Origin of the sequence: Amycolatopsis sp. MEPSY49 (assembly GCF_051337345.1) — a bacterium.
In the GTDB taxonomy this organism is placed as follows: domain Bacteria; phylum Actinomycetota; class Actinomycetes; order Mycobacteriales; family Pseudonocardiaceae; genus Amycolatopsis.
In genome coordinates, this window is the sequence record NZ_JBDLYJ010000003.1 from 1 (window position 1) to 114,520 (window position 114,520).

The following is a 114,520-nucleotide window of genomic DNA, read 5'->3' on the forward strand; positions in this document are numbered from 1 at the left end:
AACCCGGAAGCTAAGCCTGACAGCGCCGATGGTACTGCAACCGAAGGGTTGTGGGAGAGTAGGACACCGCCGAACTTACTTACGGAAAGGCCCCGGTCGAGAACCAGCAATGGTTCTCCCGGGCCTTTTCGCATGCCCGCACCGAGCCGGCCCGCCACGAAACGGGCCGGCGCGGTCACTCCGCCGGGCGGCGCAGCAGGTACGTGTCCATGACCCACCCGTGCCGCTCCCGCGCCTCAGCTCGAACACGGCGGATCTCGCCGGCCAGCTCCGACGTGAGCGGACCCGACAACAACACCTCGTCCGGCGTCCCCACGTACGCCCCCCAAAAGATGTGCAACCCCGAGTCCGCGAACTTCTCGAACGTCGTGTTCGCGTCCAGCAACACGAACACGTCGTCGACCCCCTCCGGCCAGCCCGCGGCCAGCCGGCGGCCCGTCGTCAGCTGGACCGACCGCCCGATCTGGTTCATCGTCGTCCGGTGGCGGGCCACCAACGCCGAAATGCTGCTGATCCCCGGGACCACCTCGTACTCGAACGCCACGTTCCCCCGCGCCAGCACCGCCTCGATCAGCGCGATCGTGCTGTCGTACAGCGACGGGTCGCCCCACACCAGGAACGCGCCCGTCTCGGACTCGCCGAGCTCGGACCGGATGAGCCGTTCGTAGACCGAGGCCCGCTCCGCGTGCCAGTCCGCCACCGCCGCTCGGTAGTCGGACGGCGTCCGGTCGCGCGGCGGGTCCGTGGCCAGCACCACGCGGTAGCCCGGCCGCGTCACGAACCGGTCGAGGATCTCCTGGCGCAAGCGGACCAGGTCCGCCTTCTCCGACCCCTTGTCGAGCACGAAGAACACGTCGACGCGGTTGAGGCGGTCGATCGCCTGGACCGTCAGGTGCTCCGGGTCGCCGGCGCCGATCCCGATCGCGTAGAGCTTGCGCATACCGCGAGTGTGGTGGGGGTCGCGAGTGAACCCCTACCCCCGATGGGTATAAAGGAAGGAGAACGAAAGGAGCCGCCGATGACCGAGGCGAGCTACACCGTCGAGGGCATGACCTGCGGACATTGCGCCACGTCGGTCCGCGAAGAGGTCTCCGAGCTCGAAGGCGTCCAGAGCGTGGAGGTCGACGTCGAGAGCGGCCGCGTCACCGTGACCAGCGACACCCCGCTCTCCGCCGATGCCGTCGCCGCGGCCGTCACCGAGGCCGGATACCGCCTGGTCGCCTGAACCATGACCACCGCGACCCGGGTCGAACTAGCCATCGGCGGGATGACGTGCGCGTCCTGCGCCGCCCGCGTCGAGCGCAAGCTCAACAAGGTCGGCGGCGTGACCGCGACGGTCAACTACGCCACCGAGAAAGCCCAGGTCAGCTACCCGAGCGGGCTGTCGGTCGACGACCTCAAGGCCGTCGTCGAAGCCGCCGGGTACTCCGCGAGGCTGCCCGAGCCCGAAGCGCCCGACGAGACGCCCACGCTGCGCAAGCGTTTGCTCCTTTCGGTGGTCCTGACCGTCCCCCTGGTCGTCCTCGCGATGGTCCCGGCCTGGCAGGTCGACCCTTGGGTCATGCTCGCCCTCGCGGCCCCGGTCGTGACGTGGGGCGCGTGGCCGTTCCACCGCGCCGCCGCGGTCAACCTGCGGCACGTCACCGCCACCATGGACACGCTGATCTCGCTCGGCGTCGTCGCGTCGGTGGTCTGGTCGCTGTACGCGCTCGTCTTCGGGTTGGCCGGCGAGCACCTGTACTTCGAGGTCGCCGCCGCGATCACCACGTTCATCCTGGCCGGCCGCTACTTCGAGGCCCGTTCCAAGCGCCGCGCCGGCGCCGCCCTCCGCGCGCTCATGGACCTCGGCGCGAAGGACGTCACCGTCGTGCGCGACGGCGAAGAGCACCTGATCCCCGTCGAAGAACTGCAGGTCGACGACGTCTTCGTCGCCCGGCCCGGCGAGAAGATCGCCACCGACGGCGTGGTCACCGAAGGCGGCTCCGCGGTCGACACCAGCATGCTCACCGGGGAGCCGGTGCCGGTCGAGGTCGGGCCGGGCGACGCGGTCACCGGCGCCACCGTCAACGTCGGCGGGCGGCTGTTCGTCCGCGCCACCCGCGTCGGCGACGGCACCCGGCTGGCGCAGATGGCCCGGCTCGTCGAAGCCGCGCAGAACGGCAAGGCCGAGGTCCAGCGGCTCGCCGACCGGGTGTCGGCGGTCTTCGTCCCGCTGGTCGTCCTCGCGGCGCTGGCCACGCTCGTGGTCTGGCTCGCGACCGGCGGGGAGCCCGACCAGGCGTTCACCGCCGCCGTCGCCGTGCTGATCATCGCCTGCCCGTGCGCGCTCGGCCTCGCGACGCCGACGGCGCTGCTCGTCGGCACCGGCCGCGGCGCGCAGCTCGGCATCCTCATCAAGGGCCCCGAGGTGCTCGAGAACACGCGCCGCGTCGACACCGTCGTCCTGGACAAGACCGGCACCGTCACCACCGGCCGGATGACGCTGGTCGAAGGCGACGGCGAGCCGCTGCGGCTGGCCGGAGCCGTCGAGGCCGCGTCCGAGCACCCGATCGGCCGCGCCATCGCGGACGCGGCGAAACAGCGGTTCGGCACGCTCCCCGCCGTCACGGAGTTCCGCAGCACCCCGGGCGTCGGCGTAACCGGCGTCGTCGAGGGACGCACCGTCAGCGTCGGGCGAGCCGACGGCGCCGCGCTCGGCGTGACCTGGGACGGCGAGGTCCGCGGACACCTGGTCGTCGCCGACACGATCAAGCCGACGTCCGCGCGGGCGGTCGCCGAGCTGCGCGAACTCGGCCTGACGCCGATCCTGCTGACCGGCGACCACGCCGGCGCGGCCCGGGCGATCGCGGCCGAAGCGGGGATCGACGAGGTCGTCGCCGAGGTGCTGCCGGAGGGCAAGGTCGACGTCGTCAAGCGGCTGCAGGCCGAGGGGCGCGTGGTCGCGATGGTCGGCGACGGCGTCAACGACGCGGCCGCGCTCGCCCAGGCCGACCTGGGGCTGGCCATGGGCACCGGCACCGACGCGGCCATCGAGGCGAGCGACCTGACGCTGGTGCGCGGCGACCTGCGCGTGGCCGCGGACGCGATCCGCCTGGCCCGGCGGACGCTGGCCACCATCAAGGGCAACCTCTTCTGGGCGTTCGCGTACAACGTCGCGGCGTTGCCGCTGGCCGCGCTCGGCCTGCTCAACCCGATGATCGCGGGGGCGGCGATGGCGTGCTCGTCGGCGTTCGTGGTGAGCAACAGCCTCCGGTTGCGCCGGTTCCGCTGAACCCCCGGAGGGTATAGTCGGTGGTCAGGGACGGGCGACGACGGGGACAGGTGGGCGATGACGGGTTACGGGACCGAGCGGGAGGCTTACCTCAAGCGCCTGCGCCGGATCGAGGGGCAGATCCGCGGACTGCAGCGGATGGTCGAGCAGGACAAGTACTGCATCGACATCCTGACCCAGGTCTCCGCGGCGACGAAGGCACTGCAGTCGTTCTCGCTCGAACTGCTCGACGAGCACCTGGCGACCTGCGTGGTCCAGGCGGCCGCGGCCGGCGGTGAAGAGGCGGACTTGAAGGTGCGCGAAGCGTCGGACGCGATCGCGCGGCTGGTGCGGTCCTAGCGCACCAGCACGGCCAGGGTGAGGCCGCCGGCGTTGGTCGTGAAGTGCACGATCACCGACGCCAGCACGCCTCGGCCCGTGTGCCGCCACCAGTGCAGGAAGACCCCCGCGACGCCCGCGGCGGCCATCGCCAGCACCTGCAGCACCACCACCGGCGTCGCGCCGAACACCGCGTGGACCGCCGCGTTGCGGCCGATCGCGAGCGCCGGGAGCGCGTGCCACAGTCCGAACAGCGCCGCCGCCCCGAGGATCGGTGGCCAGCGCCAGCGGTCGTCGCTCGCGCCCAGCAGGCCCGGCAGGACGCCGCGGAAGGCCACCTCCTCGATCAGCACCGTCCCGAACAGGATGCGGCCGCACGTCAGCCACAGCAGTTGCCCGAAGTCCGGGTCGCCGACGCGGCCGTCCTGGTAGACCGTGCGCAGCGCCGGCACCGCCAGCGCGATCCCGAACACCACCGCGATCAGCCCGGCCCCGGCCAGGCCGGCCAGTGCGGGACGGCGGAGTGTGCCCAGCCCGAGGTCGGTCCACGTGCACCCGGCGGCCCGGCCCAGCGCCACCAGGATCGCCGCCGCGACGAGCCCGCACACCGGGTACGCCCAGCCCGGCAGCACGCGGTTGGCCAGCGTCGTCGACGCGGCCAGCACGACGACCGCGGTGACCAGGGCGAACGTTCGCGTCAAGGGATGATGTCCCGCGAGTTCAGCGCGTCGGTCAGGCGGTCGCGCAGCTCGGCCGCGGTCTGCTCCGGGTCGATCGCGGACGGCGGCGAAAGCACCTTCGAGATCACCGTCGACAGGTTCTGGTACGCCGGGGTCAGCGGCCGGACGGCGGCGTCGGCCAGCGCGGCGAGGATGTCCGGCTTCATCGGGAACTTCGCCGCCAGCGCGGGGTCGTCGTAGACCGAGCGCGTGGTCGGGGCCAGGCCGTCCTCGATCGCCTGGAACTGCTGGCTCGCCGGGCTGCGCAGGCACAACGCCGCTTCGAAGGCCTCCGCTTTGTGCGGCGAATACGTGCTGACCGCGAGGTTGAAGCCGCCGATCGTGACGCGGCTGGGCCGGCCGGGCACCACCGACGGGTAGCGCGCCCAGCGCACGTGCGCCAGGTCCCGCGGCTTCTCCTTGGCGTAGGACGCGTAGACGTACGGCCAGTTCAGCTCCAGCGCGCCCTGCCCGCGCTGGAACGCCTGCCGGACCTCGTCCTCCTTCGCGTTGCCCAGCGACGGGTCCGTGACCCCGGCCGTGGTCAGGGTCTTGAGCACTTCGAGCGCGCGGACGGCGCCCTCGTCCATCAGCACGGACTTGCCGTCGTCGGAGAGGATGTGCCCGCCCGCCGACGCGACCAGCGTGTTGTAGAAGACGACCAGGCCCTCGTACTGGGCGCCGGTGAACAGGACGTTCCCCGGCTTGCCCGCCGCCTTGAGGGCCTTGGCCTGGGCGATCATGTCGTCGAACGTCTTCGGCGGCGACGGCGTGAGCCGGTCGTCGTACCAGAGCAGCTGGACGTTCGTGTGCTTCGTCGCCGCGTACAGCTTCCCGTTCCAGCGCGCGGTCGAGAGCGGGCCGGGCAGCACGTCCCGCGTCGCCTCGGCCTCGGCCGCGCCGGTCCACGGCACCACCCAGCCGGCCTCGGCGAACTCCGGCACCCACGTGACGTCGAGGCCGAGGACGTCCAGCGACGGGTCTTCCGCGGCCAGCCGCCGGACCATCTGCTCGCGCTGGCCGTCCGCGCTGCGCGGCAGCTTGTGGTAGACGATCCGGTACCGGCCGTTCGCGGCCGCGGTGCAGGCGTCGACGACGTGCTGGAGGTTGTTCTCCGGCGAGACGTACAGGTTGATCGTGACGCCGGACCCGGCGCCGCACGCGCTGAGGGCGCCGGCGGCCAGGGCCGTGACCAGCGCGAGTTTCGGGGGCCTCACCCGACGATCATGGGGGCTGCCCGGCCGCCGGGCAAGGGTCAGCCGACGGCGTCGGTGAGGTCCGCGGGCGAGCGCCGCTGCACGGGCACTCTCTTCGACATCGGCAGGGTGGCCTCCGGATCGAAGGGCGCGGGCCGGTCGTCGAGGGCGACGGCCGCGTCGGCGAGCAGGGACCGGCAGCCGGTGAGGCTCGCCTGGAGCTTGTCGCGGACCTCCGTGAGGGCGGTGACCTGGCGCTGGGCCGCTTCGACCAGGGATTCGCCGTGGTGCGTGGCTTCGGTGACCAGGCGTTCGGCTTCGGCTTCCGCGGTGGTGACGAGCTTCTCGGCCCGGGCTTGGGCGGCTGCGACCTGCTTCTTCGCCTTCGCTTCGGCGGCCGCGAGCTGCTCGCTCGCCTGGGCTTCAGCCGTGGTGACCAGCTTCGCGGCCTTGGCCTCGGCGGTCTCGACCTGCGTCTTGGCCTCGGCTCGGGCGGTGGTGACCAGGCGTTCGGCCGTGGCTTCGGCGGCCGCGAGCTTGCGTTCGCCCGTCGTGACCAGCTGATCCGCCTTCGCGCGGGCGGCCGCTTCTTCCTCGGCCAGCGTGCGCATCGCGTCGGCGCGGCGGATGGTCATCGCGCGCGTGTGATCCTCTTCCTGCTGGGCGCGGCGGTGCGCGGCGGCTTCGTCGAGCTCGCGGCGGCGCTGCTCGGCCGCCCGCAGGAGTTCCTCGTGCTCGGCGCGCCGGCGTTCCGCCTCGGCCTCGGCTTCGGCGACCAGGCGGCGTTCCTTCTCCGTGAGCCGGACCGCTTCCCGCTCGGCTTCGCGGACCAGGCGCTCGGCCGTTTCCGTTGCCCGCGCGGTGATTTCGGCCGCTTCCTCGCGGGTCAGCTCGATCATCCGGCGGGACCGCTCCTGCAGCGCGTCCGGCTCGATCGGGGTGCGGCTGATCCGGTCGATCTTCACGCGGAGCTCACGGTTGTCCTCGGCGAGCGCGGCCACGCGCTGCCTCGCGGAGTCGCGTTCGGCGGCGAGTCTGCGCAGCTCTTCTTCGGCCCACGCGACGTATTCCGCGACCTGCGCGCGGTGAAAACCGCGCCACGCCAGGTCGAATCCGGGCTGCGTGCGCTCCACGTCCTCGCCACCGCCGGGGGCCATGCCTCACCTCCGAATTGGATGGTTTCTCCTCGGCCGCACGTTTTCCTTGCGGTACCGGGGAATTCCGCGTCCACCCCAGTGTGCCGCAAACCCGCCCCCGCGCGCTGCCCGGGCGGGTGATCATTCGTCGAGCGGTTCTCCCGGACCGGTGGACGTGCTCCGGACGCCGGGCAGCTCGGCGAGTTCGGCGGCCAGGTCGTAGAGATCACCGCGGCCGTCGAGGCGCAGCGTCACGACCGCGATCCGTTGCCCCTCTTCGGAAAGTGACTCGTGGTCGACGTCGACGTGGTGCACGCTCCAGCCGCGTCCGGTGCACGCGGCCAGTGCCGCGCGCAGCACGCCGTGGCCGTCGAGGTAGCTCAGCCGCACGACCGGCGGTTCGCGCCGGTGCCGCGCGACGAAGCGCTGCAGCGGCGGGAAGCCGCGGGTCACCACGAAGTGCCCGATCGTCGTGCCGACGGCGAGGACCGGCAGCCCGGCACCGCACGCCGTGCCGACCGCGGCGGTGAGCCAGATCGTCGCCGCCGTCGTCAGGCCGCGCACGGCGTCGCGGCGGACGAAGATCAGGCCGCCGCCGATGAAGCCGATGCCGGAGACGATCTGCGCGGCGATCCGCGACGGGTCCAGCGAGACGTGGTCGCTGCTCAGCAGATCCGCGAAGCCGTACTTCGACACGAGCATGAACACGGCCGAGCCGACGCCGACCAGGCTGTGCGTCCGCAGTCCCGCGGCTTTCATGCCGGCTTCGCGCTCGAGCCCGATCGCGACGCTGAGCACCAGCGCGAGCAGGACCGGCGGCAGCAGCTCCCATTGCGCCGGCGTGGACCACAGAGTGGGCAAGGTCACTACCTCCCGGGGTCTTCGGTGACGGCAAGCGAGGAGACTCGCCGGGGCCGTCACCTGGGGATACTGGGCCGGAAGCCCCGATCGTGCCAGGTGAGGTGGAACGCGTGACAGCGAGTCGGCCGGCCCCGGACTTCGTGGGCTACCCCGAGGTGCGTCGCGGCGTCCGCGCCCTGCTCGGCGCGCGCGCCGACGGCCACCGGCGGCGGGTGCCGGCGTGTCCGGAGTGGACCGTCGCCGACCTGCTGGGTCACCTCACCGGGATCGCCGAGCGGGTGCTCGCGCGCCACGGCGGCGCGGTGCCGGTTTCCGCGGCGTCGACGGTCCCGGAGCTGCTCGACCACTGGGACGACGTCGGCGAGGACCTCGACCGGCGGCTCGCGGAGGCGGGCGGCCGCAGCGGCGAGGTCATGGTGATGGACGCCTACACCCACGAGCTGGACCTGCGCGCGGCGCTGGGCGTGCCGCCGCCGGTCGAGCACGCGGCCTGGGCGCCGAGCTTCGAGGTGCTGGTCCGCGGGTTTTCGGGGTCGGTCGCGGGCCGCGGCCTGCCGGCGTTGCGCCTGCGCACCACGGGCGGCTCGCAGTGGACGGCCGGCGTCGGCCGTCCCAGGGCGACGCTGACGGCGCCGGCGCACGAGCTGTACCGCGCGCTGGCCGGACGCCGGTCGCTCGCCCAGCTGTCGGGGCTGGAGTGGGACGCGGCGCCGGGGACGTGGCTGCCCGCGTTCAGCTGGGGCCCGTTCAGCCCGCCGCGCTCACCCGGCGTCTGAACTCGGTCAGCCGCCGGGTGGGGTGGCCGACAGCACCGCCGCCAGGGCCAGGACCACCGACGCCAGCGCGACCTCGGTCGTCACGGCCAGCCGCAGCCGGCGCAGCTCCGTCGTCAGCACCGCCGTGCCGCCCTCGCTGTCCGGCACGCCGCGCAGGACCGCCCGGCGAGCTACGTTCGCCACCAGGAGCAGCACCGCGAAACCCGCGATCTTGCCCAGCAGCAGGAGCCCGTACGTCGTCGTCCACAGCGCGGGCACCGACGGCACGATGCGCAACGCCAGCACGCCGCCGCTGATCGCGATCAGCGCCACGCAGTTCATCGCGAGCCGGGAGAACCTCGTCACCACCGGTCCGAGGTCCGGTGTCCGGCGGAACAGGCACGACGCCAGCTGGACCAGCCCGCCCGCCCACACCGCGATCGCGCCCCAGTGGACCAGGTCGGCCGCCACCGAGAAGTACATCACCCGGTCGGTCACCGGGTGGCCGCTCGCCGAGAAGCTCAGCAGCGCCGCGAACCCGGTGATCATCGCCAGGTTCTCCAGCCGGCCGCGCCGCGCCGACGCGGGCGAAGCCGCCAGCACGCGGGGCAGCAGCACCGCCAGCACCCCGGCCGCGGCCAGCCGGACCAGCAGCAGCTTGCCGTAGGACAGCCGGAGCGTGTCGGCCAGCAGGCCCGGGTCCAGCAGCGCGCCCAGGCCGCGGCCGGCCGCGTACGGGCCCTGCAGCAGGAACGTCGCGACCGCCGTGCCCGCCGTCAGCCAGACGCCCGCGCGAAGCAGCCGCCGGGCCCGCGGGTCCGCGCGCCCGGCCGGGTGGCACGTCAGCAGGAAGACCAGGCCGCCGAGCAGGACGATGCCGGCGAAGGACAGCCAGCGCACGACCGTGGACACCACGTCGACCACCGGGTCCGTGCCGGTCGCCGCCGCGACCGCGCCGGCCGAGGTGATCAGCGGGCCGGCGCCGACGACGAAGGCGAACGTGCCCCGCACCGGGTGGGAGTCGGTCGAGACGAACGCGTATTCGACGAGGTAGCTGCCGTCGGGCAGGTCCGGCTTCAGCCGGACGGCCACCTGCTCCGCGACGTCGCCGGGCTGGAACACCGGGCCGGTGTCGACGGCCGTGCCCTGCGTGTCGACGACCTTCAGCGAGCCCGGCTGGATGCCGACGTTCTCCGACAGCGTCACCGACACCTGCGCGGGCGCCGCGGTCAGCCGCGCGCCGTCGCCGGGGCTCGTGGAGACGATCTCGACGTGCGCCGACGCCGGTGCGGCGGTGAGCACCAGCCAGCCGGCCAGGAAGGCCAGCAGGACCAGCGCGCGCTTCACGACGCGGCGAGGGCGGGTGGGCGCAGCCCGCAGGTGCAGCCGGTCAGCTCGTGCTCGGCCACCGAGGCGCGCCGGTGCAGCACGACCGCCACGATCATCGGGATGGTGACGATCGTGTTGTAGAACAGGTGCAGCTCGACCCGCGGCACGAGCAGCTGGATGAGGCTGGTCGGCACCTTCTGCCCGGCCAGCCGCCAGCCGCTCTGCGCCTGGACGAACAGCAGCAGGTGCTCGATGTGGTGCCAGAACTGGATGGCCAGCGCGAGGTTCCACCACTGCCGCGACCGGCCGGCGAACCCGTGCCGCAGGACCCACAGGAACACCAGCATGACGAGCGCGTAGCCGTAGTGCAGCCACTCCGAGCTGATCAGGGCCGGGAACGGCATCCCGAGCACGCCGCGCGCCTTCGGGGTCGGCCAGCCGAGCGCGTAGATCTGGAACGCCTGCACGATGTGCTCGGCCCAGTGCCCGATCACGATCACCATGAACACCGCGAGCGCGCGGTGGTGCCAGCGGCTGTTGAGCGGGCCGAGGAACCCCGACGGACGGGCGAGTTCGGACGTCGACATGCAGCCCCCAGTTCACCAAGACGACGATGTGCGTCGACGATAACCGTTCCCGGAGTGGCTTCCGTTACTCCGGATTGCTGATCCCGCAAGGGAAGTTGCGACGCCCGGCGGATTGCGTACCGCCGGGCGGCCCCGGGCTCAGTGGACGGAGAGACCGGTCGGGCGCTCGGGTGCCGGCGGGATGTGGAACAGGCGCGTGAACAGCTCGAGGTGCGCCGGGTCGCCTTCGACGCGGACCTTGCCGCTGGAGATGGCGTCCTGGGCGGACAGGCTGCCGTTGAGCAGGTCGAGGATGGCCGGGCCCTGCGGCTCGATCACCAGGTCGGCGGCGGGCAGCGAGCCCGCCGAGGCCTTGAGCGAGCCGTCGTCGACCATGGCGTGCACGATCATCTCGCCGCCGAGGTGGTGCAGCTCGTAGTTGACGTGCACGCCCGCGGCCTCCTCCTCCTGGAAGGTCGTGTAGAGCGAGATGATCGCGGTGTCGAGGGTGTAGACCTCGTCGGCGCGCGGGTAGCTCAGCGAGCGGGCGCCCCACAGGCCGAGGTCCAGCACGATGTGGTCGAGTTCGCAGCCGTACTCGGTGAGCTCGTAGACGACGCCCGCGTCCAGCTGCGACAGGACGCGGCGGCGGATCACGCCCGACTCCTCGAGCTCGTTGAGGCGCGAGGTCAGGATGCTCACCGGGATCCGCGGCAGCGTGCGCTGGAGGTCGTTGAACCGCTTCGGGCCGAGCATGAGGTCACGGATCACCAGCAGCGACCAGCGTTCGCCGACGATCTCGAGCGCCCGGGCCAGGCCGCAGAACTGTCCGTACGTGCGAGCAGAGGTAGGCATACTCGGGTCCTCACTTGTCTCGGGTGGCAGACCGGGCGCCGCCCGGTTCGCGCGCGAGCCGCGAATTTCGGTTACGGTGCCCCCGACGCACCGTGCCGCCACGGGCGTCGCTGTCTACGGTGACGGTTCCCCGTGGGGCGCGGCCAGTGAGCGACGCACCGGTGCCCCATGCGTTTTCCACGTCAAACCATGCGTTTCGCATGACCTGCCCGTGCTTTGAGCACTGGCTGAGTAGACCTCTCGTGGAGCACGATTTCCTTCTCTCGTCCCGCCCAGCCCGAGACCGGCAGGAGGGCCCATGCGCACGACAGCGGTGGACGCGCACGGCGGTGGCACCACGGACGCCCCGGTGCCCGTGCGCGCCCCGGCGTTCCGGCGGCACCTGCGCGCGGAGGTCCGGGAAGGCAAGGGCGCGTACCTGTTCTCCGAACAGGGCGTGATCGCGATGCGGGGGGCGAAGATCGAGTCGCTCGCGGCGTTGCTCGACGGCACCCACGACCTCGACCGGCTGCTGCGCGGCCGGCCCGGCGGGATGGCGCCGGAGGAGGTCGCCGCGCTCCTGGCCCAGCTCGTCGACGCCGGGCTCGTGACGTTGCGCAGCCCCGGTACCGACGAGGTGCCGGGCGACGAACGCGCGCTGGCCTACTGGGACGCGTGCGGGGTGGACGCCGACGTCGTCGCCGCGCGGCGGGGCACCGTGCGGCTGACCGCGGTCGGCGACAGCGCCGACGGCGTCGACTCCGGCGCCGTCGAACGGGCACTGGCCGGCGCCGGGCTCGAGGTGGTCCGCACGGACACCGGCACCGCCGACCTGTCGGTCGTGCTGTGCGCCGACTACCTCGACCCGCGGCTGGCCGTGATCGACGCCGAGCACCGGCGCGCCAGGCGGCCGTGGCTGCTGGCCCGCCCGTCCGGGGCCCAGGTCTGGATCGGGCCGGTGCTGCAGCCGGACGGCGCCTGCTGGCACTGCCTGACCCACCGGCTGTGGGGCCACCGGCACGCCGAGGCGTGCGTGCAGGAGGAGCTGGGCCACGCCGGCCCGGCGCGCCGCCCGGTGCCCGCGCTGCCGCCGCTCACCTCGGCCGCGGCGCACCTGGTCGCGCTGGAGGCGGCCAAGTGGGTGGCCGGGTACCGCCACCACGGCCAGCAGTGCGTCTGGACGCTCGACACGCTCGACCTGCAGGGCCGGCTGCACGAGCTGCACCGCCGCCCGCAGTGCCCGCGCTGCGGCGACCGGTGGCTGGTCACGTGGCGCTCGGTGCGGCCGGTCGAGCTCCGGCCGGCCAAGAAGGCGACCACCGGGGGCGGCGGGCACCGCACGGCGACGCCGGCGCAGATGCTCGAGCGGCACCGCCACCTGGTCAGCCCGGTCACCGGGATCATCAAGGAGATCCGGCGCGACCCGGACGCGCCCTGGTTCGCCAACGCGTACCGCTCCGGGCCCAACGTCGCCCGCGGCGTCACCGCGATGGCCGCGCTGCGGGCCGGCCTGCGCTGCGAAAACGGCGGCAAGGGCGTCAGCCCGCTCGACGCCGAGGTCAGCGCGCTCTGCGAGGCGGCGGAACGGTTCTCCGGCAACTTCCAGGGCGACGAGCTGCGCATCCGCGCGTCCTTCGCCGAGCTGGGCGAGGAAGCCGTCCACCCCAACGCGTGCATGCTCTTCGCCGACCGCCAGTACGCCGGGCGCGCGGAGTGGAACGTCGAGCACGCGTCCTTCCAGCACGTCCCGGAGCCGTTCGACCCGGCCGCCGTCGTCGACTGGACGCCGGTGTGGACGCCGGCCGGGCGCCGTCGCCTGCTGCCGACTTCCTACCTGTACTACGGGATCCCGCGGGAGAGCGCGGCCCGCGGGGTGCGCGCGGACTCGAACGGCACCGCGGCGGGCAGCAGCCTGGAGGACGCGATCCTGCAGGGCGCGCTGGAGCTCGTCGAGCGCGACGCCGTGGCGCTGTGGTGGTACAACCGCACGCCGGTGCCGGGCGTCGACCTCGCGTCCTTCGCCGACCCGTGGCTGGACGAGATGGCCGCCGGGTACGCGGGCATCGGCCGCGAGATGTGGGTCCTCGACCTGACGTCGGACCTGGGGATCCCGGTGACCGTCGCGCTTTCGCGGCGGACCGACGGCCCGTCCGAGGACATCATGATGGGCTTCGGCGCGCACCTCGACCCGCGGATCGCGGTGCGCCGCGCGGTGACCGAGCTCAACCAGATGCTGCCCGCCGTGCAGGCCGCCGGCCACGACGTCGACGACCCGGACGCGCGGCGCTGGCTCGCCTGCGCCACCGTCGCGAACCAGCCGTACCTGCGGCCGGTGGCGGGCGAGCGGATGCGCGCGGCCGGGGACTTCCCCTTCGTCAACCGCGCCGACGTCCGGGACGACGTCGACGCGCTGACCCGGGTGTTCGACCGCGCCGGCGTGGAGCTGCTGGTGCTCGACCAGACCCGGCCGGACGTCGGGATCCCGGTGGCCAAGGTCCTCGCGCCGGGGCTGCGGCCGTTCTGGGCCCGGTTCGCGCCCGGCCGGCTCTTCGACGTCCCGGTCCGGCTGGGCCGGCTCGACGCGCCGACCCCGTACGAACGGCTCAACCCGTTCCCGATGTTCCTCTGAGTGCCGTCACGGGCTCGGTTTCGCTGTTGCTTGAGGAGTTGGCCGTGCCTGCTTACCCCCCGGAGGGGATCCCGGAGACCGTCCGGCTCTGGTCCCTCACCGAAGACACCCTGCTCGAAGCGGGTGACGACGACACGCTCGTCGCGATCACCTGGTGGGGTGAGTACGAGCTGGCGGACGTCCCCCGGCCGGTTCGCGAGTCGCTCGGCCGGATGGCGCTCGGCCCGATCTCGATGGGGAACCTCGCGACGTCGGCGGGCAACGGCGCCGAGGCGTGGGCGGGAACGCTGCGCAAGGTCCTCAGCCGGCTGTCCGGCTCCGTCGTGCACTCGCTCGCGCTCAACGACGGCCGCGGGCCGCTGCTCTCGGCCATCCCGGTGACCCAGGCGCCGGTCTTCCCGGCCGACGCGGTGCCGCCCGGCCGGCTGATCAAGCTGTCGCGGTACTCGGCGATGCGCCCGGACGACGGCGGGCTGCTGCTGGAGTCGCCGCGCGCCCGGTACCGCGTCGCGCTGCTGCGGCCGCCCGCGGTGGCCGTGGCGTCGTCGCTGGCCGGGCCGGTGACCGTCGCGCAGGTCGCCGTGACCTGCGGGCTGACCGAAGCGGTGGTGGCCGACGTCGTCGCGTTCCTGGTGGCCGCGGGCGTCGTGCTGGTCGCCGACGACTGGGCCGGGTTCGCCGAGGACACCGACACCGACCTCGCCGTCTGGTCCCCGGACGACCTGATGTTCCACGCCCGCAGCCGGACGTGGCTGAAGAGCCGCCCGCCCGCCGGGCCGCCGGACCCGGAGGCGCACCGGGCGGGCGCCGAGCCGCCGGTGGTCAAGCAGATCACCGCGGGCCCGACCTTCCCGCTGCACCGCCCCGACCCCGCGGTGCTCAAGGCGACCGACCCGACGCTCGCGACGCTGCTCGAAGACGACCACGCGTGCCCCGAGGTCACCGAGCACGCGCTGTCGGCCGAACAGGTCGGGGAGTTCCTCTTCCGCGCCGCGCGGGTGCGCTCGATCGGCCCGGCGTACCTGCCCGGCGGGCCGGGCCACGAGGCCTCGCAGCGGCCGTACTTCAGCGTCGCCTGCCTGTACGAGCTGGAGATCTACGTCGGGATCAACCGGTGCGCGGACCTCGCGCGAGGGATCTACCACTACGACCCGCTGTGGCACACGCTGACGCTGATCAACGACGACCTCGGCGTCCTGGACGGCATGCTGGACCTGGCGATGGTCGGGGCGGGCAGCCACCGCCGGCCCTCGGTGCTGCTGACGATGACCGCGCGGATGTCGCGGATCGCGTGGGTGCTCGGCAGCGCGGCGTACGCGACGACGCTGGTGCACGTCGGCGCGCTGCAGCAGGTGCTCTACCTGGCGGCCAAGGCGATGGGACTCGCCGCGCACGCCGTGCCGGTCGACGCGGGCGACCGGGTGGACCGGTCGCTGAAGCTGGAGTGGCCCGCCGAGGTCAGCGTCGGCGAGTGCGTGCTCGATTTCCCGATCGGCAATGGCATCGGCTGACCGGAAGAAGCCCCCGTCGGGACCGTTCACCCTGTTACCGTTGGGGATCTGGGGAGCGGGTGAGGTGGGAGGCGCCGTGGCGTATCCGGTTCGGCTGCGGGGAAAGTTCCGAATGCGGGCAGAACTGCCGGCGAAGGAGCGGCCGGACTTCCACGCGCTCGTCGCGGCCGGCCCGGTGGCGGCCGCCGCCGCGGTCGCGCTGACGGCGTTGCTCCCCGTGCTGGCCCAGCGGGAATCCTGGGCGCCGCGGCTGCTCGCGCTCGCCTGCGCGGCGGCGCTGGCGGGGGTGCACCTGACCGCGTTCGCGCACGGCGGCGTCCGCCGTCCCGGCCTGGCGCTGGCCGCGCAGGCCCTGCTGGGCTACGGGCCGATGGTGCAGCTGGGAGCCCTGTGGAGCGCCGCGGGCGGGTTCCTCGCCGGCGGGCTGCTGCTGGTCGTCCGGCCGGCCAGGGCGGTGCCCGCGGCGGGGCTCGTGTGCGTCGGCGCGGGGCTGCTGGCCGCGTGGGCGGCGGGTTCGGTGGACGCCGGTCTCGCGGGCGCGGTGTCCGCCGGGATCGCCGCGCTGGCGCTCTCCGGGGTGGGCGCGGCGGTGCGGCTGACCGCCGAGCGCGAAGAGGAACGCCGCGAGCTGAAGCGGGACGCGATCGCCGAGGAGCGCAAGCGGTTCTCCCGCGACGTCCACGACCTGCTCGGCCTCAGCCTTTCGGCGATCACCCTGAAGGGTGAACTCGTGGACCGGTTGGTGATCGGCCAGCCGGACCGCGCGAAAGAGGAGCTCGCCGAGCTGCTGATCATGTCGCGGCGCGCGCTGGCCGACGTCCGCACGGTCGCGGCGGGCTACCGCGAGCTGTCGCTGGACGACGAGTGCCGGGCCGCGGCGGCGGTGCTGAGCGCGGCCGGGACCCGGGTGACCGTCGCCCGTTCGGGGATCGCGGACCTGCCCCCGGAGGTGGCGACCGCGCTGGCGGCGGTGCTGCGCGAAGGGGTGACGAACGTGGTGCGGCACAGCACCGCGAGCTGGTGCGCGTTCTCGGTGAGCAAGGAGGACGGCACCGCCTGGCTGGAGATCGTCAACGACGGCGCCGGCGGGCCCGCGGACGGCGGCACGGGTTCGGGTTCGGGCCTGCGCAACCTGGTCGACCGCGTGGAGTCCCTGGGCGGGACGCTGGTGGCGGAGTCCGGTGCGGACGGCACGCACCGGCTGCTCGCGGCGGTTCCGGTGGGGTGCGGCGGGGTGCGCCGGCACCGGGCGGCGGACGAGCTGACGGCGTAAGCGCTTTCCGGCGGTTCCCGGCGCGCGTCACCCGTTGGGGCTAAAGCCATTCCGCTTCGGTCGCGATGCGGATCGCGTGGACCCGGTTGCGCGCGTTGAGCTTCGTGACCACCGCGGCCAGGTAGTTGCGGACCGTGCCGGCCGAGAGGAACAGCTCCGCCGCGATGTCGGCGACGTTGCGCCCGCGCGCCGCCAGCGACAGGATCTCGATTTCGCGCGGGGTGAGCGGGCAGTCGTCGGTTTCCCAGGCGGCCAGCGCCAGTTCGCTGTCGATGACGCGGCGGCCGATCGCGACCGAGCGCACGGCGTTCGCCAGCTTGTCCGACGGCGAGTCCTTGAGCAGGAAGCCGTTCACCTTCGCGTCCAGCGCGCGGCGGACCGTGCCGGGGCGGCCGAGGCTGGTCAGGATCAGCGTGTGGACGTCCGGGAGGCTCTCGTGGATCTCGACCGCCGCCGACAGCCCGTCCTTGCCCGGCAGGTCGATGTCGATGACCGCGACGTCCGGCTGGGCCGCCTTGGCGGCGGGGAGGATCTGGTCGCCGCTGGACACCTCGGCGACCACTTCGATGTCGGACTCCAGGTTGAGGAGGGCGACCAGGGCGCCGCGGACCATGTGCATGTCCTCGGCCAGCAACACCTTGATCACGACGGTACCTCGCACCCCAGTCCGTTGACTCCGAACGGCAATTGTACGCCATTGCCCGGCCGCGCCGGTGTTTCGCGCAAGCGCACCGAAGGTGAATGGCCGGGAATTCACCGCGACGCCCGCTGGTCCGAATGGCTGCCGGGAACGCGGACGGGATGAGTCCGCCGCCCGCCGATAACGGACGGCGGATTCGGCACCCGGGAATTGCACGCTCAGACCGCCATCGGGCGGGCCACCGCGGGCTGGCGCAGGTCGGGCAGCGCGAGCAGGACCGGCGGGTCGAAGCCGTGCCGCGGGCGGAGCCGGACGTCGGCCAGGCTCGCCGTGACGCCGCGGTGGACGGTCACCGGGCCGGCCAGGCCGGTGTAGGGCCGCAGGGTGTGGTTGTCGACCTCGCCGCAGCCGTAGGCGTGGGTGAGCACGTACCACGAGCCCAGCGGGACGTCTGCCAGTGCGTACGGCCCCGGACCGGGCAGGACGGCGAACCGGGCCGGCGCGCCCTCGGCGATCCGGGCCGCGAACAGCCCGACGAACACCGGCCCGACCTCGGCCGACGGCGCGACGCGCAGCTGGCCGCGCACGGTCGTCCCGGAGCCCGGCTGGGCCTGCCGGTCGGTGAGCCGCGGCGCCATGCCGCGCAGCTGCCGGTAACCCGACGGCGAAACGCCGACACTGCCGCTGAACCGGGCGCTGAACGTGCCGACGCTGTTGTAGCCGACCTGGTGGCTGATGTCGGCCACCGAGATGACCGTGGTCGCGAGCAGGCGCTTGGCCTCCGCGAGCCGCAGGGCCGACAGGAAGCGGCCCGGCGACAGCCCGGTGACCCGCAGGAACACCCGGGTGAAGTGGAACTTGCTGAACATGGCCGCGCGGGCGAGGTCGTCGATCGTGAGCCGCTCACCCAGGTTGTCTCGCATGGTCACGATGGCGCGTGCCACGGCTTGCCGGACGATCTCATCCATGGTGGCCGTCCCTCCCGGTCGACAATGCCGCCCGGTCACCTCCGGCGATGAAGGCGTCCGGTGCGGAAGATGTGATTTCGACCAAAACTGTAGGTCGGCGGGCGTCTACTTCTTAAGTGCTCTGTGCACTGGTCCGCGTGGATTTCACCGGTCCCGGACATGCGTTTTGCACATCGGGTGTGAAGCGGGCCGGGAACGGGAACTTCGGTGCCGGGAGCACATGCGTTTCTCACACCCGCGGTCGCGGGCCGGATGCGCGCGAGTGCGCAATGTGACGAAAACCGGGGTGTTCGACGGCGTTCGATCCCCTTGCTAGCCCGTTCGGAGTCTTCCCCGAAACCGCACGGACCATGTGTAAGCCACAGCACGGCGATGATGCGGGCACTGGTTGATGCTGCGTTCGTTGGCGACGATTTATGGCACGTGAAGCATTCATCTTCGCCACTGGGAGCAGAACATGTCCGCACTGGGTACCGTCAACGTCCGCGCGCTTTTCGTCGATTTGGGAATCGAGCTCGAGAACGTGGGTTCCGACCTCGTGATCGACCGTTTCGAGCACTTCAGCATCGACGGTTCCCAGGGCACCGTGCGAGGCTGTGGCGGCGCCTGCATCTGCCGGGCGGACATGCTCGACGCGGCCTGACGGGTGTTTGCGCAGTTCTTGGCGTCGCAAGCCGGTCACGGAGGGCGCTCAACGTGCCCGCCGCGGCCGGCTCGGCCGCGCCGGGATCGCCGGGGAAGTCCACAAGCGACGTGGCCGGAAATTTTCCGACACGGGTGACGAGAACTCCCCGGCGATCGTGACGGCTGGTAGCCGCCCGGGCGCGAGTAGGCGTTTTTAACCTGGTCCTAACCCGTGCATGTGCATTTCGCGGCAGCACCGCAAAAGTGGTGCCCGAATGGTGCAACCGATTCGTCAAGCAGAATGTTTAACTGAGCTTCTGGGGAATCGTGAGTGCGGAGGCACCCGTGATCAGAGTGCTGGTGGCCGAGGACATGCACATCGTGCGGGGAGCACTGGTGGCGCTGCTGCGGCTCGAACCCGACATCGACGTGGTCGCCGAGGTCGCCTCCGGGCTCGAGATCCTGCCCGCGGCGCGCGCCAAGCAGGCGCAGGTCGCCGTCATCGACATCGACCTGCCCGGCAAGGACGGCCTCACCGCGGCCGGTGAGCTGCACGAACACCTCCCGGACTGCCGGACCCTCATCCTGACCAGCCTGGGCCGTCCCGGGACGCTGAGGCGGGCGCTGGACGCCAAGGTGGGCGGGTTCCTGCTCAAGGACGCGCCGCCCGACAAGCTGGCGAACGCGGTCCGCGGCGTGCTCGCCGGCCGCCGCATGGTCGACGGCGACCTGGCGCTGGCCGCGTGGGACACGGTGGACTGCCCGCTGACCGCTCGCGAGCTGGACGTGCTGCGGATGACCGCGCAGGGCTACGGAACGGTCGAAGTCGCGGCCCGGCTGTACCTTTCCGCCGGGACAGTACGGAACTATCTCACGACGGTCGTCGCGAAACTCAACGCCCGCAACAGGGTGGACGCGATCCGGATCGCGGAGGAGGCCGGCTGGCTGTGACCCGCCGGCCGTGGTGGCGGTGGAGGTCCAGACCAGTCACGACTTTGCCACTCCCCGCCCGGGAAGGCCGGGGCCCCGGCGCCGAGGCCGCTGCTGTGGTGGGCGGAGGTCCAGACCAGCCCGAGTGGTCCAGGCCTGAAGCAGCGGCCGGTTCGAAGAATCCGGGAGGACGCCGATCCCGTTGCCGGAGCCGGGGTTCAGGCCGGGACGACCGCGCGCAGCCGGAAGCGGCCGTCCGGCTCGACTCCCGCCGTCAGCTCGCCCCCGAGGTCCGCGACCCGGTGGGACAGGTTCCCGATCCCGCTCCCCGGAGACGAGTCCCGCGGCACCGCCGCGGCCCGCGGCGCCGGCACCACCGGCTCCGCCGCCCCGGTGCGCTCCACGCCGTCGTTCACGATGTCGAGGCAGATGCCGCCGTCCGTGCGGCGCATCGCGATCTCGCAGCTCTCCACCTTGCTGTGCCGCAGCACGTTCGTGACGCCCTCGCGCAGGACCACCGCCAGCACCGTGCGCACCGGGGCCGGGAGGTCGTCGCCGAGCATCTCCATGCGCACGCGGACGTCGGCGGCCGCCAGCACCGACTTCGCCGTGCGGGACTCGCTGTCCAGCGACAGCTCGCGGTAGCCGCTCGCCACGGACCGGACGTCCGACAGCGCCTGGCGGGTCAGGCCGAGGACCTCGGTCAGCTCCGCCGCCGCGCGGTCGCGGTCCAGGGGCAGCACCCGGGCGGTCAGCTCGCTCTTCAGCGCGATCGCCGACAGGCTCATGCCGAGCAGGTCGTGCAGGTCGCGGGCGAACCGCAGCCGCTCCTCGGCCAGCGCCATCTCGGCCAGCCGGCGGCGGGTGCTGGCGAGCTCGGTGACCAGCCGGACCAGCCACAGCAGCCCGAACACGGCCAGGCTCGTCATCACGGTCGCCGCGGTGTAGAAGATCGTGGACGCGATGTCCGCGCCCGACATCCGCTGGATCTCGGCGTAGGCGGCGATGTTGACGACGAAGAACGCCCAGCCCGCGACCGGCGGCACCACCAGCAGCGCGTTGCCGATCAGCAGCCCGGGCAGGCTCACCCAGGCCGGGCCGAGCGGCAGCAGCGGCAGGTAGATCAGGCAGGCCTGCACCAGGAGCATCCCGTAGCTCTGCGCCGTCCGCAGCTGGGTCGAGGGCCGGTTGAAGTACGAGAACTGCAGGGCCAGCAACGCCACGATCGAGCCGAGGACCAGCGCGATCTCCCACGGGCTCGGGGTCAGCTGGAGCAGGTGCGCCGTCGCGCCGATCCCCATCAGCACCATGATCACCGGCAGCAGCCGGCGAATCTGCTTCGAGGTGTTTTCCGACCGCTCCTCGGTGTCGTGCGCGGCGGTTTCGCCCGGCCGCCCGGGCACGGGGACCTCGACGCGCAGCCGGAACCGGCCGTCCGCGCCCGTCTTCGCGCTCGCCCGGCCGCCGAGCGCGGCGACTTCGTCGGGCAGGGCCGTCAGCGCGCTGCCCGGGGCGAGCGCCGGGTCGTCCGCCGCCACGCCGTCGTTGACGATCTCGAGGACGACCTCGCCGTCCTGGTGCCGGACGTCGATTTCGCAGTGCTCGACGTCGCTGTAGCGCAGGACGTTGGTGACGCCTTCGCGGAGCACCTTGGCCAGCAGCGTCCGGACCTGGACCGGCAGATCCCCCTGGTCGAGGTGGATCCGGACGGCGATCTCCGACGCCGACAGCAGCGATTCGGCCGTCCGGGACTCCTTCTCCAGCGACAGCTCGCGGTAGCCGTGGGACACCGCGCGGACGTCGGAGAGGGTGCGCTGGGCGGTGGCGGTGATCTCGCCGAGCTCGGCCTTGGCGCGCTCGGCGGACTTGCGCATCAGGCGCGACACCAGCTCGCCCTTGAGCGCGATCGCCGACAGGCTCAGCCCGAGCAGGTCGTGCAGGTCGCGGGCGAAGGCCAGCCGCTGCTCGGCGACCGCGCGCTGGGCCAGCTCGGTCCGGGCCGCGTGCAGCTCGTGGACCATCCGCGCGAGCCGCGACAGCAGGTAGAAGACCAGGATGTAGAACAGCGTCCCGACCGCGTTGTAGCCGGTGCTCACCGGCGCCGCGCCGAACACCTGGTAGACCACGACGGTGCTGAGGAGGACCACCACGACCGCTGCCCAGCCGTACCGCGCGGGGAAGATCAGGAGCGCGGTGCCGCCGACGTACACGAGCATGATCGCCCAAGACACGCCGAAGGTCGGCAGCGGCAGGTAGGCGAGCGCGACCATGACCCCGAACAGCACCCGGCTGGCCGGGGAGCCGAGGCGGGTGGTCGGGCGGCTGAACCACAGCAGCTGGATCGCCAGCAGCCCGGCGGCGGCCAGGACGGCGTACACGGCGTGGAAGGGGTCGACCGACCTGGGCAGCAGGTTGACGACGCCGATGACGCTGAACCCGGCGATGACCACGACGATGATGGCCGCGGACAGGTACGCGGCCAGCCGGGGACGGCGGTCGGCCGCGGTGGTGCCGCGGGGTTCGGCGGTGGCGGACAGCTCCGCGGCCGGTTCGAGCGCGGCGACCGGCGACATCAGTGCGGAACCCCCGGGGTCTCGGCGGTGGCCGGGGCGCCCCAGGCGGCCCGGCCGGGGCGCGGTGTGCGTTCTGCTGCCGACCGATCCTAACCCACGGGACGTCCGATTCCGTGCGCCGAAAAGACGTGGGGAGGGCGCGCGGCGGACCCGGGAAGACGGCACGACGGCGGCGGGGGCGCGGGCTCAGTGCCGGCCGGACGCCGACCGCAGGCGGTCCGGGACGCCGAGCAGGCTCAGGAAATCCAGCCGGGACAGGGCGACCGACGCGGTGTGCAGCACGGAACCGCGCTCGCACCGGAAGAAGCCCAGCGCCGACTCGAGGTCGTCCCAGAACTCGCCGCCCGTGGTTTCGGGCAGCCGCCGGGTCACCGGGAAGTCGGCGGTGAACGCGCGGCCCGCCGAGTACGTGGGCAGGTCCCGGCCGAAGTGCCGCCGGTACCGCTCGAGCTCGGTGTAGGGCGCGGTGGAGACCAGCACCAGCCGCAGGCCGGGGTCGTGCAGCGCGGCGGCGACGTCGGCGGCGGCCGCGTCGGCGAAGGGGCCGCTGTGGCCGGACATCGTGTGGTGCACGGCGAGGCGCGGGCGCCCGTCGAAGAGGTCGGCCAGCGAGATCCGGCCCTGCGGGCCTTCGAACAGGTACTTCGCCGCGTTGACGACCCGCGGCCGGTCCAGCTCCGGCACGGTCAGCTCCGTCATGGCTCGCCCTCCCTGGAAGTGGTCCCCGGTCGGAGTGTGGCTCGGGGGCCCGGGCGGCTCCCAGCGTTCGGGCCGGGAACCGCAAGCTGGGAGACGCGGAGCGGCGCCGAAGCCCTCGCCGTGCCCGGCGGCCGGGCGGACCCTAGGCTCTGCGGGCATGGCACGTTATTTCGACCTGCACCCGGAGAACCCGCAGCGCCGGTCGCTGGGGCAGGTCGTCGAGCTCCTCCGCGCCGACGGGCTGATCGCCTACCCGACCGACTCGTGCTTCGCGCTCGGGTGCCGGCCGGGCAACCGCGACGGGCTCGACCGGATCCGCACCATCCGCAAGCTGGACCACCGGCACCACTTCACGCTGGTGTGCCAGGACTTCGCCCAGCTGGGCCAGTTCGTCCACATCGACAACGCGGTGTTCCGCGCGATCAAGGCGGCGACGCCGGGCAGCTACACGTTCATCCTGCCGGCCACCAAGGAGGTGCCGCGGCGGCTGATGCACGAGAAGAAGAAGACGGTCGGCGTCCGCATCCCCGACCACCGCGTCACCCAGGCGCTGCTGGCCGAGCTCGGCGAGCCGCTGCTGTCGAGCACGCTGCTGCTGCCCGACCAGGCCGAGCCGATGACGCAGGGCTGGGAGATCAAGGAGGAGCTGGACCACCAGCTCGACGCGGTTCTGGACTCGGGGGACTGCGGAGTGGAGCCGACGACGGTGGTCGACTTCTCCTCGGGCGAACCGGAGATCCTGCGGCACGGCGCGGGCGACCCTGCGCCGTTCGAGTGACGCCGGTCAGTTCTCCAGCAGCTCCAGCCATTCGGCGGTGTGCCCACCGCTGAACGTCAGTCCCAGGTCCTCCGCGTGCCGGCGCCCCGTCACCAGCAGGCAGAAGTCCTCCGCCGGGCCCGTCACCCGGTCGCCGGCCTCCTCGGGCCCGAAGTCCCACCGCGTCCCCGACGGCGCCAGCAGCTCGAAGCGGAACTGGCCCGGCGGCGTCCGCTGGCGGCGGTGGTACGCGCGGTCCCGGGTGCGGACGCCGTAGTACGCCACGTGGCCGATCGCGTCGTCGCGGCGGGGCTGGACGCCCAGCGCGTCCGCGATGTCCTGGCCGCACGCGAACAGCTCCGTCAACGCCGCCGCCGCCAGCACCGACGGGCGCAGCGGCCCGTCGCTCCACGGCAGCTCCGGCTTCGCCGGTGCCGACGCGAGCAGGGCGTTCGCCTTCCGCTGCTCGATCAGCCACGTCACGATCGCCTCGTCGAGCGAGTCGTAGGAGATCTGCGGGGTGACGCCGAACGCGCCCGGGTTCTCGGCGCTGAGCCGGACCAGCCGGGCGGTCGACGTCAGCCGGGCGAAGTGCCCGGTGAGGTCGGGGCCGGGGCCGTACCCGTGGCGCTCGGCCAGTTCGGCCAGCGCCTCGGTCTCGGTCTGCAGGTCCGTGAACACGTCGGCCATCGGTGCCACCCTCCTGGGTCCGGGTAACCGGTACTCCAGGCTGGCAGGGTGCCCCGCGGCGGCTCCACTCCGCGCTTGCGACGTGACGCCACGGGCGGCGGCGGGGTCGGCTATGTTCATGCCCACCGACGATGGGAGGGCGGGCGTGAAGTACCTGTTGGCGATGTACCTCAACCCCGACGTCATGGCGAACCTGTCCAAGCAGGACATGGACGCCATCATGAGCGGGCACCAGGACTTCATCCGCACGATCCGGGAGTCCGGCGAGATGCTCGGCACGCAGGCGCTCGCGCCGGTCGCCGACAGCACCGTCGTGCGCGTGCGCGGGGGACTGCCCGCGGTCACCGACGGCCCCTTCCTCGAGTCGAAGGAGTTCCTCGCCGGCTACTACCTCGTCGACTGCGCGAGCAAGGAGCGCGCGGTCGAGCTGGCCGCGATGATCCCGGACGCCGCGCTCGACGGCATGGGCGTCGAGGTGCGGGAGATCGTCTTCTTCGCCGACGCCGAAACCGAGATCCCCGGTTCGTGACGTGACCGCGCCCGCCCCGGTCGCCGAGGTCCTGCGCCCGCTCGTGCCGCAGGTGCTGGGCGTGCTGGTGCGCCGGTACGGCCAGTTCGACGCGTGCGAGGACGCCGTCCAGGAGGCCCTGCTGGCGGCGAGCGAGCAGTGGCCGGCCGAAGGCGTCCCGGACAACCCGCGCAGCTGGCTGGTCACGGTCGCCACCCGGCGGCTCACCGACCACTGGCGCAGCGAGAGCGCGCGGCGGCGGCGCGAGGAGTCGGTCGCCGTGCGGGAGCCGGTGACCGTCGTCCCCGGGCCGGGCGAGGACCAGCCCGGCGGCGAGGACGACACGCTGAAGCTGCTGTTCCTGTGCTGCCACCCCGCCGTGTCGCCGCCTTCGCAGGTCGCGCTGACGCTGCGCGCGGTCGGCGGCCTGACCACGGCGCAGATCGCGAGCGCGTTCCTGGTGCCCGAGGCGACGATGACCCGGCGCATCACCCGCGCGAAGGAGAGCATCGCCGCCGCGGGGTCGACGTTCAACGAGCCGTCGCCGGACGACTTCGGCGACCGGCTGCGGGTCGTCCTGCAGGTGCTGTACCTGATCTTCAACGAGGGCTACACGGCGACGTCGGGGGAGAACCTCGTGCGCGCGGAACTGGCCGCGGAGGCGATCCGGCTGACCCGCGCGGTGCACGCGCTGACCCCGGGCGAGGGCGAGGTCGCGGGCCTGCTCGCGCTGATGCTCCTGACCGACGCGCGGCGCGCGGCGCGCACGGGCCCGAACGGCGAGCTGGTGCCGCTGCAGGACCAGGACCGCGGCCGCTGGGACGCGGCGATGATCGCCGAGGGCGAAGCGCTGGTGGACGCGACGATCGGTCACGCGGCGCTCGGGCCGTACCAGGTGCAGGCGGCGATCGCGGCGCTGCACGCCACCGCGCCGAGCACGGAGGAGACGGACTGGCCGCAGATCGTCGAGCTGTACCACGTGCTGCAGGCGCTGATGCCGAGCCCGGTGGTGACGATCAACCAGGCGGTGGCGGTGGCCCAGGCGTCGGGCCCGGCGCGCGGCCTCGAGTTGCTGGACACGGTCGACGCGAAGCTCGACGTCGGCCGCCGGCTGGACGCGGTCCGCGCGCACCTGCTCGAGCTGGCCGGGGATCTGCCGGGCGCGCGTGAGCACTACCTGAAGGCCGCGCAGCGGACGGCGAGCCTGCCCGAGCGGCGGTACCTGATGAAGCGGGCCGGCCGGATCGCGCCGGACCCCGCGCAGAACTGAGCGAGGCCCGGCGCCGGTCCGGTGCGGGACTCAGCGGACCACGATGCCCGACGGGGGCTCCGGGGCCGCCGGGACGTGGAACAGACGGGCCAGCAGCTCGAGGTCGGCGACGTCGCCCTCGATCGACAGCTTGCCGGTGCGGACCGCGTCCGCCGCGGTCACGTGCCCGCTCATCAGGTCCAGCATCGCCGCGCCGCTGGACGCCTTGACCACCAGGTCCGCGCCCGCGAACCGGCCTTCGCCGACCTTGACCGCGCCGTCCTCGACCAGCGCGTGGACGATCATCCGGTCGTCGTACCGGATTTCGTAGGTGATCTGGACGCCTTCGGCCACGTCGGCGCGGAACGTCGTGTACAGCGACAGGATCGCCGAGTCCAGCGTGAACACGTCGTCCGGGCCGGGCTGGTTGAGCGACCGCGCGCCCCACAGGCCGAGGTCGAGGAGGATGCTGTCGAGCTCGCTGCCGTACTGGGTCAGCTCGTAGACCAGGCCGGCGTCGAGCTCGGCGCGGACGCGGCGGCGCAGCACGCCGGTCGCCTCGAGTTCGTTGAGCCGGGCCGACAGGATGGACGGCGGGATCTTGGGCAGGCCGGCCTGCAGCTCGTCGTAACGCTTCGGACCGAGCACCAGGTCACGGACGATCAGCAGCGACCAGCGCTCGCCGATGATCTCGAGAGCGCGGGCGAGGCCGCAGAACTGGCCGTAGGCGCGGGTGTTGGGAGCGGGCATCGAACTTCCTCACTTCTTTCTCGGGCGGAGCGGGGTGATCGGCCGGAGCCGGGGAAGCGGTGGATCAGCGGTGGTCGCCTTCGGAGATCAGCTCGCGGTGCAGCACCTGGAGGTCGTCGCACGGTTCGACGCCCAGCTCGCCGGCCAGCCGCGACCGGAGCCGGCGGTAGACGGCCATCGCGTCGGAACGCCGCCCGCTGCGGCCGAGCACGCGCATCAGCTGGCCGTGCAGGGCTTCGTCGAGCGGGCTGCCGGTGGCCAGCGAGCGCAGTTCGCCGATCAGCTCACGGTGCTTGCCGCTGGTGATCTCGGCTTCGATCCGCAGGTGCAGCACGCTGCGGCGCTGCTCCAGCAGCTCGGTTCGGTACGCCGACAGAATCGGTCCACAATGGACGTTCGCGAGCGGCGGGCCGGACCAGAGGTCGAGCGCCGCGCGGTAGGCGTCGGCCGCCCCGGCGTGGTCGCCGGCGTCCTGGTGCTCGTGGCCCCGCTGCTGCAGCCGGACGAACCGGTAGGTGTCCACTTGGGACGGATCGATGTAGAAGGTGTAGCCGGACTGCTTGGTGGCCAGCATCTTCTCACCGTCGGCGGCCAGCCGGTTCTGGTCGATGCACCGGCGGAGGTGGTAGACGTAGGTGTGCAGCGTCGTCCGGACCGTCCGGGGCGGGTTGTCCGACCACAGCTCCCGGATGAGGGTGTCGATGTGTACCATCTTGCCCGGGCGCATCACCAGCACGGCGAGCAGCTGCAGGACCTTCGGTGTGGTCGGCGCGAAATCGACGCCGGCGCGCAGCACTTCCAGCGGGCCCAGGACGGTGAACGTCACGCCACCGTCGTCCGGTGCTTCCGTTGGCGGCAGTTCGGAGTACATGGCAGGCCTCCAGCGTCGTCAATGCGTCCTCGCGCTCCCCAGTCGAGCCGCGCGGGGTCGGGGGACGGCCGACTCCGGGCTTCTATCCGAATGTGACAGAGCGTCTCTCCGGCGACCAGTGAGTCACCCACCAGAGTCAACGTGCGTTTGCCCCGTGGCCCCGTGGATTTCGCAGGTTCGCGACGTGCGTTCCGCATGGTCCGCCATCCGGCCCAACCTGGGGCGCGGCGCGCGGCGGCGTCGCTGGAACGGACCAGGCGCGGGGTGCGGCGGGGCCGCCGGGGACCGCGCGGGCGGGTGTCCGGCACGCCGGCACCGTGCGTTCCGCACGGACCGTCCAGTGTGGATCACCCGTGGCCGCGCGGGGTTCGCCCGACCGGGTGCGTTTCGCCCGCGACGCCTCCATCGCCCGTCGATCGTCCTGCAAGGACCGGCGTCTTCCCTGACATGAGGAGAACTGCCATCAGGGGAATTCGAGGTTGGACGGATGATGTTGCGGTCTATTGCGGCTGTCGGACACGACAGCGAGTTCGACGAACCGCCCCGGGTACCCGCCCTCGAGCGGGTCGAGAAGTCGGTCCGGCCCGCCGTGCTGCAGGCGATCTCGTCGATCCAGGAGCGGTACTTCGAGCCGATCACGCTCGCGGAGCTGGCGTCGGAGGTGTTCGTCAGCCGGTTCCACTTCTCCCGGATGTTCGCCGACGCCACCGGCGTCACGCCCGGCCGGTTCCTCACCGCCGTGCGCCTGTTCGAGGCGAAGCGGCTGCTGCTGACGACGTCGCTGAACGTCTCCGACATCGTGTGCAGCGTCGGCTACAGCAGCGTCGGCACGTTCACCAGCCGGTTCTCGCGCGCGGTCGGGATGACGCCGACGCAGTACCGCGAGCCGCAGGTCGCCGAGCTGCTCGTGGCGATCTCCCCGACGTTCCAGCGGCTTCCCCCGTTGCGCACGCTGCGCGCGGCCGGCCGCAGCTGCGCCTCGCTGCAGACCGGCACCGGCGTGCTGTCGATGCGGCTGGACATGCCGCGCGGCTCCGCGCCGGCCGACACCCTCGTCGGGCTCTTCGCCGACCCGGTGCCGCAGTGCGGCCCGGTCGCCTTCGGCGGCATGGCCAACATGAGCTCCGGCGAGCTGACCATCCACGGCGTGCCCGCCGGGCGGTGGACGGCGATCGCGGTCGCGCAGCACCAGCCGGGCGCCGGTGGTCCGCGCTTCTCGATCGGCTACCAGGGCGTGACCGTGGCGCCCTACGGCCAGTCCACCGCGCGGGTGGGGCTGCGCGCGCCGGCCGCGACCGACGCGCCGATCGCGATCACGCTGGCGTCGAAGCAGTCGCCGTTCACCCAGCGCATGCTCGCCGCCCAGCGGCCGCACCTGCGCGCCGTCGCCTGACCTCACGCCGAACAAAGGAAGACACCAGCATGTCCACCGTCATCGGAGTGCTCCGCAAGCGGTTCCTCGCTCCTTCGCTCGCTTCGGTCGGGTTCGCCGAGCGCGGTTTCCCGGTCACCCACACCGACGCGACGGCCCGGCTGGAGGCGGTGCCGCAGGCGGTCGTGTGCGGGTTCGAGTGGGCCATCGAAGGCGCCTCCCTGTGGGAGATCGAGCGCCGGCTCGCGCTGATCGAGCCCGAGCAGCGCGGGTTCGCCTACGAGGGCGCGACGATGGGCTACACGATCCTCGACGCGATGCCGGGCGGCGGCCGCGACCGCACCCGCGAGCTCCTGGAAGGACCCGCGCGCCCGCACATCTTCCTGACCTACATCGGGATCGGCTTCGCGATGGCGCGGCTGCCGCGTCCACTGTGGAAGAACATCCTGCCCGAGCTGACGGGGGTGGCCTACCACCCGGTGATGAGCTGGCTGGCCGTCGACGGCTTCGGTTTCGACCGCGCCTACTTCGACACCAAGAAGTGGATCGACGAGCAGGCCGAGCCGGAGCCCTACCCGTGGGCCGGCCGCCCGGAGTACTTCGGCCGGGCGTTCGACCAGGGAGCCGGGCGCGCGCTGTGGTTCGTCAACGGTGGCAACCCGGACGCCGTCGCCGCGGCGGTCGGCCGCTTCGCCGAGCACCGCCGGGCGGACCTGTGGAGCGGGGTCGGGCTGGCCGCGACGTTCGCCGGCGGCAGTGACCAGGGCGGGCTGGGCCGGCTGCGCCGGGCGTCCGGCGAGCACTACGACGAGCTCGCGCTCGGTGTGGTGTTCGCGGTGAAGGCGCGGACGTACTCGTCGTACGTGCCCGCCCACACCCACCTCGCCGCCGGGGTGCTCACCGATCTTTCGGTGCAGGGCGCGCAAAACCTCGCCGACCGCACCGAACAGGCCGACGGCGACGACGGCCCGGAGCCGCCCTACGAGCTGTGGCGGCAGCGGATCCGGGCGGAGTTCGACCCGGCCGCGCGGTGGCGCACAGCCTGAGAAAGTGATCGCGGGCAAGCGCGGAGTAGAGCGCTGACCAGCGAATCTGTGACCGTAGAAGGAACATCCCAGTCGACCCTAAGGGGGAGAGTGCGTTGGGCAATGGCTGGCGTACGCTCAGGCGCCGCATCCTGACACCGAACGTCTCGGAGACCTTGCTGGAGAAGCGGGGCTTCCACCGGAAGAGCCCAGCCGCACAGGAACGGCTCGAGACCGTCGGGGAGAAGTTCCTCCTCGGGTACGCGCACGCTGTCGAAGCGAAGTCGGTCGAGCAGGCCGAGGAATGGCTCGAGCGCATCCCCCCGCAGTTCCGCGGATTCGCCTACGAGGGCGCGGGAATGGGGTACGGCGTCCTCGATGGACTGCCGTTCGGCAAGAGCACGAACATCGCCGAGTTCCTGGCCGGCCCGGGCGAGAAGCACGACTACATCATCTACGTCGGCGTCGGCTGGGCGATGTGCCGCCTCCCGCGGTTCGCGTGGCCGAAGGCGTCGGCGTTCGACCCGCTGCTGCGCTGGCTGGTGCTCGACGGCTACGGCTTCCACCAGGCGTACTTCAAGACCGACTCCTACATCCGGAACCAGTACCAGGAGCCGGGCTTCTCCTGGCCGGACCGGCGGTACGACGGCTACGCGCTGCGGGCCATCGACCAGGGCATCGGCCGGGCGCTGTGGTTCATCTGCGGCACCGACGTCGAGCTCGTGACCAAGACGATCGAGGAGTTCCCCGAGTCGCGCCACGGCGACCTGTACGCCGGCGTCGGGCTGGCCTCGACCTACGCGTGCGGCGTCACCGCCGACGAGCTGGCGGAACTGGTCGACCGGGCCGGGATCCACCACGGGCCGCTGGCCCAGGGGAGCGCTTTCGCGGCCGAGTGCCGGGTGCGCTCGGGCCTGCTGATCCCGGAGACCGAGCTGGCGGCCCGGGCGATCTGCGGGATGTCCGCCGAACGCGCCGCGGCCATCACCCAAGAGGTCCGGCCGGCCGCCGTCGTCGACGGTGACGACGTCCCGGCCTTCGAAACCTGGCGGCAGCGGATCGCCGAAGAAGTGCTGACCCACGGAGGGAAGAAGAAATGACCGCGACCTTCGGCTGGCTGCGCAAGCAGCTGGCGGGCATCGTGGCGCTGGTGCTGATCCTCGGCCTGTTCCTGGTCGCCCGGCTGCCCAGCGTTTCCGCCTCCGAGCAAGACTCGATGGCGGGCCAGTTCCACTTCACCCCGATGACGATCGCGCTGCCGGCGGCCTCGAAGTCGCAGTCGATCCGGACGGTGAACAAGGAGTACGAGCACATCGCCGCGTGGATCTCCTCGGTCGGCGCCGCGATCGCGATCAACGACATCAGCGGCAGCGGCAAGGCCAACGACCTCTGCCTCGTCGACCCGCGCAGCGACCAGGTCGTCATCACGCCGGCGCCGGACTCCGGCCCGCGTTACGCGCCCTTCGCGCTCGATCCCGCGCCGGCGCTGCCGACGTGGGACTACATGGCGCCGATGGGCTGCGTCCCCGGTGACTACAACGAAGACGGCCGCACCGACATCCTCGCCTACTACTGGGGCCGGACGCCGGTCCTGTTCCTGCAGAAGGCCACCGCGACGAAGTTCGACGCCTCGGCGTTCCAGCCGACCGAGCTGGTGGCGGGCAACCACCGCGGCCCGGACGGCAAGTACAACGGTCCACTGTGGAACACCGACTCGGTCACCATCGGCGACTTCGACGGCGACGGGCACGTCGACGTCTTCGTCGGCAACTACTTCCCGGACAGCCGGGTCCTGGACCCGAACGCCGACGGCGGCATCACGCTGAACCAGTCGATGTCGCACGCGGAGAACTCCGGCGCCAAGTACATCTTCCGCTGGACCGGCGCCACGTCGGGGGCGAACCCGAGCGCGAAGTTCGCCGACGCGTCGCAGGGCATCCCCGAGTCCGCGCGGCTGGGCTGGACGCTGGCTTCCAGCGCGACCGACGTCGACGGCGACAACCTGCCGGAGCTCTACATCGCCAACGACTTCGGGCACGACCACTTCCTGTACAACAAGTCCACGCCGGGCCACATCGAGCTCGCCGAGGTCACCGGGGTCCGCGGGATCGCCGACCCGAAGTCGAAGGTGCTGGGCCACGACTCCTTCAAGGGGATGGGCGTCGACTTCGGCGACCTGAACCACGACGGCCTCTACGACCTGTTCGTCAGCAACATCACGACGTCCTGGGGTATCGAAGAGTCGAACTTCCAGTTCATGAACGAGGCCAAGGACAACGCGGACCTGACCCGGCAGTTCAAGGACGGGGTCGCGCCGTTCCACGACGACAGCGCCGCGAAGGGCACGGCGTGGTCCGGCTGGGGCTGGGACGTCAAGATCCAGGACTTCAACAACAGCGGCGAGAACCAGATCGCGCAGGCCACCGGGTTCGTCAAGGGCCAGGTCAACCGCTGGCCGAACCTGCAGGAGATCGCCACGGCCCACGACGGCCTGCTGTCCAACCCCTTCTGGTGGCCGAACGCGCGCGCCGGTGACGACATCGGCGGCGACCAGACGCTGCACTTCTTCGTGAAGAGCTCCGACGGCCGGTACACCGACCTCGCGCCGCAGCTCGGCCTGGCGGTGCCGGTGCCCACCCGCGGCATCGCCGTCGGCGACACCGACGGGGACGGCCTGCCCGAGTTCGCCGTGGCCCGGCAGTGGGAGCAGCCGATCTTCTACCACAACGACAGCCCGAACCCCGGGAAGTACCTGCAGCTGAAGCTGACCACCGACGCCCCGGTGGCGCCCGGCCCGCTGCCCGCGGCCGGTCCGCCCGCGATCGGCGCCCAGGTCACCGTGACGACCGCGGACGGCAAGAAGTACCTCGGCCGGGTCGACGGCAGCAGCGGCGAGGCCGGCCGGCGCAGCTTCGACATCCAGATCGGCCTCGGGCACGACGTCAGCGGCCCGCTGACCGCCCACCTCCAGTGGCGCGACCGCACCGGGCAGCTGCACCAGCAGGACCTGAAGCTGGCGCCCGGCCAGTACTCCCTCCAGCTCGGTACCCAGGTTAAGGAAGCGAAGTGACCGGCATGGCCACCCCGACTCTGACCAAAGTGGACAGCGCGCCACCGAAGCGGACCAACAAGGTCATCACCGCGCTGCGGCGCTTCGCGATCTCGATCACGATCTTCAACATCATCGGCTACACCGTGCTCGGCTTCGAGCAGCCGTGGCTGTACCCGTTCGTCGCGCTGGCGACCGCGTACACCACGGAGATCGGCCTCGAGATCATCAACGCCCGGGTTACCCACCGCGACGTCCGGTTCCGGGGCAACGGGTTCAAGGGGCTGATGGAGTTCCTGCTGCCGGCGCACATCACCGGTCTCGCCCTCAACATGCTGACCTACGTCAACGACCAGATCCTCGTGATGATGTTCGGCGTCGTCGTCGCGGTCGGCGCGAAGTGGGTCCTGCAGGCGCCGGTGTACGGCCGCATGCGGCACTACATGAACCCGTCGAACTTCGGCATCACGATCATCCTGCTCGTGTTCCCGTGGGCCAGCATTGCCCCGCCCTACCACTTCACCGAGCAGATCCCGACCTGGGGCGGCTGGCTGATCGTCGGCATCATCCTCGTGTCGGGCACGGTGCTCAACGCGCTGCTGACCAACCGGATGTGGCTGATCGCGGGCTGGCTGAGCTTCTTCGTCGTCCAGGCCTTCGTCCGCGGCTGGCTCTTCGGCACGTCGATCCCCGGCGCGCTGGCGATGGGCACCGGCGTCGCGTTCGTGCTCTACACCAACTACATGGTGACCGACCCGGGCACGTCGCCGTCGAAGCCGGTCTCGCAGTTCCTCTTCGGGTCCGGGGTGGCGCTCGCCTACGGCTTCTTCACCGCCGTGCACGTGGCCTACGGGCTGTTCCTGGCCACGGCGACCATCTGCCTGATCCGCGGCATGTTCCTGTGGGGCCTGCACTTCTCGAACAAGGCGCGGATCAAGTTCGAAGCGGACCAGGCCGCGCAGAAGGCGAAGCTGGAACTCGCCTCGGCGCCGCCGGCGGGCGACGAGAAGCCGGGAGCGGTCGCGGCATGACCGTCGGATCGGACGAGGCCCGGGCGGCGCGCACCGCGCCGCCCGGGCCGCCGCGCCGGGCGACGTTCCGGTTGCTGAAGCAGCTCTTCACCGACCGGCTCGCGCTCATGGGCGACAACGCCGAGACCTACGGCGACGTCGTCCGCATCGCCATCGGCCCGAAGGCGATGTACCTGGTGAACCACCCGGACCTGGCGAAGCACGTCCTCGCCGACAACGCCGCGAACTACCACAAGGGCATCGGCCTGCAGGAGGCCCGGCGGGCCCTCGGCGACGGCCTGCTCACCAGCGACGGCGACACCTGGAAGAAGCAGCGCCGGACCATCCAGCCGGTGTTCCAGCCCAAGCGGATCTCGCGGCAGGCCGCGGTCGTGGCGTCCGAAGTGGACGGGCTCGTGAAGCGGCTGGCCGAGCACGACGGGCCGGTCGAGATCCTGCACGAGATGACCGGGCTGACGCTCGGCGTGCTCGGCAAGACGCTGCTCGACGCCGAGCTGGGCGGGTACGAGACGCTCGGCCACTCGTTCGAGGCCGTGCAGGACCAGGCGATGTTCGAGGCGGTCACGCTGAGCATGGTCCCGCAGTGGGTGCCGCTGAAGAAGCAGCTGCACTTCCGGACCGCGCGCGACGACCTGCGCCGGATCGCCGACGAGCTCGTCGAGCAGCGGCTGGCGGACCCGGTCGAGAACGGCGAGGACGTGCTGTCCCGGCTGATCGCGTCCGGGTCCGAACAGGGCGCGTCGCGGGAACGCATGCGCGACGAGCTGATCACCCTGCTGCTGGCCGGGCACGAGACCACGGCGAGCACGCTCGGCTGGGCGTTCCACCTGATCGACGAGCACCCCGAGGTCGGCGAGCGGCTGCACGCCGAAGCCGTCGAGGTGCTCGGCGACCGGCTGCCCGAGCACGAGGACCTGCGGCGGCTGACGTTCACCGTCGCGGTCGTCGAGGAGGTCATGCGGCTGTACCCGCCCGTGTGGCTGCTGCCGCGGATCGCCCAGGCCGACGACGAGATCGGCGGGTACCACGTGCCGGCCGGCTCCGACGTCGTCGTGGTGCCCTACACGCTGCACCGGCACCCGGGTTTCTGGACCGAGCCCGAGCGTTTCGACCCCGGGCGGTTCACCGCCGCGGAGCGCCCGCCGCGCTACGCCTACCTCCCGTTCGGCGCCGGGCCGAGGTTCTGCATCGGCAACAGCCTCGGGGTGATGGAGGCGGTGTTCGTGCTGGCGATGGCCGCCCGGGACCTGGAACTGCGCAAGGTGCCCGGCAAGGTCGTCGAACCCGAGGCGATGCTCTCGCTGCGGGTGCGCGGCGGGCTGCCGATGACCGTGCACCGCCGGGACCGGACGCGGCGGGCGCAGGCAGCCTGACGTCTTCGGCGGCGAGCCGCCCAGGCTCTATTGTGGACATTCGATGAGGAGGTAGGCCGGTGCAACCCGAGGCCACCGAAGAAGAACGCGTGAAGAACATGACACTCGAGGCCTACGCGGACACGATCGTGCCGGGGGAGAAGCGGTTCCCCGAGGACCGGGCGGTCGCCGGGGCCGCGCCCGGGCCCGGCTCGGTCGAGGCGGGCGCGCTCGAGCTGCTGAACTTCGACGCGACCGGCGTCACGGCCGGCCTGCCCTACCTCGCGCAGTCGCTCAACGACCACGCGAAGTCCTACGCGGGCGAGGTGGCGCTGGAGCTCGACCACGACGTGCCGCCGTTCGTCGCGCTGCCCTACGAGCACCGCCGCGAACTGGTGCGGCGGCTGACCACCCCCGGGCACCCGGAGAAGGACGGCTGGGTCAGCCTCGCGCTGTTCTGCAACATGGCCTACGACAGCGCCCCGCACCTGCACACCGCCGACGCCATCCGCGCCGGGCACCCCGGGCTGCTGGCGCTGGGGTACCAGGCCCCGGACGCCGACGGCTTCTGGCGGTTCCCGAAGTACGGCTACGGCCGCAAGCTGGCCGACATCCACCCCGACACGACGCCTTCCGGGAGCCCCGCATGACGGCCATCGACCAGACCGACGTCGTCATCGTCGGCAGCGGCTTCGGCGGGTCCATCCCGGCCTACCACCTCGCCGCGGGCGGGGCCAAGGTCACGGTCCTCGAGCGCGGGCCGTGGCTGGCCGCGGCCGACTTCGAGCACGACTACCTGCTCGGCTCGTCCTACACCCGCGCGTTCGACTTCGTCGTCGGCGACGGGATGAGCGTGCTGGGCGGCAACTGCGTCGGCGGCGGCAGCGTGGTGTACTTCGCCGCGATGCCGCGGGCGCCCCGCTTCGTGTTCGAGCGCCACGGGAGCATCGGGCGCCGGATGTGGCCGTCGGTCATCACGCGCGACACCCTGGAGCCGTGGTACGACCGCGTCGACGAGTCGATCCCGGTGTCCAAACAGGACTGGAACGACGTCTCCTACGCCGGTGGCCTGTGGGCGGCGGCCTGTAACCACTCCGGGCGCACCGCGAACCCGGCGCCGGTGGCCGTCGACAACGACACCTGCGTCAACTGCAACTTCATGATGGCCGGCTGCAAGTTCGACGCCAAGCGGTCGATGCTGACGAACTACCTGCCCGCGGCGCTGGCGCACGGCGCGGAGATCCGGCCGCTGCACGAGGTCCAGCGCCTCGAACGGACCGAGGACGGCGGCTACCGCGTCCACTTCGACCTGATCGACGAAGAGGACTACCGGATCCACACCGGCACCGGCGTGATCGAGGCGAAGGTCGTCATCATCGCCGCGGGCGCCGGCGCGACGCCGGTGATCCTGCAGCGGTCGGAGGCCGCGCTCGGCACGATGCCGCACGGCGTCGGCCGGTACTTCTCCGGCAACGGCGAGCGGCTCAACACCGCGATCATCGACGAGGACCGCGTCCGCGAGGTGCTCGGGCTGTCCCGTGAGGACGGTCCGGTGTACTCGGCCAACCACATCGGCAAGGGCCCGACCGTCGCGAACTGGGACAAGCTCGACGGATCGCTGCCGGAGTACGAGCGGTACTCGCTGGAGCAGCTGTACTTTCCGCCAGGGCTGGGGACGATTCTCGCCCAGGTGCCGGGCGGGGACGAGCCGCGCTGGTACGGGGCGCAGAAGAAGGAGATCCTCAACCAGTGGGCCAACTGGCTGACGATCTTCCTGATGACCGAGGACGACAACGAGGGCGTCTTCGGCACCCCGCCACCGACCGGCAACGCGTACCGCATCTCCCAGCAGATGCTCGGCCGCGGCGCGCTGCGCTACGACCCCACGCCGAACACGCGCCGCGGCTGGGCGCTCGCGGACGCCGACTGCAAGGCGATCATCGAGAAGGACGGCATCGGCCGCGTGGCCCCCTGGACGAACGACGTCGTCGGGGCGTACACCGTGCACCCGCTGGCGTCCTGCCGGATCGGCGACGACGCGGCGACGTCCGCGCTGCACCCGAACCACGAGCTGCGCAACCACCCGGGCATCTTCGTCACCGACAGCGCGTCGGTGCCGGGCGCGCTGACGGTGAACCCGGCGATGACCATCGCGGCGCTGGCCGAGCGGTCGATCCCGGGCATCGTCCGGGAGCTGCAGTCGCGCGGCGTCGCCGTCAAGTACGGGGCCCCGTCGCCGGACGGCTCGATCACGGGCCGGCGGGCGGTGTCCAAACTGGACCTGGTCGCCGGCAACTGATGCACGGGTACTTCGAACTCGCGCTCCTGGGTTCCTGGGAGCGCGAGTCCGACCGGGGCTCCGGTGACGTGAATGACTCATTCATGTCGCCAGGCGACATGAATGAGTCATTCACGTCACGCGGCCGCGGCTTCGTCGGTGATTTCGCCCAATCTCGAGGAGGAACCATGGCGCCCGGACTGGTGCGGTTCGCCCTGCGGCGGACGCTGCGGGACATCGAGCACGTCGAGGCCGTGCGGCCGCGGCGGGCGCGGGGGGTCGTGCGGGACGTCTACCGGCAGGTGGAACGGGACTTCGGGATGCTCGCCCCGCCGATCGCGCTGCACTCGCCCGCGCCGGACGTGCTCGCCGCCGCGTGGCTCCTGCTGCGGGAGTCGCTCGTCGCGGCCGGTACCGCGAGCCGGGCGGACAAGGAGGTCGTCGCGGCGGCCGTGTCGGCGGCGAACTCCTGCCCCTACTGCGTCGAAGTGCACGGCATGGCGCTCGGGTCGCTGGGCGAGCCGGACGCCGCCGCGGCCATCGAAGCCGGGGACACGCAAGCCATCCAGGACCGGGACACGCGCGCGCTGGCCGCGTGGGCGCGGGGCGAGGGTCGGCTGCCGGCCGACGTCCCCGCCGACACCGCCGCCGAGTTCACCGCCGTGGCCGTCGCTTTCCACTACCTCAACCGGATGGTCAGCGTGTTCCTCGGCCCGTCGCCGCTGCCCGAGGCGGTTCCGCCGCAGGCGCGGGTGAAAGCCAAGGCGGTACTGGGACATCTGCTCAAGCCCGGTGCCGCGCCGCCGGCCGGGGAGGCACTCGGCCTGCTGCCGCCGGCCGCCACCGACGGCCCGGGCTGGGCGCCGCCCGGCGGTACCCTGGCCGACGCCTTCGCGCGCGCCACGGCGGCGATCGAAGCCGCCGGGGAGCGCTCGGTGCCGTCGCGCGTGCGGGAGCTCGTCCGCCGGGAAGTCAAGGCGTGGGACGGGAAACCGCCCGGGCTCAGCCGCGCCTGGGCCGAGCCGGTGCTCGCCGAACTCCCCACTCACGATCGCGCGGCGGGCCGGCTCGCGCTCTTCACCGCCAAGGCGGCGTACCAGGCCGACGCCGGCGTCCGTCCGGAAAGGACGGACGATCGGGGCCTGGTGGAGCTGGTGTCGTGGGCGGCTCTCACGGCGGCCGTGGCGGCCGGTGAGCGGCTGCCGCACCGCCCGCGAAGAGAAGACTCCGCAGGTCGGCGCGGGTGATGATCGAAAGGTCAGATCGCCCGCCGGGGCGCGCAGCACCGGGACGCAACGAAACTCCGGTCCGTGACGCCGCCCCGGCCGGTCCCGGTCTGCCGGACGGCGGTCGCCGCGACGGTGGCTCCCCTTACCCCGCCACCCCCGCGGCGGCCGCTTTCCCACAAGAAGGACGTCGCACCGGTGAGAGGACAGACAGGTGACTGACACCACGGCCGTGATCGCCGACCTGACCGCCGAGGCCGCCGAGGTGGACGCGCTCGTCGCCGGGCTGCCCGAGGCGGGGTGGGACACCCCGACCCCGGCGCCGGGCTGGGCGGTCAAGCACCAGATCGCCCACCTCGCGTTCATCTTCCGGATCGCCGGCCTCTCGGCCGCGCAGCCGGAGGCCTTCCTCCAGATGACGAAGGCGGTCGCGTCCATCGGCTTCGAGAAGGCCGTCGAAGGCGCGCTGCAGGAGTTCATCCACGACCCGGCCGAGGTGCTGCTGACCCGCTGGCGCGCCGAGCGCGACACGGGCATCAAGGCCCTCGCCGCCGTTCCCGGCGACCGGCTGGTGCCGTGGCTGGTGAACCCGCTGCCGCCGTACGTGCTGGCCTGCGCCGGGATGATGGAGCTGTTCGGCCACGGGCAGGACGTCGCCGACGCGCTCGGCGTCCGCCTCGAGCGCACCGACCGGATCAAGCACCTGGCCGGGTTCGCCGTGCGGGTCCGGGACTTCGGCTACGAGGCGCGGAACCTGACGCCGCCCGCGGAGGAGTTCCGGTACGAGCTCACCGCGCCCTCGGGCGCGCTCTGGACGTTCGGTCCCGCCGACGCGGCTCAGCGGGTGAGCGGCAGCGCCGAGGACTTCTGCCTGCTCGTCACCCGGCGACGGCACCGCTACGACCTCGACATCCGGGCGAAGGGCACGCTGGCGGACCAGTGGCTCGACATCGCCCAGGCCTACCGCGGACCGGCCGGCCAAGGCCGCCGTCCGGGGCAGTTCAACGCCTGACCAGTCCACAGTAGACAAAAAAAATCGTTGTCCCAGCGTGCTGACGTGCGGCCCGGGGGCAGGGAGAAAGAAGACGGTCCGCGCCGCCCGGGAGATGCTGGACCCCGGCGGCCCGGCGGGCCGGGCGAGACCGGGCGGCGCCGCCGCCCGAGGACGACAGACCGGCGGCGGGACCGCGTCCCGCGCCGGAGGACAGCGGGGACCTGATGGTTCCGGTGATACGGGGCTCGAGAGCCAGTGGGAGTGCGGTGGCATGAGCGTAGAGCGGATTTCGATCGTCGGTATCGGTCTCCGGTACCCCGACGCGAGTTCTCCGGAGGAGCTCTGGGAAAACGTGCTGGCCGGGCGCCGGGCGTTCCGCAGGCTGCCGGACGAACGGATGAACCGGGCGGACTACTACTCGCCCGACCCGAAGGCGCCGGACCGCTTCTACGCGCAGAAGGCGGCCGTGCTGCGGGACTACGAGTTCGACCGGGTCGCGCACAAGGTCGCCGGCAGCACGTTCCGGGCGACCGACACGACGCACTGGCTCGCCCTCGACGTCGCCGCCGCGGCCCTCGCGGACGCCGGCTTCGGCGAAGGTGAGGGTGCCCCGCGCCAGAACACCGGTGTCGTCATCGGCAACAGCCTCACCGGCGAGTTCTCCCGCGCGAACATCATGCGGCTGCGCTGGCCGTACGTCCGCCGCACGGTCGCGGCGGCGCTGAGCTCCCGCGGCTGGGAGGACGAGGAGACCGCGAGCTTCCTGCGCGAGCTGGAGATCCAGTACAAGGAGCCGTTCCCCGAGATCAACGAGGACACCCTCGCCGGCGGCCTGGCGAACACCATCGCCGGCCGCGTGTGCAACCACTTCGACTTCGCCGGCGGCGGGTACACCGTCGACGGCGCCTGCTCGTCCTCGCTGCTGTCCGTGGTGACCGCGGCCAACGCGCTCGCCCAGGGCGACCTCGACCTCGCCATCGCCGGCGGCGTCGACCTCTCGATCGACCCGTTCGAGGTGATCGGCTTCGCGAAGACCGGCGCGCTGGCCAAGCGCGAGATGAAGGTCTACGACGCCGACTCCAACGGCTTCTGGCCCGGCGAAGGCTCGGGCATGCTCGTCCTGATGCGCGAAAGCGACGCGCTGGAGCAGGGCAAGCGGATCTACGCGTCGATCGGCGGCTGGGGCGTCTCCTCCGACGGCAAGGGCGGCATCACCCGGCCCGAGGCGGCCGGGCACCGGCTGGCCCTCAAGCGCGCCTACGACCGCGCGGGCTACGGCGTCGAGACCGTCTCCTACTTCGAAGGCCACGGCACCGGCACCGCGCTGGGCGACGCCACCGAGATCGAGGCGCTGTCCACCGCCCGCCGCGACGCCGACCCGCTGGCCAAGCAGGCCGCGCTGTCGACCATCAAGGGCAACATCGGGCACACCAAGGCCGCGGCCGGGGTCGCCGGCCTGATCAAGGCGACGCTGGCGGTCTACCACCAGGTCATCCCGCCCGCCACCGGCCACTACGAGCCGCACGAGTCGCTGACCGGCACGTCGGCGCGGATGTACGTCCCGCGCGACGCGTCGCTCTGGCCCGAGGACCAGCCGGTCCGCGCCGGGGTCTCGGCGATGGGCTTCGGCGGCATCAACTCCCACGTCACGGTCACCGAAGCGCCGACCGCGGCCCGCCGCCGCGAGCTCGACGAGCGGGCCCGGACGCTGGTCGCCGGCCGGCAGGACGCCGAGCTGCTGCTGTTCGACGCCGACGACGTCGCGACCCTGCGCGGCGACATCGCCGCGACGCTCGAGGTCGTGCCCAAGCTGTCGTTCGCCGAGCTGACCGACCTCGCCGGCGAGCTGGCCGGGAAGCTGGCCGGCCGCTCGGTGCGCGCCGCGGTCGTCGCGGCCAACCCGGAGCACGCCGAGCGCAAGCTGACGAAGCTGCTGGAGCAGCTGGAGTCCGGTGACTCGATCTTCGACTCGACCGACGGCATCTTCGCGAGCAGCCGCGGCTCCGCGCCGAAGATCGGCTACCTGTTCCCGGGCCAGGGATCGGGACGCGGTGGCGACAGCGCCCTGCGCCGCCGGTTCACCGCGGCCGACGAGATCTTCCGCGCCGCGGGGCTGCCCGCCTCCGGCGACCAGGTCGCCACCGAGGTGGCCCAGCCGCGGATCGTCACCGGTTCGCTGGCCGCGCTGCGGGTGCTGCGCTCGTTCGGCATCGAGGCCTCGACCGCGACCGGGCACAGCCTCGGCGAGCTGACCGCCCTGCACTGGGGCGGCGCGCTCGACGAGCGCGGGCTGCTGGCGCTGGCGAAGGTCCGCGGCAAGGTGATGGCCACGACGACCGGCGACGGGACCGGCGCGATGGCCGGGATCGCCGCTTCGCCGGGCCGCGTCGAGGAGCTGGGCCTGGGCGACGACGTCGTCATCGCCGGCTACAACGCGCCCGAGCAGACCGTGATCTCCGGGCCGGCCGGGGCGATCGACAAGATCGTCGCCCGGGCGAAGGCCCAGGGCGTCGGCGCGACCCGGATCAAGGTCTCGCACGCCTTCCACTCGCCGGCCGTCGAGCCGGCCGCGAACGCCATGACCGAGAAGCTGGGCGAGTTCTCCTTCGCCCGGTTGGAGCGCCCGGTCGTCTCGACGGTCAGCGGCGACGTGCTGCACGCCGCCGAGAACCTGCCCGAGCTGCTGCGCGACCAGATCGTGCTGCCGGTCCGCTTCCGCGAGGCCGCCGCCAAGGTGGCCGAGCGCAGCGACCTGGTGGTCGAGGTCGGTCCCGGCCGGGTGCTGACCGGGCTCTTCGAGGAGATCGCGCCGGACACCCCGGTGCTCGCGATCGACACGGACAACGCGTCGCTGCAGGCCCTGCTCCGGATCGTCGGCGCGGCGTTCGCGCTCGGCGCCCCGATCACGACCGACGCGCTGTTCGAAGGCCGCGTCGTGCGCGCTCTGCCCGCCGACGGCGAGTTCAGCTTCCTCGCCAGCCCCTGCGAGGCGGCGCCGTCGATCGACAGCGAGCTGGCCGCCGAACTGGCCGCGGAGAAGGCCCAGGCCGCCGAGGCCGACGCCGGCACCGCGGACGGCGACTCCGGCTCGACGCTGGACCTGCTGCGCAAGCTCGCCGCCGAGCGCGTCGAGCTGCCGCTGGAAGCCGTCACCGCCGACACCCACCCGCTCGACGACCTGCACCTGTCGTCGATCACGGTCGGGCAGCTGGTCAACGACGTCACCCGGGCGCTGGGCCGGCCCGCCCTGGAGGGCATGCCGAACTTCGCGACCGTGTGCCTCGGTGAGCTCGCCGAGATGATCGACGAGCTGGCGCAGACGGCGAAGCCGACCGACACCCACGTCGGCGAGGCGCCGGGCGTCGGCCCGTGGGTCCGGCCGTTCGCGGTCGAGTACGTGCCCGCGCCGCGGCCCACCGCGGACCTGACGCCGGGGGCCGGCCGCGCCGAGTGGCAGGTCTTCTCGACGCCCCGGCACCCGCTGGCCGAACCGCTGAAGGCCGCGCTCGCGGCGTCCGGCGCCGGGGACGGCGTGCTGCTTTGCCTGCCGGCGGACTGCGACTCCAGCCACGTCGGGCTGTTCCTCGACGCCGGCCGCGCCGTCATGGCCGCCCCCAACGGCACGCGCTTCGTGGTCGTGCACCACGGCTACGGCGCGGCCGGCCTGGCCCGGACCCTGCGGCTCGAGGACCCCTCGGCGAAGACGACGATCATCGACTTCGCGGACCCGACGCCTTCGGGTGCCGACGAGCTCGCGTCCGCGGTGTCCACCGTGGTGGCCGAGGTCGCCGCGACCACGGACTTCACCGAAGCCCGCTACGGCGCCGACGGCGGCCGCACGGTGCCGAGGCTGTCCGCGCTGGCCGCGCCGAAGCCCGGCCCGATCCGCGACTCGCTGGACTCGACCGACGTCCTGCTCGTCACCGGTGGCGGCAAGGGCATCACCGCGGAGAGCGCGCTGGCGCTGGCCAAGGACTCCGGCGCCCGGCTGGCCCTGCTCGGCCGCTCGGACCCGGAGACCGACACCGAGCTGGCGGAGAACCTCGACCGCATGGAGGCGGCGGGCATCCGCTACCGCTACGAGCGCGCCGACGTCACCAGCGCCCCGCAGATCGCCGAGGCGGTCGCCCGGGTCCAGGCCGACCTCGGCCCGGTCACGGCGGTCCTCCACGGCGCGGGCCGCAACGAGCCGGCCGCCCTGTTCTCCCTCACGGAGGACAGCTTCCGCAAGACGCTCGCGCCGAAGATCGGCGGGCTGAACGCGGTGCTCGCCGCGGTCGACCAGGACCGGATCAAGCTCCTGGTCACCTTCGGCAGCATCATCGGCCGGGCGGGCCTGCGCGGCGAAGCGCACTACGCCACGGCGAACGACTGGATGACCGAGCTGACCCTGCGCTTCGGCCAGGAGCACCCGAAGGCGCGGGCGATCGCGCTGGAGTGGTCGGTCTGGTCGGGCACCGGCATGGGCGAGAAGCTCGGCGTGGTCAGCGCCCTGATGCGCGACGGCATCACGCCGATCCCGACCGAGGAGGGCATCACCATCCTCCGCCAGGTGCTGGCCGACCCGGCCGCGCCGCCGGTGCTGGTGGTCTGCGGCCGCACGTCGGGCCTGGCCACGCTGCCGATCCAGAAGCGCGAGCTGCCGCTGACCCGGTTCGTCGACCGCGCGGTCGTGCACTACCCGGGCGTCGAGCTGATCACCGAAGCCGACCTCTCCGACGGGGCCGACCCGTACCTGACCGACCACCTGCTCGACGGGCAGCTGCTGTTCCCGGCGGTGCTCGGCATGGAGGCCATGACGCAGGCCGCGGCGGCGACGCTGGACCGCACCGGCACCCCGGTGCTGTCGGACGTCGAGTTCCTCCGGCCGATCATCGTCTCGCCGGGCGGGTCGACCACCGTCCGGCTGGCCACGCTGGCCCGCGACGCCGACACCGTCGACGTCGTGATCCGCAGTGACGAGACCGGCTTCAGCGCCGACCACTTCAAGGCGCGGCTGAGCTTCGCCCGGCCCGACCAGATCGGCGAGTGCGTCCCGCGTGACGTGGCGCTGCCGCCGGTCCCGGTGGAGCCGATCAGCGAGCTGTACGGCTCGGTCCTGTTCCAGGGCAAGCGGTTCCAGCGGGTTCTCGGCTACCGCCGGGCGAGCGCCCGGCACGCCGTCGCCGAGATCTCGACGAACGCGGACCACTACTGGTTCGCGCCGTTCCTCCCGCAGGAGCGGTTGCTGGCCGACCCCGGCACCCGGGACGCGATGATGCACGCGATCCAGTGCTGCGTCCCCGACGCGACGCTGCTGCCGCAGGGCATCGAGAAGCTGTACCTGGCCGAGCCGGGCCGCCAGCACGACGAGTACGTCCTGCTGGACGCGAAGGAACGGCTCCAGGACGGCGACAGCTACGTCTACGACCTCGACGTGCGCAACCCGGACGGGACGCTGGTCGAGCGCTGGGAAGGCCTGAAGCTGCGCGCGGTCCGCAAGCGCGACGGCGCGGGGCCGTGGGTCCCGTCGATGCTCGGGTCCTATGTGGAGCGTGCCTGCGAGCGGCTGCTCGGCGGGTCGCGGTCGGTCGTGCTGGAGCCGGACCCCGCCGGCCGCCCGGCGGCGGGCATCGCCGAACGGCGGGCGCAGACCGCGCTCGCCGCGGGCCGGGCGCTCGACAAGCCGGTCGAGGTCCGCTACCGCCCCGACGGCAAGCCGGAGTGCGACGGCGGCGTGCACGTCACCGCGTCGCACACCTCGGAGCTGACCCTCGTGGTCGCCGGCGCCGACCAGGTCGCCTGCGACATCGAGACGGCGATCGAACGCACCGAAGAGGACTGGGCCGGGCTGCTGGGCGAAGAGCTCCTCGCCCTCGGCCGGCTGCTGGCCGCGGACACCGGCGAACCGATCAGCGTGGCCAACACGCGGGTCTGGAGCGCGCTGGAGTGCGTCCGCAAGACCGGCTCGATGACCCAGGCCCTCACCGTGCGCCAGGTCGACGCCGACGGGTGGGCGCTGCTCGCCTCCGGTGGGGCCCGGATCGCCACCTGGTCGACCACCGTCAACGACCGGACCGACCCGATCGTCTTCGCCGTGCTCCACGCAGAGGGGAACTGAAGATGTCCGACTACTACGAGATCCGCCACACGGTCGGCTTCGAAGAGACCAACCTGGTGGGCAACGTCTACTACGTGAACTACGTGCGCTGGCAGGGCCGGTGCCGCGAGATGTTCCTCAAGGAGAAGGCCCCGGCGGTGCTCGAGGAGGTCCGGCACGACCTCAAGCTGTTCACTCTCAAGGTGGAGTGCGAGTTCTTCGCCGAGATCACCGCGTTCGACGAGCTGTCCATCCGGCTGCGGCTGGAGGAGCTCACCTCGACGCAGATCCAGTTCGCGTTCGACTACGTCCACCTGCGTGCCGAGGGCGAAGTGCTGGTGGCCCGGGGACGGCAGCGGATCGCCTGCATGCGCGGGCCCAACACGGCCACCGTGCCGTCCCGGGTGCCCGAGCAGCTGCGCGAGGCGCTGGTGCCCTACTGGACGGCCGCGGTCAACGGCAAGGGAGTCTGACTGTGGGCTACGAATCGGAGCCTCACGTGCTGAAGCGGCTGCCGAAGTCGCCGGCACGCCGCGGCCTCTCGGCGCAGCCGGGACTGCGGCAGGTGATGGCGCAGTTCGCCACCGGGGTCACGGTGCTCACGGCGGGCGGGGAGGACGCGCACGGCATGACCGCGAACGCGTTCTCGTCGGTGTCGCTGGAACCGCCGATGGTGCTGTGCTGCGTGTCGAAGGCGGCCCGGATGCACGCGGCGATCGTCACGGCCGGCTCGTTCGGGGTGAACATCCTGGCGGCGGACCAGCAGGACACGTCGAAGTACTTCGCCGACTGGCGCCGGCCCGACGGGATGGCCCAGTTCGAGGCCGTCGGCTACACGCCGGGGAGCAAGACCGGGGCGCCGCTGCTGACCGGGGCGCTGGCCTGGGTGGAGTGCGAGCTGGCGCAGGTGATCGAGGGCGGCGACCACTCGATCTTCCTGGGCCGGGTGCTCGCCACCAGCCGCGGCACCGGCGAGCACGCGCTCGTCTTCTACGGCGGCGGCTACCACCACGTGGACGGGAAGGCCCGCGCGGCCTGAGGGAGGGGACGTCATGCTGATCGCGGTCACGGGCGGCACCGGCTTCCTGGGTGCCCACACGGTCGCGGCGCTGCTGCGGCGGGGGCACCGGGTCCGGCTGCTCGCCCGTGACCCGGTCGGCCTGGCCCGGCCCGGCGTCGAGGTCGTCGGCGGCGACGTCACCGACGTCGTGGCGGTCCGGCGGCTGGTGGCCGGGGCGGACGCGGTGCTGCACGCGGCCGGCGTCTACACGTTCGACAGCCGGCGTCGCGACGAGCTGTGGCGGGTGAACGTCCGGGGGACCGAGGTGGTGCTCGCCGCCGCGCGCCGGGCGGGGACCGGTCGCGTCGTGCACGTGTCGACGGTCGGGGCGCTGTACCCGGCGACCGCGCCGTCGATCGGGGTCGCGAGCCCGGTCGGCGAGTCGCGGGAGCCCTACCTGGCGTCGAAGGCGGCGGCCGAGCGGATCGCGCGGCAGCACCGGTCGGTGGGCGCGCCGGTCGTCGTCACGTACCCGCCGGCGCTGCTCGGGCCGGACGACCCGCGCCTGGGCGACCAGAACGCGCGGCTGCGCGACGTCCTGCGCGGGCTGACGCCGATCTGGCCGGGCGGCGGGCTCCCGATCGGGGACGTCCGCGACTCGGCGGAGCTGCACGCGCGGATCCTGGACGGGTCGGTGTCCGGCCTCGCGTTCTTCGGGCCGGGGCACTACTTGACGACCCGCGAGTACCTGGCGGCCGCCCGCGAGGCGACCGGGCGGGCGTTGCCGGCGGTGGTCCTGCCGGCGCGGGCGCTGTACCCGGTGGGCCGCTTCGCCGACCGGCTGCAGCGCGTGTGGCCGTGGGCGCTGCCGGTGCAGTACGGCGCGATCCACGTCTGCGCGACGGCCGTGCCGGTCGCCGGGGACGTGCCCAGCGGCGGGGTCGCGGCCCGGCCGGTGCTCGAGACCGTGCGGGACACGGTGGCCTGGTTGCGCGCCGCCGGGCGGATCACCGACCGGCAGGCGGGCTCAGCTTTGTCCACTGTGGACGTAAGACACGCAGTTCTCACCGGTCCCGGACCCGGGGCCGGCCAGACCGAGGAGGTCCTGCCATGACCACCAGCGACGCCGGCCACGCGGACACCGGTGACCGGCAGCCCGCGGTGACCACGCCGCCGCCCGTCGAGGCGCTGGTCCGCCCGATGCCCCGGCTGGGCCGCGGCATCGTGTGGTCCGACATCGTCGCCGAGATCGAGCGGGACCACCGGGCCCGGATGAGGGATGCCGCGTGAGCGGAAGCCAGGAGTCCGGCGCGGCGCGGGCGGACGACGCGGAGGTGGTGCCGGTTCCCGACGGGGTCCGGCGCCGCCGTCTCGGCCGTCCGGCGCCGTCCGGGGACGCGCAGGTCATCGAGCTGGCCCGCGCCGCCGACCTGGCGCGGCCGGCGCCGCCCGACATGCCGCTGCTGCGCCGGCGCCGCGAGGAGCTGCGCGCGCACATCCACGAGGGCAGGCTCGACGCCGTCCGCCGCCAGCACTCGCTGGGCAAGCTGACCGCACGCGAACGGCTCGCCCTCCTCCTCGACGACGACTCCTTCACCGAGATCGAGCCCTACCGGCGGCACCAGGCGACCGGCCCGGGCCTGGCGGGCAACCGCCCGCACACCGACGGCGTCGTCGCCGGCTCCGGCACGATCGACGGGCGCCGGGTGTTCGTCTACGCCCAGGACTTCACGCTCTTCGGCGGTTCGCTCGGCGAGGCGCACGCGGCGAAGATCCACAAGGTGCTCGACCTCGCGGTGGCCAACGGCGCCCCGGTGATCGGGCTCAACGACAGCGGCGGCGCCCGGATCCAGGAAGGCGTCCTCGCGCTCAACGGCTACGGCGGCATCTTCCGCCGCCAGGTCGAGGCGTCCGGGGTGATCCCGCAGATCAGCGTCATCCTCGGCCCGTGCGCGGGCGGCGCGGCGTACTCGCCGGCGTTGGCGGACTTCACGTTCATGGTGCGCGACACCGCGCGGATGTACCTGACCGGGCCGGACGTCGTGGAGGCCGTGAGCGGCCAGCGCGTCACGCACGAGGAACTGGGTGGCGCGGACGTCCACGGCAGTGCCTCGGGCGTCGCGACGGTGGTGCACGACGACGAGGAGAGCTGCCTCGCCGACGTCCGGTACCTGGTGTCGCTGCTGCCGTCGAACTACCTGGACCCGCCGCCGGCGACCGTGCCGACGAACGCGACGGACGACTACCGGCCGCGGCTGGCCGAGCTGGTCCCGGTGGAGCCGAACCAGCCGTACGACATGCGCGACGTCTTCGCCGAGGTCGCCGACGACGGCGAGTTCTTCGAGCTGCACGAGGGCTGGGCGCGCAACGTGCTGTGCGCGCTGGCCCGCGTCGACGGCCGCGTGGTGGGCCTGGTCGGCAACCAGCCGGTGGTGTTCGCCGGCGTGCTCGACGGGCCGGCGTCCCAGAAGGCGGCGCGGTTCGTGCGGTTCTGCGACGCGTTCGGCATCCCGCTGGTGAGCCTGGTCGACGTCCCGGGGTTCCTGCCGGGGGTGGAGCAGGAGCGCGGCGGCATCATCCGCCAGGGGGCACAGCTGCTGCACGCGTACTGCGAAGCGACGGTGCCCCGCATCCAGGTGATCCTGCGCAAGGCGTACGGCGGCGCGTACATCGTGATGGACTCGCGGTCGATCGGGTGTGACCTGTCGTTGGCGTGGCCGACGAACCAGATCGCGGTGATGGGCGCGGAGGGCGCGGTGAACGTGCTGTACCGCCGGGACCTGGCGGCTTCGGCGGACCCCGAGGCGTTGCGCGCGAAGCTGGTGGCGGAGTACACGGAGGAGTACTTGAACCCGCAGTACGCGGCGGAGCGCGGGTTGGTGGACGACATCATCGACCCGGCCGAGACGCGCGCGGCGGTGGCTCGCGGGTTGGCGATGCTGCGGGACAAGCGCAAGCCGGCGCCGGGCCGCAAACACGGCAATCTGCCGATCTGAGGGGGTGTACCCGGATGTCCGCGATCCGCGTGGTGCGGGGCGCTCCGGACGACTGCGAGCTGGCGGCGTTGGTGGCGGTGCTTTCGCTTTCGGCGGCCCGCCCGCCGGAGGCGGCGCCGCGGCCGTCGGTGTGGGGGGATCCGGCTTGGCGGGGACGTGAGGTGCGCGCCGCCGAGGGAGCCTGGCGCCTGTCGGGCCTGCCGCACTGACTCGCCTGCTCAGCCTTCCGGCCGGAGCGCCCCAAGGCCACCTTGGTTGCGTCTGACGCACCCAAGGTGGCCTTGGTTGCTCCATCCATGCCCCCGCCGCCACCCTCAACGGAGGCGCTTCGCGCCGAGGTGCTGATTCAACGCACCGAAGGCCACATTGGGGCGCTCGCTCCCGGTCACGGACCTGAGCGAGCCCCCGCGCCGCTCTCAGGCCGCCTGGCCCCGCAGCCGCCGCGCCGCGGCCCGTTCCCGGCCCGGCGAGTGCGTCGTGTGCCCCGGGTGCACCGCCACGTACCGCACCACGCCGTCCGAAAACGCTTCCACCTCCGTGCGCTCGCCCGGCCTGAACTCCGCTCCGCACACCGCGCACGTGCGCTGCCGGTCGGCCGCGCCGCCGAGGGGCTTCCGCTCTTCCGCCATGCCTGCACCTCGCCATCGAGTCACTCCCAGTGCACCTCCCGGACCCCTATCCCGACCACTCAAAAGCTGCGCACGTCCGATCCTCGACCACCGTGGCGCATGGTGGATCCACACCGAAAGCACGGAGGAACGCCATGACAGCAGCAGCGGTCCCGGCCGGCGACTGGACCCCGCCACCCGCCGAAGAACCCCGCGGGCTCCGGCTCGTGGAAGCAGCAGCACCCGAACCGGAAGTCGAAGAGCACATCGTGCTCGGCTACAACTGAGCCGCGGGAGCTCCGGCGCCGGACACGGACGGTGCCGGAGCGCACGCTCGGAGATGAGCACCCCGCCGCCCGCCCGGGAGAATCGACAGTGTTCGGGCCGGAGTGTCACCGCAGCACGGTGGCCCATGCGTGACGGCGATCTGCGACGTTCGGTTGGGAGGCCGGCGGATGGCAATGCGCCTCCAGCTCACGGCGGGCCTCGAGGTCCTCGAAAGCTGGGCCGAGACGGCGTCGCAGGCGGAGCGGAACGTCGTCTACGAAGCCCTGTTCGCCGTTGGTGACGGCTCCGCTTTTCTCGTTTACGACATTTTCGGTGACCCCCGCGATCCCGGCAATTTCCTCGTGATGGTGAAACCGGGACTGGTCCTGAAAGTGATGGTGCAGCGCGCCGATTCCGCGTTCGAAATCCGCTATGTCGGCACGGTCGAAGACGGCGTTGACGCCGCTGCCGCAGCTCAGGAGACGTCCAGCCCGGAGTGACCGCACTTCGAAAGTGCTGAGCTGAACGGACCAATCCGCCCTCCGCACCCGGGTGCCGGCACTTCCGCTGATCGGCCGCCGTTTATTCGGCTTCCCGTACGTGCATTCCTCACCTTGACAGTGTCTCCGGCGATGTGAAAGCCTTTGCGTGTTCGCTGGTCAGGCCGCTATTTCTGGGGTGGGTAAACGTAGGAGGCTGCACCATGTCTTCACCGGAATTGCCAGGACTCGACGTTTCCGGCCGGGTGCGCGCCCGGGACGTCCAGATGACCGGGACCGCCGACGTCGGCCGCCGGGTGCTCATGATCACCGGCGCCATCGACACCACCGACCACGACGTCTCGGTGAGCGTCAACCTCCCCGAGCCGGGCCGCTGGCAGGTCATCAAGGCCGAAACCAACCTCACCGACCAGACCTGGGTCGCGATGCAGGCCGTCATGGACGAGGACTCCACGTTCCTCGACGACGAAATGCTGATGTCGCCGCAGTTCTCGAAGAGCTTCATGACGCCGGACGCGCGCCGCCTCACGTTCTACGACGGCGAGGTCCGCCCGGGCGAAACCGTCTTGAAGACGTACTCGATGGAGACGAGCGGCCGCAAGCCGACGTACTTCTACTCGCGCTACAGCCCCATCGCCACCGACAGCGCCGAGCAGTCCCAGCAGACGCTGGACGAGCTGGTCACCAACGGGATGAGCCAGCGGCCGGTGGTGGAGCTGATCGTCCCCGTCACGGTGCTCTGAGCCGGCGGCGGGCCGAGCAGTGATCACGTTCGTACCGGAGCCGCACCTGCTCGACTCGCCGCGGGGCCGCGCCTGGCCGCGCCCGCCCGCGCCACCGTCCCCGGCGCGGGGGGCGTCGCCCGCGCCCGCCGCGGACGTCGTGGTCGTCGGGGCCGGCCCGGCCGGCCTCGCGGTCGCCTCCGCCCTGTGGCACCACGGCGTCACCGACGTCGTCGTCGTGGACCGCACCGGGCGGCCGTGCGGGCGGTTCTTCGGCCGGATCGACCTGCTGGGCCAGCGCGTGCTGCGCTCGCCCTACGAGCACCACCCCGGCGTCGAGGGCTTCCGCGACTGCGAGCTGCTCGACTTCGCGCGGCTGCACTGGGGCCGGCTGACGCCGGTCGAGCGCCGCGAAATCCGGATGTCGCAGTCCGGCCACCGGTCGGTCGTCCCGGTCGACGTCTTCGACGCCTACTGCGCGCACCTGGTCACCACCCACCACGTCGGCGAGAAGACCTGGCAGGCGACCGTGCGCGAGGTCGTGCCCACCCCCGAAGCCGTCACCGTGCACACCGACCGCTTCTCCGTCGCCGCCCGCCACGTCGTGCTGTGCCCCGGCGAGGAACGCCGGCCCGCGCCGGAAACCTGGTGGGGTGGCGGCCATCCGCCGCGCGGAGTGTCCTTTTGGGACGAATCGGTGCCGTCGGGCGCGCGCTGCCAGGTGGTCGTCGGCGCCGGGCTCACCGCCGCGCACCTGATCACCGGCGCGCTCGAAGCCGGGCGCGAGGTGCACTGGGTGGTCCGCGAGACCGGCGAGCGCTACCAGTGCGCCGACGTCAACTCCACCTTCTTCCGGCCGGAGGGCCGCAAGCGCTTCGACGGCGTCGGCTGGGCCGAGCGGCTCGAGCTGATGGGCCGGTTCCGGCGCGCGTCGATCATGTTCGAGTTCCGGCCGCTGCTCGAGCGCGCCGAAGCCGAAGGCCGGCTGGTCGTGCACCGCGGCGAAGCGGTCAAGGAGATCGCGCCCGCGGTCGGCGGGAGCGTGGTCCTGCGGCTGGAGAGCGGCCGGCGGGTCGCGGGCGACCACGTCGTGCTGGCGCTGGGCACGACGCCGTCGATCGGCACCGGCCTGCTGCCCGACGAGGTCGTCGACGCCCGCGACGGCTGGCCGTCCCTGGACGAGCGCACGCTGTCCTACCGCCGCGAGCCGCGCGTGTCGGTGGTCGGGGCCGCCGCCGGGATGGTGCTCGGCCCGGCCGCCCGCAACATCGACGGCCACCGCGTCGCCACCACCCGGGTCGCCGCGGCGATCGCCGCCCAGTTGCGCAGCGGGGCCACCGCGCCGGCCGAGGCGGTTGTCGGTGTCTGATTCGCGGTTCGCGCTTCCGGAAGTCGATGCACCCGGCACCACCGAGGCCGGGGTCATCCTGCTGGGCCTGGACGCCGACCGGCTGCTCGCCGGCCTCGCGCTCGCCCGGCTCGCCGACGACCCGGCCATGGTCACGCAGGTGGTCGACCAGGCCCGGCACGGGTCGGCCGCCTTCGGCATGGGCGGGCTCCTGGAGTCCGGCCGGGGGCAGTGGCTGGACCTGCGCGACCGGCTCGGCGACCCGCCGTCGACGTCGTCGCCGGGTTCGCTGCGGCGGGAGTGGGAGCGCCGCCTGGACCTCGTCGCGGCGGCGATGCCCGGCGCCGGCGCGGGCACGATCGCGTACCTGACCGCGTGCGCGCTGCGCGGCACCGAGGTCGACCAGCTCGCCGCCGGGCTGGCGGACGGAAAGGAACCCTTCGATGTCGTACCTGAAGTCCCTGCCGGCTGAAACCACGCTGCTGCAGGTCTTCCGGGCCTACCCGGGTCCCGCCAGGCACCTGCTGGCCTTCCACGAGGAGCTGCTGCGCGGCGAGTCCCCGTTCACCCCCGGCGAGCGCGAAATGATCGCGGCGTACGTGTCCGGGGTCAACGCCTGCGACTACTGCCACGGCATCCACACCGTGACGGCGGAGGCGTTCGGCGTCCCCGAAGGCGTGCTCGCCGCGGCGGTCGAGGACCTGGGTTCGGCGCCGGTGGAAGAGAAGCTCAAGCCCGTGCTGGCCTACGTCGGCAAGCTCACGCGGACGCCGTCGCGGATGACCGAGGCCGACGCAGAAGCCGTGTTCGCGGCGGGCTGGGACGAGCGCGCGCTGCACGACGCCGTCCTGGTCTGCGCGCTGTTCAACTTCATGAACCGGATGGTCGAGGGGCTCGGCATCGAAGCCGACGCGGCCTACACGGTGACGTCGGGGGAGCGCCTCAAGGAAGGCGGCTACGCGGGCCTGGCGGGCTTGCTCGCCGACGCCTGAACCGGACCCGACGGAGGCCACCGGGACCGCGGTCCCGGTGGCCTCCGTCGGGTTTCAGTTCTCGATCGGGGTGTTCTGGTAGGCGGCGATCAGCCACTCGCCGTCCTGCTTGGCCAGGACCCAGATGGCGCGCACCTGGCGGGCCGGGCTGACCTCGGTCTCGCCGGGGGCGAGGACGCCGCCGACGGTGATGACGACCGCCGCTTCCTTGCCCAGGAACTTGAGGTCGACGGGCTCGCCGAAGACGCGCGTGCCCTTGTACGGGCCGGCGTACCCGGCGCCCATGAACGCCTTGATGCCGTCACGGCCCTTGACGAAGACGCCGCCGGGGAGGGCCATGGTGCCGTCCTCGGTGAAGGCCTTGGCGAAGGCCTCGGCGTCGTTTTCCGCCCACGCCGCGACGATCCGCTGCGGGACGGCGGCGACGGCGGCCTGTTCGGTGGCCACGGTGGACGTGCCATTGCTGGTGGACATACCGGGATTCCCTCTCCCTCGGTGGGCGCGAGTCCTTCGAGCCTAGGCGCCGCGGCTCCGGCCGGACTACCTGCCGGTTGCGGGAAACCGTTGTCCGTCAAGGGTTTCGGGTAAGACGGCACGCGAGCGGGTGCGCAACCGTGGAGACGTGGGTATGCGCGGGCAAGCCGGATCATGAAGTGACCGGGACCACGACCGGCGCCCGCCGGCCGAGCACGGCCCGGAACGCTGAAGGGGTTGTCGACTCATGGTGATCGTCATGGCCACGCACGCCACGGCCGAGGACGTCGAGGCGGTCGTGGAGCGGGTGGAAGCGGCGGGCGGGGAGGCCTTCGTCAGCCGCGGGGTGAGCCGGGTGATCATCGGCCTGGTCGGCGACGTCGACCGGTTCGAGACGCTCAACCTCGGCGGCCTGCCGAGCGTCCAGAGCGTCACGCGGATCTCCGCCAAGTACAAGCTGGTCAGCCGGGAGCACCACGCCGAACGGTCCACTGTGTACGTCGGCGGGGTGCCGATCGGCCCGGACACCGTCACGCTGATCGCGGGGCCGTGCGCGGTGGAGACGCCGGAGCAGACCCTGGAAGCGGCGCGGATGGCCCAGTCCGCCGGCGCGGTCCTCCTGCGCGGCGGCGCGTACAAGCCGCGCACGTCGCCGTACGCCTTCCAGGGCCTGGGCGAGCTGGGCCTCAAGATCCTGGCCGACGTCCGCGCCGAGACGGGCCTGCCGGTGGTCACCGAGGTGGTCGCCGCGCACGACGTCGAGATGGTCGCGCGGTACGCCGACATGCTGCAGATCGGCACCCGGAACATGTCGAACTTCGGGCTGCTGCAGGCGGCGGGCGAGGCGGGCAAGCCGGTGCTGCTCAAGCGCGGCATGAACGCGACGATCGAGGAGTGGCTGATGGCGGCGGAGTACATCGCCCAGCGCGGCAACCTCGACATCGTCCTGTGCGAGCGCGGCATCCGCACGTTCGAGACGGCGACGCGCAACACGTTGGACATTTCGGCGGTCCCGGTGGTCCAGCGGCTGTCGCACCTGCCGGTGATGATCGACCCGTCGCACTCGGGTGGCCGTCGCGACCTGGTGCTGCCGCTGTCACGGGCGGCGATCGCGGTGGGGGCGGACGGCGTTCTGGTGGACGTGCACCCGAAGCCGGAGGAAGCCCTGTGCGACGGCCCGCAGGCCTTGATGACGGAGGACCTGCGGCGGTTGTCGGCGGAGCTGGACGACCTGACCGCGGTCGTCGGGCGCCGGCTGTCGACGTGGTGGAACCGCCGCCTGCTGGCCGGGTGAAGAACGGACAACGGCCCCCGGTGCGCGCACCGGGGGCCGTTGTGCGTCGGGGATCAGGGGAGCGAGTACGCGATCACCTCGGGCACCGGGTTCGCCATGAAGCCCGGCGCCGCCGCCGTCACGATCACCGTGTTGCCGTCGATCGCCGGGAACGAGTTGATGCCCGCGCCCGTCTTCGTCGTCCACAGCTGCCGTCCGGTGCGGACGTCGAACGCGTACACCGTCCCGTCGAACGTGCTCGTGAACACCACGTCGTTCGTCACCGTCGCCGCGCCGAACGCCATCTGGGGCAGCGGCTGCGTCCACTTGACCCGGCCGGTCGCGACGTCGACCGCCAGCAGGCCGCCCTTGCCCGAGGCCAGGTCCGGCCACGCCTGCAGCGGCTCGATCGCGCTCAGGTGCGTCGCCAGGTCGACCCATGGCACGAACAGCGTGCCGTCGGACACCGCCATCGGCGTCTCCACCCCGCCGAACGTGCCGGGGTAGACCTCGGTGACCTCGACCGGCAGCGGGCCGGTGTCGTTGAGGTGCTTGCCGACCGGCAGCGACCACAGCGGCTTGCCGTCCGAGGCCCGGTAGGCGTGCACCGATCCCATCTTGCCCGCGGCGATGACCACCTCGGTCAGCTTGCCCTGCAGCCGGACCTTCGTGATCACCGGCGAGTCCTGTAGGTCGTAGTCACGCACGTCGTGCGGCAGGACCTGCTGGTACCACAGGAGTTTCCCGGTGTGGGCGTCCAAAGTGACCAGTGAGTTGGTGTACAGGTTCGGGCCCGGCCGGCTGCTGCCGTTGGGGTACTCGGGCGTGCCCGGGTACGGCGCCGGGTTGCCGACGGTCAGGAAGATCCGGCCCTCGTCGTCGATCGCGGGCGGGTACCAGAGGCCGCCGCCGCTGTTGATCTCCGGGTGGCCCCAGAGGTCGCCGTCCTTGACCGTGTTGAACTCCCACTGCACCGCGCCGGTGCGGACGTTCAGCGCGTACACGATGCCCATCGAGCCGGGTACGTACTCGGTCCAGGTCGACGGCGCCGTGCTGACCACGACCGTGTCGCCGTAGACCTGCGGGGCGACGTCGACGCCGCCCTTGCCGGCCTCGATCAGCTCGCGCGTCCACACCGTCTTGCCGGTGCGGGCGTCGAGGGCGAAGACGCCGGTGAACGTCGTCGCGACGATCAGGCCCTTGCCGTAGGCGACGCCGTTGGGGCCGACGTTCGGGTCGTTGAACGCCCGCTTCCACAGCTCGCGCCCGGTCTTCGAGTCCAGCGCGTAGACGTTGGAGTTGAGGTCGGCGAAGTAGGTCACGCCGTCGACGACGATCGGGTTGCTCGCCATCAGCCCGGCGAAGGTCGGCGTGCCCGAAAGCGGGTAGCGCCACTTCACCTTCAGATCGCCCACGGTGCGCGAGTTGATCGCGGTGCGCGTGGTCGCCCGGGTGTTGGCCAGGTCGTAGTTGTGCCCCAGCCACGGCTGGCTCGGCCGGCCGCCCCAGGCGGCCAGGCTTTCCGAGGAGAGCCGGTCCGCGGCCGCCGTCGGCTCGGTGCCGGCGATCCCGGACACCACCGCGAGCGCGACGAGGGCGAGCCCGGTGCGCAGGCGTCTGCGCCGGATCTTGCGGACCGGCCGGATGTCGGTGTCGGCCACCGTTGCCTCCTTACGTCCGCGCCCGGCCGCTTTCGGCGGGCCGGGCGCGGTTCGTGCGTTGTTCGGGAACTCAGTGGTGGAACTCGCCGCCGTTGACGTCGAGGTTCTGGCCGGTGATCGCGCTCGCGAGGTCGGACAGCAGGAACAGCACGGCGTTCGCGACCTCGTCGGGCAGCGCGAGCCGGCGCAGGTCGAGGTTGGCGGCGACCTCGTCGTAGACCTGCTGTGCGGGGACGCCGCGCTGCTCGGCCATGTACGCGAAGCCGCCCTTCAGCGCGTCCGCCCAGATGTAGCCGGGCGTGACGGTGTTGACCCGGACGCCCTGCGGGCCGAGCTCCGAGGACAGGCTCTGCGCCAGCGAAACCAGCGCGGCCTTGGCCATCTTGTAGACGCCGAACGGCGGCTTCGAGTGGCGGATGACGACCGAGCTGATCATCACGATGGCGCCCTTGTGTTCGGCCAGCGACGGCGCGAACAGCCGGCTCAGCCGCAGCGCCGCGAAGACGTTGGTCTCGAAGCCGGGCCGGATGTCGGCGACGTCGACGCTGGTCAGCGGCGTCATCGGCGGCACGGCGAACGCGTTGTTCACCAGCGCGTCGACCCGGCCGAACGTCTCGAGCGCGGTGTCGGCCAGGTGCTGCGCCGAGGCTTCGTCGGTGATGTCGGTCGGCACGACGAGCGCCTTGCGGCCCAGGCCTTCGACCTCGCGGGCGACCTCGGCGAGCCGCTCCTCGTTGCGCGCGGCCAGCACGACGTCCGCGCCCTCGGCCGCGCTCCGGACGGCGAGCGACCGGCCGAGACCGGGGCCCACGCCGGACACGACGACGACTTTGTTCTCCAGCACCTGGGGCTCCTCTTAAGTCAGGCGGCGAACGGCTTCGGCCGGCGCAGCTCGTCGAAGGACGACAGGTCCGGGACCGTCCAGCCGTCCAGGTCGTACTCGTTCATGCACTCGTCCACAAAGGACTTGTAGTCGTCGACCTCACCGCCGGCCAGCTGCGAGAACAGCAGCTCCACGCGGGTGTTCTCGTGGTTGCCGGCGTAGTTGCGCTCGTAGAGCTCGTGCCGGCCGCCGAACTCGGTGCCGACCGCGTCCCACAGCAGCTTCATCAGCTTGGTCCGGTCGACCGCCTCGACGCCGTCCGAGCCGCGCAGGTACTTGTCGAGGTAGGGCCGGACGTCGGGGTTGGCGAAGTCGTCCGCGCCGGAGTTGACGTAGATCAGCCCGCTCGCCACGTCCTGCAGGATGATCTCGCGGATGCGCGGGTAGCCCAGCTGCATGAACCAGCGGTAGGCCAGCCCGTACTGCGGGTTCGGCATGACCGCGCCGTTCTTCCACGCCACCGGGTTGCGCGCGGACGCGTCCGACAGCGCCCAGAACAGGTTGCGCCAGGCCAGCACCTCGCCGGCGCGGGCCTGCACGCCGCGGAAGTCCTTGGTGCCGGTGATCTCCAGCGCCTTGAGCAGCAGCCCGGCGATGAACTCGAGCTTGACCGCCAGCCGCGTGCAGCCGTGGAAGGTGAACCGCTCGATGAACCCCGACTGCCCGGCGAACAGCCGGACCTTGCCGATGTCGCCGTAGACGAAGATGTTCTCCCAGGGGATCAGCACCTTGTCCAGCACGAGGATCGTGTCGTTCTCGTCCAGCCGTGAGGACAGCGGGTAGTCGAACGGGCGGCCCATCGTCGCCGCCGCCTGCGTGTAGGACGGGCGGCAGATGAGCTTCATGCCCGGCGCGTCCATCGGCACGGTCGCGACGAGCGCGAACTCCTTGCGCTTGATCGGCAGGCCGTAGTGGGCGATGAAGTTGTAGTGCGTCAGCGCCGACCCGGTCGCGACGACCTTCGCGCCGCTGACGATCACGCCCGAGTCGGTCTCGCGCTCGACGTGCACGAAGACGTCGGACACCTCGTCCGGCGGCCGGCTCCGGTCGACCGGCGGGTGCACGATCGCGTGGTTCCAGAAGAGCACCTTCTCCTGCGACTCCCGGTACCAGCGGCGGGCGTTGGGCGCGAACTCCCCGTAGAAGTCCGCGTTCGCGCCCAGCGTGCCGAGGAAGGACGCCTTGTAGTCCGGGCTGCGGCCCATCCAGCCGTAGCTCATCCGCGCCCACGCGGCGATCGCCTTCTGGTCGCCGACGAGGTCCTCGGCCGTCTTCGGGGTGGTGAAGAACCGGTGCGTGTACCCGGTTCCGCCGCCGTCGACCGGCTTGGTGAGGACGTCCTGGTGCTTCGGGTCGTGCAGCGCGTCGTACAGCCGCGCGGTCATCCGGATCGGGTTGTGGAACGCCGGGTGCGCCACCGGATCCTTGATCCGTTCGCCGTAGAGGTAGATCTCCCGGCCGTCGCGCAGGCTCTCCACGTACTCGGCACCGGTCAGCGGACGGGTGGCGGCCTGGTTCGCGGAACCCGTCTCGGTGCCCTGCTGATCGACCATCGCGGCTGGACCCTCTTCTCGTGGCGGAGTCGGAATGCGGTGCGCGACGGGGACTTCCGGGAACGTCAGGCGACGATCTCGAACTGCCCCATCATCCCGCTCGTGGAGTGCTCGAGGAAATGGCAGTGGTACAGGTACTTCCCGAGGAAGTCGGTGAAGGTGGCCTGGACGGTGACCGACTTGCCCGACCCGAGGAACACGGTGTCCTTGCGGCCGGCGTCCTGCGGCAGCAGCGGCGCGCCCTCGCGTTCGAGGACGCGGAACTGCACCAGGTGGCAGTGGAAGGTGTGGTCGATCGGGTGCGCGGTGTCGCCGTTGACGATCTTCCAGATCTCGGTGCTGCCGCGCTTGACCTGAAAGTCGATCCGGTTCGGGTCGAACGCCTTGCCGTTGATCAGCCCCAGCGGGACGCCGGTGAGGTCGAAGCTCATCACCATTTCGCGGGTGACGCTCGCCTTCGTCAACGCGGGCAGCGCGCGCAGCTTGTCCGGCACGCGGCTGAAGTCCGGCGCGGTGCGCACGACGTCGAAGCGCAGCACCGGGCCCGCGGTCGCGTCCGAGAGCACCAGCTGCGTGCCGACCTTGTAGCGGGAGAAGTCCACGACGAACTCGGTGCGCTCGGCCGAAGCCAGCGACAGCTCGGTTTCCGCCACCGGCGCCGGCAGCAGCCCGCCGTCCGAGGCGATCCGGAGCAGCTGCGCGCCGCCGAGGTTGAGCTGCAGCATCCGCTCGTTGGCGCCGTTCAGCAGCCGGAAGCGGTACTTGCGCGCGGCCACCTGGAAGTACGGCTGGACCTTGCCGTTGGCCAGGATCGTGCTGCGCGGGATGTCGAAGACGAACGCGCCCTTTTCGTCGAAGTGCGCGTCGCGCAGCATGATCGGCACGTCGAACTCGCCCGAGGGCAGCCCCAGCGACGCCTCGGCGGGGTCGTCGATGAGGTAGAACCCGTGCAGGCCGCGGTAGACGTGGTCGGACTCGAGGCCCATCACGTGGTCGTGGTACCAGAGCGTCGCGCCCTGCTGGTCGTTCGGGTACTCGTAGGTGTAGGCCTGCCCGGGCGCGATGACGTCCATCGGGTAGCCGTCGCTGGCGACCGGAGTGTGGCCGCCGTGCAGGTGCACGTTGGTGTCGTCGGCGAGCCGGTTGGTGACGGTGACCCTGGTCGTCCGGCCGGTCCGCGCGCGGATCGTCGGGCCGAGGAACGTGCCGCCGTAGGTGAGCGCGGGCGTGCGCAGGCCCGGGAAGATCTCGACGTCCGACGGCTGGACGCTGAGGCGGTAGTGGTCGGCGGCCGCGTCGCGCAGGTACGGGCGCAGCTGGGCCGGCACCGGCATCGGCACCGAGAACGGCGTGACCGGCGGCGCGACCGCGGCGAGCGACTCGGCCGACGGGCCGCTGACGTCGAGCCCGCCCATCGGCATGCCGTCCATCTTGTGCTGGGTCAGCGGGCGCACCGCGTCGGTCACCGCCGGTGCCGCGGCGGTGCCGCCCGGGGTTCCCTTGGGCAGCAACAGCCCGCCGACCGCGCCACCGACGGTCAGGCCGCCCAGCGCGAGCATGCGTCTTCTGTTCAGCATCTTGTGTTTCTCCCCAGTGGCGTGCGGACGTCGAGGTCTCGGCCTGCCCGATCCTCGCACCGGTGCGCCCGGGGTACTTCTCGCGCCGTGCGCAGTGGAAATCCCTGGCACAGCGGAACATCGCACGGCGGGAGGTGCCCACCGCGACGCGCCGGTGTGACGCTCCTCGGGTACTTCGCGCCCGGCGGTCGCTCCGCCGATCCACAGTGGATCTTCAAGTAGGAAGGCAGGAATCCGTCGTGACGCAGAACCTGGCCGGCGATTCCGTCCGGAAACTCCCGACCCGCGGCAAGGCCGCGCTCTCGTGGCGCCGGACCGTGCTCAACCCGTGGGTCCTCGCGACGCTGGCCCTGGTCGTGTTCAACGCGCTCTACGCGTTGCCGCGCTACCTCAGCTTCGACCCGGCGCAGTCGCGGATCCCGCCGGACCCGGGCTTCGCGCTGCACTTCCCGACCGTGGCGCTGCACGCGATCTTCGGCAACATCGCGATGATCACGTTGCTGCTGCAGGTGATGCCGGCGCTGCGCGGGCGCAACCGCAAGGTGCACAAGATCAGCGGCTACGTCTACCTCTACGGTGGCGTGCTGCCGAGCGCCCTGCTCGGCTTGGTGCTGCTGCCGTTCTCGGCCGCCCCGACCGGTGCCGTCGGCCTGTTCGCCATGTCCGTCGGCTGGATCGCGGTGACGCTCGTCGGGTTCCGCAAGCAGAGCAAGCACCGCTACGCCGAACACCGCCGCTGGATGTACTACAGCTTCGCGCTCGCGCTCGGCACGTCGTGGGGCCGGGTGATGGGGCTGGTGCTGCCGCTGTTCGGCGTCCAGATCGGCGTGCAGATCGACATCATGGTGTTCCTCGAGCTGTCGTCGTGGCTGTGGGTGCTCAACGTGCTCGTCGCGCAGTGGGCGTGGGAGCGCGGTTCGCGCAAGAAGGCGCGGCGCGGGCAGCCGGAGACGCTGCGCGCCGCGGCCTGACCTTCCCGCCCCTCGGTGAAAGGACGCACATGACCAACCCCGACGTCCCGGCGGCGCTCGCCGGGTTCGCGGCCGCGGCCCCGGACCGGCTCGACGCCGAGTTCGCGGACCTGACCGCGCGCGTGTGGCACGACGCTGCCCTCGCCGCCGACCTCGTCCCGGAGTTCGTCGACCTGCTCGCCGTGGCCGACGACGCCCGGGCGGGCCGGCTCGCGGTGCTGCTCGGGCTGCTGGCCGAGGAGCACGGGCTCGGCACCGAGGTCTTCACGCAGGTCGCCAAGGGCCTGGACACCTACCTCGACGTCCTGGACCGCCACGCCGACGGCGAGCCGGTGGCGCTCGGCCTGCTGTACCTGGTCGCGCACTTCCCGGCCGACTCGGAGCGGATCCTCGCGGCCGTCGCGCACCGCAACCTGACGGCCGAGGACCGCAGCCGCCTCGAGCGCTGCCTGGAGCCGTACGACCGCGAAAACCTGGTGCTCGGCCGGGTCTGGCCGTCGCCGGCGGAGTGGGCGCTGACCGACGCCGAGCGCGAGTTCGACCGCCGCTGGGTCGCCGAACTGCCCGACGCGCAGGCGAAGGCGACCTGGGACGGCGACACGAAGATGGTGCTGGGCTACGCCGGCGCGCACGCGTACTGGGCGCAGCTGGCCGGCACCCCGGTGGTCGCGGCGGACACGAACCCGCTGCGCGACGCCGTCCCGGTCGAGGCGTCGGACGACGGCCTGGCGGGGATCACCCGGCACGCTCCGGTGCTGCGCTGCCCCGTGTGCCACGGTGCCTTGGCGGCGCGGCCCTCGGGCGCGCACTGCCCGGTGTGCCCGGGAACGTACCCGCTGGCCCGGGGCGTCCTGGACTTCACGGCGGACCCGACCCGCCCGGTCGCGGCCGACGACCCCGACGACGTCCTGAGCAACGCGGCGGCGATGAACAGCATCGGGCTGTACTACGAAGAAGTGCTGCGGCCGGGGTTCCTGCGCCTGATGGGCACGAACTGGGGCGGCCAGGTCACGCCGGCGGACGAGGACGAGTACTTGGCCGCCCGGCTGAGTTCCGTCGACGGGACGGTGCTCGACCTGGCGGCGGGCGCGGGCCGCTGGACGGCGGTGCTGGCCGAGCTCCTGGGCCCGGACCGGTTGGTCGCGCTGGACCTGAACCCGACGATGCTGAGCTGGCTGCGCGGAAGGCTGCCGGAGGTGTGCGCGGTCCAGGCTTCGGCGCTCGACCTGCCGTTCGCGGATGCGTCGTTCGGCGGGGTCAACTGCTGGAACGCCCTGCAGGCGATGCCGGACCCGGCCCAGGCGATCGCCGAAGTGGGGCGGGTGCTGAAGCCGGGCGGGACGTTCACGCTGCTGACGTTCGGTTCGGCCGAGGACCCGGTGCTGGCGTACTACCAGTCGACGTTCCGCGGCCCGGGCTTCCCCGACGGCGGGATGCCGTTGTTCAGCAGGGCCTTGGTGCGGTCTTGGGTCGAGGCGGCGGGCCTGGTGGTCCGGGACGAGTCGGGCCCGGGCTCGTTCATCTTCGTGACGGCGGAGAAGCCCGCCTGAGTTCGCAGTCCGTGAAGGCCCCCTGCCGCTTCGGTGGCAGGGGGCCTTCGGCTTTCGGGGGGCGAGTTCGGGACCTGGCTCGCCTGGACGACATGAACGACTCTTTCATGTCGTCTGGCGTCAGGGCTCCGGCAAAGTCGTGGCCGCGCGGTCTGACCGGCGTCGCGGCGATGTCATGAAAGGGTCGTTCATGTCGTCTGACGAGGTGAACGACCCGTTCATGGCGTGCGGGCGACCGGGTCGGCCGCGCTGACCTGACTTTGCCGAGACCCTGTCGTCTGGCGTCATGAACGACTCTTTCATGACATCCGCCCCGCGCCCCGCGCCCCGCGCCCCGCGCCCCGCGCCCGCGCCCGCCCGCGCCCCGCGCACCCGAGTTCGGCCACACGAAAAGGGGCCTTCCCGCCGCAGGCGGGAAGGCCCCTTTCCGAACTCACTCAGCCCAGCGTGCGAGCGAACGCCCTCAAGTCGTCCACCAGCAACTCCGGCTGCTCCATCGTCGCGAAGTGCCCGCCGCGGTCGAACTCCGTCCACCGGCTCAACGTCGGCAGGATCGACTCCGCGAACCGCCGCACCGGCCGCACCGCGTCCGCCGGGAAGTACGCCACCCCCACCGGGGCCGCCAGGTCCCACGGCCCGCCCCACGTCTTCGCGAAGTCCAGCCGGTTGGACTCGTAGTACAGCTGGGCACTGGACCCCGCCGTCGCCGTCAGCCAGTAGATCGAGACGATCGTCAGGAGCAGGTCCCGGTCCACCGCGTCCTCGGGGACGTTGTCCGAGTCCGTCCACTCCTTGAACTTCTCGACGATCCACGCCAGCTGCCCGACGGGCGAGTCGGTCAGCGCGTACGACAGCGTCTGCGGCCGGGTCGACTGGATGTGCCGCCAGCCCGCCTTGTCCTGCTCGAAGTGGGCCGCGAACTCCAGCCGCGCGCGCTCGGCGTGGTCGAGGCCGGCGAACGCCGCCGGGTCGTCCGGCGGGAACGTCACGAACATGTTGACGTGCACGCCCGCCACGTGCGCCGGGTCCGCGAGGCCCAGGTGCAGCGAGATCGGCATGCCCCAGTCGCCGCCCTGGGCGATGTAGCGGTGGTAGCCCAGCGCGCGCATCAGCTTCGCCCATGCCCGCGAAATCCGCGGCACGTCCCAGCCGATCGCGCCCGTCGGGCCCGAGAACCCGTAGCCCGGCACCGACGGGATGACGACGTGGAACGCGTCCGCCGGGTCGCCGCCGTACGCCGCCGGGTTGGTCAGCGGGCCGACGACGTCGAGGAACTCGGCCACCGAGCCGGGCCAGCCGTGCGTGATGATCAGCGGGCGCGCGTTCGGCTCCGGCGAGCGGGCGTGCAGGAAGTGCACGTTGACGCCGTCGATCGTCGTCATGTACTGCGGGATGTCGTTGAGCCGCTGCTCGGCCAGGCGCCAGTCGAACTCGTGGCGCCAGTACTTCGTCAGCTCCTTCAGGTAGCCGACCGGGACACCGCGGTCCCAGCCGACGCCCGGCAGCTCCGACGGCCAGCGCGTGTCGTCGATCCGCCGGTGCAGGTCGTCGAGCGCGTCCTGCGAGATGTCGATCTTGAACGGTCTGATCTCGGCCACTGGTTCCCCATCCTTGTCTGGCATCGTCGGTCAGGCCGCGAGGTCGCGGGCCTGGGGGGCCGGCGGCTCGGCCGCGGGCGGGAGGGCGGCGGGCGGTCGCCGCCGGTGCCGGAGCACCCGGAGCGCGTACTTCGGCTTCAGGAGCGACTGCGGCGGGTCGATCAGCCCGGCGACGCGGATGAACGCGTTGGTGAGCACCGAATCCTCGACCGCCGCCTCCTGCAGCCGCGCGACGTAGCGGTTGACGAAGTCCGTCATCAGGCCCTTGCGGCCTTCGGCGCCGGCGTACCCCATGTCGCCGCCCGCCGACACCGACCACGCGCCCGCGATCTTCTTCGCGATCTCCTTGAAGAACGGCCGCGCCGCCGGCACCGGGTCGCGCCGCAGGTGCTGCTGCAGCACCAGCGACTCGAGCGCGGCGACCGTCATGCCCTGCGCGTAGATCGGGTTGAAGCTGCACACCGCGTCGCCCATCACGAGCAGCCCGGCGGGGAACCGGCGCAGCTTCTCGTAGTGCTTCCAGATGCTCGCCGGGTACCGGAACGTCACCGGGTCGTCCAGCGGCACGCCGGTCGCGATCGCATCGTGGATTTCCGGGATGGGCAACGACTTCACGTACGCGGTGAAGCCGTCCGGGTCGGCGGGCGGGTGGTCGCCGAGGACGCCGGTGAGCGACAGCTCGACGCGCCCGTCGTCGCCGGGCATCCGGTGGAAGAACGCGCCGCGCGGGGTCTCCGGCGTCGCCGCCGGGATGATCGCGAGGTCGGTGCCGAACGGGTCGACCGGCAGCCGGTAGTGCCGGGTGGTGTAGGCGAGGTCGATCTTGACGCGCTCCTCGACCGGCTTGTCGTAGCCCAGCTCGGCCAGCCACAGCGGCGTGCGCGAGCCCTTGCCGGTGGTGTCGACGACGAGGTCGGCGGGGAACACCGTCGGCCCGTCCCCGCCGTGCGCCTGCACGCGGGCGCCGGTGATCCGGCCGCCGTCCTCTGTGGACTCCAGGCCGAGGATGTCGTGGCGGTCCAGGAAGACGACGTTCGGGATGGCCTGCACGCGCTTGCGCACGTGGTACTCGAGCAGCGGCCGGATCGCGGGCACGCAGTCCAACCCGGACGGGGCCGGCTTCATCCGCCGCCCGTTGAAGATCCAGTGGACGTCGGAGCTGAAGTCCCCGCACTTCACCCCGGCCTCGGACAGCTCGTCCTTGAGGCCGGGGAAGTGACCCTCGAGGATCTGCTGCCCGCGGGCCACCAGGCCGTGGGCGTGCCTGCCGTGGGGCACCCCGCGGCGGTAGGTGGTCTCGCCGGTCAGCTTGTCGCGGTCGACGAGGACCACTTCGGCGTAGGTCTCGGAGAGCACGCGGGCGGCCAGCAGGCCGGCCATGCTCGCACCGAGGACGACTGCGCGGTCACCTCCCGCGGCAACGTGGCTGGACATCGTTCGTCCCTTTCTCCGGTGGGTGGGGAGACGGCGCCGGTCAGTCCGGGAGCCGGATCGAGAGCGCGTGCCGGAACACGTCGCGGGGGTCGTAGCGGCGCTTGACGTCCTGCAGGCGCGGGTAGTTGTCCTTGTAGTACAAGGTGGACCACGGCACGCCGGAGGTGTTCTGCGCCGGGTCGGCCAGGTCGACGTCCGGGTAGCTGATGTACGAGCCGTCGTTCACCTCGCCGGGCACCGGGACGCCGCCGGATTCGGCGTAGACGTCCCGGTAGTACGCCTGCACCCAGGCCAGGTTCGCCTCGTCCTCTTCGGGCGAGAGCCACATACCGGTGCTGATCGACGCCTTGAGGATCGAGTCGCGCTGCGGGATCGCGGTCGCGTCGGGGGCGACGGCGTTGACCTGCCCGCCGAACCCGGTGACCACCAGGCAGCCGCCCGCGGTGCCGCCCTCGACCGTCAGGTGCCGGTGGATCGCGTCGAGCTGGTGCTCGGTGAACCCCTTGCGCAGGTAGCCGGCCTTGTTCTTGTAGCGCCCGTTGGGGTCGTTCGGCCAGCTGTAGGACGGCATCCAGGTGCTGAACCACGGCAGCACGGCGATGTCGTTCATGACCGGCTCGACGTCGACGCCCTCGGTCAGCGCGGCGAACCACGCGGCCAGCAGCTGCTGGGAGTCGGGCACGTCCTCGTCCAGCACCGCGGTGACGGTGAAGATGCCGCCGTCCTTGTGTGTGATGATCAGGTTGCTCCACAACGATTCGTACGGCGAGCCGGGGTCGCTGTTGCGCTCGTACCAGGCGCAGTAGTTGCGCAGCACCCGCTTGAACGACTCGGGCGTGAACGCCGGCCACGGCCACACCACGGCCTGGCGGCGCATCGCGCGCGGCGCCTTCGGCAGCAGCTGCGCCGGGTCGTCGGAGTCCGCGCCGGGGGAGCGCAGCCAGAACCGCGTCACCACGCCGAAGTTGCCGCCCCCGCCGCCGGTGTGGGCCCACCAGAGGTCGCGGTGCGGGTCGTCCTCCTCGCGCGTGGCGACGACGGCGGAGGCCTTCCCGGCTTCGTCCACGACGACGACCTCGACCGCGTAGAGGTGGTCGACGACGAGGCCGTCGCGCCGCGACAGGTGGCCGTAGCCGCCGCCGGAGATGTGGCCGCCGACGCCGACCTCGAAGCACGTGCCCGCCGGGATCGTGACGCCCCAGCCGCTGTAGAGGACCCGGTAGACGTGCCCGAGCGTCGCGCCGCCCTCGACGGCGAACGCGCGGCGGGACTCGTCGTAGTAGACGGCGTTCAGCCGCGAGAGGTCGAGCAGCACCTGCACGTCGGGCGAGGAGGTGAAGTCCTCGAAGCAGTGCCCGCCGCTGCGCACCGCGAGGCGCTTGCCGGCGTCGACGGCCTCCTGCACGGCCGCGACGACCTGCTCGGTCGAGCCGGCCAGGCGGACGTAGTCCGGTTTGCCGACGAACCGGTGGTTGTAGCTCTCCACCAGGTTTTCGTAGCGCGGGTCGGCCGGGGTGACGGTGACCGGCCCGAAGGCCGGGAACTGCTCGGTCATCTCGTTCCTCCATAGCGGACGTCCGGTTACCAATCCGGCCAAAAGCAGGCCGACCCCCCGTGCGGCACGTGACCGTTGCCACGAAGCTATTCGGCCGTGACTGTGGCCGGATTGGTAACCAGCGGCACAGTATGACCGTCACATGCGGACCCCCGCCCGGGCGTCTTCCGCGTTGCCGATCGTGGTGGGTTCCACTGTGGACGGTCCGGGAACACGACGACGGCCGGTGCCGTGCTCACGGGGGGAGCGCGGCACCGGCCGGCGGGTGGTGAAGGGGGCGGTTGACGGGGAAGTTGGGGGGGGGGGGGGGAACCGGGGGGGGGGGGCGGGGTGGTGGCGGGGGGGCGCCCCCCCGCCACCACCCCGCCCCCCCCCCCCGCGGGGGGATCAGCCGGCGGGGGTCGCCGCCGGTTCTTCGGTGGCCTCTTCGGCGGGTGCCTCCTCGGCCGGACCGGCCGGAGCCGCCCCGGTCGGCGGGACGTGCCGCAGCAGCCGCGCGGCGAGCACCGCGACGGCGGCCAGCAGGACCGCGCTGACGATCGCCACGACGTGCAGGCCGCTGGTGAACGCCTCGCGGGCCGAGCTCAGCAGCTCACCGCCCGCCTGGGCGGGCAGCGTGGCGGCGGAGTCCACCGCGCCGGCGATGCTGTCCTTGGCCACGCTCGCGGCCGGCTCCGGCGTACCCGCCGGGACGCTGACCAGCCCGCGGTACACCGCGGCGCCGATGCTGCCGAGCACCGCGATGCCGAGGGCGAAGCCGAACTGGCCGCTCGTCTCGTTGAGGCCCGCGGCCGAACCCGCCTTCTCCGGCGGCGCGGAGGCGAAGATCAGGTTCATGCCCAGCGTCACCAGCGGACCGGCGCCGAGGAAGATCAGCGCGAAGCCGGTCGCCAGCGTCGCCGGGCCCGCCGTCGCGTCCACCTGGGTCAGCACCAGCAGGCCGACGACGGAGATCGCCAGGCCGATGCCGATCAGGTACGCCGGCCGGAACCGGCGGCCGAGGATGGGCGACACGAGGAAGCTGACGGTGTTCGCGGCCACCGCGGGCAGCATCCACAGCCCGGCCTTCAGCGGCGTCAGGCCGTTGACCAGCTGCAGGTCCTGCGTGATGAACAGCATGATCGCGCCCATCAGCATGGTGCCGAACAGCATGCTGCCCAGCGCCGTGCTGAACGCCTTGCTGGCGAACAGCTTCAGGTCCAGCAGCGGGTGCTCGAGCCGGCCCTGGCGCCGCCCGAAGACGTAGCCGAAGGCGAGCCCGACGACGACCGAGAGCACCGGCACGACGCTCCAGCCCTCGGCGGCCAGCTGCTTGAGGCCGTAGATCACCGGCAGCACGGTCACCAGGATCAGCGCGACGCTCGGCAGGTCCAGCTTGCCGGCGTCCGGGTTCTTGAACTCCGGGAGCAGGACCGGGCCGAGCACGAGCAGCAGCACCATCGCCGGGACGCCCAGCAGGAACACCGAGCCCCACCAGAAGTGCTCCAGCATCAGGCCGCCGACGAGCGGGCCGATCACCGCGCCCACCGAGAAGCACATCGCCCAGATGCCGATCGCCATCCCCATCTGCTTGGGGTTGCGGAACATCGTGGTGATGAGCGACATCGTCGACGGCGCCAGCGTCGCGCCCGCGATGCCGAGCAGCGCCCGCGCCGCGATGAGCATCTCGGGGCTGGTCGAGTACGCCGAGAGCACCGAGGCGACGGCGAACGCGGCCGCGCCGATGAGGAGCAGCTTGCGGCGGCCGATGCGGTCGCCGAGCGTCCCCATCGTCACCAGGAAGCCGGCGAGCAGGAAGCCGTAGATGTCGGTGACCCACAGCTGCTGCGTGGTGCTGGCCCCCAGGCTGGCGGTCAGGTGCGGGAGGGCGAGCAGCATCACGTAGACGTCGATGGACACCAGCAGGGTGGGCAGGGCGAGCACGGCCAGCCCGATCCATTCCCGCCGGCCGGCACGGACGTCGGCCCCTGTCTGCGTAGTGTCGTTCATGGGTTGGTCCTTCCTATTGCGAATCAAGCCGTCTGGGCGCCCGCGGGCCGCCGCTCACCGGGGAGTCGGGGCCGCCCTCGCGATCCGGACACCGGTGGTTCCTCGGATTTCGGTCATGTCCACAATGGTCACGGAAAGTAGTGATCGTTGCATCTTCCGTATTGCTCTGTTAGGCCCGGTGGACCGGCGTGCCGCAGGACCTCGTCGCGCTCGGGTTTCGGCTGGTGAAGGCCACTTTTTCGACGAGTTCCGAAGGGGTTTCCGCAGGCCTTGCCGGGGCTGGGGTGATCGGCGAGGCGTAGTCGGTCGCCTGCACACCGTGCTAGCTTCGCCGCCGAAGAGGTTCCGCCAGGCCACTGTCGGTCAGGCGGCCGGTGAGCCGAACGAGTGAACCCCACCGCGCTCTTCCCGTCGGACGTCCGGGGCCAGCGGCCCGCTCCGACCCATCCGAGAAAAGGCACACCCGACCGGGGAGTAGAACAATGGCGAAGTACCTGCTGATCATGCACATGAACCCGACGCTGTGGGCGGGCCTCACCGACGACCAGAAGAACGAGGTCTTCGAAGGGCACGGCAAGTTCCACCAGCTGATCTCCGAGTCCGGCGAAATGATCGAGACGAAGGCGCTGGCCGACCCCGACGCGACGAAGACCGTGCGCGTCCGCGAGGGTGCCACCGACGTCGCGTCCGGCCCGTTCGTCGAGTCCGAGGCGTTCCTCTGCGGCTACTACGTCGTGGACGTCGAGAGCGAGGAGCGCGCCGTGGAGCTCGCCGGGCAGATCCCGGACGCGAAGCACACCGCGATCGAGGTCCGCAAGGTCATCCACGAGGCCGGTCCCGCCTGATCGAGGCTGTGTTGCCGGGGCCGGTTCCTCCGCGGAGGAACCGGCCCCGGTCTTACGTGCGCTCGCTCGAGTTGCGGGCGATGTCCTGCCGGAAGAGGCCACCGGGGTCCAGCCGGTCGCGCACCCGGTCCACCGCGGCGATCGTGTCCGGCGCCAGGATGCCCTGCGGCTGCTCGGGTGTCTCGACCAGCGTCGGCGTCGTCAGGCCGGTGTCCCACGGCGTCAGCGCTTCGCGGGCGGCGGCCAGCGTGTCCACTATGGACTGAATGGTGACGTCGCCGAACGGCACGCCGGCGGCGACGTAGGCGAACCCGGCCGGCAGGTGCGAGAGCGCGCCGCCCGCCGGGTCCGGCCGGCCGAACGCGCCGCCGAGCTGACGCAGTTCCGTCGTCACCAGCGGCGAGTCGCGGCGTTCGCCGATGATCCGGGTGAACCGGCGGCCGCCTTCGTCGTCGAGGTCGCCGAGCAGCAGGTGGTCGCCGTGCACCGGCGCGGGGTCGGCGGGGTCCATGTGCGTGGCGGGCACGTCTTCCGGGCCGCCCTCGTGCCAGGTGTCGAACACCGGCTCGGCGATCGCGCGCAGCGGGCCGAGCAGTTCCTCGGCTTGCGAGCGGGCCAACGGAAGATCTTCGGCCGACGGGCTCAGCACCACGCCGTCGATGCCCAGCACCGGCCCGGCGCGCAGGGCTTCCGGGATCTGGGGCAGGTCCGGGAGGTTCATGACGCGCAACGCCGTCGTGACGGTGTCCGGCGCGTCCGCGGTCCACTGCCGCCACTGCTTGAAGAGCCGGTCGGCGTGTGCCGCCGGCCAGAACGCGGCGCCGGTGATCACCTTCGTCGCGGGGAACAGGTCCACCTCGACGGCCGTCACGACGCCGAGGCCGCCCCCGCCACCGCGGATCGCCCAGAACGCTTCCGGGTCGGTTTCCGCGTCGAGCCGCCGGTGTTCGCCGTCCGCGGTGACGAGTTCGACCGCGCGGACGCTGTTGGCCGCCAGCCCGGTGTGGCGGCCGTAGAAGCTCAGCCCGCCGCGCAGCAGGTAGCCGACCGCGCCGACGCCGGGCGAGGAGCCGTGCGGTGCCGCGAGCCCGTGCGGCGCGGTCACCGCGACGACGTCGCCCCACGGCGTCCCGGCCGGGATCCGGACGCGCCGGGCTTCGAGGTCGAGTTCGACCGGGCCGTCCGGCAAGGTGCGCAGCAGCAGGGCGCCGGGCATCGGGCCGGCCGTCGCCGACGCGTGCCCGGTGGCCATGACGCGGACCGCGAGCCCGGCCGCCCGCGCGTGCGCCAGCGCGGCCCGGACGTCGTCGACGGTCCGGACCTCGGCGGCCGCGGCCGGTTCGACCGGCGCGATCAGGTTGAACACGCGCGTGGCGCGCTCGTAGGCGGCGTCGCCGGGCTGGCTGACGAGCATCGGGGGACTCCTCGGGTCAGGCGGCTTCGCCGAAGTGGGCCTGGGCCAGGCTCCGGGTGGTCACCGTGGCGAGCAGCACGCCGATGCCCGCGTGGCTCTGCAACGTCGACAGGTCGCGCCACACCCGCTCGATCCGCTCGCCCTGGCGCACCGCGCTGGAACCCGCGGTGGGGAACAGGTTCCGCTCGACCGCGTGCCAGCTCAGCCGGATCACCTCGCGGCAGATCGTGGCCAGCCGCAGGTCGTTCTCCTGGCTGAACGCCGACGGGCCCGCGGCGCAGATCTCCTGCCAGGTCCGGGTCGCCTGCTGCACCGCGGCTTCGGCGGTGGCGATCATGCCTGCCGCTTCGCCGTACCAGAACTGGTAGTCCGGGTGCTCGTGGCGCGGGACGACCGGCGGGAACAGGGTCAGCCGCGAACGCATGAGCTCCTCGTACGCGTCGAGCGCGCCCTGCGCGATCCCGACCGCCAGGCACGCGACCTCCAGCAACATGAAGCTCAGCTGCCCGCCGCCGTACTCGCCGTTGCCGTGCAACGCGTAGCCGGGCGTGCCCTTGGTGACGTCGATCTCGCTCATGTGCGTGCCCGGCAGCGTCAGGTGCGCCGGGACGCGGGCGTTGTCGATGACGATGCTGTGCGAGCCGCTGCCCTTGAGGCCGAGCTGGCCGCCCCAGTTGTCCAGCCGCCGCCACTGCTCCCGCGGGACGACGAACAGCATCGGGACCTTCTCGCCGTCTTCGCCGTCGATCAGAGTGTGGCCGATGAAGTGCGTGGCGTAGGGCGAACCCGAGCAGTAGTGCCAGGTCCCGTCGATGATCCAGTCACCGTCCGGAGTGGACTCCGCGGTCCCGCTCGGCACGATCGTGGCCGGGGCGATGAAATTCCCCTCCTTGAACAGCTCCGCCTGCGCGCGCTCGCCGAAGAGCGTGGCCGCCTGCAGCGCGTGCGTCGCGCCGAGGCAGAACATCCACGCCGTCGACGGGCAGCCGCGGGCCAGCGCCGTGGTGACCCGCAGGAACGTGTCGATGCCGAACTCGTAGCCGCCGTAGCGCCGCGGCGTGAGCAGGCGGTAGAACCCCGCCTTTTCGAACTCCCTATGGGTGTCCTCGGCGTAGAAGGTCCGCTGCTCGGTTTCCGCCTGGCGGGCCACCAGCGCCGGCCCGATCGCCTCGGCCCGCGCGATCACCTCCGCCGGCGTCAGGCCCGGCTCGGGCGGCAGCGGAAAATCTGCCCCGGTAACGTCCTTGACCGTCGTCATCGCCAAGAGGCTCCTTGTCCTGGTCGGTTCGTCACCACCGGTCGAGCGTCACACGGCGGCCGCCTCCGGTGCATCTCACCGAGTGCGGGCCCGGTTTCCGCACGGCGCGAGACTCGGTGCGGGCCGGGATTTCGCTAGCGTTCCTCCGAAACCGGCCACGCGCGAGGAGGCGGCGAACGTGACTAGTCCCGACGGCCCGGTGGCGCGGGCGCCGCTGTCGGCGAACCAGGAGTTCCTCTGCGGCTTCGACCTCGGGGACGCCGACGGGCCGTTCGGCCCGCGGTTCCACATCGTGCACGGCTGGCGCCTGCGCGGCGAGGTGGACGTCGAAGCCCTGCGGGGCGCGCTGGTCGACGTCGTCGAGCGGCACGAGGCCCTGCGGACGCTGATCGTGCGCGACGAACCCGAGCGCTACCAGAAGATCCTGCCCGCGGGGCAGCCGCACCTCGAGGTGCGCGAGCTCGGCTCGGCCGACGGCGATCGCGACCGCCGCGTCGAAGAGCTGATCATCGAGGTGGAGTCCGGCGAGATCCACCCGGACCCGCCGCTGGTGCGCGCGGTGCTCGGCCGGTTCGACGACAAGGACTCGGTGCTGGTGCTGATCGTGCACCACACGGCGGCCGACGGCTGGTCGGTCCGGCTCGTCATCCGCGACCTCGCGACGCGGTACGCGGCCCGCCGCGGCTTCGACGTCGGCGAGCTGCCGGATCCCCGCCAGTACCGCGAATTCGCCGAATGGCAGGCCGAAAACGTGTCGGGCACCGAGCTGGACCGCTCCCGCGAGTTCTGGCGCAAGACCCTCGACGGCGCACGCGTCCACTCGATCCCGACCGACCTGCCGAAGTCGGCCGGGATCCCGGAGTCCAGCGGGGTCTACCGCTTCCAGATCGCCGCGGAGCTGGTGAAGCCGGCGCTCGAGCTGGCGTCGGCGATGCGCTCGACGCCGTTCATGGTGCTGCTGGCCGCGTTCGAGGTGCTGGTGCACCGCACGACCGGCGAAACCGACGTCACGGTCCCGACGTTCACCCCGGGCCGCGGGCACGAGCAGTTCCAGCTGACGGTCGGGCCGTTCTTCAACTACCTGCCGCTGCGCACGGACCTGGCGGGCGCGGCGACGTTCCGCGAGGTCGCCACGCGCGTCCGGCGGTCGTGCCTGCAGGCGTACTCGCACGACATCCCGTTCGGCCAGGTCGCCGCCCAGGCCCCGGACCTGATGACCCGCACGCTGGAGGACCGCCGCGCGGCGGTGGTGTTCCAGGTGTTCCCGTTCCCGTTCCTGCTCGACGGCGAGCTGGTCGGCGACCTCGAGTTCTCCGAGGTCCGCCGCCGGCTGCTCTCCCAGCCGGTCGGCTCGGACGTGCCCAACGGTGCACTGTGGACGCTCAACCTGGACCCGTCGGGCGACATCGTGGCGGGGATCCAGTACAACACCAACCTGTTCGAGGAAGCTTCGGTCGCGGCGATGGTCGAGCAGTTCGTCCAGGTGCTGGGGGAGACGGTCACCCGGCCGGACGCGCCGCTGTAGCCGACCCACCCGCGAAAGAGGGCTTCCCCGCGAGCGCGAGGAAGCCCTTCTTCGTTGTCCGTCAGCCGACGTGGATCGGGCCCCGCTCGACCTCACCGCGGCAGTAGGCGTTGTAGTGGTCCAGCCGCGCCTGCGCCTCGGCCGTCGCCTCCGTGAACCGCGTCTTGACGTCCACATCGGACAGCAGCACGTCGTGCATCGCCGCCGCCGAGATCTCCTGGATGTGCGCCAGCTCGCCGACCAACGCCCCGCGCGCCGCCGGCGAACCCGTCGTCGTCGCGATCTGGTCCAGCGCCACCAGGAAGTCCGGATTCTCCTCGTACCACCCTTCGGCCGCCAGCCGCTCGATCGTCGGCGTCGTGATCGGGACGAAGTTGGTCGCCTTGTGGCGGGCCGCCGCGTGCTCCGGGCGGCAGAGGAACTGCATGAACGCCAGCGCGCCGTCGCGGGTGTGCTCGTCGAGTCCGTCGGTCAGCCACAGCGCGTCGCCGCCGATGACGTTGCCCGCGCGGGGGACGTCCTGGTTGTACGGCATCCGCGCCGCCCGCACGGTGAACCCGCCGTCGCGGCCCGCCTGGACCATCCGGTCGACCTCGACCGACGACGTCAGCGTCAGCGCGGCCTTCCCTTCGGCGAACGTCCGGAAGTTGCCGTCCCAGTCGACGGCGTCGCCGTTGTGCAGGTACCAGTAGTGGCCGGCCCGGTGCAGCTTGCGCCACCACCCGGCGTAGGCCAGCGCCTCCGGTGAGGCCAGGTCGACCTTCTGGGCCCGGCCGCGGCGGCCGTTCTCGTGGTCGACCAGGAACCCGCCCTGCTGCGCGATCGACTGCTGGAACATCCAGCCGTGGTTCGGCCACGTGATGCTGTGCGACGGCCCGTCGCCCCGCAGCCGGCCGACCGCCTCGCACGCGGCCTCGACCTCGGCCCACGTCCGCGGGATCTCGTGGACGCCGGCCCGCGCCAGCAGCGTGGTGTTGGCGTACAGCAACGTCGTCGACGTCAGCAGCGGCTGCGCGGCCACCGCGCCGTGGTAGCGGTAGTAGCCCCGGACACCGGGGACGATGTCGCGGAGCACCACCTGCTCGCCGAGGATCTCCTCACGGCCGCCGATCGCCCGCTCCACCGAGGCGAACAGCGGGCGCCCGTCGGCCGTGCGGGTGTCCTTGGCCTCCTGGGCGGAGGTGTAGAAGTACTGCGCGATGGTCGGCGCCCGTCCGGCGAGCGCGGCCCGGTGGATCTCGCCGGGCAGGTCGAGGTACCCGAACCCCTCGACCTCCACCCGGTACTCCGGGTGCGCCTCGCCGAACTGCGCCGCCAGCGCCCGCATCTGCCCCAGGTACTCGGGCATGATCGGGTAGATCGGCACCCACAAGCTGAGCACGGTCACGGCCTGGCCCCCTCTAGTAGTTCACGACGGCGCGGAACCGCACGTCGCCCTTCCCGACGCGGGCCACCGCTTCGGCGACCTGCCCGGCGTCGAACTCCTCGATGATCGGGGTGACGCGGCCGTCGGCGGCGAACTGCAGGGCTTCGGCCAGCTGGTCGAGCCCGTTGTGCGTCGCGCCGATGATGCTCTGCCGCTGCGCCCAGACCGGGCTCGTGGGCCCGATTTCGAACGTGCCCTCGGGGTCGATCGTGGCCAGCACGAGCCGCCCGCTGACGCGCAGGCCGGCGAGCGCGTCGGTGGCCGCGCGGTACGACGTCCCGGTCACCAGCACGACGTCCGCGCCGCCGATTTCGTTCAGCTCCGCGCCGTCGGCCACGATGTGCTCGGTGCCCAGCTCCCGGATCAGGCCGTGCTTCTCCGGCGACCGCGTGATCGCGACGGTCTCGAACCCGCACGTGTTCGCGAACTGCAGGGCCAGGTGCCCGAGCCCGCCGACGCCGAGGACGGCCACCCGCTCGCCCGGCTTGGGGCCGGCCGCGCGCAGCGCGCTCCACGACGTGTAGCCGGCGCACAGCATCGGTGCCGCGGCCTGGTAGCTCAGGCCGTCGGGCAGCAGGACCGTGCTCTCGGCGGGAACGGCGACGTACTGCGCGTGTCCACCTTGGACGGTCAGCCCGCTCATCCGCGGCGCGGCGCAGTTCATCCCGGACTGCCCGGTCAGCGGCAGGTTCAGCTTGCAGTAATCGCACTGCCCGCAGGTGCCCTGCACCCACGTCGTGCCGACGCGGTCGCCGGCTTTGCGGATCGTCACGCCCGCGCCGGCTTCGACGACCTCGCCCGCCGCCTCGTGCCCGACGATCACCGGGTCGAACGCCGGGAACGGGAACGTGCCGTCGGTCAGGAAGACGTCGTTGTGGCACACCCCGCACGCGCGCACCCGGACCAGCACCTCGCCCGGGCCGGCCGACGGCGTCGCGACGTCCGTCAGCTCCCAGCGGGCACCGGCCGCCGGGACCACTGCTGCCTTCATCGCACGCTCCCTCGTCACGCGCCGGCCGGGCCGGGCGTCTTCAGGTGCACCGGCAGCGAGCCGATGCCGTTCATGATGAACGTGACCTGCGGCGTGAGCTCCGCCGCCGGCACGGCCAGGGACAGGTCGGGGAAGCGCTCGAACAGCGCCGCCAGCGCGGTTTCCGCCTCCAGCAGCGCGAGCGGGCGGCCGATGCAGCGGTAGATGCCCTGCCCGAAGGAGAGGTTTTCCTTGTCCGGGCGGGCGATGTCGAAGACGTCGGCGTTCTCGTGCAGCCGCGGGTCGCGCCCGATGGCGGCGAAGTGCATGAGGACCGGGTCGCCCTTGGCGATCGTGACGCCGCCGAGCTCGACGTCCTCGACCGCGAACCGGAACGGCAGGTGCGCGACCGGTGCCTGCACCCGCAGCGTCTCGTCGAGGACGTCGCTCCAGCTGCGGTTCCCGGACCTCACCAGCGCGAGCTGCTCGGGGTGGGTGAGCAGCAGCAGGACGGCGTTGGCGATCAGGTTCTTCACCGGCTCGGTGCCGGTGGCGAGCATGATGTGCAGGGTGCCGACCATCTCGTCGTCGGTCAGCCCGGCGCCGGAGTCGCCGGCGCGCACGAGGTCCGACGTGAGGTCGTCGGCCGGCTCGCGCCGCTTCGACTCGACGAAGTCCAGCATCTCCTGGTGCCAGCGCTCGAAGTTCGCGGCGGCCTCTTCGGGGCTGGTGGTCGTGTCGGCGTTGATCTCGCCGCCGCGCAGGAAGTCGCGGCGGAACTCCTCGGGGATGCCGAACAGGTCGCAGATCACGGACGCCGGCAGGGGGTGCGCGAAGCGGTCCTTGATGTCGACGGCCTCACCCGGCGGTAGCGCGGCGAGCTCGTCCAGAAGCTTGGCGGCGACGCTCTCCACGTTGGGGCGCAGGGCTTCCACGCGGCGCGGGGTGAACGCCTGCGCGCACGGCTTGCGCAGCCGCGTGTGGTCGCTGCCGTGCGACGTGGTCAGGTTGTCCATGAGGACCCAGCCGATCAGCGGGAAGTCCTCGCCGATGCGGCCTTCCACGAAGTCGACCCAGTGCTTGCGCGGGTCCTTCGAGAAGCGGTGGTCGCCGAGCACCTGCCGGGCCTCCGCGTACCCGGTGACGGACCAGGCGTGGACGCCGCCCGGCAGTTCGATCTTCGCCACCGGGCCGTGCGCGCGGATCCGCGCGGCCTCGCCGTGGATGTCGGTCCCGGCCGGGTCCAGGGCGACGGGGCAACGCTCTTCCATGGGGCATCTCCAACGATCACGGGACAAGGCAGGTCGTGAGTGAGAAACAGGGTTGGCACCCTGTTTCTCACTCACGACCGGGGCACGGATCAGATGTAGTTCGTGTTGGGCTCGAGACCGCACGCGATCCGGCCGTAGAGCTCCAGGTTGGTGTTCGGGTGCATGATCGCGTGCAGGTTGACCGTCTGGACGTCCCGCTCGATGCGCTGGATCGGCACGTCGGTGTGCACCGACGAGCCGCCGCTGGCGGTGTTCAGGATGTCGACGGCCTCCTTGGCCCGCTGGCAGACCGCGCCCATGTCGAGGCGCACCCGGGCCCGCTCCTCCAGGGTCCACTCCTCGTCGGCGACGCTCTTGGTGTCGAGCATGCCCGCCGCGCGGTGCACGTGGAAGTCCGCCTCGTCGATCTTGATGGTCGCTTCGGCCACCTGGAAGTGGGTGATCGGCGCGTCCTTCTGGCTTTCGTAGGCGGTGTAGGTGATCTTGCGGCCGGGGAGGCGCTCGAAGAACGCGTCCTTGGCCGCCTTCGCCAGGCCGGCCGGCACCGCGGCGACCGTGGTGCACGCGGTCGGCATGAACGGCGCCTTGTACAGCGGCGAATCCGCGTTGGCGACGGACAGGTGCTGCCCCATCAGGACCGGGACCATCGGCAGCACGCGCGCCGACGGCACGAAGACGTCCTTGGCGATCGTGCTGACGCTGCCGGTGCCGCGCAGGCCCGCGGTGTGCCAGTCGTCGATCACCTGCAGCTCGTCGATCGGCACCAGCACCATGATCGGCTCGAACTCACCGTTGGGGTGGGCGATGACCGCGGCGTTCGTGTTCCACTTGCTCTGCGTGGAGCCGGTGTTGAAACCCCACTTGCCGTTGAGGATGATGCCGCCCTCGGTCGGGACGCCGACCGCGGTCGGGCTCAGGATGCCGCTGATCCGCACGTCCGGGTCGGCGAAGACCTCGTCCTGCACCTCGTCCGGGAACAGCCCGGTCATCCAGGTGCTGATCGCCCACACCGCGGTGACCCACGCGGTGGAGCCGTCGCCGCGGGCGAGCTCGCCGAGCACGTCGACGACGGTCGTCATGTCGGCCTCGTACCCGCCGTAGCGGCGCGGGACCCGGAGCTTGAGCAGCCCGGAGTACGTCAGCGCCTCGATGGTGTCCTCGTGCAGGCGCCGGTTCTCCTCGGTCCAGATCGCGTGCTTCTTCAGCAACGGCACGAGTTCCGATGCGCGGCGAACCAGCTCGCTCCTCGACGGGGCATCGGCGATGGTCATCAGGTCCTCCTCGGGAAAGGCCACGGGACAAGGCCGTTCGTGACCGTCGATCCGTGCCCCCGAACCGTCGCACCGCGCCCGGGGCGGCGGCATCTCACGCAGTGCTGTCCCGCCGGTGGGGCCGTGTCCGAGCGCAATGCGGGAGACGCCGTCCGTGACCGGGCCGGGCGACGCTGGTCCGGTGTCCGCGGCCGGGGGAAACGTCTGGTGGACGGCCGGGAATTCGAAGCGATTGGAGCTGGTGATGGTCTCCGCTTCCCTCCAGGAGGTTTTTGCCGTCCAGGTGGCACGCACGCCGGACGCGACCGCGGTGAGCGGGGGTGGCGTCCGCCTGACCTACCGCGAGCTCGACGAGTGCGCCAACCGGCTGGCGCACCGGCTGATCGGCCTCGGCGTGACGCCGGACGCGCCGGTGGCCGTCCAATTGCGACGGTCGGCGGACCTGGTGGTGGCCACGCTGGCGATCCTGAAGGCGGGCGGCTGCTACGTCCCCCTGCACGACGCGTACCCCCCGGAGCGCAAGCAGTGGATCGTCGACAGCTTCGGCTCCCCGGTCCTGCTGGCCGACGCCGCGAGCAAGGGGGACGGCCTGGCCGCGACCACGACGACCCTGCTGCTGGACAGCGCGGAGGAAGCCGCCGAACTGGCCGCGCTCCCGGCCACGGACCCCGGCCGGCCCGCCGACCCCGGCCAGCTGGCGTACGTGATCCACACGTCCGGGTCCACCGGCGAGCCCAAGGGCGTCGCGGTCACCCACCGGGACGCCCTCGGCCTCGCGCTCGACCCGGCGTGGGAGGGCGGCCGCCACGAGCGCGTGCTGATGGTCGCGCCCTACGCGTTCAACGTCTCCACCTACGAGCTGTGGGTCCCGCTGCTGCACGGCGGCGAGATCGTGCTGGCCCCGCCAGGGAACCTCGACGTCGAGTCGCTGCGCGCGCTGCTCGCCGAGCACCGGATCACCGGCGTGCACCTGACCGCGGGCCTGTTCCGCGTCCTTGCCGAGGAAGCGCCGGAAGCGCTTTCCGGCGTGCGCGAGGTGCTCACCGGCGGCGACGTCATCGCCCCGGCCGCGGTCCGCCGCGCCCTCGAGGCGAACCCGGACCTGGTGGTGCGCGGGATGTACGGCTCCACCGAGACCACGCTCTTCGCCACGCACGAGCCGATGACCGCGCCGTTCGACGGCGGCGACGCGATCCCGATCGGCGGGCCGCTGGCCGGTGTCCGCACCCACGTCCTCGACGAGAACCTGGCCCCGGTGGCGCCCGGCGGCACCGGCGAGCTGTACCTGGCCGGCCGCGGCGTCGCCCGCGGCTACCACGGCAAGCCGGACCAGACCGCGGACCGGTTCGTCGCCGACCCGTTCGGCGCGCCGGGGTCGCGGATGTACCGCACCGGCGACCTCGTTTCGGTCGGCGCGGACGACCGGCTCGTGTTCGTCGGCCGCGTCTCGGGCCAGGTGAAGATCCGTGGGTTCCGGGTGTCCCTGGGCGAGGTCGAAGCCGTGCTGGCCAAGCACGACGGGCTCGCGCACGTCGCCGTCATCGCCCGTGAGGGCGACGCGGGCGACCAGCGGCTGGCCGCGTACCTGGTGCCGAGCGACGGCGACGTCGACCTGCCCTCGCTCAAGGCCCACGCGGCCCGGCTGCTGCCGGACTTCATGGTGCCCGCGTGGTTCGTCGTCCTCGACGCGCTCCCGCTGACCCCCAACGGGAAGATCGACCGCGCGGCCCTGCCCGAGCCGGAGGCCGGCCCCGCCGTCGAGTACGTCGCGCCGCGCAACCCGCGCCAGGAGACGCTCTGCGCGATCTTCGCCGAGGTGCTCACCACGGACCGGGTCGGCATCGAGGACAGCTTCTTCGACCTCGGCGGCCAGTCGCTGCTGGCCATGAAGCTGATCAGCCGCATCCGCGCGGCGCTGGACGCCGACCTGTCGATCAGCGACCTGTTCGACCAGCCGACGGTGGCCGGGCTCGACGCCCTGCTCGACGAGCAGGCCTGAGCCCACCGAGGGAAGGAGACCGCCGATGACGAACCCCTTCGACGACCCGCGGAGCAGCCTCTCCGTGCTGGTCAACGCCGAGGGCCAGCACAGCCTCTGGCCCGCGGCCGCCGCGGTGCCCGCCGGGTGGACCGCGGTGCACGGGCCGGCTGAGCGGGAGGCGTGCCTCGAGTACGTGCGCACCCACTGGACCGACCTGCGCCCGCGGAGCCTGGCCGCCCGCCTCGACGCGCACTGAGCCCGGAACGACTACGGAGAAGGACACATGACGTCAACAGACAGCTCGGTCTTCGCCGAGGTCCTGGTCGACCACATCGAGGTGGCCGTGGTCGACCTCGGGTCGGCGACGCGGTGGCTGACGGAGGGCTACGGGTTCGTCGTCGCCGCCGAGTCGGCCGGGCCGGCGGAGACCCGCTCGGTCGAGCTCGTGCGCAACGACATCCGGTTCGTGCTCACCGAAGCCCAGGTGGACGACCACGCGACGGCGGCGTACATCGAGCGCCACGGCGACGGTGTCTCGGACATCGCCCTGCGCGTCAAGGACGCGGCCGCGGCGTACGAAGAGGCCGTCCGGCGCGGCGCGCGGCCCGTCGCCCCACCGTCCACTCAGGACGGAACGGTCACCGCGAAGATCATCGGCTTCGGCGATGTCACGCACACGTTCGTGCAGCCCCTCGGCGCCGCGGCGGAGCGGGTGCTGCCCGGCCAGCGGCGCGTCGCGAACGAGGCCGCCGACCCCGGCGCCGGCCTGCTGACGGTCGACCACTTCGCGGTCGTCGTCGAGCCCGGCCGGATCGACGACAACGTCGAGTTCTACCGGTCCGTCCTGGACTTCGAGCTGATCTTCGACGACCGGATCGTCGTCGGCGACCAGGCCGTGGTCACCAAGGTCGTGCAGAGCCGCTCGGGCGCCGTCACGCTCACGCTGATCGAGCCGGACTCCTCGCAGTCGGCCGGGCACATCGACGAGTTCCTCAAGGACCACGGCGGACCGGGCGTGCAGCACATCGCCTTCACCGCCGACAGCATCACCGAGACGGTCAGCACGCTGGGCGCCCGCGGCGTCGAATTCCTCGACACGCCGGACACCTACTACCAGCTGCTGCGCGAGCGCGTCGAGCTGTCGCGGTATTCGGTGGACGAGGTGCAGGCGCTGAACATCCTCGTCGACGAGGACCACGACGGGCAGCTGCTGCAGATCTTCACGCGCTCGGTGCACCCGCGCAACACCCTGTTCCTCGAGGTGATCGAGCGGCTCGGTTCGCGCTCGTTCGGCTCGGGCAACATCAAGGCGCTGTACGAAGCCGTCGAACTGCAGCGGGGCCGGGGAGACGCGTCGTGAGCGCGGGGTTCAGCAACGGCAGCTCGCTCCCGGAGTTCCGGGAAGCGGCCGAGCGGCTGCGGGTGCCCGGCATGGGCACCGAGGTGATCGCCCCGCTGCTGTCGCACCTGGTCCACCTGGTCCGGCCCGAGCGCGTGCTCGAGGTCGGGATGGGCTACACGACACCGTTCATCGCCAAGGCACTGGCCGAAGTGGACGAACTCGTCGAGGCCGAGGCCAAGGCGCTCGTCGGCAAGAACGCGCCGTACCTCGACAGCGGCCGCGAGTTCGACGAGGACTGGATCACCACCGAGCCGGCGCTGCTGATCCCCGGCTACTACCGCGAGCCGCGCAGGTCGCGGTTCATCGCGGTGGACGACCTGTCCGACGAGTACTCCTCGGCGGCGAAGTGCCAGGACCTGCTGACCGAGCTGGGCCTGGGCGGGAGCGTCACCGTCGTCAACGCGAAGATGCGGCAGTGCCGCGACGCGCTGCCGGCCGACTTCCTGCCCATCGACTTCGCCTGGGTCGACGCGTGGGACTGCCTGTACTTCTTCGAAAACTGCCTCGACCTGATCAACCCGGACGGCGGCATCCTGGCGATGCACTACCTGCGGACCTACCCCGAGGGGGAGGCCATCCTGGAGTACATCGCGGACACCCAGCGGATCCGGCCCGGCGAGTTCGAGGTGCTCAGCCTGCTGGAAAGCCAGAAGGTGCGGCAGAACTCGATCACCGTGCTGCGCCGGACCAAGGGGCCGAAGAAGGAGTACTCCGACGTCGGCCAGCGGGCCAAGCTGACGGGCGCGCTCCGCGAGGACGCCGTCCGTCTTGCGGAGGCGGACCACCAGCGCACGTGAAAAGACGTGCGCCCGGCACCTCCCGGCTAGCGTCGCCGAACGGAAGCGGCTGAGTGCTGCTCAGCCGGCGGTCGACCAGCCGGGAGGTTTCGCCGTGCCCCTGAACCAGCCGAACCCCGAGGCGGTGGAAGTCGCCACCGGGCTGCAGTTCCCGACCAGCCTCGCCTTCGACGACGCGGGCGGCGTCTTCGTCGCCGAGTCCGGCCTCGCCTTCGGCGGCGCGGCCCCCGGCGGGAAGGTCTGGCGGCTCGCCGGCGGCGAGCGGACGCTCGTCGCGGACGAGCTCGCCGCGCCGGTCACCGGCCTGTGCTGGTTCGAGGGCGGCCTGTTCGTCTCCGAAGGCGGGGCCGGCCGGATCACCCGCGTCGACGCGGGCGGGCGCAAGCACGTCGTCGTCGACGGCATGCCCGGTCCCGGCAACTACCACACGAACATGGCCGTGGTCGGCGCCGACCGCAAGCTCTACTTCAGCCAGGGCGCGATGTCGAACCTCGGCGTGATCGGCTTGGACGCCTACGAGCTCGGCTGGCTGCGCCGGCTGCCGCACGCGTTCGACCTGCCCGGCCTGGACATCGAGCTGACCGGCTTCAACGCGACCACCCGGGATCCGTTCTCCGACGAGCCCGGCGCGACGATCGGCACCGGCGCGTTCGGCCCGTTCGGCACGCAGACCACCGCGGGCCAGAAGATCGCGGCGCAGCTGCCGTGCACCGCCGCCGTGCTGCGGTGCGAACTGGACGGCTCCGGCATGGAGCTGGTGGCCTGGGGGCTGCGCAACGCGTTCGGTCTCGGCTTCCTGCCCGACGGCCGGCTGATCGCGCTCGACCAGGGCGCCGACGACCGGGGGAGCCGCCCGATCGGCAACGCTCCGGACCTGCTCTTCGACGTCCGGCCGGGTCGGTGGTACGGCTGGCCGGACTTCGTCGGGGACCGTCCGGTGACCGATCCGGCGTTCGCGCCCGAACGCGGCGCGCAGCCGGAGTTCCTGCTGGCGAACCACGAAGACCTGCCCGTTCCCGAACGCGCGCTGCTGGAGTTCGAGCCGCACGTCTCGGCCACCCGCTTCGCCGTCGTCCCGGGCGGGTCGCTGGCCGGCCAGCTCGTCGTGACGCTGTTCGGCGACGAGGCACCGATGTGCCTGCCCGCCGGTGGCCCGCCGGTCGGCCGCAGCCTCGTCGTCGTCGACCCGGCGGACTGGTCGCTGCGGGAGCTGTCCGGTGCCCCGGCGCCGGCCCGCCCCATCGACGTCGGGTTCGCGCCCGGCGACGACGCGCTGTACCTGCTCGACTTCGGGAAGTTCGAGATGTCGGAGAACGGCGTCCAGGCGACCCGGGGCACCGGGCGGCTGTGGCGCTGGGAGTCCTGGTCGGACGGTCCACACCGGACACCGATCGGCTGATCGGGAGCCGCACCGCACGAGAAGCCAGTCACTCCGGCGCGAAGCTACGGTGGAGTCCACGCGGAGCCCGGCCCGGGCCCCGCCGGAGTCCGAAGTGGACTCCCCGTGGGGGAGCTGGGGTGACTGGCCGGTGCGCTGCCGCGCGCCCGGCCGGGGTTGGAGACATTGTGCCGTACTCGCGTTCGCTGCTCGGCTGCCTGGCCGACTTCGCCCGCACCCGGCCGGAGTCGACCGCACTGGTGCTGGGCGACGTCCGGGTGTCCTACGCCGATCTCGCCGCCATGACCATGTCGGCCTACGAAAGCCTGTCGGCGCTGCAGCTGCCGGCCGAGGCCCGGGTCGCGGTCCACGCCGCGAAGACCCCGCGCACGGTCGCGCTCATCGTGGCCTGCCTGCTCGCGCGCCGCCCGTTCATGCTGCCCTCGACCGAGCTCGGCGCGACGGCGCTGGAAGAGCTGCTGGAGAAGGCGGACTGCACCGACGTCCTGACCGCCGAGCCCGGCGCGGGCGTCGGCGGCCGGCGGATCCACAAGATCGACACCACCGCGGTCGCGCCGGACGGCGACCTGGCCGGCCTCGACGGCATCACCGGTCCCGACGTCAGCCCGGACGCCACCTCGTTCATCTTCACGACCTCCGGGTCGACCGGCCTGCCCAAGGTGGTGCCGCTGAGCTTCCAGGCCGTCGAGCGCTTCACCGAGTGGGCGGTCACGAAGTTCCGGCTGCGGCCCGGCACGGTGGTGCTGAACTACGCGCCGTTCAACTTCGACCTCTGCCTGCTCGACATCCGCGCCACCTTCAAGGCCGGCGGCACGACGGTCCTGGTCGAGCCGGACAAGGCGACCAACGGCAAGCACCTCGCCGAGGTGATCCGCGCCGAGCGCGTCGAGGTCGTCCAGTCGGTTCCGATGCTCTACCGGCTGCTCGCCGACGTCCCCGGCGTGACGCCGTTCGAGTCGGTCAAGCACGTGATCGTCACCGGCGACAAGATGCCCGCCAAGCTGCTGCCGGAGCTGCCGCGGCTGTTCCCGAACGCGCGCTTCCACAACATCTACGGCGCCACCGAGACCAACGACAGCTTCATCCACGAGATCACCGGCTTCGAGGGCGAGGGCCCGCTGCCGATCGGCCGGCCGCTGCCCGGCGTCGACGCGCTCGTGCTCGACGCCCACGGAGAAGTGATCGACGGCCCGGCCACCGGCGAGCTGCTCGTGTCGACCCCGTTCCAGACGGCCGGGTACGCGGTCGGCGGCGGGGCGGACAAGTTCGTCGAACGCGACGGCGGCCGCATCTACTTCCGCTCCGGCGACCTCGTCGAGCGCGACGCCGACGGCGTGTTCACGCTCGTCGGGCGCACCGACTCCCAGGTCAAGGTCCGCGGCGTGCGGGTGAACCTCGAAGAGATCGAGCAGGTCCTGCTCGGCCACGAGCGGATCGCCGGCGCGGCCGTGGTGGCGGTGCCCGACGACGTCGCGGGCCTGGTCATCCACGCGGTCGTCCGCCGCGACACGACCGAGCCGCTCGGCGTGCTCGCGCTGCGCCAGTTCTGCCGCGAGCGCCTGGCGCGGGCGGCGCTGCCCACCACGATCCGCGTCGTCGACGACCCCCTGCCGACGACCTCGACGGGCAAGACCGACCGCAAAGCCGTCATCCGAGACCTGTTGAACGGGAGCTGACATGGGTTATTCCGAGCAGATCAAGCAGTACGTCCTCGACGAGTTCCTGCCGGGCGTCGGCCCGGAGGAGCTCGAGGCCGACTACGACCTGCGCGCCAACGGCGTCATCGACAGCCTCGGCCTGCTGCGCGTGGTCACCTGGCTCGAGGCCACGTTCGAGATCCCGATGGAGGAGGTCGAGATCGTCGAGCAGGACTTCACCTCCATCACCTCGATCTCCCGGTTCGTCGAGCTGCACTCGGCGTCGGGCTCGTCCGATGTGGACTACCTGGGAAAGGCGGCCTGACACAGTGATCATCCGCAAACTTTCGGAAGTCGAAGGCGTCGAGTGGGGCAACGGCCTGAGCCACCGCTTCCTGACGCTGCGGGACGGCATGGGCTACACGGTCACGCACACGATCGTCCGCGCCGGCACCGATTCCGCGCTGGAGTACAAGAACCACCTCGAGGCGTGCTACTGCATCGCCGGCAGCGGCAAGGTCATCGACTCCGCGGGTGACGAGCACGTCATCGAGGTCGGCACGATCTACGCCCTCGACAAGCACGACCCGCACCACCTGATCGCGTCGCCGCACGAGGACATGGTGCTGGTCTGCATGTTCACGCCCGCCCTCATCGGCGACGAGTCGCACAACCTCGACGACGAATTCTCCAACTACTGAGCCGGAGCTCCCCCGATGCAGCAGTGGACCGACAAGCAGCAGGAGTTGCGGGACGGCTACACCGAGGCCTTCCGGGCCTGGGGCGCCGACCACCTCCGGCGTGACCGCGAAGCCGAGTTCGCCGGCGAGCTGTGGCCGGCGATCGGCGCGACGGGCCTGTTCGGCCTGCCGTTCGGCACCGAGTACGGCGGCGGCGGGCACGACCTGCCGACCACCATGCACGTGCTGGAGGGTCTCGGCCGCCACTGCCGCGACGGGGGGCTCGGCTTTTCGATCTCGACGCAGCTGGTCAGCACCGGCGTGCCGGTCCACCGGTTCGGCTCGGAGGAGCTGAAGCACCGGCTGCTGCCGAAGGTGATCGACGGCTCGGTGATCTGCGCCCACGCGATCACCGAGCCGCACGGCGGGTCCGACGCGGCCGCCATGCAGACCACGGCCGAGCGCCGGGACGACGAGAACTACGTCCTCAACGGCCGGAAGTTCTTCATCACCAACGGCCCGGTCGCCGACGTCGTCCTGGTCTACGCCCGGACGTCGCCGGGCACCGGCCCGCTCGGCATCAGCGTGTTCGCCGTCGAGAAGGGCACGCCCGGCTTCGAAGCCGGGCCGCCGATCGACAAGATGGGCCTGCGCACGTCGCCGCTGGGGAACCTGACGTTCACCGACTGCGTGGTGCCCGCGGCGAACATGGTCGGCCGCCGGGGCAAGGGCTTCCTGCTGCTCGACTACGTGATGAAGTGGGAGGTGCTGCTGTCCTTCGCGATCAGCCTGGGCGCGATGGAGCACCGCCTCGAGCAGAGCGTCGAATACGCGAAGAGCCGCAAGCAGTTCGGGGCGCCGATCGCGTCCTGCCAGCTGATCGCGGAAAAGATCGTGCAGATGAAGATGGACCTGGAGACCACCCGCAACTGGTTCTACGACACCGCGAAGCGGTTCGAGGCCGGTGAGGACGTGATGGTGGACGTGGCCATGGCGAAGGTGCTCGCGAGCGAGGCCAACGTCCGGTCGGCGACCAACGCCGTGCAGATCTTCGGTGGCCGGGGCTACCTCAGCGAGTTCGGCATCGAGAAGGAGCTGCGCGACGCCACCGGCGGCACGATCTACTCCGGCACGTCGGAGGTCCAGCGGGACAAGGTCGCCAGAATGCTCGGAGTGCGCTGACAGGCGCCGGAACCGGAAGAAGGACGACATGGCGGCCGAGACGCCTCCGCAAGACCTGCTCGGGGTCACCCCGTTCCTCGACTACGACCACCCGGTCGTGCGGGAGTTCGTCGGGCGGGCGCTCGACGGGACCGAGCGGACCCTCACCGACAAGGCGGTTTCGCTGTACTACGCGGTCCGCGACAAGCTGCACTACGAGGTCTACGGCGCGGCGCTGAGCCGCGACGGCCTCAAGGCGAGCGCGATCATCGAGCGCGGCCGCGGGTTCTGCGTCCACAAGTCCATTGTGTACGCCGCCGTGTGCCGCGCGGCGGGCGTGCCGAGCCGGATCGCGCTCACCGACGTCCGCAACCACCTCGCGTCGCCGCGGCTGCGCGAGCTGGTCGGCGGAGACGTGTTCCGCTTCCACGCACTGAATTCCGTGTACCTGAACGGCAAGTGGGTCCGCGCGACGCCGGTGTTCACCAAGCTCCTGTGCCGGCTGTACGGCATCACGCCGCTGGAGTTCGACGGCTCGGCCGACAGCATGTCGCACCCGTACGACAGCAAGGGCCGCCGGTACATGGAGTTCCTCCACGACTACGGCGACTTCGACGACTTCCCGTACGAGCTCGTCGTCGAGGGCATCCGCTCGGCGCACCCGGCGCTGTTCGCCAGCCGCTACGAGACGGCGGGCGGCTCGCTCGTCGCCGAGGCGGCCGACGAGACCGGCGAATCCGGACAGTCCGGCTTGAGGGCCGCGTAACCGAGCACAGCGGGAGATGCGGTCCGCCGTCGCGCGGGAGGACGGTGGACCGCGGCTCCTGGGGGAGTCCTGGAAAGGGGCGGTGATGGTGGTTCTGGCGCCCGGCTTCGTCCGGAGCCGGTGGCAGCGGTCGGTGCTGGGCCGGTTCCCGGGGCTGGGCAAGCTCACGGTGAGCAGCCTGCTCTCGGAGACCGCCGACGAGTTCGCCTCCGTCGCCCTGATCTGGATCGTGCTGGTGGAAACCGGTTCCCCGGGACTCGCGGGGCTCGCGGTGTTGTTCCGCCGCTTCCCGGAGATCGTCTCGGGGCCCCTGCTCGGCGCGTGGTTCGACCGCTGGTCGCCGGTGAAGCTCACCGCGATCGGGTTCGCCGTCCGCGGCATCGCGATCGGCGGCATCGCGCTGCTGTCGGTGGTCGGCACGTTCAGCGTGCCGGTGGTGCTGGGCCTGTGCCTGGTCATGGGCGTCACGAACCCGCTGGCGAAGGTCGGCACCCGCGTCATCACGCCGATGCTCATCCCGCGCCGCGAGCTGCAGGTGGCCAACGGCGTGCTGACCATCGGGGACCAGTTCCCGTACCTGGTCGGCCCGGTCCTCGGCGGTTCGCTGGCGGGCTTCATCGGCATCTGGTCGCTGTTCATCCCGGCGATCATGTGCCTGGTGGCGACGGCGCTGGTGCTCGGCGTGCGGGTGAACCCGGCGCTCTCCCCGGCGCCGCCTGCGTCGCCCTCGCGGAAGAAGAACAGCTTCGTCGCCGGGTTCGGCCCGCTGATCACCGTGCCGGTCGTCCGCGCGATGATGATCCTGACGATCATCTACTTCCTGTCCTACGGCCCGCTGCTGACCGCGATCCCGGTGTTCTCGGAGCAGAACCTCGGCGCCGGCGGCGCGGGCTACGGCGCGATGTGGTCGGCGATGGGCGTGGGCGCGTTGCTCGGCCTGGTGATGGTGCCGCGGCTGGCGAGGTTCCGCCCGGCGGTGGTCAACGCGGTCGGGGCGACGGTGTGGGGCATCATCCTGCTGCCCCTGGTGTTCGTGCACGCGTTGCCGCTGGCGCTGGTGATCATGTTCGTCGGCGGGTTCGTCTGGGCGCCGTACGCGTCGACCGAGATCAGCGTCATCCAGAACGCGGTGACGTCCGAGCAGTACGGCGCGGTGTTCGGCGCCCGCCGGTCGGTGATCGTCGCGTCGTCCCCGACGGGCGCTGCTTTGGGTGGCCTGCTGCTGGAGCACTTCAGCGGGTCCCAGGTGGTCGCGCTGTCGGGCCTGGCGTGCGTGCTCGGCGGCGCGTTGTGCCTGTGCCTGCCGTCGGTCCGCGCGGAAAAACCGGTGCCCGCACCGCACATCGAGCCCGAGCCCGAACCGGTCCGAGTTTCCCAGGAGTGACCAGCGAAATGGCGCCACGCATCCTGCTCATCGGCGGCAACCCGAAGCACTTCCACGCGGCGAAGGCGGCCGGGTGCGAGGTGGTGTACGTCCAGAACCCGGACGAGTTCAAGCCGGAGTACGGCCCGCTGGTGGTGGGCGCGCTCCTGGCGGACTACACGGACTGGGCGACGTTCGCCCCGCTCGTCGAGGCGGCGCACCGGGCGTGGGGGTTCTCGACGGTGGTGTCGCTGACGGAGCCGGGCCTCGACCCGGCCGGCCGCGTCCGCGACCTGCTGGGGCTGGGAGGCCCGTCGTACGAGGTGAGCCACCGGTTCACGGACAAGGCGGTGATGCGCCGCCGCTTGGCGGAGGTCGCCCACCCGGACGTCCCGGCGATCGGCGCGGCGGTGCTCGAGGGCCGCGAAAGCTTGACGGCGTTCGGAGCTCGTTACGGCTACCCGTTCATCGTGAAGCCGGGAGCGGGCACGGCGAGTTTCGGTGTCCACCGCGTGGACAGCGCGGACCAGGTCGAGTCGGTCTACGCGGCGATTTCGCGCGATCGCGATGTTTCGGACCACCCGTTCCTTGGCCAGTACGACCTCGACGAGTACGTGCTGGAGGAGTACATCGACGGGACGCTGTACAGCGCGGAAGCGTTTTCGTTCGCGGGGAACCACCGGGTGCTGGCGATCACGGAGGCGGTGACGCTGCCGGGAACGGTGGTCCACGCGGGCCACGCGGTCCCGGCCCGGCTGTCGCCCGCGGAGGTGGCGGCGGTGGAGCGGATGATCCCGGCGTTCCTGGAGGCGATGGGGTACTCGGACGGCCCGAGCCACACGGAGTTCAAGTTCAGCCCGCGCGGCCCGGTGGTGATCGAGTCCCAGAACCGCATCGGCGGGGCGCTGATCAACGAGATGGTGTTCGCGGTGCACGGGGTCGACATGCACGAGCTGACGATGAAGTGGCCCCACGGCCTGGTGACACCGCTGGCGGCCGCCCCGCCGGCCATCGGCGCGGCGGCGAGCTGGCTGGCGGTGGCGGAGCCGGGCGAGATCGTGGAGATGGCGGGTGTGGACGGGGTTTCGGCAGACCCGGCAACGCTGGCGATCGACCTCGGGGGAGCGGCGCCGGGTGATGTGGTGCGCTCGTTGGACGGCTCGTGGGACGGGCTGGGCCATGTAGCGGTAACGGCGGCCGACACGACGGCGGCGATCGAGTTCAGCCAGGCGAAGGTGGCGGACATCAAGGTCCGCACGCGGCCGGTGGCGGAGTAGGGATTAGTGGCGAGTGAGGGCCCCGGTGCCGGTCGGCGCACCGGGGCCTTCGCATGCCCGAGGGGGATAATCGGCCGCCAGCCCGCCAGCCCGCCAGCCCGCCAGCCCGCCAGCCCGCCAGCCCGCCAGCCCGCCAGCCCGCCAGCCCGCCAGCCCGCCAGCCCGCCAGCCCGCCAGCCCGCCAGCCCGCCAGCCCGCCAGCCCGCCAGCCCGCCAGCCCGCCAGCCCGCCAGCCCGCCAGCCCGCCAGCCCGCCAGCCCGCCAGCCCGCCAGCCCGCCAGCCCGCCAGCCCGCCAGCCCGCCAGCCCGCCAGCCCGCCAGCCCGCCAGCCCGCCAGCCCGCCAGCCCGCCAGCCCGCCAGCCCGCCAGCCCGCCAGCCCGCCAGCCCGCCAGCCCGCCAGCCCGCCAGCCCGCCAGCCCGCCAGCCCGCCAGCCCGCCAGCCCGCCAGCCCGCCAGCCCGCCAGCCCGCCAGCCCGCCAGCCCGCCAGCCCGCCAGCCCGCCAGCCCGCCAGCCCGCCAGCCCGCCAGCCCGCCAGCCCGCCAGCCCGCCAGCCCGCCAGCCCGCCAGCCCGCCAGCCCGCCAGCCCGCCAGCCCGCCAGCCCGCCAGCCCGCCAGCCCGCCAGCCCGCCAGCCCGCCAGCCCGCCAGCCCGCCAGCCCGCCAGCCCGCCAGCCCGCCAGCCCGCCAGCCCGCCAGCCCGCCAGCCCGCCAGCCCGCCAGCCCGCCAGCCCGCCAGCCCGCCAGCCCGCCAGCCCGCCAGCCCGCCAGCCCGCCAGCCCGCCAGCCCGCCAGCCCGCCAGCCCGCCAGCCCGCCAGCCCGCCAGCCCGCCAGCCCGCCAGCCCGCCAGCCCGCCAGCCCGCCAGCCCGCCAGCCCGCCAGCCCGCCAGCCCGCCAGCCCGCCAGCCCGCCAGCCCGCCAGCCCGCCAGCCCGCCAGCCCGCCAGCCCGCCAGCCCGCCAGCCCGCCAGCCCGCCAGCCCGCCAGCCCGCCAGCCCGCCAGCCCGCCAGCCCGCCAGCCCGCCAGCCCGCCAGCGGCCCCGACGGCTTTGAGCAGCCTGCCGCGCCGGCTGTCGCGACCGGCGCGGACGGCGGCGAGGGTGACGATCGCGGCCGCGGCCAGCAGCCCGCCAGCCAACCCTCGCCGTGAGCCGTGAGCCGTGAGCCGTGAGCCGTGAGCCGTGAGCCGTGAGCCGTGAGCCGTGAGCCGTGAGCCGTGAGCGCGGCGCAGTCAATCGCTCGTCCGCCCGGCGCAACTCGGCGGCGGTTCCTGCCACCTCGACCGCGCGACCCGCCCGGTTTCCCCTCCCGTACATGCGAAACGGGCCCGCCCCGGCTGGGGACGGGCCCGTTCGCACGCGCGCGGGGTCACGGCACTCCGACGACACCCGTGCAGTAGTCCTCGATGTACGCGCGCTTCGCCGCTTCGCCGCGGTCCGTGCGCAGGAAGCGGGCCCAGGCCCGGCGCTCGTGGGCCGTTGTGTCCAGTTCCACCACGTTCTGCGTGGCGCGGAATGCTCCCGGCTTGGCCGGGTAGCGCTTGAACTCGTCGCCGTCCAGGAAGAAGATTGCCGTCCACAGCTCGTCCTTGCGCCACAGACCCACGATCAGGTAATAGCCGCCGTCGTGGTGCAACTGCGCGTAGCCGAGCTCGTTCTCGAACTCCAGCTCGCCCGACTCCGCCTGGTCGCGCAGGTACTGGCGCGCCTGCTCGCTGATCGCCGGCGCGGCCTCTTCGCCCTCTTCGCGGATGTCGTACCACTTCAGGTACGCGCCCGGCAGTCGCAGGTCTTCGCCCGGGTAGATCCGCTTCGCGACGTGCACCCACTCCTCCGGGATGTCCGCCAGCTCGCTCAGTTCCGTGATCGCTTTCGTCACTTGGCTACCGCCTCACCTGTGTAGAGCCCGTTCAGTTCGTACTCGCGCAGCTGCTTGTAGTCCGACTCGACCTGTTCCGGGTCGTCCGCCTCGAGGTAGACGTAGCCCACCGACGTCGCCAGGTCGACCGTCCGCCGCACGGGGCCCCCAGGCGGCGTCGTCAGCACCAGGTCGACGAACGACGGCAGCGCGCGCACCGCCGCGAACCCGGCCTCGTCCGGCACCACGCCGTCGCCCGGGCTGATCAACGTCACGTAGCGCAGGAACGACCGCGGCCGGTACGTCGGCAGCCGCCGCTCGGTCACCTCTTCGGGGCGCGCCACCGCCAGCGCCAGGCACTCGACCTGGTTGGTGCCGATGCACCGCGAGATCACCGCGGGCTGGTGCGACCCGCCCATCCGCGCGCCGGACTCGACCAGCACCGGACCGGTCGGGGTGAGCATCACCTCGGTGTGCCCGGCGCCGTTGCGGATCTCGAGCGCGTCCAGGACGTCCAGCGTGTAGCCGACCAGGTCCGCCACGCGCGGCTCCTCCAGCGGCACCGGCTGCTCGTAGTCGTACATCCAGTGGCCGCCGTCGAGGGCCCGCTTGTGGTAGCGCCACACCTCGACGACGTGGTGCACGCCGTCCCGGCTGACGGTGTTGACGAAGTACTCGTCCCCGTGCAGGTATTCCTGCGCCAGCACGGTGTCGTTGCGCGACCCGTACCGGGTGGTGCCGGCGAGGATCGCGGCGTGCCCGGTGCGCACCTCGTCGGCCGACCCGCAGATCCGGACGTTGTCCGTGCCCGCGCTCGCCAGCGGCTTCAGCACGACCGGCCAGTTGCCCAGCGCTTCCGCCCAGGCGACGACCTCGTCGGCGGACGGCGACGAGAACGACGCGGCCGTGGTGACACCCGCCTCCCGCACCGCCGCCACCATCTCGTACTTGTCGCGCCGCGCCCGTGGCCGGCTCATCCCGTTGCCGGGGGTGCCGAGCGCCGCCGACAGCTCGTCGGCCAGCAGCACTCCCGACTCGGTTCCGGCCAGCACGAACCCGACGTCGAGGCGCCGCAACGCTTCCGCGGTTTCGCCGACGTCGCCCTGATGCCGGACGTCGGCCGCCGCCGACCCGCGCAGGTGCACGTCCGGTGCCTCGGACCGGACGCGCACCGTCTCCAGCCCGTGCGCGGCCAGCGCCGCGGGCAGGTGCGCGGCGATGCCGTCCGCGTCGACGACCGCCACCCTCACGACGTGGCTCCGCCCAGCTGCGGGATCGACGCCGCCGCGAGGTCGAGCTGCTCTTCGTTGACGACGTCGTCTTCCAGCGTGCCGGCGAAGTACTTGTCGTAGGCGACGAGGTCGAAGTGGCCATGCCCGGACAGTCCGAAGAGGATGGTCCGGCTGACGCCTTCGGCGCGGCACTTCAGGGCTTCGTCGATCGCGCCGCGGATCGCGTGCGTCGACTCCGGCGCCGGCAGGATCCCTTCGGTGCGGGCGAACTGCACGCCCGCCTCGAAGCACCCGGTCTGCCCGACGGCGACCGGCTCGATCAGCTTGTCTTCGACCGCGCGGCTGACCAGCGGGCCGATGCCGTGCGCGCGCAGGCCGCCGGCGTGCACGGGCGGCGGCATGAACTCGTGGCCGAGGGTGTGCATCCGGAACAGCGGCCCGAGCCGGCCGGTGTCCGCGTAGTCGTAGGCGATGGTGCCGCGGGTCAGCGTGGGGCAGGCGGCCGGCTCGACGGCCAGCACCCGCACCGCGGGCCCGCCGCGCAGCTGCGCGCCGATGAAGGGGAACGTGAGCCCGGCGAGGTTGCTGCCGCCGCCGGAGCAGCCGACGATGACGTCCGGGTAGTCCCCGGCCAGTTCCATCTGCAGCAGGGCTTCCTGCCCGATGACGGTCTGGTGCAGCAGCACGTGGTTCGCGGCACTGCCGAGCACGTAACCCAGCGACGGGTCCTTCGCCGCCGTTTCCAGCGCCTCCGAAGTCGCGATGCCGAGGCTGCCGGGGGAGTCGGGGTATTTGGCCAGGATCTCCCGGCCCACCGCGGTTTCCGGGCTCGGGCTGGGGACGCACGTCGCGCCGTAGGACTCCATCAGCGCCCGGCGGTAGGGCTTCTGCTGGAAGCTCACCTTGACCATGAACACCTTGGCGGTCAGCCCGAAGAGCGCGGCCGACAGCGCTGTCGCGCTGCCCCACTGCCCGGCGCCGGTCTCGGTGATCAGGCCGGTCTTGCCCGCCTGCTTGTTGTAGTACGCCTGCGGGATCCCGGTGTTCGGCTTGTGGCTCCCGGACGGCGCGACACCCTCGTACTTGTAGTAGATCTTCGCCGGGGTGCCGAGGGCTTGTTCGAGCCGGCGCGCGCGGTAGAGGGGGCTGGGCCGCCACTGGGCGTAGAGCTGGCGCACCGGCTCCGGGATCTCGATGTCCCGTTCGGTGCTCAGTTCCTGGTCGATGATGGGCTCCGGCATCGTCGCGCCCATTTCGTCGCGAGTCAGCGGTGCCCCGGTCGCCGGGTTGAGCGCGGGCGCCAGCGGGGCGCCGGGCAGGTCGGCGGCAATGTTGTACCAGGTGCTCGGAATCTGGGACTCGTCGAGCTGGAACTTGCTTCTCTCCATCGCGGAGCCTCTCGTCGTTGTGCAGTACCGGATCCGACGCACGGCGGTGCCCGCCGGCACGCCCCGATGCTGCCGTCCCCGCCCGCCCGGGCACATCTCCCGGAGTGCGCGCTCTGGGCCACTTGCACCCCGGGTGCGCTAATTTCGTTTCAGAGCCACGAAAATGCGAGGGGAGTTCCCGTGGGACACGTAACGTCGGCCGACGGCACCGTCATCGAGTTCGACAAGGTCGGCTCCGGGCCGCCGCTGGTGCTGGTCGGCGGCACGTTCCAGTACCGCGCGTTCGACCCGCGCACGCAGGAGCTCACCGACCTGCTCGGCCGCGACTTCACGGTGTACCACTACGACCGCCGCGGCCGCGGCGGCAGCACCGACACCCCGCCGTACGCGGTCGAGCGCGAGCTCGAGGACCTGGCCGCCCTGATCGCCGACGCCGGCGGTTCGGCCCACCTGTTCGGCATGTCCGCCGGCACGGTGCTCGCCCTCGACGCCGCCGTCCGCCCCGGCAGCGGCGTGACGAAGCTGGCGACGTACGAGCCGCCGTTCATCACCGACGACACCCGCCCCCGGCCCTCCCCGGCGTTCCTGCCGAAGCTGACGGCGCTGATCGAGGACGGCCGTCGCGACGACGCTGTCGAGCTGTACCTGGCGGAGTCCTTCGGCGCCCCGCCGGAGCGGATCGCCGAGATGAAGGCATCGCCGCTGTGGCCGGGGTTCCTGGGCGTCGCGCCGACGCTGGTCTACGACAGCATCCTCCTGGGCGACGGCTCCCTGCCCGAAGGACGCTGGGCCGGCCTGACCCAGCCGGTCCTGGTCCTCGACGGCGGCGCGAGCCCGGAGTCGTTCGGCAACGCCGCGCAGGCGCTGACCGACGCCCTGCCCCACGCGCGGCGCCGGACGCTGCCCGGCCAGGAGCACGCGGTCGCGCCGGACGTCCTCACCGCCGCGCTCCGGGAGTTCTACCTCGACTGACCGCCGGGGGTACTCACGCGGCGTCCGATGTGGAGGCCGGCCCGTCCGGGGTCGGCTCCGCTGCCGGTGCGCGGGCGGCGCGTTCGGCCAGGTACCGCAGCTTCGTCAGGTGCCGCCGGACGAGCCCCGCGCGCCGGGCCTCGTCGAGGGTGGTTCGGGCGACGCGGTTGGTGCGCCGCCTCCGATGTCGTCCTTCTTGGTGGTCCACGGTGTGGTGCGCCTCCTTCGTGAATTCGCTCGATCGGGTGATGTATCGGACGCACGGCGGGCGTCATCGCTGGGCGTGACCGAACGCGTGCGGAAAGCCTCAGGTAACAAGGTTGTCTCGGGATGGGCTCGGTCAGAACCGTTGGGCCACCTGGCCGCTCTCACGATGCGACTTCCGGAGTCCGCCTGCCCGGGATGACTGTCCAAAGTGGGGACAGGCCGATGGCGCGGGAGAAGGGCCCCGACGTGGGGCCGGTCACGATGGCCAGGGGGCGTCGTGCGCAGCCGCGCACGACGTCTTCCCTGGTGGCGCCCCCGGCAGGACTCGAACCTGCGACCTAGAGATTAGAAGGCTCTTGCTCTATCCAGCTGAGCTACGAGGGCCCGCGCCGACGGCTGCTGCCGGTAACCCGGCACTGGCAGCTTAGTCGTCGCCATCCTCTCGATCGTTCGACACCGGCGAATCGTTTCAGGTCTCGTTCGACGGAATTCGGAAGTTCGGTGGAAGGCTCGTCGAGAGCGTGGTGTAGACCTCCTTGAGTGTCGGGTGCGGTGCTGAGGGTGACCGGACGGGCTTCCGGACGAGCCCCGAACCTGTAATCTGGCGATCAGAAGGCTCTTGCTGTGTCCAGCCCGACCACGCTCGCCCGCACGTCCCTGCGGCCGGGCAGGCAGCGCCGCGAGCGTCCGCACGCCGCTGCTTACCCGCCGCGGCGGGCGGCGCGGTGGTCTCCTCACCTGCAGGAATGTGGTTCGAGGCAGCTTTGGGTCATGGCCGCCGGGACTGGTGGGGCCGGCGACCCGGTGGACTCCTCCGAGACGGTTGTGGGTGGGTTGCGCCTTGCCGGAGTGCGCGGTTCGGCCGGGCCGCCGAGTTGCTGGCGCGCTTCGGTGAGGCGAGTGCCGCCGGCGGCTTGTGGTCGGTGGTGACGGTTGGTCTGACCGCTGTCGTGGGTGGTGGGCTGGTCGGGAAGCCGGTTGCGGGTGACCCGGGCCGCGGTGCGGTGAGGTTGCGCCCCGGCAGAACTCGAACCCGCGACCTAGATTAGAAGGCTCTTGCTGCGGTTGGGCGAGGCTCCTGGCCTGCGCCGCACGCGGGCGGAGAACGCAGTGGTTGGTCAGGGGCCCTCTGTGGGCTTTCCTGGCGCGGTCGCCGGGCCTGACGGCTGGAAGGACCGAGGACCTGGCCGGCTGCCCTCAGGACCGCGCTGGACCCGACCACGGCCGGAAGCCGCCCGGGTGGGTGTAACGCGGCGGTGATCGCTCTGGGAAGCCCGTGGGCGCGCCCCGCCGCTGGGGCGCGCCCACGGGGTGGGGCCGCTTCGGGGGAGCGGCCCCGGTCGGGTCCGGCCGCCGCCGCGAGCCGGCTCCCCCCTTGGAGCGGACGGCGGTGCGGGCCCGGGTCGGGGTGGGCGTCACTCCCAGAGCTGGATCCCGCGGACCAGGAACGGCGCGTCCGGCACGAACGTGCCGCCGCCCGGGTAGGTGACGAAGTCTCCCTCCGTCGAGCACTCCTCGCTCTGGTACACCGTGACGTCCCGCGTCAGCAGATTCGCGAACGACGATCCCGCGAATCCCTCGGGTAGCGGAATGCATTCCCCGGGATTCGTCGTGCGCAAATCGAATCGCGAGATCTCGCCGCCGTAGTCGTTCGCCGACCACAGGCAGAATTCGCCCTTCTGGCACCCGGGACCGGGCGCGGCCTGAGCGGTTCCGACGCTGGTCAGGAGACCCAACGCGGCCAGGATCAGCAGGTGCGGCAACCGGGCGCGGAAACGGCGTGCGGACATCGTGGATTTCCCCTCTGGATTCGCGGCTTCGGGGCCGCGGTGAACTGGTGATTCCAGATTGGCGGGTGGCGGGAGATTTGTCAGCCCGCGATTTCGGATCTGTGGACAACCGGGCCCCGCCCGGCGACCTGTCCACAGATCCGCGAACGGTCTTGCGGGCGGACGAACGCGGTGCTACGCGGGGCCCGTGCTGCCCCGCACCACCAGCGAAATCGGCACCTCGGACGGCGCCGGCACCGAGCCGCCGGCCAGCAGCCGCAGCACCAGCTCCCCGGCGATCCGGCCCTTCGCCGCGAGGTCCTGCCGGACCGTCGTCAGCGGCGGGGACGACCACGACGCCGGCGGGCTGTCGTCGAACCCGACCACCGAAAGCTCCGCCGGCACGCGGATCCCCAGCTGCCCTGCCGCCGCGAGCACCGCCAGCGCGAGCTGGTCGGACATGCACAGCACCGCGGTCGGCCGCGGCGTCGCCCTCAGCAGCGCGAACGCCCCGGGCAACGCACTCTCCACGCTCAGCCCGGCCGCCTCGCGAACGACGACCGAGGCCGAGCCCAGTTCGCCCAAGTAGCCGGCCAGCCGCTCGCGCGTGTCGCGGAACGAAGCAGCAGCCGCGGCCTCGAGCGACAGACCGCCGCCACCAGGCGTGACCCGGCTGCAAGCCGCGAAGATCCCGAACCGCCGATGGCCCAGCGAGACGAGGTGCCGTGCCGCCAGCGCCGCCCCCGCCCGGTCCTCGCAGCCGATCCGCGCCGCGCCGGGCAGCAGCGGCTGGTCGATCACCACCAGCGGCAACCCCCGCGCGCGCACCGAATCCAGCGCCGGAGCGCCGTCGGCCAGCGAATACGCCACCGCGATGTCGGCCTGCGCGGTCAGCACCTGCGAAGCCGGCGGCCCGCCGGAAGCACCGCCCGGCAGGAGCAGTAAGGCGTGCGGGTCGACCACCCGGGCCAGCGCGTCCAGCGTCAGGGACAGCGCCGGGTCGGAGAACGCCGCCGACAGCGACGTGTCCAGCAGCACCGCGACCGCCCCGGTCCGGCTGGTCGCGAGGCTGCGCGCGGTCGGGTCCGGGCCGGCATAACCCAGTGAAGCGGCCGCCCGCAGAACCTGCTCACGCAGCTGGGAAGACAGCTGGTCAGGCCGGTTGTACGCGTTCGAAACGGTGGCCCGCGAAACACCCACGGCCGACGCGACATCGTCGAGCGTGGGACGGCGGCGCCGGGTCATCCGCGCAGTGTAGCCATGGACTTTCTGAAGCGCTTCAGTCACGCTGGGAGCCATGCGGGATCGGTTCGCGGTGTTCGTCGTCTTCGCGCTCAACGGCCTCGCGCTGGGGTCCTGGGCGTCCCGCACGCCCGCGCTCGCGGCCCAGGTGCACGCCTCGCCCGGCGTCTTCGGCCTGGCACTGCTCGGCGCCAGCGTCGGGATGCTCGCCGCCGCCTCGGTGTCCGGCCGGATCATCGAACGCGCCGGCGCGCGCGTGGTCGTCGCCGGCAGCACCGCGAGCGCGGCCGGCTCGATGGTGCTGGTCGGGTTCGCCCCCACCGTGCCGCTGCTGGCCGGCGCCCTGCTCCTGATCGGCGCGAGCGTCGGGATGCTCGACGTCGCGATGAACGTCGCCGCGGTCGCCGTCGAACGCCGGATCCGCCGCGCGATCATGCCCGAGTTCCACGCGGGGTTCAGCTTCGGCGCCCTCGCCGGTTCCCTGGCCGCGGGCCTCGCCGCCGGCCACGGCTGGTCCCCGGCGCGTCACCTGACCGTGGCCGCCGTCGTCGCCGTCGCGGTGCTGCTGCCCATCCTCCGCGCGGTCCCGGGCAGCCGTCCCGAGCACCGCGAGCAGGTCACGCCGAGCCGGGCGCCGATCCGCCGCCCGGTGCTGTGGCTGCTCGCCGCGGTCGCGTTGTGCTCGGCGATCGCCGAAGGGGCGTCGTCGGACTGGTCCGCGCTGCTCATGACGGTCGAACGCGGTGTCGGCCAAGGCGCCGCGGCGCTCGCGTTCGCCGGCTTCCAGCTGGTCATGGCCCTGACCCGGCTCGCCGGAACGTATGCGCAACGCCGCTTCGGTCCCACCCGCTGCCTGGCCGCGGGTTCGGTCCTCGCCGCCGTCGGCCTGCTCGCAGCGGCCGCGATCCCGGTCGCCGCGGTCGGCTACGTCGGCTTCGCGCTCGCCGGCGCGGGCCTGGCCGCCTCGTTCCCGATGGCGCTGAGCCTGGCCGGCGACGCCGGGAAACAAGGCGGCGGCGAACGCGAGATCGGCTTCGTCACGGCCATCGCGTACACCGGGTTCCTCGCCGGGCCGCCGATCGTCGGCGGCATCGCGCAGGTGTCGGACTACGGCGTGGCGTTCGGGTTTGTCGCGCTGGTCGCCGCGCTGATCCTGCCCGCCGCCCTCGGTGCCCGGCGGGCGCGGAAGCGGGAGGAAGCCGCAGTGACCGTCGAATCGTGACGAAAAACCGGGAGCCGGGTGCGAAGGGCGTGCGTCTCTCCCGTACGGCCTCTACCGCCGTAGCCCCGTTGACAGTGCGGAACCAGGCGGGGCAAGCTGAGCGCGTCGTAAACTGAAATGAATGAGCCGACGTTACGAGTTCAGGTGGGCTGGTCAAGGTAGGGGCCTTGACCCGGGGAGGACGTCGTGAGGGTTGTGCTGCTCGGCGGCGCGGGGGCGCTCGCCGGTGGAGCCGGGCTCCCGCTCGTGCAGGGGGCGGTGCCGAGGCTCGTGCTCGTGCCGGTCGCGTTCCGGCTCGCGTTGTTCCTGCAAGCGATCTGGTCCGGCGGCCCGCTGGGCGCGCCGGTGCTCGGCCTGGCCATCGCGCTCTACCTCGTGCCGAACCTGGCGGAGGTGGCCTGGGTCTTCCACCGCAGCACGGGCATCCGGCCGGTGCTCGTCGCCGACACCGCGTACACGCTCGTCACGAGCTTCGCGGCGGCGCTGTTCGCTCCGGCTCTGCTTCCCTTGACCTGGCCCAACATCATGGGCACGGTCATGGTCTGGACGCTGCTGCGCGGCGCCCCCGCCGGGGCCGTCGCGATCACCGGCGCCGTGCTCCTGCGCTACGGCACGGCCGTGGTGTCCGGGACGTCGGCGCCCGCGACGTGGATCGTGCTCGCCCTGGTCGCGGCCGCCGCGACGGCGCTGGCGATCGTCATGCTGGTCGCCGGCTCGATGCGGTTCGCGCACCGGCTGGGGGAGCAGCGCGGCCGGGCCGCCGAACGCGAGCGGCACCGGCGCGACGTCCACGACACCGTCCTGCAGGTGATGGAGTCGCTCGCGCTGCCGGCGCCCCGCGACGCCCTCGACCCGGTCGGCAGCCTCGACCAGGTCCGCAGCATCGCCCGCGCGCACGCGCTGCGCCTGCGGCTGAGCCTCGACGGCGACGCACCCGCCGAGCCGGGCGGCCTCGAGCACCGCCTGGGCGCGCTCGCGGTCGAGATGACGGCGGAAGGCCTGCGCGTCGACCTCGTCCCGCTCGCGAAGCCGTCCGACGTCCCCGAGAGCGTCGTCAACTCCTTGCACGACGCCGCTCGCGAAGCGCTGCGAAACACGTTGAAGCACGCGAAAACGTCGAAAGCCGTCATGTGCCTCGAAGAGCACGACGGCGTCGTCACGGTCTCCGTGCGCGACCACGGAACGGGTTTCGACGTCGGCGCGCGCCGCGGCGGCTTCGGCATCGAGAACTCGATCCACGCCCGGATGGCCGAGATCGGCGGCACCGCGCGGATCGACTCGGCGCCTGGCCAGGGCACCCGCGTCGTGCTGACCGCGCCGCTAGAGCTGCGTTTCCCCGTCGGGTGAGTCGCGCCACTGCGCGAACGGGCGGTCGAGCGACCACTTGCCGTCGGACTCGGTAAGGACGCGGTATTCGCAGGTCCCCGGGTTGGACAGCGACTCGAACAGTTCGATGCTCCAGCCGAACAGCCGGCGGCACAGCAGCCGCAGCGTGAGCCCGTGCGACACGATCAGGACCGTCTCGGGGTGACTTTCGTCGCGCAGGCGCAGGTCCGAGAGGAACGCGGCGACGCGGTCGTCGACGTCCGCGCCCGACTCGCCGAACGGCAGCCGGTAGAAGAAGTGCCCGAACTCGTTGCGCCGCGCCTTCTGGATCTCCTGGTCGGCCGGGTCCTGCAGGTTGCCCCAGTCCTGTTCGCGCAGCCGCGGCTCCTGCAGCAGCCGCTCGCACGACGCCTCGATGTTCAGCAGCCGCAACGTCTCCCGCGTCCGCAGGTACGGGCTGACGTAGACGGCCGGCCGCTCGCCGTCGAGCAGCCGGGCGATCTCCGGACCCGCCGCAAGCGCTTCCCGTTCGCCCTTTTCCGTCAGCGGCAGGGCGTGGTCCGGGATCCGCGTGTAGGCGAGCTCGTCGACGTTGCCGAGCGACTCGGCGTGCCGCAGCAGGATCATCTTCACGCTCCCATCCTGCCCGTCACACGGGCCTGACCGGGGCTGGGCATACCCTCAGTGGCGTGTCCGCGACGAAATCCGACGTCCCCACCCAGCGCCGGGCCAGCGTGCTGCCCCTGCTCGCGGTCGGCGTGCTGCTGGCCGCCGTCGTCGCGATCGGGCTGATCGCGCTCACCGGCGGCGCCGGGTACGTCATCGCCGGCCTGCCGGATCCGGGGCTGGTCACCAAGTACGGCATCACGGTCATGCGCGTCCTCTCCGAGGCCGCGTCGGTGATCTGCGTCGGCTCGCTGCTGCTGGCCGCGTTCCTGGTGCCGCCGCAGAAGTCCGGCACGCTCGGCCCGGAGGGCTACGGCGCTCTGCGCGCGGCGGGGATCGCCGCCTGGGTGTGGTTCGGCGCGGCCCTGCTCTCGGTCGCGTTCACCGCCGCCGACACCGCCGGGAAGCCGTTCGGCGACGTCCTCGACCCGCAGACGCTGCTCGACCTCGTCGGCGCCATCGAACAGCCCAAGGCCTGGCTGTGGACGGCGCTGATCGCCGTCCTCGTCGCCCTCGGCTGCCGGCTCGCGCTGTCCTGGGGCTGGACGGCCGTGCTGTTCTTCCTGGCCGTGGGCGGGCTGGTCCCGGTCGCGGTCACCGGTCACTCGGCCAGCGGCGGCTCGCACGACGTCGCCACCAACAGCCTGCTGTTCCACCTCGTCGCCGCGTCCTTCTGGGTCGGCGGCCTGGTCGCCCTGCTGGCCCTCGGGTACCGGCGCGGCAACCACCTGAGCCTGGCCGCGCGGCGGTTCTCGCGGCTGGCGCTGGTGTGCTGGATCGTGATGGCGATCTCCGGCGTGATCAACGCGCTGGTCCGGATCGGCCTCAACGACCTCTTCACGACCGACTACGGCCTCCTGGTCGTCGCCAAGACGGTCGCGCTCCTGCTGCTCGGCGTCTTCGGCCACCAGCAGCGGCAGAAGGGCGTGGCGGACCTCGTCGACGGCAAGGGCGGCGCGCAGCTGCTGCGCCTGGCCGCGGTCGAGATCCTGATCATGTTCGTCACGATCGGGATCGCGTCCGGGCTGGCCCGGACGCCGCCACCGGCCGACGCGATCACCCAGCCGTCCACCACCGAGCTGCTGATCGGCTACAACCTCGACGGCCCGCCGACGGTCTGGCGCCTGCTCTTCGACACCCGATTCGACCTGGTCTACGGCACGCTCGCGCTCGTCCTCGGCGGCCTGTACCTGGCCGGCGTGCGCCGGCTGCTGCGCCGCGGCGACACCTGGCCGGTCGGCCGCACCGTCGCCTGGATCGTCGGCTGCGTCGTGTTGCTGATGGCGACGTCGTCGGGCATCGGCCGCTACGCGCCCGCGATGTTCAGCGTGCACATGGGCAACCACATGCTGCTCTCGATGGTGGCGCCGGTGCTGTTCGTGCTCGGCGGGCCGGTGACGCTCGCGCTGCGCGCCCTGCCCGCGGCCGGCAAGGACGCCCCGCCGGGACCGCGCGAGTGGATCGTCGCGGCGGTGCACTCGCCGGTGTCGCGGTTCCTCACCCACCCGGTCGTCGCGCTGCTGCTGTTCGTCGGCTCGTTCTACGCGCTGTACTTCTCCGGGCTGTTCGACACCGCGCTGAACTACCACTGGGCGCACCTGGCGATGAACGCGCACTTCCTGCTCGCCGGCTACGTCTTCTACTGGCCGGTGATCGGCGTCGACCCGGCGCCGCGGCGGATCCCGTACCTCGGCCGGCTCGGCATGATGTTCGCCGCGATGCCGTTCCACGCCTTCTTCGGCGTGATCCTGATGAGCAAGCAGACCGTCATCGGGCAGGCGTTCTACAGCCAGCTGCACCTGCCGTGGGTGACCGACCTGCTCGTCGACCAGCGGCTCGGCGGCGGCATCGCGTGGGCGTCCGGTGAGCTCCCGGTGCTGCTCGTGCTGATCGCGCTGCTGGTGCAGTGGTCGCGCCAGGACGAGCGCGAGGCGAAGCGGCGTGACCGGCGCGAAGCGGCGACCGGTGACGAGGAGCTGAACGCCTACAACGCGATGCTGAAGAACCTCGCGGAGGGGAAGCGACCCTCGGGCTCCAGTTGAGGTTGAGGGCGCGGAAAAACAGCGCTTCCGGTGATCCGGGACTGACTTTCGGTAGTCCGACGGTGACCGGCGTCGAGCCGCGATCAGGTGCGCTCTACGATCGTCGGTATGGCCGAGTTCATCTACACCATGAAGAAGGTGCGCAAGACCGTCGGGGACAAGGTCATCCTCGACGACGTCAGCACCGCGTTCTACCCCGGCGCCAAGATCGGCGTGGTCGGGCCGAACGGTGCCGGTAAGTCCACCGTTCTCAAGATCATGGCGGGGATCGAGCAGGCCAGCAACGGCGAGGCGTTCCTCCAGCCCGGTGCCAGCGTCGGCATCCTCATGCAGGAGCCGGAGCTCAACGAGGAGAAGACGGTCCGGCAGAACGTCGAGGAGGGGCTCGGCGAGATCAAGACCAAGCTCGACCGCTACAACGAGATCGCCGAGCTGATGGCGACCGACTACAGCGATGAGCTCATGGAGGAGATGGGCAAGCTCCAGGAGGACCTGGACCACGCCGACGCCTGGGAGCTCGACTCGACCGTCGAGCAGGCCATGGACGCGCTGCGCTGCCCGCCGGCCGACGAAGGCGTCTCGCACCTCTCCGGGGGCGAGCGCCGCCGCGTCGCGCTGTGCAAGCTGCTGCTGTCGGCGCCCGACCTGCTGCTGCTCGACGAGCCCACCAACCACCTGGACGCCGAGAGTGTCCTGTGGCTGGAGCAGTTCCTGGCCCGCTACGCCGGCGCTGTCCTCGCCGTCACCCACGACCGGTACTTCCTCGACAACGTGGCCCAGTGGATCATGGAGCTGGACCGCGGCCGCGTCGTCGGCTACGAGGGCAACTACTCGACGTACCTGGAGAAGAAGCGCGAGCGGCTCGAGGTCCAGGGCAAGAAGGACGCGAAGCTCGCGAAGCGCCTGAAGACCGAGCTCGAGTGGGTCCGGTCCAACGCCAAGGCGCGCCAGACGAAGTCCCGGTCGCGGCTCGACCGCTACGAGGAGATGGCGGCGGAGGCGGACAAGCACCGCAAGCTCGACTTCGAGGAGATCCAGATCCCGCCGGGCCCGCGGCTGGGCAACGTCGTGGTCGAGGTCGAGAAGCTGCAGAAGGGCTTCGACGACCGCGTGCTCATCGACGGGCTGTCGTTCAACCTCCCGCGCAACGGCATCGTCGGCGTGATCGGCCCGAACGGCGTCGGCAAGACGACGCTGTTCAAGACCATCGTCGGGCTCGAGGAGCCGGACGACGGCGTGGTCAAGATCGGCGAGACGGTCAAGCTGTCCTATGTGGACCAGAACCGCGGCGGGATCGACCCGAAGAAGACCGTCTGGCAGGTCGTCTCCGACGAGCTGGACTACATCCACGTCGGCCAGACCGAAATGCCGTCGCGGGCGTACGTCAGCGCGTTCGGCTTCAAGGGCCCGGACCAGCAGAAGCCGGCGGGCGTGCTCTCCGGTGGTGAGCGCAACCGGCTCAACCTGGCGCTGACGCTCAAGCAGGGCGGGAACCTGATCCTGCTCGACGAGCCGACGAACGACCTGGACGTCGAGACGCTGGGCTCGCTGGAGAACGCGCTGGAGCAGTTCCCCGGCTGCGCCGTGGTGATTTCGCACGACCGGTGGTTCCTCGACCGGGTCGCGACGCACATCCTCGCCTGGGAAGGCACGGACGAAGACCCGGCCAAGTGGTTCTGGTTCGAGGGCAACTTCGAAGGGTACGAGAAGAACAAGGTGGAGCGGATGGGCGCCGAGGCTGCCCGCCCGCACCGTGTCACCCACCGCAAGCTGACCCGCGACTGAGGGGGCGGGTTTCCCCGTGGAAGCCAGCGAACAGCACCGGACGGGCCCGCTCTCCCCGGGGAGCGGGCGTCCCGTCCATGCCGGGGAAACCCTCTCCGCAGTCGGCCGGCTGATCGAACGCGCGGACGCGCTGCACCTGCGCGCGCCCGAACTCGCGCTGGTCCTCGGCGAGCGCGCGGCCGCGCTCTCGGAAGCCGCCGGCGCCGACGAGCAGTGGATCCGGGCCGAGAGCCTGGTCGTCTCCGCGCGCGTCCGGCTCGGGATGCGCCCGGGCACGGTCGGGCGCGCGGTCGCGGCCCTGCGCGCGGCCGAGCACGCCGGCTACGGCGACATCGCCGCCCGGCTGCGCATCGACCTCGCCGTGTGCGCCCGCAGCCTGGGCGTGCCGCTGACGGGCCTCGCCGCGCTGCGGCCGGTGCTCACCGACCCGGTCGTCTCGCCGGTGCACCGCGCCGCCGCGCTGACGCACTTGGTCGGCTGCCTCGGGTTGCTGGGGCGGAAGGCGGAGCTGGACCGGGTGCTCGTCGAGGCGGACAAGCTCGTCCTCGGCGACGAGTCCCTGAGCGCCGACACCCAGTTGCTGGTGCGGGCGCTGCTGCGCGTCGGTACGGCGTCGCACCGGCGCCGGCACGGGGATCTGACGGCCGCGGCCGACGCCGCCCGGACGGGTTTGGGCTTTCTGGAGAAGCTGGACAACCCGGCCGACGACGGCGGTCTCGTCCGGATCCGGCTGGTGCTGCTGCTGGTCAGCACGCTGCTCGACCGCGGCGACACGGAAATGGCGTACGAGATCGCCGAGCCGGTGCTGGCCGAGCCGGTGCGCGCGGCGGGCGTCGCGCCGATGGGCTGGCTGCGGCTGGCCGTCGCGACGCGCATCCACCTGCCCGCGGGCTCCGGGGAGGCGGCCACCGAGCTGGTCCGCGAAGCCGTGGCGAGCACCGACCGGCACGGGCTGTCCGCGGTGACCGCGCGGTTGTGGCTGGAGCTGGCGCAGCTGGAGGAGCGGTTCGGGCAGGCCGAGGAAGCCATCGCGTGCCTGTACCGCTCGCGGGCGGCCGAGCAGCTGCACGCGCGGTCCCGGCGGCAGGCGTGCAGCGTGCTGGCCGGTGAGTTCGGCACGGGCGAGCCGGCGTCGATCGACCTCGACGAGGTGCTGAAGGCGGTGCCGTCCGGGGCTTCGCCCCGAGCCGGGGGCGCTGCCACCCGGACCCCCGAAAGCAGCGTGCCGTCGCGGCCGGTTCCGGTCGTGGCGGCCGAACCAGCCGCACCGGTCGCGCCCGCGCCGAAGACGCCGGCTTGGTCCTTCGGCCGCGAGGAGACGCCGGAGCCGCAGCCGGCGCCCGCGTGGTCGTTCGAGCGGCCGCGGGTGACCGCCGACGCCGCCGAGACGTCGGTGATGCCGGCGGTGCGGGACGAGCCCGCCGAGCCGCGCGTGCGCCCGGAGCCGGTGGTCGTGGAACGGCGGCGGCCCGAGCCAACCGAGGTGCAGCCGACGGGACGCCGGCGGGCGCCCGAGATCCGGTCGGAGCCCATCGAGGTGAAGCCGGCTCCGGTCGAGCCGGAACACCGGCGTGAGCCGGTCGAGGTGCGGTCGGCCGAGTTCGAGCCGGCACGGCGGAAGGCCGAGCCCATCGAGGTGCGGTCGGCCGAGCCGGAGCCCGTCGAGCCCGCGCGCCGGCGCGCGCCGGAGCCGGTCGAGGTGCGGTCGGCTTCCGTCGACCCGCCGTGGCGGCGTGAGTCGCCCGGTCAGGCGCGGCCGCTTCCGCCGGACCCCGCCGAAGCGCCGTCGTCCGGACGCCGGCGCGCGCCGGAGGTCCCCGCCGAGCCGATCGAGGTCCGCGCCACGGCCCGAACCAACGGCGAACCGGTCGAGCCGCCGGCGCCGCAGGAAAGCGAGAAACCCAAGTTCTCCTGGGCGGCCCTCGCCGAAGCACGGCTGCGGGAGACCGCCGCCGACCGCGATTCGGCGCCCACGCGCGTCACGCCGGCGTTGCCGCTCGCGCCCGAACCCGCCGCCGAGCGGGAGCCGTGGGACGAGCGGCGCGAACCGCAGCCGTCGACGCGGCACGACGCCGAGCACGGTTCCGAGGCCGCCCGGTCGGTGCTGGACCGGCTGGGAATCTCGTCGTCGGGCGGAGCGAGCGGTGGGCGTCGCCGCGCGGAGGACGCCGAGACCCGCGCGGAGGAGCCGCCACCGCGGCCCGAGCCGGAGCTGGCCCCGCCGCCGCGGCCGGAGGACGAGCCGCCGTCGGTGCCGGACTATCGCGACGAAGCCGAGCCCTGGCTGCCGCGGCTGCGGATGCCGCCGTCGCTGGAGCCGATGGAGGACTTCGGCCACTGGACCCCGGCGACGGCACCGTTCCCGGAGAGCTACGCGCGCGCGATCGCGGAGGACGAGCCCCCGCCGGACGCGGGTCTCGCCGACCTCCTCGCCCGCGCGCTGGCGGAGCACCAGGCGGGCACCGCGAGCGCCGCGGCGCTCGTCAAGCAGCTGGGTTCGCAGGACACGGGCCGCCGCAACGGGCACGGGCGCAACGGCCACGGAGCCGAGGTCTCGGACTCCCGCCGCCACGGCTCGGGCGACTGACCCCGAGCCCGCACCGCCGCCGAAGGCCGGTCCGATCGGCCTCCGGTCGCCGAGACACCCCTATTCGTCGCCGACTCGCCACCGGTCCGGGCGAGTGGTCTCCGTCGCACCCCGAAGGTCGCCGACCGGCCGACAGCCTTCGCCGAGCGGCACCCGCCCGGCTCGACTGAACCGATCACGTTGGCTCCGCAGCAGGTAACGCCCGGCGAGCCCGGCTGGTCAGCGCCGCGGACCCCGCCGGAAGGCAACCCGTCAGTAGCTTGACCGATCACGCGAATCCGCTGGCCGGGAAGGGTTTTCTCAACCTAGGGAACCCCCGGGTCTTCATGCGTTCCCCGATCGCGGCGCATTAGTGTGGGGTGGTCCGGTTCACCGCCGAACCGGGCCGGTACCACCCACGCACACTGGAGAGTTGCCTCGAATGAGCTCGACCGGAGTCTCGTCCCCACCCGGAACCGGAGCCGACACCGAACCGGAGTTCGGCCGGCGTTCCCCGGCCAGCCCGGAGCAGATCAGGGACGACCTGATCGACGCCGCCGCCGGGCTCGCGCCGGAGATCGGGGAGCTGATCCGGCTCTACTACCGGCACATCCCGGCCGAGGAGATCGTCGGCGACGAGCCCGTCAACCTCGTCGGCGCGGTGCGCTCGCACCTGCAGCTCGCGAAGTCCCGGATGCCCGGCCGCCCGGCCGTGCGGCTGCTCAACCCGACCGTCGCCGAGGACGGGTGGGCGCGCGAAGCCACCGTCGTGCAGGTCGTCACCGACGACATGCCCTACCTGGTCGACTCGATCGCCGCGGAGTTCGCCCGTGACGGCGTGCAGGTGCAGCGGATCGTCCACCCGATCGTCGTCGTCAGCCGCGACCTGACCGGCGAGCTGCAGGAAGTCCACCCCGAGGCCGACCCGGCCGAGCCGCCCGCGAACTCGGCCGCCGAGTCGTGGATGTACATCGAGATCGACTTCGTCACCGACCCGAACCGGGCCCGCGAACTCGACAACCGCCTCTCCAGCGTCCTCGGGGACGTCCGCGAGGTCGTCGAGGACGCCGAAAAGATGGCCCAGACGGCCTGCCAGCTGGCGAGCGAACTCGAAACCGATCCGCCACACCTGCCGCAGGCCGAGGTCGCCGAAGGCGCCCGCCTCCTGCGGTGGCTGGCCGACGGGCACTTCACCTTCCTCGGTTACCGCCGCTACGAGCTGGTCGAGAACCCGCACGCGGAGTCCGGCGACCCCGCCCTGCGCGCGGTCCTGGCCTCCGGGCTCGGCGTGCTGCGCCAGGACAGCCTCGCCGCCCGCGGGCTCACCGCGGGGCCGGACACCGCCGCGTCCGCGCTGGCGCCGTCGCTGCTGGTGCTGACCCAGGCGAGCGCGCCCTCGACCGTGCACCGGCCGGTCTACCCGTACTACGTCGGCGTGAAGACCTTCGACGCCGAAGGCAAGGTCACCGGCGAACACCGCTTCCTCGGCATGTTCACCACCACGGCGCTGCACGAGAACGTCCTCGACATCCCGGTGGTCTGCAACCGCGTCCGCGAGGTGATCCACCGCGCCGGGTTCCCGATGGAGTCCTTCTCCGGCCAGCGGATGCTCGAGGTGCTGCAGAACTGGCCGCGCGCCGACCTGTTCTCCGCCGACACCGACTCGCTGTACTCGACGACGACCGGCGCGATCACGCTCTCGGACCGCCGCCGGCTGCGGCTGTTCCTGCGCCGCGACCCGTACGGCCGCTTCTACTCCTGCCTCGTCTACCTCCCGCAGGACCGCTACACGACGCGGTCGCGGCTGGCGATGCAGGAAGTCCTGCTCGAGGAGCTCGAAGGCACCCAGCTCGAGTACAGCGCGCGGATCGGCGAGACCGTCCTCGCGCAGGTGCACTTCATGGTCCACACCGATCCCGCGCGCCGGCTGGAGCCGGACACGCAGCGGATCCAGGAGCGGCTGAACGACGCCGTCCGCAGCTGGGACGACCGGATGATCGAGGCGGTCCTCGACGAGCGCCGCGAGCAGTCGGACGGCGGCGTGGCCGTCGGCGTCCTCGGCGAGGAGTCGGCGACCGAGCAGGGCCAGCGCTTCGCGAGCGTCTTCCCGGAGGGCTACAAGGAGGACTTCTCGGCCCGGGAGGCGCTGGCCGACCTGCGTTCGCTCGACTCGCTGACCGACGAGGGCGATCTCGCGCTGTCGTTCTACCGGCCGGCCGACGCCGAACCGGGCGAACGGCGCTTCAAGCTGTACCTGCGCGGCGAGGGCGTCACCCTGTCGAAGGTGCTGCCGGTGCTGCAGGCCATGGGCGTCGAGGTGGTCGACGAACGGCCGTACGAGCTGCACCGCGAAGACGGCGGCGCCTGCTGGATCTACGACTTCGGCCTGCGCGTCGCCCAGAAGATGCTCGACGAGACCGACGACCACGCGGTCGACCAGCTGCGCGGCCGGTTCCAGGACGCCTTCGAGGCCGCCTGGCGCGGGGACGCCGAGGTGGACGGGCTCAACGGCCTGGTCCTGCGCGCCGGGCTCACCTGGCGGCAGGTGGCCGTGCTTCGCGCGTACTCGCGGTACCTGCGCCAGGCCGGCAGCGCGTTCTCCCAGGACTACATCCAGAACACGCTGGTGAACCACACCCAGGTCGCCACGAAGCTGCTGCGGCTGTTCGAGGCGCGCTTCGACCCGAAGCTGGGCGACGCCGACCGCGAGTCGGCCACCGAAGCGCTCGCCGGTGAGCTGAGCGCGATGATCGACGAGGTCACCAGCCTCGACGAGGACCGCATCCTGCGC

General features: G+C 72.2%; 97 protein-coding genes, 1 tRNA gene and 1 rRNA gene (1 of these 99 cut by a window edge). 60 read left to right on the plus strand and 39 right to left on the minus strand.

Annotated elements, in window-relative coordinates; genetic code table 11:
* Positions 1–75: ribosomal RNA gene (gene rrf, locus ABFJ78_RS14695) — 5S ribosomal RNA — on the plus strand; the annotation flags it as partial.
* Positions 76–175: 100 nt separating this feature from the next.
* Here the strand turns inward: rrf and cobF are convergent.
* A complete protein-coding gene (gene cobF / locus ABFJ78_RS14700) occupies positions 176–940 on the minus strand; it encodes a precorrin-6A synthase (deacetylating) (RefSeq protein WP_436386800.1) in 765 nt (254 codons plus the stop codon).
* Positions 941–1,018: 78 nt separating this feature from the next.
* On the opposite strand from cobF, the gene ABFJ78_RS14705 reads away from it, so the two are divergent.
* From ABFJ78_RS14705 to ABFJ78_RS14715, 3 genes are read left to right on the plus strand one after another with little or no spacing between them, the layout of a single operon-like run.
* Positions 1,019–1,225, plus strand: coding sequence for a heavy-metal-associated domain-containing protein (locus ABFJ78_RS14705; protein ID WP_436386801.1), 207 nt, complete (start codon positions 1,019–1,021; stop codon positions 1,223–1,225).
* 3 nt (positions 1,226–1,228) lie between these two features.
* Positions 1,229–3,271 (plus strand): heavy metal translocating P-type ATPase, encoded by a 2,043-nt coding sequence (locus tag ABFJ78_RS14710; protein ID WP_436386803.1) that lies wholly within the window; start codon positions 1,229–1,231, stop codon positions 3,269–3,271.
* 57 nt (positions 3,272–3,328) lie between these two features.
* Positions 3,329–3,610, plus strand: a complete 282-nt coding sequence (locus ABFJ78_RS14715; protein WP_086678475.1) for a metal-sensitive transcriptional regulator — start codon at positions 3,329–3,331, stop codon at positions 3,608–3,610.
* Here the strand turns inward: ABFJ78_RS14715 and ABFJ78_RS14720 are convergent.
* The 4 genes from ABFJ78_RS14720 to ABFJ78_RS14735 all read right to left on the minus strand — a co-directional run bounded on the left by ABFJ78_RS14720 (position 3,607) and on the right by ABFJ78_RS14735 (position 7,501).
* The gene (locus ABFJ78_RS14720) at positions 3,607–4,290 is read right to left on the minus strand and encodes a CPBP family glutamic-type intramembrane protease (RefSeq protein ID WP_436386804.1); all 684 of its coding nucleotides are present in this window, start codon (positions 4,288–4,290) and stop codon (positions 3,607–3,609) included. The two genes, ABFJ78_RS14715 and ABFJ78_RS14720, sit on opposite strands and share 4 nt — an antisense overlap.
* The gene (locus ABFJ78_RS14725; protein ID WP_436386806.1) at positions 4,287–5,525 is read right to left on the minus strand and encodes an ABC transporter substrate-binding protein; all 1,239 of its coding nucleotides are present in this window, start codon (positions 5,523–5,525) and stop codon (positions 4,287–4,289) included. Before ABFJ78_RS14725 ends, ABFJ78_RS14720 begins: the two co-directional genes overlap by 4 nt.
* Before the next feature lie 38 nt (positions 5,526–5,563).
* Entirely contained in the window at positions 5,564–6,661 is a 1,098-nt protein-coding gene (locus tag ABFJ78_RS14730) for a M protein (protein WP_436386807.1), read from the minus strand.
* 120 nt (positions 6,662–6,781) lie between these two features.
* Positions 6,782–7,501 carry an MgtC/SapB family protein gene (locus ABFJ78_RS14735; protein ID WP_436386808.1) on the minus strand — a complete coding sequence of 240 codons (720 nt, stop codon included), beginning with the start codon at positions 7,499–7,501 and terminating at the stop codon, positions 6,782–6,784.
* Between the two features lie 110 nt (positions 7,502–7,611).
* Here ABFJ78_RS14735 and ABFJ78_RS14740 point away from each other — a divergent pair, with 110 nt between their 5' ends.
* Complete coding sequence (locus ABFJ78_RS14740) at positions 7,612–8,277, plus strand: maleylpyruvate isomerase family mycothiol-dependent enzyme (protein ID WP_436386809.1); 666 nt, start codon at positions 7,612–7,614, stop codon at positions 8,275–8,277.
* A gap of 6 nt (positions 8,278–8,283) precedes the next feature.
* On the opposite strand, the gene ABFJ78_RS14745 is transcribed toward ABFJ78_RS14740, so the two are convergent.
* The 3 genes from ABFJ78_RS14745 to ABFJ78_RS14755 all read right to left on the minus strand — a co-directional run bounded on the left by ABFJ78_RS14745 (position 8,284) and on the right by ABFJ78_RS14755 (position 11,006).
* Positions 8,284–9,603: a copper resistance CopC/CopD family protein gene (locus tag ABFJ78_RS14745; RefSeq protein WP_436386810.1), complete on the minus strand. Its 1,320-nt coding sequence runs from the start codon at positions 9,601–9,603 to the stop codon at positions 8,284–8,286.
* A complete protein-coding gene (locus ABFJ78_RS14750; protein WP_436386811.1) occupies positions 9,600–10,172 on the minus strand; it encodes a hypothetical protein in 573 nt (190 codons plus the stop codon). Before ABFJ78_RS14750 ends, ABFJ78_RS14745 begins: the two co-directional genes overlap by 4 nt.
* Before the next feature lie 138 nt (positions 10,173–10,310).
* Positions 10,311–11,006 (minus strand): winged helix-turn-helix transcriptional regulator, encoded by a 696-nt coding sequence (locus ABFJ78_RS14755; protein ID WP_436386812.1) that lies wholly within the window; start codon positions 11,004–11,006, stop codon positions 10,311–10,313.
* Between the two features lie 298 nt (positions 11,007–11,304).
* Between ABFJ78_RS14755 and ABFJ78_RS14760 the strand changes: the two genes are divergently transcribed.
* The 3 genes from ABFJ78_RS14760 (at position 11,305) to ABFJ78_RS14770 (ending at position 16,398) form a co-directional block, all read left to right on the plus strand.
* Positions 11,305–13,614 (plus strand): TOMM precursor leader peptide-binding protein, encoded by a 2,310-nt coding sequence (locus ABFJ78_RS14760; RefSeq protein WP_436386813.1) that lies wholly within the window; start codon positions 11,305–11,307, stop codon positions 13,612–13,614.
* A 44-nt stretch (positions 13,615–13,658) separates the two neighbouring features.
* Entirely contained in the window at positions 13,659–15,125 is a 1,467-nt protein-coding gene (locus ABFJ78_RS14765; protein WP_436386815.1) for a SagB family peptide dehydrogenase, read from the plus strand.
* Between the two features lie 112 nt (positions 15,126–15,237).
* Positions 15,238–16,398 (plus strand): sensor histidine kinase, encoded by a 1,161-nt coding sequence (locus ABFJ78_RS14770; RefSeq protein ID WP_436386817.1) that lies wholly within the window; start codon positions 15,238–15,240, stop codon positions 16,396–16,398.
* Positions 16,399–16,438: 40 nt separating this feature from the next.
* On the opposite strand, the gene ABFJ78_RS14775 is transcribed toward ABFJ78_RS14770, so the two are convergent.
* Together ABFJ78_RS14775 and ABFJ78_RS14780 are read right to left on the minus strand one after the other, a co-directional pair.
* Complete coding sequence (locus ABFJ78_RS14775) at positions 16,439–17,044, minus strand: response regulator transcription factor (RefSeq protein WP_364466069.1); 606 nt, start codon at positions 17,042–17,044, stop codon at positions 16,439–16,441.
* 212 nt (positions 17,045–17,256) lie between these two features.
* The gene (locus ABFJ78_RS14780) at positions 17,257–18,006 is read right to left on the minus strand and encodes a helix-turn-helix domain-containing protein (protein ID WP_436386818.1); all 750 of its coding nucleotides are present in this window, start codon (positions 18,004–18,006) and stop codon (positions 17,257–17,259) included.
* A 457-nt stretch (positions 18,007–18,463) separates the two neighbouring features.
* Here ABFJ78_RS14780 and ABFJ78_RS14785 point away from each other — a divergent pair, with 457 nt between their 5' ends.
* Together ABFJ78_RS14785 and ABFJ78_RS14790 are read left to right on the plus strand one after the other, a co-directional pair.
* Positions 18,464–18,649 carry a hypothetical protein gene (locus tag ABFJ78_RS14785; protein ID WP_436386819.1) on the plus strand — a complete coding sequence of 62 codons (186 nt, stop codon included), beginning with the start codon at positions 18,464–18,466 and terminating at the stop codon, positions 18,647–18,649.
* A gap of 326 nt (positions 18,650–18,975) precedes the next feature.
* On the plus strand, positions 18,976–19,581 hold the full coding sequence (locus ABFJ78_RS14790; RefSeq protein ID WP_372666448.1) for a response regulator transcription factor: 606 nt from the start codon (positions 18,976–18,978) through the stop codon (positions 19,579–19,581).
* Positions 19,582–19,778: 197 nt separating this feature from the next.
* Here the strand turns inward: ABFJ78_RS14790 and ABFJ78_RS14795 are convergent, their stop codons facing one another.
* Positions 19,779–22,133: a sensor histidine kinase gene (locus ABFJ78_RS14795; RefSeq protein WP_436386821.1), complete on the minus strand. Its 2,355-nt coding sequence runs from the start codon at positions 22,131–22,133 to the stop codon at positions 19,779–19,781.
* A 186-nt stretch (positions 22,134–22,319) separates the two neighbouring features.
* Positions 22,320–22,832: a DUF899 family protein gene (locus ABFJ78_RS14800; RefSeq protein WP_436386822.1), complete on the minus strand. Its 513-nt coding sequence runs from the start codon at positions 22,830–22,832 to the stop codon at positions 22,320–22,322.
* Positions 22,833–22,989: 157 nt separating this feature from the next.
* On the opposite strand from ABFJ78_RS14800, the gene ABFJ78_RS14805 reads away from it, so the two are divergent.
* On the plus strand, positions 22,990–23,610 hold the full coding sequence (locus ABFJ78_RS14805; RefSeq protein ID WP_436386823.1) for an L-threonylcarbamoyladenylate synthase: 621 nt from the start codon (positions 22,990–22,992) through the stop codon (positions 23,608–23,610).
* Between the two features lie 6 nt (positions 23,611–23,616).
* On the opposite strand, the gene ABFJ78_RS14810 is transcribed toward ABFJ78_RS14805, so the two are convergent.
* Positions 23,617–24,279, minus strand: coding sequence for a maleylpyruvate isomerase family mycothiol-dependent enzyme (locus tag ABFJ78_RS14810; RefSeq protein ID WP_436386825.1), 663 nt, complete (start codon positions 24,277–24,279; stop codon positions 23,617–23,619).
* A 145-nt stretch (positions 24,280–24,424) separates the two neighbouring features.
* Here ABFJ78_RS14810 and ABFJ78_RS14815 point away from each other — a divergent pair, with 145 nt between their 5' ends.
* Together ABFJ78_RS14815 and ABFJ78_RS14820 are read left to right on the plus strand one after the other, a co-directional pair.
* Complete coding sequence (locus ABFJ78_RS14815; protein WP_372667197.1) at positions 24,425–24,808, plus strand: YciI family protein; 384 nt, start codon at positions 24,425–24,427, stop codon at positions 24,806–24,808.
* A gap of 1 nt (position 24,809) precedes the next feature.
* The gene (locus ABFJ78_RS14820) at positions 24,810–26,057 is read left to right on the plus strand and encodes an RNA polymerase sigma factor (protein WP_436386826.1); all 1,248 of its coding nucleotides are present in this window, start codon (positions 24,810–24,812) and stop codon (positions 26,055–26,057) included.
* Between the two features lie 30 nt (positions 26,058–26,087).
* Here the strand turns inward: ABFJ78_RS14820 and ABFJ78_RS14825 are convergent, their stop codons facing one another.
* Together ABFJ78_RS14825 and ABFJ78_RS14830 are read right to left on the minus strand one after the other, a co-directional pair.
* Entirely contained in the window at positions 26,088–26,786 is a 699-nt protein-coding gene (locus ABFJ78_RS14825) for a winged helix-turn-helix transcriptional regulator (protein WP_436386827.1), read from the minus strand.
* Positions 26,787–26,850: 64 nt separating this feature from the next.
* Positions 26,851–27,657, minus strand: a complete 807-nt coding sequence (locus tag ABFJ78_RS14830; RefSeq protein WP_436386828.1) for an AfsR/SARP family transcriptional regulator — start codon at positions 27,655–27,657, stop codon at positions 26,851–26,853.
* Positions 27,658–28,144: 487 nt separating this feature from the next.
* Between ABFJ78_RS14830 and ABFJ78_RS14835 the strand changes: the two genes are divergently transcribed.
* From ABFJ78_RS14835 to ABFJ78_RS14915, 17 genes are all read left to right on the plus strand, one after another.
* Complete coding sequence (locus tag ABFJ78_RS14835; protein ID WP_436386829.1) at positions 28,145–29,050, plus strand: helix-turn-helix transcriptional regulator; 906 nt, start codon at positions 28,145–28,147, stop codon at positions 29,048–29,050.
* Between the two features lie 29 nt (positions 29,051–29,079).
* A complete protein-coding gene (locus ABFJ78_RS14840) occupies positions 29,080–30,075 on the plus strand; it encodes a DUF1702 family protein (protein WP_436386830.1) in 996 nt (331 codons plus the stop codon).
* 95 nt (positions 30,076–30,170) lie between these two features.
* Complete coding sequence (locus ABFJ78_RS14845) at positions 30,171–31,154, plus strand: DUF1702 family protein (RefSeq protein ID WP_436386832.1); 984 nt, start codon at positions 30,171–30,173, stop codon at positions 31,152–31,154.
* Entirely contained in the window at positions 31,151–33,124 is a 1,974-nt protein-coding gene (locus ABFJ78_RS14850) for a CRTAC1 family protein (protein ID WP_436386834.1), read from the plus strand. The genes ABFJ78_RS14845 and ABFJ78_RS14850 overlap by 4 nt, the downstream gene beginning before the upstream one ends.
* Positions 33,125–33,129: 5 nt before the next feature.
* Entirely contained in the window at positions 33,130–34,134 is a 1,005-nt protein-coding gene (locus ABFJ78_RS14855) for an enediyne biosynthesis protein (RefSeq protein ID WP_436386836.1), read from the plus strand.
* A complete protein-coding gene (locus ABFJ78_RS14860) occupies positions 34,131–35,507 on the plus strand; it encodes a cytochrome P450 (RefSeq protein ID WP_436386837.1) in 1,377 nt (458 codons plus the stop codon). The genes ABFJ78_RS14855 and ABFJ78_RS14860 overlap by 4 nt, the downstream gene beginning before the upstream one ends.
* Positions 35,508–35,605: 98 nt before the next feature.
* Positions 35,606–36,136: a DUF5987 family protein gene (locus ABFJ78_RS14865; RefSeq protein ID WP_436387775.1), complete on the plus strand. Its 531-nt coding sequence runs from the start codon at positions 35,606–35,608 to the stop codon at positions 36,134–36,136.
* A complete protein-coding gene (locus ABFJ78_RS14870; protein WP_436386839.1) occupies positions 36,133–37,785 on the plus strand; it encodes a GMC family oxidoreductase N-terminal domain-containing protein in 1,653 nt (550 codons plus the stop codon). The genes ABFJ78_RS14865 and ABFJ78_RS14870 overlap by 4 nt, the downstream gene beginning before the upstream one ends.
* Before the next feature lie 167 nt (positions 37,786–37,952).
* Positions 37,953–39,011 carry a carboxymuconolactone decarboxylase family protein gene (locus ABFJ78_RS14875; RefSeq protein ID WP_436386840.1) on the plus strand — a complete coding sequence of 353 codons (1,059 nt, stop codon included), beginning with the start codon at positions 37,953–37,955 and terminating at the stop codon, positions 39,009–39,011.
* 193 nt (positions 39,012–39,204) lie between these two features.
* Entirely contained in the window at positions 39,205–40,002 is a 798-nt protein-coding gene (locus ABFJ78_RS14880; RefSeq protein ID WP_436386841.1) for a TIGR03084 family metal-binding protein, read from the plus strand.
* Between the two features lie 253 nt (positions 40,003–40,255).
* Positions 40,256–46,084, plus strand: coding sequence for a type I polyketide synthase (locus ABFJ78_RS14885; RefSeq protein ID WP_436386843.1), 5,829 nt, complete (start codon positions 40,256–40,258; stop codon positions 46,082–46,084).
* A 2-nt stretch (positions 46,085–46,086) separates the two neighbouring features.
* On the plus strand, positions 46,087–46,536 hold the full coding sequence (locus tag ABFJ78_RS14890) for an acyl-CoA thioesterase (RefSeq protein WP_372666468.1): 450 nt from the start codon (positions 46,087–46,089) through the stop codon (positions 46,534–46,536).
* A gap of 2 nt (positions 46,537–46,538) precedes the next feature.
* Positions 46,539–47,102: a flavin reductase family protein gene (locus tag ABFJ78_RS14895; protein ID WP_436386844.1), complete on the plus strand. Its 564-nt coding sequence runs from the start codon at positions 46,539–46,541 to the stop codon at positions 47,100–47,102.
* A gap of 13 nt (positions 47,103–47,115) precedes the next feature.
* Positions 47,116–48,177 carry an NAD-dependent epimerase/dehydratase family protein gene (locus ABFJ78_RS14900; protein WP_436386845.1) on the plus strand — a complete coding sequence of 354 codons (1,062 nt, stop codon included), beginning with the start codon at positions 47,116–47,118 and terminating at the stop codon, positions 48,175–48,177.
* Complete coding sequence (locus tag ABFJ78_RS14905) at positions 48,174–48,353, plus strand: DUF6222 family protein (RefSeq protein ID WP_400904136.1); 180 nt, start codon at positions 48,174–48,176, stop codon at positions 48,351–48,353. Before ABFJ78_RS14900 ends, ABFJ78_RS14905 begins: the two co-directional genes overlap by 4 nt.
* Entirely contained in the window at positions 48,350–50,059 is a 1,710-nt protein-coding gene (locus tag ABFJ78_RS14910; protein ID WP_436386846.1) for an acyl-CoA carboxylase subunit beta, read from the plus strand. The genes ABFJ78_RS14905 and ABFJ78_RS14910 overlap by 4 nt, the downstream gene beginning before the upstream one ends.
* 14 nt (positions 50,060–50,073) lie before the next feature.
* On the plus strand, positions 50,074–50,268 hold the full coding sequence (locus ABFJ78_RS14915; protein WP_436386847.1) for an acyl-CoA carboxylase subunit epsilon: 195 nt from the start codon (positions 50,074–50,076) through the stop codon (positions 50,266–50,268).
* Positions 50,269–50,475: 207 nt separating this feature from the next.
* On the opposite strand, the gene ABFJ78_RS14920 is transcribed toward ABFJ78_RS14915, so the two are convergent.
* On the minus strand, positions 50,476–50,688 hold the full coding sequence (locus tag ABFJ78_RS14920; RefSeq protein WP_436386848.1) for a hypothetical protein: 213 nt from the start codon (positions 50,686–50,688) through the stop codon (positions 50,476–50,478).
* Between the two features lie 134 nt (positions 50,689–50,822).
* Here ABFJ78_RS14920 and ABFJ78_RS14925 point away from each other — a divergent pair, with 134 nt between their 5' ends.
* The 6 genes from ABFJ78_RS14925 (at position 50,823) to ABFJ78_RS14950 (ending at position 54,496) form a co-directional block, all read left to right on the plus strand.
* On the plus strand, positions 50,823–50,954 hold the full coding sequence (locus tag ABFJ78_RS14925) for a hypothetical protein (RefSeq protein WP_436386850.1): 132 nt from the start codon (positions 50,823–50,825) through the stop codon (positions 50,952–50,954).
* Between the two features lie 168 nt (positions 50,955–51,122).
* A complete protein-coding gene (locus ABFJ78_RS14930) occupies positions 51,123–51,434 on the plus strand; it encodes a DUF6235 family protein (RefSeq protein ID WP_436387776.1) in 312 nt (103 codons plus the stop codon).
* A gap of 266 nt (positions 51,435–51,700) precedes the next feature.
* Entirely contained in the window at positions 51,701–52,177 is a 477-nt protein-coding gene (locus ABFJ78_RS14935) for a DUF6423 family protein (protein WP_436387777.1), read from the plus strand.
* Between the two features lie 19 nt (positions 52,178–52,196).
* Entirely contained in the window at positions 52,197–53,525 is a 1,329-nt protein-coding gene (locus ABFJ78_RS14940) for an FAD-dependent oxidoreductase (protein ID WP_436386851.1), read from the plus strand.
* On the plus strand, positions 53,518–53,976 hold the full coding sequence (locus ABFJ78_RS14945; RefSeq protein ID WP_436386853.1) for a DUF6187 family protein: 459 nt from the start codon (positions 53,518–53,520) through the stop codon (positions 53,974–53,976). Before ABFJ78_RS14940 ends, ABFJ78_RS14945 begins: the two co-directional genes overlap by 8 nt.
* Entirely contained in the window at positions 53,948–54,496 is a 549-nt protein-coding gene (locus ABFJ78_RS14950; RefSeq protein ID WP_436386854.1) for a carboxymuconolactone decarboxylase family protein, read from the plus strand. The genes ABFJ78_RS14945 and ABFJ78_RS14950 overlap by 29 nt, the downstream gene beginning before the upstream one ends.
* Before the next feature lie 54 nt (positions 54,497–54,550).
* Here ABFJ78_RS14950 and ABFJ78_RS14955 read toward each other — a convergent pair whose 3' ends face one another.
* A complete protein-coding gene (locus ABFJ78_RS14955) occupies positions 54,551–54,970 on the minus strand; it encodes an SgcJ/EcaC family oxidoreductase (protein WP_436386856.1) in 420 nt (139 codons plus the stop codon).
* Between the two features lie 259 nt (positions 54,971–55,229).
* On the opposite strand from ABFJ78_RS14955, the gene aroF reads away from it, so the two are divergent.
* Positions 55,230–56,264 carry a 3-deoxy-7-phosphoheptulonate synthase gene (aroF, locus tag ABFJ78_RS14960; protein WP_436386858.1) on the plus strand — a complete coding sequence of 345 codons (1,035 nt, stop codon included), beginning with the start codon at positions 55,230–55,232 and terminating at the stop codon, positions 56,262–56,264.
* 53 nt (positions 56,265–56,317) lie between these two features.
* Here the strand turns inward: aroF and ABFJ78_RS14965 are convergent, their stop codons facing one another.
* The 4 genes from ABFJ78_RS14965 to ABFJ78_RS14980 all read right to left on the minus strand — a co-directional run bounded on the left by ABFJ78_RS14965 (position 56,318) and on the right by ABFJ78_RS14980 (position 61,917).
* A complete protein-coding gene (locus ABFJ78_RS14965) occupies positions 56,318–57,904 on the minus strand; it encodes an outer membrane protein assembly factor BamB family protein (protein WP_436386859.1) in 1,587 nt (528 codons plus the stop codon).
* A gap of 70 nt (positions 57,905–57,974) precedes the next feature.
* Positions 57,975–58,748, minus strand: a complete 774-nt coding sequence (locus ABFJ78_RS14970; protein WP_436386860.1) for an SDR family oxidoreductase — start codon at positions 58,746–58,748, stop codon at positions 57,975–57,977.
* A gap of 17 nt (positions 58,749–58,765) precedes the next feature.
* Entirely contained in the window at positions 58,766–60,340 is a 1,575-nt protein-coding gene (locus tag ABFJ78_RS14975) for a 4-hydroxyphenylacetate 3-hydroxylase family protein (protein ID WP_436386862.1), read from the minus strand.
* 65 nt (positions 60,341–60,405) lie between these two features.
* Positions 60,406–61,917 (minus strand): multicopper oxidase family protein, encoded by a 1,512-nt coding sequence (locus ABFJ78_RS14980; protein ID WP_436386864.1) that lies wholly within the window; start codon positions 61,915–61,917, stop codon positions 60,406–60,408.
* A gap of 239 nt (positions 61,918–62,156) precedes the next feature.
* On the opposite strand from ABFJ78_RS14980, the gene ABFJ78_RS14985 reads away from it, so the two are divergent.
* The gene (locus ABFJ78_RS14985; RefSeq protein ID WP_436386865.1) at positions 62,157–62,888 is read left to right on the plus strand and encodes a DUF2306 domain-containing protein; all 732 of its coding nucleotides are present in this window, start codon (positions 62,157–62,159) and stop codon (positions 62,886–62,888) included.
* A 29-nt stretch (positions 62,889–62,917) separates the two neighbouring features.
* Entirely contained in the window at positions 62,918–64,438 is a 1,521-nt protein-coding gene (locus ABFJ78_RS14990) for a methyltransferase domain-containing protein (RefSeq protein ID WP_436386866.1), read from the plus strand.
* A gap of 437 nt (positions 64,439–64,875) precedes the next feature.
* Here ABFJ78_RS14990 and ABFJ78_RS14995 read toward each other — a convergent pair whose 3' ends face one another.
* The 4 genes from ABFJ78_RS14995 to ABFJ78_RS15010 form a co-directional block, all read right to left on the minus strand.
* Positions 64,876–66,036 carry an epoxide hydrolase family protein gene (locus tag ABFJ78_RS14995; RefSeq protein ID WP_436386867.1) on the minus strand — a complete coding sequence of 387 codons (1,161 nt, stop codon included), beginning with the start codon at positions 66,034–66,036 and terminating at the stop codon, positions 64,876–64,878.
* A gap of 30 nt (positions 66,037–66,066) precedes the next feature.
* The gene (locus ABFJ78_RS15000) at positions 66,067–67,470 is read right to left on the minus strand and encodes an FAD-dependent oxidoreductase (protein ID WP_436386868.1); all 1,404 of its coding nucleotides are present in this window, start codon (positions 67,468–67,470) and stop codon (positions 66,067–66,069) included.
* 40 nt (positions 67,471–67,510) lie between these two features.
* Positions 67,511–69,025: an FAD-binding oxidoreductase gene (locus ABFJ78_RS15005; RefSeq protein WP_436386869.1), complete on the minus strand. Its 1,515-nt coding sequence runs from the start codon at positions 69,023–69,025 to the stop codon at positions 67,511–67,513.
* 387 nt (positions 69,026–69,412) lie between these two features.
* Positions 69,413–71,014 (minus strand): MFS transporter, encoded by a 1,602-nt coding sequence (locus ABFJ78_RS15010; protein WP_436386871.1) that lies wholly within the window; start codon positions 71,012–71,014, stop codon positions 69,413–69,415.
* Positions 71,015–71,496: 482 nt separating this feature from the next.
* Between ABFJ78_RS15010 and ABFJ78_RS15015 the strand changes: the two genes are divergently transcribed.
* A complete protein-coding gene (locus ABFJ78_RS15015) occupies positions 71,497–71,859 on the plus strand; it encodes a YciI family protein (RefSeq protein WP_436386872.1) in 363 nt (120 codons plus the stop codon).
* A gap of 52 nt (positions 71,860–71,911) precedes the next feature.
* Here ABFJ78_RS15015 and ABFJ78_RS15020 read toward each other — a convergent pair whose 3' ends face one another.
* Positions 71,912–73,273 carry an FAD-binding protein gene (locus ABFJ78_RS15020; RefSeq protein ID WP_436386874.1) on the minus strand — a complete coding sequence of 454 codons (1,362 nt, stop codon included), beginning with the start codon at positions 73,271–73,273 and terminating at the stop codon, positions 71,912–71,914.
* Positions 73,274–73,289: 16 nt separating this feature from the next.
* Positions 73,290–74,531 carry an acyl-CoA dehydrogenase family protein gene (locus ABFJ78_RS15025; RefSeq protein ID WP_436386875.1) on the minus strand — a complete coding sequence of 414 codons (1,242 nt, stop codon included), beginning with the start codon at positions 74,529–74,531 and terminating at the stop codon, positions 73,290–73,292.
* Positions 74,532–74,709: 178 nt separating this feature from the next.
* Here ABFJ78_RS15025 and ABFJ78_RS15030 point away from each other — a divergent pair, with 178 nt between their 5' ends.
* The gene (locus tag ABFJ78_RS15030; RefSeq protein ID WP_436386877.1) at positions 74,710–76,056 is read left to right on the plus strand and encodes a condensation domain-containing protein; all 1,347 of its coding nucleotides are present in this window, start codon (positions 74,710–74,712) and stop codon (positions 76,054–76,056) included.
* A 61-nt stretch (positions 76,057–76,117) separates the two neighbouring features.
* On the opposite strand, the gene ABFJ78_RS15035 is transcribed toward ABFJ78_RS15030, so the two are convergent.
* The 4 genes from ABFJ78_RS15035 to ABFJ78_RS15050 form a co-directional block, all read right to left on the minus strand.
* Positions 76,118–77,443 (minus strand): extracellular solute-binding protein, encoded by a 1,326-nt coding sequence (locus ABFJ78_RS15035; protein ID WP_436386879.1) that lies wholly within the window; start codon positions 77,441–77,443, stop codon positions 76,118–76,120.
* A gap of 13 nt (positions 77,444–77,456) precedes the next feature.
* Positions 77,457–78,473 carry an alcohol dehydrogenase catalytic domain-containing protein gene (locus ABFJ78_RS15040; protein WP_436386880.1) on the minus strand — a complete coding sequence of 339 codons (1,017 nt, stop codon included), beginning with the start codon at positions 78,471–78,473 and terminating at the stop codon, positions 77,457–77,459.
* A 14-nt stretch (positions 78,474–78,487) separates the two neighbouring features.
* Complete coding sequence (locus ABFJ78_RS15045; protein ID WP_436386881.1) at positions 78,488–79,723, minus strand: cytochrome P450 family protein; 1,236 nt, start codon at positions 79,721–79,723, stop codon at positions 78,488–78,490.
* Positions 79,724–79,812: 89 nt separating this feature from the next.
* Positions 79,813–80,994 (minus strand): acyl-CoA dehydrogenase family protein, encoded by a 1,182-nt coding sequence (locus ABFJ78_RS15050; protein ID WP_436386883.1) that lies wholly within the window; start codon positions 80,992–80,994, stop codon positions 79,813–79,815.
* A gap of 244 nt (positions 80,995–81,238) precedes the next feature.
* Between ABFJ78_RS15050 and ABFJ78_RS15055 the strand changes: the two genes are divergently transcribed.
* The 12 genes from ABFJ78_RS15055 to ABFJ78_RS15110 all read left to right on the plus strand — a co-directional run bounded on the left by ABFJ78_RS15055 (position 81,239) and on the right by ABFJ78_RS15110 (position 93,457).
* Complete coding sequence (locus tag ABFJ78_RS15055) at positions 81,239–82,993, plus strand: amino acid adenylation domain-containing protein (protein WP_436386884.1); 1,755 nt, start codon at positions 81,239–81,241, stop codon at positions 82,991–82,993.
* A gap of 25 nt (positions 82,994–83,018) precedes the next feature.
* On the plus strand, positions 83,019–83,231 hold the full coding sequence (locus tag ABFJ78_RS15060; protein WP_436386886.1) for an MbtH family protein: 213 nt from the start codon (positions 83,019–83,021) through the stop codon (positions 83,229–83,231).
* Positions 83,232–83,258: 27 nt separating this feature from the next.
* Positions 83,259–84,335, plus strand: coding sequence for a 4-hydroxyphenylpyruvate dioxygenase (gene hppD, locus ABFJ78_RS15065; RefSeq protein ID WP_436386887.1), 1,077 nt, complete (start codon positions 83,259–83,261; stop codon positions 84,333–84,335).
* Positions 84,332–85,174: a class I SAM-dependent methyltransferase gene (locus ABFJ78_RS15070; RefSeq protein ID WP_436386888.1), complete on the plus strand. Its 843-nt coding sequence runs from the start codon at positions 84,332–84,334 to the stop codon at positions 85,172–85,174. The genes hppD and ABFJ78_RS15070 overlap by 4 nt, the downstream gene beginning before the upstream one ends.
* Before the next feature lie 94 nt (positions 85,175–85,268).
* Positions 85,269–86,573, plus strand: coding sequence for a PQQ-dependent sugar dehydrogenase (locus ABFJ78_RS15075; RefSeq protein WP_436386890.1), 1,305 nt, complete (start codon positions 85,269–85,271; stop codon positions 86,571–86,573).
* A 167-nt stretch (positions 86,574–86,740) separates the two neighbouring features.
* The gene (locus ABFJ78_RS15080) at positions 86,741–88,249 is read left to right on the plus strand and encodes an AMP-binding protein (protein WP_436386891.1); all 1,509 of its coding nucleotides are present in this window, start codon (positions 86,741–86,743) and stop codon (positions 88,247–88,249) included.
* Position 88,250: 1 nt separating this feature from the next.
* Positions 88,251–88,535, plus strand: a complete 285-nt coding sequence (locus ABFJ78_RS15085) for an acyl carrier protein (protein WP_372666506.1) — start codon at positions 88,251–88,253, stop codon at positions 88,533–88,535.
* 4 nt (positions 88,536–88,539) lie between these two features.
* On the plus strand, positions 88,540–88,911 hold the full coding sequence (locus tag ABFJ78_RS15090) for an ectoine synthase (RefSeq protein WP_086671488.1): 372 nt from the start codon (positions 88,540–88,542) through the stop codon (positions 88,909–88,911).
* A gap of 15 nt (positions 88,912–88,926) precedes the next feature.
* A complete protein-coding gene (locus ABFJ78_RS15095) occupies positions 88,927–90,072 on the plus strand; it encodes an acyl-CoA dehydrogenase family protein (protein ID WP_436386893.1) in 1,146 nt (381 codons plus the stop codon).
* A 28-nt stretch (positions 90,073–90,100) separates the two neighbouring features.
* Positions 90,101–90,817 carry a transglutaminase-like domain-containing protein gene (locus tag ABFJ78_RS15100; protein ID WP_436386895.1) on the plus strand — a complete coding sequence of 239 codons (717 nt, stop codon included), beginning with the start codon at positions 90,101–90,103 and terminating at the stop codon, positions 90,815–90,817.
* Positions 90,818–90,902: 85 nt separating this feature from the next.
* The gene (locus ABFJ78_RS15105; protein ID WP_436386896.1) at positions 90,903–92,201 is read left to right on the plus strand and encodes an MFS transporter; all 1,299 of its coding nucleotides are present in this window, start codon (positions 90,903–90,905) and stop codon (positions 92,199–92,201) included.
* A gap of 8 nt (positions 92,202–92,209) precedes the next feature.
* On the plus strand, positions 92,210–93,457 hold the full coding sequence (locus ABFJ78_RS15110; RefSeq protein WP_436386897.1) for an ATP-grasp domain-containing protein: 1,248 nt from the start codon (positions 92,210–92,212) through the stop codon (positions 93,455–93,457).
* A 1,366-nt stretch (positions 93,458–94,823) separates the two neighbouring features.
* On the opposite strand, the gene ABFJ78_RS15115 is transcribed toward ABFJ78_RS15110, so the two are convergent.
* From ABFJ78_RS15115 to ABFJ78_RS15125, 3 genes are read right to left on the minus strand one after another with little or no spacing between them, the layout of a single operon-like run.
* Positions 94,824–95,333, minus strand: coding sequence for a hypothetical protein (locus ABFJ78_RS15115; RefSeq protein WP_400904204.1), 510 nt, complete (start codon positions 95,331–95,333; stop codon positions 94,824–94,826).
* Positions 95,330–96,562 (minus strand): hypothetical protein, encoded by a 1,233-nt coding sequence (locus ABFJ78_RS15120; RefSeq protein WP_436386898.1) that lies wholly within the window; start codon positions 96,560–96,562, stop codon positions 95,330–95,332. Before ABFJ78_RS15120 ends, ABFJ78_RS15115 begins: the two co-directional genes overlap by 4 nt.
* Positions 96,559–97,932 carry a TrpB-like pyridoxal phosphate-dependent enzyme gene (locus tag ABFJ78_RS15125; protein WP_436386900.1) on the minus strand — a complete coding sequence of 458 codons (1,374 nt, stop codon included), beginning with the start codon at positions 97,930–97,932 and terminating at the stop codon, positions 96,559–96,561. The genes ABFJ78_RS15120 and ABFJ78_RS15125 overlap by 4 nt, the downstream gene beginning before the upstream one ends.
* A 180-nt stretch (positions 97,933–98,112) precedes the next feature.
* Between ABFJ78_RS15125 and ABFJ78_RS15130 the strand changes: the two genes are divergently transcribed.
* Positions 98,113–98,904 (plus strand): alpha/beta fold hydrolase, encoded by a 792-nt coding sequence (locus tag ABFJ78_RS15130; protein WP_436386901.1) that lies wholly within the window; start codon positions 98,113–98,115, stop codon positions 98,902–98,904.
* A 13-nt stretch (positions 98,905–98,917) separates the two neighbouring features.
* Here ABFJ78_RS15130 and ABFJ78_RS15135 read toward each other — a convergent pair whose 3' ends face one another.
* The 4 genes from ABFJ78_RS15135 to ABFJ78_RS15150 all read right to left on the minus strand — a co-directional run bounded on the left by ABFJ78_RS15135 (position 98,918) and on the right by ABFJ78_RS15150 (position 102,125).
* Positions 98,918–99,112: a hypothetical protein gene (locus tag ABFJ78_RS15135; RefSeq protein ID WP_436386902.1), complete on the minus strand. Its 195-nt coding sequence runs from the start codon at positions 99,110–99,112 to the stop codon at positions 98,918–98,920.
* Between the two features lie 306 nt (positions 99,113–99,418).
* Positions 99,419–99,495: transfer RNA gene (locus ABFJ78_RS15140), tRNA-Arg, on the minus strand.
* Positions 99,496–100,526: 1,031 nt separating this feature from the next.
* Positions 100,527–100,901 carry a peptidase inhibitor family I36 protein gene (locus tag ABFJ78_RS15145; protein WP_436386903.1) on the minus strand — a complete coding sequence of 125 codons (375 nt, stop codon included), beginning with the start codon at positions 100,899–100,901 and terminating at the stop codon, positions 100,527–100,529.
* Positions 100,902–101,075: 174 nt separating this feature from the next.
* Complete coding sequence (locus ABFJ78_RS15150; RefSeq protein WP_436386905.1) at positions 101,076–102,125, minus strand: LacI family DNA-binding transcriptional regulator; 1,050 nt, start codon at positions 102,123–102,125, stop codon at positions 101,076–101,078.
* A gap of 52 nt (positions 102,126–102,177) precedes the next feature.
* Here ABFJ78_RS15150 and ABFJ78_RS15155 point away from each other — a divergent pair, with 52 nt between their 5' ends.
* Positions 102,178–103,344 carry an MFS transporter gene (locus tag ABFJ78_RS15155; protein WP_436386907.1) on the plus strand — a complete coding sequence of 389 codons (1,167 nt, stop codon included), beginning with the start codon at positions 102,178–102,180 and terminating at the stop codon, positions 103,342–103,344.
* A 195-nt stretch (positions 103,345–103,539) separates the two neighbouring features.
* The gene (locus ABFJ78_RS15160; protein ID WP_436387778.1) at positions 103,540–104,691 is read left to right on the plus strand and encodes a sensor histidine kinase; all 1,152 of its coding nucleotides are present in this window, start codon (positions 103,540–103,542) and stop codon (positions 104,689–104,691) included.
* Here the strand turns inward: ABFJ78_RS15160 and ABFJ78_RS15165 are convergent.
* On the minus strand, positions 104,665–105,303 hold the full coding sequence (locus tag ABFJ78_RS15165; RefSeq protein ID WP_436386908.1) for a phosphoglycerate mutase family protein: 639 nt from the start codon (positions 105,301–105,303) through the stop codon (positions 104,665–104,667). The genes ABFJ78_RS15160 and ABFJ78_RS15165 overlap by 27 nt on opposite strands.
* 56 nt (positions 105,304–105,359) lie before the next feature.
* Here ABFJ78_RS15165 and ABFJ78_RS15170 point away from each other — a divergent pair, with 56 nt between their 5' ends.
* The 4 genes from ABFJ78_RS15170 to ABFJ78_RS15185 form a co-directional block, all read left to right on the plus strand.
* The gene (locus ABFJ78_RS15170) at positions 105,360–107,378 is read left to right on the plus strand and encodes a cytochrome c oxidase assembly protein (RefSeq protein ID WP_436386910.1); all 2,019 of its coding nucleotides are present in this window, start codon (positions 105,360–105,362) and stop codon (positions 107,376–107,378) included.
* A gap of 108 nt (positions 107,379–107,486) precedes the next feature.
* Positions 107,487–109,163 carry an energy-dependent translational throttle protein EttA gene (gene ettA / locus ABFJ78_RS15175; RefSeq protein ID WP_436386912.1) on the plus strand — a complete coding sequence of 559 codons (1,677 nt, stop codon included), beginning with the start codon at positions 107,487–107,489 and terminating at the stop codon, positions 109,161–109,163.
* 16 nt (positions 109,164–109,179) lie between these two features.
* Entirely contained in the window at positions 109,180–111,750 is a 2,571-nt protein-coding gene (locus tag ABFJ78_RS15180) for a hypothetical protein (RefSeq protein WP_436386914.1), read from the plus strand.
* A gap of 421 nt (positions 111,751–112,171) precedes the next feature.
* Positions 112,172–114,520, plus strand: partial view of an NAD-glutamate dehydrogenase gene (locus ABFJ78_RS15185; RefSeq protein WP_436386915.1) — the 5' portion only. Its footprint extends 2,637 nt past the window's final position; 2,349 of the gene's 4,986 nt are visible here — the first part of the coding sequence; its start codon is at positions 112,172–112,174; its stop codon lies beyond the right edge, outside the window.

Excerpts from the sequence above, each read along its gene's own strand:
- ABFJ78_RS14855 (WP_436386836.1), top strand. The coding sequence starts at position 33,130 with ATGGCCACCCCGACTCTGACCAAAGTGGACAGCGCGCCACCGAAGCGG.
- ABFJ78_RS14905 (WP_400904136.1), top strand. The coding sequence starts at position 48,174 with ATGACCACCAGCGACGCCGGCCACGCGGACACCGGTGACCGGCAGCCC.
- ABFJ78_RS15110 (WP_436386897.1), top strand. The coding sequence starts at position 92,210 with ATGGCGCCACGCATCCTGCTCATCGGCGGCAACCCGAAGCACTTCCAC.
- ABFJ78_RS14755 (WP_436386812.1), bottom strand. The coding sequence starts at position 11,006 with ATGCCTACCTCTGCTCGCACGTACGGACAGTTCTGCGGCCTGGCCCGG.
- ABFJ78_RS15025 (WP_436386875.1), bottom strand. The coding sequence starts at position 74,531 with ATGACGACGGTCAAGGACGTTACCGGGGCAGATTTTCCGCTGCCGCCC.
- ABFJ78_RS14830 (WP_436386828.1), bottom strand. The coding sequence starts at position 27,657 with ATGTACTCCGAACTGCCGCCAACGGAAGCACCGGACGACGGTGGCGTG.
- ABFJ78_RS15095 (WP_436386893.1), top strand. The coding sequence starts at position 88,927 with ATGCAGCAGTGGACCGACAAGCAGCAGGAGTTGCGGGACGGCTACACC.
- ABFJ78_RS15040 (WP_436386880.1), bottom strand. The coding sequence starts at position 78,473 with ATGAAGGCAGCAGTGGTCCCGGCGGCCGGTGCCCGCTGGGAGCTGACG.
- ABFJ78_RS14730 (WP_436386807.1), bottom strand. The coding sequence starts at position 6,661 with ATGGCCCCCGGCGGTGGCGAGGACGTGGAGCGCACGCAGCCCGGATTC.
- ABFJ78_RS15100 (WP_436386895.1), top strand. The coding sequence starts at position 90,101 with ATGGCGGCCGAGACGCCTCCGCAAGACCTGCTCGGGGTCACCCCGTTC.
- ABFJ78_RS14870 (WP_436386839.1), top strand. The coding sequence starts at position 36,133 with ATGACGGCCATCGACCAGACCGACGTCGTCATCGTCGGCAGCGGCTTC.
- ABFJ78_RS15000 (WP_436386868.1), bottom strand. The coding sequence starts at position 67,470 with ATGTCCAGCCACGTTGCCGCGGGAGGTGACCGCGCAGTCGTCCTCGGT.
- ABFJ78_RS14800 (WP_436386822.1), bottom strand. The coding sequence starts at position 22,832 with ATGACGGAGCTGACCGTGCCGGAGCTGGACCGGCCGCGGGTCGTCAAC.
- ABFJ78_RS14760 (WP_436386813.1), top strand. The coding sequence starts at position 11,305 with ATGCGCACGACAGCGGTGGACGCGCACGGCGGTGGCACCACGGACGCC.
- ABFJ78_RS14750 (WP_436386811.1), bottom strand. The coding sequence starts at position 10,172 with ATGTCGACGTCCGAACTCGCCCGTCCGTCGGGGTTCCTCGGCCCGCTC.
- ABFJ78_RS14890 (WP_372666468.1), top strand. The coding sequence starts at position 46,087 with ATGTCCGACTACTACGAGATCCGCCACACGGTCGGCTTCGAAGAGACC.
- ABFJ78_RS14780 (WP_436386818.1), bottom strand. The coding sequence starts at position 18,006 with ATGGATGAGATCGTCCGGCAAGCCGTGGCACGCGCCATCGTGACCATG.
- ABFJ78_RS14915 (WP_436386847.1), top strand. The coding sequence starts at position 50,074 with ATGTCCGCGATCCGCGTGGTGCGGGGCGCTCCGGACGACTGCGAGCTG.
- ABFJ78_RS15145 (WP_436386903.1), bottom strand. The coding sequence starts at position 100,901 with ATGTCCGCACGCCGTTTCCGCGCCCGGTTGCCGCACCTGCTGATCCTG.
- ABFJ78_RS14795 (WP_436386821.1), bottom strand. The coding sequence starts at position 22,133 with ATGTCGCCGGTCGCCGCGCTCGAACCGGCCGCGGAGCTGTCCGCCACC.
- ABFJ78_RS15015 (WP_436386872.1), top strand. The coding sequence starts at position 71,497 with ATGGCGAAGTACCTGCTGATCATGCACATGAACCCGACGCTGTGGGCG.
- ABFJ78_RS15125 (WP_436386900.1), bottom strand. The coding sequence starts at position 97,932 with ATGGAGAGAAGCAAGTTCCAGCTCGACGAGTCCCAGATTCCGAGCACC.
- ABFJ78_RS15010 (WP_436386871.1), bottom strand. The coding sequence starts at position 71,014 with ATGAACGACACTACGCAGACAGGGGCCGACGTCCGTGCCGGCCGGCGG.
- ABFJ78_RS14935 (WP_436387777.1), top strand. The coding sequence starts at position 51,701 with ATGACCGGGACCGCCGACGTCGGCCGCCGGGTGCTCATGATCACCGGC.
- ABFJ78_RS15055 (WP_436386884.1), top strand. The coding sequence starts at position 81,239 with ATGGTCTCCGCTTCCCTCCAGGAGGTTTTTGCCGTCCAGGTGGCACGC.
- ABFJ78_RS14710 (WP_436386803.1), top strand. The coding sequence starts at position 1,229 with ATGACCACCGCGACCCGGGTCGAACTAGCCATCGGCGGGATGACGTGC.
- ABFJ78_RS14835 (WP_436386829.1), top strand. The coding sequence starts at position 28,145 with ATGATGTTGCGGTCTATTGCGGCTGTCGGACACGACAGCGAGTTCGAC.
- ABFJ78_RS14885 (WP_436386843.1), top strand. The coding sequence starts at position 40,256 with ATGAGCGTAGAGCGGATTTCGATCGTCGGTATCGGTCTCCGGTACCCC.
- ABFJ78_RS14850 (WP_436386834.1), top strand. The coding sequence starts at position 31,151 with ATGACCGCGACCTTCGGCTGGCTGCGCAAGCAGCTGGCGGGCATCGTG.
- ABFJ78_RS14705 (WP_436386801.1), top strand. The coding sequence starts at position 1,019 with ATGACCGAGGCGAGCTACACCGTCGAGGGCATGACCTGCGGACATTGC.
- ettA (WP_436386912.1), top strand. The coding sequence starts at position 107,487 with ATGGCCGAGTTCATCTACACCATGAAGAAGGTGCGCAAGACCGTCGGG.
- ABFJ78_RS14810 (WP_436386825.1), bottom strand. The coding sequence starts at position 24,279 with ATGGCCGACGTGTTCACGGACCTGCAGACCGAGACCGAGGCGCTGGCC.
- ABFJ78_RS14925 (WP_436386850.1), top strand. The coding sequence starts at position 50,823 with ATGACAGCAGCAGCGGTCCCGGCCGGCGACTGGACCCCGCCACCCGCC.
- cobF (WP_436386800.1), bottom strand. The coding sequence starts at position 940 with ATGCGCAAGCTCTACGCGATCGGGATCGGCGCCGGCGACCCGGAGCAC.
- ABFJ78_RS14770 (WP_436386817.1), top strand. The coding sequence starts at position 15,238 with ATGCGGGCAGAACTGCCGGCGAAGGAGCGGCCGGACTTCCACGCGCTC.
- ABFJ78_RS14930 (WP_436387776.1), top strand. The coding sequence starts at position 51,123 with ATGGCAATGCGCCTCCAGCTCACGGCGGGCCTCGAGGTCCTCGAAAGC.
- ABFJ78_RS14955 (WP_436386856.1), bottom strand. The coding sequence starts at position 54,970 with ATGTCCACCAGCAATGGCACGTCCACCGTGGCCACCGAACAGGCCGCC.
- ABFJ78_RS15150 (WP_436386905.1), bottom strand. The coding sequence starts at position 102,125 with ATGACCCGGCGCCGCCGTCCCACGCTCGACGATGTCGCGTCGGCCGTG.
- ABFJ78_RS15085 (WP_372666506.1), top strand. The coding sequence starts at position 88,251 with ATGGGTTATTCCGAGCAGATCAAGCAGTACGTCCTCGACGAGTTCCTG.
- ABFJ78_RS14840 (WP_436386830.1), top strand. The coding sequence starts at position 29,080 with ATGTCCACCGTCATCGGAGTGCTCCGCAAGCGGTTCCTCGCTCCTTCG.
- ABFJ78_RS15105 (WP_436386896.1), top strand. The coding sequence starts at position 90,903 with ATGGTGGTTCTGGCGCCCGGCTTCGTCCGGAGCCGGTGGCAGCGGTCG.
- ABFJ78_RS15020 (WP_436386874.1), bottom strand. The coding sequence starts at position 73,273 with ATGCTCGTCAGCCAGCCCGGCGACGCCGCCTACGAGCGCGCCACGCGC.
- ABFJ78_RS14805 (WP_436386823.1), top strand. The coding sequence starts at position 22,990 with ATGGCACGTTATTTCGACCTGCACCCGGAGAACCCGCAGCGCCGGTCG.
- ABFJ78_RS14900 (WP_436386845.1), top strand. The coding sequence starts at position 47,116 with ATGCTGATCGCGGTCACGGGCGGCACCGGCTTCCTGGGTGCCCACACG.
- aroF (WP_436386858.1), top strand. The coding sequence starts at position 55,230 with ATGGCCACGCACGCCACGGCCGAGGACGTCGAGGCGGTCGTGGAGCGG.
- ABFJ78_RS14715 (WP_086678475.1), top strand. The coding sequence starts at position 3,329 with ATGACGGGTTACGGGACCGAGCGGGAGGCTTACCTCAAGCGCCTGCGC.
- ABFJ78_RS14920 (WP_436386848.1), bottom strand. The coding sequence starts at position 50,688 with ATGGCGGAAGAGCGGAAGCCCCTCGGCGGCGCGGCCGACCGGCAGCGC.
- ABFJ78_RS14975 (WP_436386862.1), bottom strand. The coding sequence starts at position 60,340 with ATGGTCGATCAGCAGGGCACCGAGACGGGTTCCGCGAACCAGGCCGCC.
- hppD (WP_436386887.1), top strand. The coding sequence starts at position 83,259 with ATGACGTCAACAGACAGCTCGGTCTTCGCCGAGGTCCTGGTCGACCAC.
- ABFJ78_RS14825 (WP_436386827.1), bottom strand. The coding sequence starts at position 26,786 with ATGCCCGCTCCCAACACCCGCGCCTACGGCCAGTTCTGCGGCCTCGCC.
- ABFJ78_RS14980 (WP_436386864.1), bottom strand. The coding sequence starts at position 61,917 with ATGCTGAACAGAAGACGCATGCTCGCGCTGGGCGGCCTGACCGTCGGT.
- ABFJ78_RS14785 (WP_436386819.1), top strand. The coding sequence starts at position 18,464 with ATGTCCGCACTGGGTACCGTCAACGTCCGCGCGCTTTTCGTCGATTTG.
- ABFJ78_RS14990 (WP_436386866.1), top strand. The coding sequence starts at position 62,918 with ATGACCAACCCCGACGTCCCGGCGGCGCTCGCCGGGTTCGCGGCCGCG.
- ABFJ78_RS14875 (WP_436386840.1), top strand. The coding sequence starts at position 37,953 with ATGGCGCCCGGACTGGTGCGGTTCGCCCTGCGGCGGACGCTGCGGGAC.
- ABFJ78_RS15005 (WP_436386869.1), bottom strand. The coding sequence starts at position 69,025 with ATGACCGAGCAGTTCCCGGCCTTCGGGCCGGTCACCGTCACCCCGGCC.
- ABFJ78_RS15050 (WP_436386883.1), bottom strand. The coding sequence starts at position 80,994 with ATGACCATCGCCGATGCCCCGTCGAGGAGCGAGCTGGTTCGCCGCGCA.
- ABFJ78_RS15060 (WP_436386886.1), top strand. The coding sequence starts at position 83,019 with ATGACGAACCCCTTCGACGACCCGCGGAGCAGCCTCTCCGTGCTGGTC.
- ABFJ78_RS14860 (WP_436386837.1), top strand. The coding sequence starts at position 34,131 with ATGACCGTCGGATCGGACGAGGCCCGGGCGGCGCGCACCGCGCCGCCC.
- ABFJ78_RS14865 (WP_436387775.1), top strand. The coding sequence starts at position 35,606 with ATGACACTCGAGGCCTACGCGGACACGATCGTGCCGGGGGAGAAGCGG.
- ABFJ78_RS15155 (WP_436386907.1), top strand. The coding sequence starts at position 102,178 with ATGCGGGATCGGTTCGCGGTGTTCGTCGTCTTCGCGCTCAACGGCCTC.
- ABFJ78_RS14950 (WP_436386854.1), top strand. The coding sequence starts at position 53,948 with ATGTCGTACCTGAAGTCCCTGCCGGCTGAAACCACGCTGCTGCAGGTC.
- ABFJ78_RS15045 (WP_436386881.1), bottom strand. The coding sequence starts at position 79,723 with ATGGAAGAGCGTTGCCCCGTCGCCCTGGACCCGGCCGGGACCGACATC.